Source organism: Amycolatopsis sp. MtRt-6 (assembly GCF_017308975.1).
GTDB lineage: Bacteria > Actinomycetota > Actinomycetes > Mycobacteriales > Pseudonocardiaceae > Amycolatopsis.
On record NZ_JADWPD010000010.1, the window covers coordinates 164,852 to 278,306 of the forward strand.

At 71.3% G+C, this 113,455-nt stretch carries 110 protein-coding genes and 2 tRNA genes (2 of these 112 cut by a window edge); 74 read left to right on the plus strand and 38 right to left on the minus strand.

The features are described from left to right. On the plus strand, positions 1-795 hold the 3' portion of the coding sequence (locus I4Q55_RS19190; RefSeq protein WP_206789452.1) for a LysR family transcriptional regulator. It extends 111 nt beyond the left edge of the window; 795 of the gene's 906 nt are visible here — the last part of the coding sequence; the start codon falls outside the window, past its left edge; the stop codon is at positions 793-795. Here I4Q55_RS19190 and I4Q55_RS19195 read toward each other — a convergent pair. Next, on the minus strand, positions 785-1,390 hold the full coding sequence (locus I4Q55_RS19195; protein WP_206789454.1) for a TetR/AcrR family transcriptional regulator: 606 nt from the start codon (positions 1,388-1,390) through the stop codon (positions 785-787). The two genes, I4Q55_RS19190 and I4Q55_RS19195, sit on opposite strands and share 11 nt — an antisense overlap. Positions 1,391-1,448: 58 nt before the next feature. Between I4Q55_RS19195 and I4Q55_RS19200 the strand changes: the two genes are divergently transcribed. Further along, entirely contained in the window at positions 1,449-2,051 is a 603-nt protein-coding gene (locus tag I4Q55_RS19200; RefSeq protein WP_206789456.1) for a peroxiredoxin-like family protein, read from the plus strand. Here the strand turns inward: I4Q55_RS19200 and I4Q55_RS19205 are convergent. Continuing rightward, positions 2,038-2,589: a DedA family protein gene (locus I4Q55_RS19205; protein WP_206789458.1), complete on the minus strand. Its 552-nt coding sequence runs from the start codon at positions 2,587-2,589 to the stop codon at positions 2,038-2,040. The two genes, I4Q55_RS19200 and I4Q55_RS19205, sit on opposite strands and share 14 nt — an antisense overlap. Positions 2,590-2,718: 129 nt before the next feature. Between I4Q55_RS19205 and I4Q55_RS19210 the strand changes: the two genes are divergently transcribed. Next, positions 2,719-3,621 carry an SDR family oxidoreductase gene (locus I4Q55_RS19210; protein ID WP_206789460.1) on the plus strand — a complete coding sequence of 301 codons (903 nt, stop codon included), beginning with the start codon at positions 2,719-2,721 and terminating at the stop codon, positions 3,619-3,621. On the opposite strand, the gene I4Q55_RS19215 is transcribed toward I4Q55_RS19210, so the two are convergent. Then, complete coding sequence (locus I4Q55_RS19215; RefSeq protein ID WP_206789462.1) at positions 3,612-4,589, minus strand: YafY family protein; 978 nt, start codon at positions 4,587-4,589, stop codon at positions 3,612-3,614. The two genes, I4Q55_RS19210 and I4Q55_RS19215, sit on opposite strands and share 10 nt — an antisense overlap. Before the next feature lie 3 nt (positions 4,590-4,592). Next, positions 4,593-6,353: a 2-isopropylmalate synthase gene (gene leuA, locus I4Q55_RS19220; RefSeq protein WP_206789463.1), complete on the minus strand. Its 1,761-nt coding sequence runs from the start codon at positions 6,351-6,353 to the stop codon at positions 4,593-4,595. Between the two features lie 228 nt (positions 6,354-6,581). Here leuA and I4Q55_RS19225 point away from each other — a divergent pair, with 228 nt between their 5' ends. Continuing rightward, positions 6,582-6,947: a hypothetical protein gene (locus I4Q55_RS19225; protein WP_206789464.1), complete on the plus strand. Its 366-nt coding sequence runs from the start codon at positions 6,582-6,584 to the stop codon at positions 6,945-6,947. Positions 6,948-7,028: 81 nt separating this feature from the next. On the opposite strand, the gene I4Q55_RS19230 is transcribed toward I4Q55_RS19225, so the two are convergent. After that, positions 7,029-7,619 carry a nitroreductase family protein gene (locus I4Q55_RS19230; RefSeq protein WP_307793252.1) on the minus strand — a complete coding sequence of 197 codons (591 nt, stop codon included), beginning with the start codon at positions 7,617-7,619 and terminating at the stop codon, positions 7,029-7,031. A gap of 228 nt (positions 7,620-7,847) precedes the next feature. Between I4Q55_RS19230 and I4Q55_RS19235 the strand changes: the two genes are divergently transcribed. From I4Q55_RS19235 to I4Q55_RS19250, 4 genes are all read left to right on the plus strand, one after another. After that, positions 7,848-9,113: an aspartate kinase gene (locus I4Q55_RS19235; RefSeq protein WP_206789465.1), complete on the plus strand. Its 1,266-nt coding sequence runs from the start codon at positions 7,848-7,850 to the stop codon at positions 9,111-9,113. Beyond that, positions 9,113-10,153, plus strand: a complete 1,041-nt coding sequence (locus tag I4Q55_RS19240) for an aspartate-semialdehyde dehydrogenase (RefSeq protein ID WP_206789467.1) — start codon at positions 9,113-9,115, stop codon at positions 10,151-10,153. The genes I4Q55_RS19235 and I4Q55_RS19240 overlap by 1 nt, the downstream gene beginning before the upstream one ends. A gap of 88 nt (positions 10,154-10,241) precedes the next feature. After that, positions 10,242-11,432 (plus strand): RtcB family protein, encoded by a 1,191-nt coding sequence (locus I4Q55_RS19245; RefSeq protein WP_206789468.1) that lies wholly within the window; start codon positions 10,242-10,244, stop codon positions 11,430-11,432. A gap of 16 nt (positions 11,433-11,448) precedes the next feature. Then, positions 11,449-11,829: a hypothetical protein gene (locus I4Q55_RS19250; RefSeq protein ID WP_206789469.1), complete on the plus strand. Its 381-nt coding sequence runs from the start codon at positions 11,449-11,451 to the stop codon at positions 11,827-11,829. A 148-nt stretch (positions 11,830-11,977) separates the two neighbouring features. On the opposite strand, the gene I4Q55_RS19255 is transcribed toward I4Q55_RS19250, so the two are convergent. After that, a complete protein-coding gene (locus I4Q55_RS19255; RefSeq protein ID WP_206789596.1) occupies positions 11,978-13,120 on the minus strand; it encodes an MFS transporter in 1,143 nt (380 codons plus the stop codon). Between the two features lie 183 nt (positions 13,121-13,303). Between I4Q55_RS19255 and I4Q55_RS19260 the strand changes: the two genes are divergently transcribed. The 3 genes from I4Q55_RS19260 (at position 13,304) to I4Q55_RS19270 (ending at position 16,324) form a co-directional block, all read left to right on the plus strand. Continuing rightward, a complete protein-coding gene (locus I4Q55_RS19260) occupies positions 13,304-14,830 on the plus strand; it encodes a DHA2 family efflux MFS transporter permease subunit (RefSeq protein WP_242546276.1) in 1,527 nt (508 codons plus the stop codon). Then, positions 14,811-15,410: a TetR family transcriptional regulator gene (locus tag I4Q55_RS19265; protein ID WP_206789470.1), complete on the plus strand. Its 600-nt coding sequence runs from the start codon at positions 14,811-14,813 to the stop codon at positions 15,408-15,410. Before I4Q55_RS19260 ends, I4Q55_RS19265 begins: the two co-directional genes overlap by 20 nt. Before the next feature lie 389 nt (positions 15,411-15,799). After that, entirely contained in the window at positions 15,800-16,324 is a 525-nt protein-coding gene (locus I4Q55_RS19270) for a hypothetical protein (protein ID WP_206789472.1), read from the plus strand. A 79-nt stretch (positions 16,325-16,403) separates the two neighbouring features. Here the strand turns inward: I4Q55_RS19270 and I4Q55_RS19275 are convergent, their stop codons facing one another. Then, the gene (locus tag I4Q55_RS19275; RefSeq protein ID WP_206789474.1) at positions 16,404-17,456 is read right to left on the minus strand and encodes an alpha/beta hydrolase; all 1,053 of its coding nucleotides are present in this window, start codon (positions 17,454-17,456) and stop codon (positions 16,404-16,406) included. Positions 17,457-17,583: 127 nt separating this feature from the next. On the opposite strand from I4Q55_RS19275, the gene I4Q55_RS19280 reads away from it, so the two are divergent. The 6 genes from I4Q55_RS19280 to I4Q55_RS19305 all read left to right on the plus strand — a co-directional run bounded on the left by I4Q55_RS19280 (position 17,584) and on the right by I4Q55_RS19305 (position 21,568). Beyond that, a complete protein-coding gene (locus I4Q55_RS19280; RefSeq protein ID WP_206789475.1) occupies positions 17,584-18,156 on the plus strand; it encodes an NADPH-dependent FMN reductase in 573 nt (190 codons plus the stop codon). Between the two features lie 135 nt (positions 18,157-18,291). Beyond that, the gene (locus tag I4Q55_RS19285) at positions 18,292-18,714 is read left to right on the plus strand and encodes an organic hydroperoxide resistance protein (protein ID WP_206789476.1); all 423 of its coding nucleotides are present in this window, start codon (positions 18,292-18,294) and stop codon (positions 18,712-18,714) included. A 46-nt stretch (positions 18,715-18,760) separates the two neighbouring features. Next, positions 18,761-19,237 (plus strand): Dps family protein, encoded by a 477-nt coding sequence (locus tag I4Q55_RS19290; protein WP_206789477.1) that lies wholly within the window; start codon positions 18,761-18,763, stop codon positions 19,235-19,237. A 73-nt stretch (positions 19,238-19,310) separates the two neighbouring features. After that, positions 19,311-20,699 (plus strand): glutamate decarboxylase, encoded by a 1,389-nt coding sequence (locus tag I4Q55_RS19295; protein WP_206789478.1) that lies wholly within the window; start codon positions 19,311-19,313, stop codon positions 20,697-20,699. A gap of 46 nt (positions 20,700-20,745) precedes the next feature. Beyond that, positions 20,746-21,372 carry a TIGR03085 family metal-binding protein gene (locus tag I4Q55_RS19300; RefSeq protein ID WP_206789479.1) on the plus strand — a complete coding sequence of 209 codons (627 nt, stop codon included), beginning with the start codon at positions 20,746-20,748 and terminating at the stop codon, positions 21,370-21,372. Positions 21,373-21,382: 10 nt separating this feature from the next. Further along, a complete protein-coding gene (locus I4Q55_RS19305) occupies positions 21,383-21,568 on the plus strand; it encodes a tautomerase family protein (RefSeq protein WP_206789480.1) in 186 nt (61 codons plus the stop codon). A 39-nt stretch (positions 21,569-21,607) separates the two neighbouring features. On the opposite strand, the gene I4Q55_RS19310 is transcribed toward I4Q55_RS19305, so the two are convergent. Beyond that, on the minus strand, positions 21,608-23,458 hold the full coding sequence (locus I4Q55_RS19310; RefSeq protein ID WP_206789481.1) for a prolyl oligopeptidase family serine peptidase: 1,851 nt from the start codon (positions 23,456-23,458) through the stop codon (positions 21,608-21,610). A gap of 39 nt (positions 23,459-23,497) precedes the next feature. Between I4Q55_RS19310 and I4Q55_RS19315 the strand changes: the two genes are divergently transcribed. Beyond that, a complete protein-coding gene (locus I4Q55_RS19315; protein WP_206789482.1) occupies positions 23,498-24,271 on the plus strand; it encodes a class I SAM-dependent methyltransferase in 774 nt (257 codons plus the stop codon). A 42-nt stretch (positions 24,272-24,313) separates the two neighbouring features. Here I4Q55_RS19315 and I4Q55_RS19320 read toward each other — a convergent pair. From I4Q55_RS19320 to I4Q55_RS19330, 3 genes are all read right to left on the minus strand, one after another. Further along, positions 24,314-24,387, minus strand: a tRNA-Pro gene (locus I4Q55_RS19320). 29 nt (positions 24,388-24,416) lie between these two features. After that, positions 24,417-25,397 carry a metallophosphoesterase gene (locus I4Q55_RS19325; protein ID WP_206789483.1) on the minus strand — a complete coding sequence of 327 codons (981 nt, stop codon included), beginning with the start codon at positions 25,395-25,397 and terminating at the stop codon, positions 24,417-24,419. Between the two features lie 160 nt (positions 25,398-25,557). Then, positions 25,558-27,735, minus strand: a complete 2,178-nt coding sequence (locus I4Q55_RS19330) for a transglycosylase domain-containing protein (protein WP_307793253.1) — start codon at positions 27,733-27,735, stop codon at positions 25,558-25,560. Positions 27,736-28,080: 345 nt separating this feature from the next. On the opposite strand from I4Q55_RS19330, the gene I4Q55_RS19335 reads away from it, so the two are divergent. Continuing rightward, positions 28,081-28,377 carry a WhiB family transcriptional regulator gene (locus I4Q55_RS19335; RefSeq protein ID WP_206789484.1) on the plus strand — a complete coding sequence of 99 codons (297 nt, stop codon included), beginning with the start codon at positions 28,081-28,083 and terminating at the stop codon, positions 28,375-28,377. Between the two features lie 56 nt (positions 28,378-28,433). Here I4Q55_RS19335 and I4Q55_RS19340 read toward each other — a convergent pair whose 3' ends face one another. From I4Q55_RS19340 to I4Q55_RS19350, 3 genes are read right to left on the minus strand one after another with little or no spacing between them, the layout of a single operon-like run. After that, positions 28,434-29,543, minus strand: a complete 1,110-nt coding sequence (locus tag I4Q55_RS19340) for an ArsA family ATPase (RefSeq protein ID WP_206789485.1) — start codon at positions 29,541-29,543, stop codon at positions 28,434-28,436. Then, positions 29,540-30,547 carry an ArsA-related P-loop ATPase gene (locus I4Q55_RS19345; protein WP_206789486.1) on the minus strand — a complete coding sequence of 336 codons (1,008 nt, stop codon included), beginning with the start codon at positions 30,545-30,547 and terminating at the stop codon, positions 29,540-29,542. Before I4Q55_RS19345 ends, I4Q55_RS19340 begins: the two co-directional genes overlap by 4 nt. A gap of 21 nt (positions 30,548-30,568) precedes the next feature. Beyond that, a complete protein-coding gene (locus I4Q55_RS19350) occupies positions 30,569-30,817 on the minus strand; it encodes a hypothetical protein (RefSeq protein WP_206789487.1) in 249 nt (82 codons plus the stop codon). Positions 30,818-31,026: 209 nt separating this feature from the next. Between I4Q55_RS19350 and I4Q55_RS19355 the strand changes: the two genes are divergently transcribed. The 7 genes from I4Q55_RS19355 to I4Q55_RS19385 all read left to right on the plus strand — a co-directional run bounded on the left by I4Q55_RS19355 (position 31,027) and on the right by I4Q55_RS19385 (position 35,391). Next, positions 31,027-31,188, plus strand: a complete 162-nt coding sequence (locus I4Q55_RS19355; RefSeq protein WP_003068074.1) for a DUF4177 domain-containing protein — start codon at positions 31,027-31,029, stop codon at positions 31,186-31,188. A 4-nt stretch (positions 31,189-31,192) separates the two neighbouring features. After that, on the plus strand, positions 31,193-31,648 hold the full coding sequence (locus tag I4Q55_RS19360) for a RidA family protein (RefSeq protein ID WP_091319010.1): 456 nt from the start codon (positions 31,193-31,195) through the stop codon (positions 31,646-31,648). After that, positions 31,648-32,274, plus strand: a complete 627-nt coding sequence (locus tag I4Q55_RS19365; RefSeq protein WP_091320722.1) for a hypothetical protein — start codon at positions 31,648-31,650, stop codon at positions 32,272-32,274. The genes I4Q55_RS19360 and I4Q55_RS19365 overlap by 1 nt, the downstream gene beginning before the upstream one ends. Before the next feature lie 36 nt (positions 32,275-32,310). After that, entirely contained in the window at positions 32,311-33,447 is a 1,137-nt protein-coding gene (locus tag I4Q55_RS19370; RefSeq protein ID WP_206789488.1) for a hypothetical protein, read from the plus strand. Positions 33,448-33,557: 110 nt separating this feature from the next. Further along, positions 33,558-34,376: an NUDIX domain-containing protein gene (locus I4Q55_RS19375; protein ID WP_206789489.1), complete on the plus strand. Its 819-nt coding sequence runs from the start codon at positions 33,558-33,560 to the stop codon at positions 34,374-34,376. Then, positions 34,373-35,140 carry an MBL fold metallo-hydrolase gene (locus I4Q55_RS19380; RefSeq protein WP_206789490.1) on the plus strand — a complete coding sequence of 256 codons (768 nt, stop codon included), beginning with the start codon at positions 34,373-34,375 and terminating at the stop codon, positions 35,138-35,140. The genes I4Q55_RS19375 and I4Q55_RS19380 overlap by 4 nt, the downstream gene beginning before the upstream one ends. Continuing rightward, the gene (locus I4Q55_RS19385; protein ID WP_206789491.1) at positions 35,137-35,391 is read left to right on the plus strand and encodes a glutaredoxin domain-containing protein; all 255 of its coding nucleotides are present in this window, start codon (positions 35,137-35,139) and stop codon (positions 35,389-35,391) included. Before I4Q55_RS19380 ends, I4Q55_RS19385 begins: the two co-directional genes overlap by 4 nt. Positions 35,392-35,504: 113 nt before the next feature. Here the strand turns inward: I4Q55_RS19385 and I4Q55_RS19390 are convergent, their stop codons facing one another. The 4 genes from I4Q55_RS19390 to I4Q55_RS19405 form a co-directional block, all read right to left on the minus strand. After that, positions 35,505-36,566, minus strand: a complete 1,062-nt coding sequence (locus I4Q55_RS19390) for a DNA polymerase III subunit beta (protein ID WP_206789492.1) — start codon at positions 36,564-36,566, stop codon at positions 35,505-35,507. Positions 36,567-36,606: 40 nt separating this feature from the next. Beyond that, positions 36,607-37,860 carry an MFS transporter gene (locus tag I4Q55_RS19395; RefSeq protein WP_206789493.1) on the minus strand — a complete coding sequence of 418 codons (1,254 nt, stop codon included), beginning with the start codon at positions 37,858-37,860 and terminating at the stop codon, positions 36,607-36,609. Positions 37,861-38,272: 412 nt separating this feature from the next. Further along, positions 38,273-38,947 carry a Crp/Fnr family transcriptional regulator gene (locus I4Q55_RS19400; protein WP_003081747.1) on the minus strand — a complete coding sequence of 225 codons (675 nt, stop codon included), beginning with the start codon at positions 38,945-38,947 and terminating at the stop codon, positions 38,273-38,275. A 149-nt stretch (positions 38,948-39,096) separates the two neighbouring features. After that, a complete protein-coding gene (locus I4Q55_RS19405) occupies positions 39,097-39,348 on the minus strand; it encodes a hypothetical protein (RefSeq protein WP_013230551.1) in 252 nt (83 codons plus the stop codon). A 226-nt stretch (positions 39,349-39,574) separates the two neighbouring features. Between I4Q55_RS19405 and nth the strand changes: the two genes are divergently transcribed. The 4 genes from nth to I4Q55_RS19425 are packed head-to-tail and all read left to right on the plus strand — an operon-like array spanning position 39,575 to position 42,795. Continuing rightward, entirely contained in the window at positions 39,575-40,258 is a 684-nt protein-coding gene (nth, locus tag I4Q55_RS19410) for an endonuclease III (protein ID WP_206789495.1), read from the plus strand. Next, on the plus strand, positions 40,255-40,854 hold the full coding sequence (locus I4Q55_RS19415) for a TlpA disulfide reductase family protein (protein WP_206789497.1): 600 nt from the start codon (positions 40,255-40,257) through the stop codon (positions 40,852-40,854). The genes nth and I4Q55_RS19415 overlap by 4 nt, the downstream gene beginning before the upstream one ends. Then, entirely contained in the window at positions 40,851-41,606 is a 756-nt protein-coding gene (locus tag I4Q55_RS19420; RefSeq protein ID WP_307793254.1) for a CoA pyrophosphatase, read from the plus strand. The genes I4Q55_RS19415 and I4Q55_RS19420 overlap by 4 nt, the downstream gene beginning before the upstream one ends. Before the next feature lie 4 nt (positions 41,607-41,610). Next, on the plus strand, positions 41,611-42,795 hold the full coding sequence (locus I4Q55_RS19425) for a MarP family serine protease (protein WP_206789500.1): 1,185 nt from the start codon (positions 41,611-41,613) through the stop codon (positions 42,793-42,795). On the opposite strand, the gene I4Q55_RS19430 is transcribed toward I4Q55_RS19425, so the two are convergent. Beyond that, entirely contained in the window at positions 42,792-43,673 is an 882-nt protein-coding gene (locus I4Q55_RS19430) for a GntR family transcriptional regulator (protein ID WP_206789501.1), read from the minus strand. The two genes, I4Q55_RS19425 and I4Q55_RS19430, sit on opposite strands and share 4 nt — an antisense overlap. Positions 43,674-43,782: 109 nt before the next feature. On the opposite strand from I4Q55_RS19430, the gene I4Q55_RS19435 reads away from it, so the two are divergent. Next, a complete protein-coding gene (locus I4Q55_RS19435; RefSeq protein ID WP_206789502.1) occupies positions 43,783-44,871 on the plus strand; it encodes an FAD-dependent monooxygenase in 1,089 nt (362 codons plus the stop codon). Here the strand turns inward: I4Q55_RS19435 and I4Q55_RS19440 are convergent. From I4Q55_RS19440 to nhaA, 3 genes are read right to left on the minus strand one after another with little or no spacing between them, the layout of a single operon-like run. Continuing rightward, complete coding sequence (locus I4Q55_RS19440) at positions 44,858-45,784, minus strand: alpha/beta fold hydrolase (protein WP_206789503.1); 927 nt, start codon at positions 45,782-45,784, stop codon at positions 44,858-44,860. The two genes, I4Q55_RS19435 and I4Q55_RS19440, sit on opposite strands and share 14 nt — an antisense overlap. Positions 45,785-45,788: 4 nt before the next feature. Continuing rightward, on the minus strand, positions 45,789-46,283 hold the full coding sequence (locus I4Q55_RS19445; RefSeq protein ID WP_206789504.1) for a phage holin family protein: 495 nt from the start codon (positions 46,281-46,283) through the stop codon (positions 45,789-45,791). Between the two features lie 42 nt (positions 46,284-46,325). Continuing rightward, positions 46,326-47,513, minus strand: a complete 1,188-nt coding sequence (gene nhaA / locus I4Q55_RS19450; RefSeq protein ID WP_206789505.1) for a Na+/H+ antiporter NhaA — start codon at positions 47,511-47,513, stop codon at positions 46,326-46,328. A gap of 189 nt (positions 47,514-47,702) precedes the next feature. Here nhaA and I4Q55_RS19455 point away from each other — a divergent pair, with 189 nt between their 5' ends. Beyond that, positions 47,703-49,160: a peptide MFS transporter gene (locus tag I4Q55_RS19455; protein ID WP_206789506.1), complete on the plus strand. Its 1,458-nt coding sequence runs from the start codon at positions 47,703-47,705 to the stop codon at positions 49,158-49,160. Here the strand turns inward: I4Q55_RS19455 and I4Q55_RS19460 are convergent. Next, positions 49,157-49,873, minus strand: a complete 717-nt coding sequence (locus I4Q55_RS19460) for a VIT family protein (RefSeq protein WP_206789508.1) — start codon at positions 49,871-49,873, stop codon at positions 49,157-49,159. The genes I4Q55_RS19455 and I4Q55_RS19460 overlap by 4 nt on opposite strands. Positions 49,874-49,991: 118 nt before the next feature. Between I4Q55_RS19460 and I4Q55_RS19465 the strand changes: the two genes are divergently transcribed. Beyond that, positions 49,992-50,345, plus strand: a complete 354-nt coding sequence (locus I4Q55_RS19465) for a cupin domain-containing protein (protein ID WP_206789599.1) — start codon at positions 49,992-49,994, stop codon at positions 50,343-50,345. A 185-nt stretch (positions 50,346-50,530) separates the two neighbouring features. Here I4Q55_RS19465 and I4Q55_RS19470 read toward each other — a convergent pair whose 3' ends face one another. The 3 genes from I4Q55_RS19470 to I4Q55_RS19480 form a co-directional block, all read right to left on the minus strand. Continuing rightward, entirely contained in the window at positions 50,531-51,025 is a 495-nt protein-coding gene (locus I4Q55_RS19470; protein ID WP_206789510.1) for a DUF6319 family protein, read from the minus strand. 142 nt (positions 51,026-51,167) lie between these two features. Continuing rightward, complete coding sequence (acs, locus tag I4Q55_RS19475) at positions 51,168-53,150, minus strand: acetate--CoA ligase (RefSeq protein WP_206789512.1); 1,983 nt, start codon at positions 53,148-53,150, stop codon at positions 51,168-51,170. Between the two features lie 100 nt (positions 53,151-53,250). Next, positions 53,251-53,853: a GNAT family N-acetyltransferase gene (locus I4Q55_RS19480; RefSeq protein ID WP_206789514.1), complete on the minus strand. Its 603-nt coding sequence runs from the start codon at positions 53,851-53,853 to the stop codon at positions 53,251-53,253. 112 nt (positions 53,854-53,965) lie between these two features. Between I4Q55_RS19480 and I4Q55_RS19485 the strand changes: the two genes are divergently transcribed. Next, positions 53,966-54,463, plus strand: coding sequence for a phosphoribosyltransferase (locus I4Q55_RS19485; protein ID WP_206789515.1), 498 nt, complete (start codon positions 53,966-53,968; stop codon positions 54,461-54,463). Further along, entirely contained in the window at positions 54,456-55,178 is a 723-nt protein-coding gene (locus I4Q55_RS19490) for an oxidoreductase (protein ID WP_206789518.1), read from the plus strand. Before I4Q55_RS19485 ends, I4Q55_RS19490 begins: the two co-directional genes overlap by 8 nt. Here I4Q55_RS19490 and I4Q55_RS19495 read toward each other — a convergent pair. The 7 genes from I4Q55_RS19495 to I4Q55_RS19525 form a co-directional block, all read right to left on the minus strand. Beyond that, on the minus strand, positions 55,175-56,266 hold the full coding sequence (locus tag I4Q55_RS19495; RefSeq protein ID WP_206789520.1) for a HoxN/HupN/NixA family nickel/cobalt transporter: 1,092 nt from the start codon (positions 56,264-56,266) through the stop codon (positions 55,175-55,177). The genes I4Q55_RS19490 and I4Q55_RS19495 overlap by 4 nt on opposite strands. 54 nt (positions 56,267-56,320) lie before the next feature. Further along, positions 56,321-57,250: an N-acetylmuramic acid 6-phosphate etherase gene (locus tag I4Q55_RS19500; RefSeq protein WP_206789521.1), complete on the minus strand. Its 930-nt coding sequence runs from the start codon at positions 57,248-57,250 to the stop codon at positions 56,321-56,323. A gap of 24 nt (positions 57,251-57,274) precedes the next feature. Then, a complete protein-coding gene (locus I4Q55_RS19505) occupies positions 57,275-58,276 on the minus strand; it encodes a MurR/RpiR family transcriptional regulator (RefSeq protein WP_206789522.1) in 1,002 nt (333 codons plus the stop codon). Positions 58,277-58,487: 211 nt separating this feature from the next. Next, positions 58,488-60,245 carry a serine hydrolase domain-containing protein gene (locus tag I4Q55_RS19510; protein WP_206789523.1) on the minus strand — a complete coding sequence of 586 codons (1,758 nt, stop codon included), beginning with the start codon at positions 60,243-60,245 and terminating at the stop codon, positions 58,488-58,490. A gap of 11 nt (positions 60,246-60,256) precedes the next feature. Further along, complete coding sequence (locus I4Q55_RS19515) at positions 60,257-61,519, minus strand: exo-beta-N-acetylmuramidase NamZ domain-containing protein (RefSeq protein ID WP_206789524.1); 1,263 nt, start codon at positions 61,517-61,519, stop codon at positions 60,257-60,259. Next, entirely contained in the window at positions 61,516-63,255 is a 1,740-nt protein-coding gene (locus I4Q55_RS19520) for a glycoside hydrolase family 3 protein (protein ID WP_206789600.1), read from the minus strand. The genes I4Q55_RS19515 and I4Q55_RS19520 overlap by 4 nt, the downstream gene beginning before the upstream one ends. 782 nt (positions 63,256-64,037) lie before the next feature. Next, positions 64,038-64,868: an HAD family phosphatase gene (locus tag I4Q55_RS19525; protein ID WP_206789525.1), complete on the minus strand. Its 831-nt coding sequence runs from the start codon at positions 64,866-64,868 to the stop codon at positions 64,038-64,040. A gap of 626 nt (positions 64,869-65,494) precedes the next feature. Here I4Q55_RS19525 and ssd point away from each other — a divergent pair. The 8 genes from ssd to I4Q55_RS19565 all read left to right on the plus strand — a co-directional run bounded on the left by ssd (position 65,495) and on the right by I4Q55_RS19565 (position 71,921). Further along, positions 65,495-66,562 (plus strand): septum site-determining protein Ssd, encoded by a 1,068-nt coding sequence (gene ssd / locus I4Q55_RS19530; protein ID WP_206789526.1) that lies wholly within the window; start codon positions 65,495-65,497, stop codon positions 66,560-66,562. A gap of 220 nt (positions 66,563-66,782) precedes the next feature. Further along, the gene (locus I4Q55_RS19535; protein ID WP_206789528.1) at positions 66,783-67,934 is read left to right on the plus strand and encodes a TadA family conjugal transfer-associated ATPase; all 1,152 of its coding nucleotides are present in this window, start codon (positions 66,783-66,785) and stop codon (positions 67,932-67,934) included. A gap of 64 nt (positions 67,935-67,998) precedes the next feature. Then, on the plus strand, positions 67,999-68,757 hold the full coding sequence (locus I4Q55_RS19540) for a type II secretion system F family protein (protein ID WP_206789530.1): 759 nt from the start codon (positions 67,999-68,001) through the stop codon (positions 68,755-68,757). Then, positions 68,754-69,470, plus strand: coding sequence for a type II secretion system F family protein (locus I4Q55_RS19545; protein ID WP_206789532.1), 717 nt, complete (start codon positions 68,754-68,756; stop codon positions 69,468-69,470). The genes I4Q55_RS19540 and I4Q55_RS19545 overlap by 4 nt, the downstream gene beginning before the upstream one ends. A gap of 30 nt (positions 69,471-69,500) precedes the next feature. Then, a complete protein-coding gene (locus I4Q55_RS19550) occupies positions 69,501-69,677 on the plus strand; it encodes a DUF4244 domain-containing protein (RefSeq protein WP_206789533.1) in 177 nt (58 codons plus the stop codon). A 20-nt stretch (positions 69,678-69,697) separates the two neighbouring features. Beyond that, the gene (locus I4Q55_RS19555) at positions 69,698-70,036 is read left to right on the plus strand and encodes a TadE family type IV pilus minor pilin (protein WP_206789534.1); all 339 of its coding nucleotides are present in this window, start codon (positions 69,698-69,700) and stop codon (positions 70,034-70,036) included. Next, positions 70,023-70,568, plus strand: a complete 546-nt coding sequence (locus I4Q55_RS19560; protein WP_206789535.1) for an Rv3654c family TadE-like protein — start codon at positions 70,023-70,025, stop codon at positions 70,566-70,568. The genes I4Q55_RS19555 and I4Q55_RS19560 overlap by 14 nt, the downstream gene beginning before the upstream one ends. A gap of 735 nt (positions 70,569-71,303) precedes the next feature. Continuing rightward, complete coding sequence (locus tag I4Q55_RS19565; RefSeq protein WP_091318951.1) at positions 71,304-71,921, plus strand: bifunctional DNA primase/polymerase; 618 nt, start codon at positions 71,304-71,306, stop codon at positions 71,919-71,921. Between the two features lie 92 nt (positions 71,922-72,013). Here the strand turns inward: I4Q55_RS19565 and I4Q55_RS19570 are convergent, their stop codons facing one another. Further along, positions 72,014-74,521: a DEAD/DEAH box helicase gene (locus I4Q55_RS19570; RefSeq protein WP_206789602.1), complete on the minus strand. Its 2,508-nt coding sequence runs from the start codon at positions 74,519-74,521 to the stop codon at positions 72,014-72,016. 349 nt (positions 74,522-74,870) lie between these two features. Between I4Q55_RS19570 and I4Q55_RS19575 the strand changes: the two genes are divergently transcribed. From I4Q55_RS19575 to I4Q55_RS19585, 3 genes are all read left to right on the plus strand, one after another. Then, entirely contained in the window at positions 74,871-77,171 is a 2,301-nt protein-coding gene (locus I4Q55_RS19575; RefSeq protein WP_206789536.1) for a sodium-translocating pyrophosphatase, read from the plus strand. Positions 77,172-77,317: 146 nt separating this feature from the next. Continuing rightward, positions 77,318-77,905: a hypothetical protein gene (locus I4Q55_RS19580; protein WP_206789537.1), complete on the plus strand. Its 588-nt coding sequence runs from the start codon at positions 77,318-77,320 to the stop codon at positions 77,903-77,905. Between the two features lie 51 nt (positions 77,906-77,956). Then, a complete protein-coding gene (locus I4Q55_RS19585) occupies positions 77,957-78,607 on the plus strand; it encodes a hypothetical protein (RefSeq protein ID WP_206789538.1) in 651 nt (216 codons plus the stop codon). 18 nt (positions 78,608-78,625) lie between these two features. Here the strand turns inward: I4Q55_RS19585 and I4Q55_RS19590 are convergent, their stop codons facing one another. Next, positions 78,626-79,432, minus strand: coding sequence for a serine protease (locus tag I4Q55_RS19590; protein ID WP_206789540.1), 807 nt, complete (start codon positions 79,430-79,432; stop codon positions 78,626-78,628). 296 nt (positions 79,433-79,728) lie between these two features. Here I4Q55_RS19590 and topA point away from each other — a divergent pair, with 296 nt between their 5' ends. The 7 genes from topA (at position 79,729) to I4Q55_RS19625 (ending at position 89,841) form a co-directional block, all read left to right on the plus strand. Then, the gene (topA, locus tag I4Q55_RS19595; protein ID WP_206789542.1) at positions 79,729-82,605 is read left to right on the plus strand and encodes a type I DNA topoisomerase; all 2,877 of its coding nucleotides are present in this window, start codon (positions 79,729-79,731) and stop codon (positions 82,603-82,605) included. A 106-nt stretch (positions 82,606-82,711) separates the two neighbouring features. Next, the gene (locus I4Q55_RS19600; RefSeq protein ID WP_307793255.1) at positions 82,712-83,320 is read left to right on the plus strand and encodes a hypothetical protein; all 609 of its coding nucleotides are present in this window, start codon (positions 82,712-82,714) and stop codon (positions 83,318-83,320) included. Positions 83,321-83,406: 86 nt separating this feature from the next. Further along, complete coding sequence (locus I4Q55_RS19605) at positions 83,407-84,198, plus strand: ESX secretion-associated protein EspG (protein WP_206789543.1); 792 nt, start codon at positions 83,407-83,409, stop codon at positions 84,196-84,198. A 299-nt stretch (positions 84,199-84,497) separates the two neighbouring features. Next, a complete protein-coding gene (locus I4Q55_RS19610; protein WP_206789546.1) occupies positions 84,498-85,289 on the plus strand; it encodes a hypothetical protein in 792 nt (263 codons plus the stop codon). Between the two features lie 501 nt (positions 85,290-85,790). Further along, the gene (locus I4Q55_RS19615; protein WP_242546349.1) at positions 85,791-86,390 is read left to right on the plus strand and encodes a hypothetical protein; all 600 of its coding nucleotides are present in this window, start codon (positions 85,791-85,793) and stop codon (positions 86,388-86,390) included. 137 nt (positions 86,391-86,527) lie between these two features. Further along, positions 86,528-88,639, plus strand: a complete 2,112-nt coding sequence (locus I4Q55_RS19620) for a dTMP kinase (protein ID WP_206789548.1) — start codon at positions 86,528-86,530, stop codon at positions 88,637-88,639. Then, positions 88,636-89,841, plus strand: a complete 1,206-nt coding sequence (locus I4Q55_RS19625) for a DNA polymerase III subunit delta' (RefSeq protein WP_206789549.1) — start codon at positions 88,636-88,638, stop codon at positions 89,839-89,841. The genes I4Q55_RS19620 and I4Q55_RS19625 overlap by 4 nt, the downstream gene beginning before the upstream one ends. A 50-nt stretch (positions 89,842-89,891) precedes the next feature. Here I4Q55_RS19625 and I4Q55_RS19630 read toward each other — a convergent pair whose 3' ends face one another. Further along, positions 89,892-91,559, minus strand: coding sequence for a hypothetical protein (locus I4Q55_RS19630; RefSeq protein ID WP_206789550.1), 1,668 nt, complete (start codon positions 91,557-91,559; stop codon positions 89,892-89,894). 132 nt (positions 91,560-91,691) lie between these two features. Here I4Q55_RS19630 and I4Q55_RS19635 point away from each other — a divergent pair. Then, positions 91,692-91,765 (plus strand) — tRNA-Thr (locus I4Q55_RS19635). A gap of 251 nt (positions 91,766-92,016) precedes the next feature. Here I4Q55_RS19635 and I4Q55_RS19640 read toward each other — a convergent pair. Then, complete coding sequence (locus tag I4Q55_RS19640) at positions 92,017-92,472, minus strand: GreA/GreB family elongation factor (protein WP_206789551.1); 456 nt, start codon at positions 92,470-92,472, stop codon at positions 92,017-92,019. A 124-nt stretch (positions 92,473-92,596) separates the two neighbouring features. Here I4Q55_RS19640 and I4Q55_RS19645 point away from each other — a divergent pair, with 124 nt between their 5' ends. The 7 genes from I4Q55_RS19645 to I4Q55_RS19675 all read left to right on the plus strand — a co-directional run bounded on the left by I4Q55_RS19645 (position 92,597) and on the right by I4Q55_RS19675 (position 99,105). Continuing rightward, a complete protein-coding gene (locus I4Q55_RS19645; protein ID WP_206789552.1) occupies positions 92,597-93,184 on the plus strand; it encodes a TetR/AcrR family transcriptional regulator in 588 nt (195 codons plus the stop codon). Positions 93,185-93,290: 106 nt separating this feature from the next. Then, the gene (locus tag I4Q55_RS19650) at positions 93,291-94,496 is read left to right on the plus strand and encodes a M14 family metallopeptidase (protein WP_206789606.1); all 1,206 of its coding nucleotides are present in this window, start codon (positions 93,291-93,293) and stop codon (positions 94,494-94,496) included. A gap of 28 nt (positions 94,497-94,524) precedes the next feature. Then, positions 94,525-95,043: a gamma carbonic anhydrase family protein gene (locus I4Q55_RS19655; protein ID WP_206789554.1), complete on the plus strand. Its 519-nt coding sequence runs from the start codon at positions 94,525-94,527 to the stop codon at positions 95,041-95,043. Positions 95,044-95,076: 33 nt separating this feature from the next. Then, positions 95,077-95,502, plus strand: a complete 426-nt coding sequence (gene rplK / locus I4Q55_RS19660; RefSeq protein ID WP_206789556.1) for a 50S ribosomal protein L11 — start codon at positions 95,077-95,079, stop codon at positions 95,500-95,502. Between the two features lies 1 nt (position 95,503). Then, positions 95,504-95,908 carry an ABATE domain-containing protein gene (locus tag I4Q55_RS19665; RefSeq protein ID WP_206789557.1) on the plus strand — a complete coding sequence of 135 codons (405 nt, stop codon included), beginning with the start codon at positions 95,504-95,506 and terminating at the stop codon, positions 95,906-95,908. A gap of 112 nt (positions 95,909-96,020) precedes the next feature. Further along, positions 96,021-97,289 (plus strand): serine hydroxymethyltransferase, encoded by a 1,269-nt coding sequence (gene glyA / locus I4Q55_RS19670; RefSeq protein ID WP_206789558.1) that lies wholly within the window; start codon positions 96,021-96,023, stop codon positions 97,287-97,289. Positions 97,290-97,452: 163 nt separating this feature from the next. Then, positions 97,453-99,105, plus strand: coding sequence for an MDR family MFS transporter (locus I4Q55_RS19675; RefSeq protein WP_206789559.1), 1,653 nt, complete (start codon positions 97,453-97,455; stop codon positions 99,103-99,105). Between the two features lie 62 nt (positions 99,106-99,167). On the opposite strand, the gene I4Q55_RS19680 is transcribed toward I4Q55_RS19675, so the two are convergent. Next, positions 99,168-99,677: an inorganic diphosphatase gene (locus tag I4Q55_RS19680; RefSeq protein WP_206789560.1), complete on the minus strand. Its 510-nt coding sequence runs from the start codon at positions 99,675-99,677 to the stop codon at positions 99,168-99,170. Between the two features lie 176 nt (positions 99,678-99,853). Between I4Q55_RS19680 and dacB the strand changes: the two genes are divergently transcribed. The 13 genes from dacB to folK form a co-directional block, all read left to right on the plus strand. Continuing rightward, positions 99,854-102,355: a D-alanyl-D-alanine carboxypeptidase/D-alanyl-D-alanine-endopeptidase gene (gene dacB / locus I4Q55_RS19685; protein ID WP_206789561.1), complete on the plus strand. Its 2,502-nt coding sequence runs from the start codon at positions 99,854-99,856 to the stop codon at positions 102,353-102,355. Between the two features lie 90 nt (positions 102,356-102,445). After that, complete coding sequence (locus I4Q55_RS19690; RefSeq protein WP_206789608.1) at positions 102,446-103,456, plus strand: zinc-dependent metalloprotease; 1,011 nt, start codon at positions 102,446-102,448, stop codon at positions 103,454-103,456. After that, on the plus strand, positions 103,453-104,412 hold the full coding sequence (gene tilS / locus I4Q55_RS19695; protein WP_206789562.1) for a tRNA lysidine(34) synthetase TilS: 960 nt from the start codon (positions 103,453-103,455) through the stop codon (positions 104,410-104,412). Before I4Q55_RS19690 ends, tilS begins: the two co-directional genes overlap by 4 nt. Before the next feature lie 3 nt (positions 104,413-104,415). Then, positions 104,416-104,967 carry a hypoxanthine phosphoribosyltransferase gene (hpt, locus tag I4Q55_RS19700; RefSeq protein ID WP_125308269.1) on the plus strand — a complete coding sequence of 184 codons (552 nt, stop codon included), beginning with the start codon at positions 104,416-104,418 and terminating at the stop codon, positions 104,965-104,967. A 140-nt stretch (positions 104,968-105,107) separates the two neighbouring features. Continuing rightward, positions 105,108-105,473 carry a hypothetical protein gene (locus tag I4Q55_RS19705; RefSeq protein WP_167384951.1) on the plus strand — a complete coding sequence of 122 codons (366 nt, stop codon included), beginning with the start codon at positions 105,108-105,110 and terminating at the stop codon, positions 105,471-105,473. A 22-nt stretch (positions 105,474-105,495) separates the two neighbouring features. After that, positions 105,496-106,875 carry a hypothetical protein gene (locus tag I4Q55_RS19710; protein WP_206789563.1) on the plus strand — a complete coding sequence of 460 codons (1,380 nt, stop codon included), beginning with the start codon at positions 105,496-105,498 and terminating at the stop codon, positions 106,873-106,875. Positions 106,876-106,934: 59 nt separating this feature from the next. Then, positions 106,935-107,711 (plus strand): ESX secretion-associated protein EspG, encoded by a 777-nt coding sequence (locus tag I4Q55_RS19715; protein WP_206789564.1) that lies wholly within the window; start codon positions 106,935-106,937, stop codon positions 107,709-107,711. Positions 107,712-107,809: 98 nt separating this feature from the next. Further along, positions 107,810-108,637: an ESX secretion-associated protein EspG gene (locus tag I4Q55_RS19720; RefSeq protein ID WP_206789565.1), complete on the plus strand. Its 828-nt coding sequence runs from the start codon at positions 107,810-107,812 to the stop codon at positions 108,635-108,637. Between the two features lie 201 nt (positions 108,638-108,838). Beyond that, positions 108,839-111,232 carry an ATP-dependent zinc metalloprotease FtsH gene (ftsH, locus tag I4Q55_RS19725; protein ID WP_206789567.1) on the plus strand — a complete coding sequence of 798 codons (2,394 nt, stop codon included), beginning with the start codon at positions 108,839-108,841 and terminating at the stop codon, positions 111,230-111,232. Then, complete coding sequence (gene folE, locus I4Q55_RS19730) at positions 111,210-111,815, plus strand: GTP cyclohydrolase I FolE (protein ID WP_206789569.1); 606 nt, start codon at positions 111,210-111,212, stop codon at positions 111,813-111,815. Before ftsH ends, folE begins: the two co-directional genes overlap by 23 nt. A gap of 35 nt (positions 111,816-111,850) precedes the next feature. Then, positions 111,851-112,648, plus strand: coding sequence for a dihydropteroate synthase (gene folP, locus I4Q55_RS19735; protein ID WP_206789610.1), 798 nt, complete (start codon positions 111,851-111,853; stop codon positions 112,646-112,648). Beyond that, a complete protein-coding gene (gene folB / locus I4Q55_RS19740; RefSeq protein ID WP_206789571.1) occupies positions 112,641-113,000 on the plus strand; it encodes a dihydroneopterin aldolase in 360 nt (119 codons plus the stop codon). Before folP ends, folB begins: the two co-directional genes overlap by 8 nt. Beyond that, positions 112,997-113,455: the 5' portion of a 2-amino-4-hydroxy-6-hydroxymethyldihydropteridine diphosphokinase gene (gene folK, locus I4Q55_RS19745; protein ID WP_206789573.1), read on the plus strand. The gene runs 33 nt beyond the window's last position; 459 of the gene's 492 nt are visible here — the first part of the coding sequence; it begins with the start codon at positions 112,997-112,999; its stop codon lies off the right edge, out of view. Before folB ends, folK begins: the two co-directional genes overlap by 4 nt.

Genomic DNA, 113,455 nt, shown 5'->3' on the forward strand with positions numbered 1-113,455 from the left:
GCGTTGCAGAGCGAAGTCGGCCTGCCGCTCACCGAGCCGGCGGGGCGCGGCCTGCGGCTGACCGACGCCGGCCGCGCGCTGGTCGCCCGAGCCGACGAGGTGCTTGCCGCGCTCGAACGGGCGGAGTCCGAACTGGACACCTACCGCAGCGCGCCGCGGGGTCGGGTGCGGGTCGCGATCTTCCAGTCGGCCGGCCTGATGCTGCTGCCGGGACTGCTGACCAGGGTCGCCGGGTACGACGGGCTGGAGGTCGACGTCCGGGACGTCGACATGACGCCGGCGGAGGTGCCGGGCCTGGTCGCGGACTACGACGTCGTCGTGGCGCACCGCGACGAGCACGCGCCGGAGTTCGGCTCGAACCGCCTCGAGGTGGTGCCGCTGCTGCGGGAACCACTCGACGTCGCGCTGCCCACCGGGCACCGGCTGGCGGGCCGGCGTCGCGTGGAGCTGCCGGAGCTGGCGGACGAACGCTGGATCAGCGTCGACTTCGGCTTCCCGGTGGACGACGTGCTGCGTTCGCTGACCATCCGCACCGGCGTGCGGCCGGTGGTGGTGCAGCGGATCAACGACTTCCGGATCACCGAGCGGCTGGTCGCCGCCGGCCACGGCATCGCGCTGCTGCCGCGGTACACGATGGACACCCGCCGCGGCAGCGGGCTGGTCGGGCGGCCGCTGGCAGGCATCCGCGCGGCCCGGCTGGTGGAGGCGGTCTGCCGGACGGGCGCCCGCCGGCGCCCGGCGGTGGCCCAGGTGATCGAGGAGCTGCGCGCGGAGGTCGCGCAGCTCACCGCTTGAAGCCGCGCAGGTAGGCCAGCGCGATCCCGAGCGCGTCTTCCAGTGCCGTGAGGTCGTGCCGGATGTGGGCCAGCAGCAGTCCACCTTGGACGGACGTCATCGCCGCCTGGGCGAGCCGCGCCGGGTCGGCGTCCGCGGCCAGTTCTCCGTTGTCCTGCAGGGTTTTGAGGCCACGTTCGAGGTGGGACTCCCACGTCCGGTAGGCCTGGTCGACCAGCGGCGCGAGCTTCGGGTTGTCGCCCACTTCGCCGGCGAGGTTGCCCAGCGGGCAGGCGATCGGCCGGCCGGCGCGGCGGTGGACGTCCAGCAGCTGCTCGGTCCACGTCTCGAGGTCGGCCCACGACGCCAGGGTGAAGATCGCCGGCTGGTTGCCGAGCACCTGCTCGAGGTACCGGTCGATCACGGCTCCGACCAGCTGTTCCTTGTTCTTGAAGTAGTGGTACATCTGCGATTTCCCGGCCCCGCTCGCGGCGAGCACCTTGTCGACGCTCGTGCCCGCGACGCCGTCGACGTACATCAGCGTGGCCGCCGCGTCGACGATCGCGTCGCGTGTCCGCTTGCCGCGCGGGGTCGAGGCAGCCGCTTGCGTCTCCATGTACTGGATAGTACAGTTCGGCTCACTGTACCGATCAGTACAACTGCTAGGGGGATCCATGACGCTCGAAACCGCCCTGAACGGGCTGAACGACCAGCTCCGAAGCGCCCTGCCGCCGGAGATCGCCGCGGTCCTCGACGCCGACCGGCGCCGGACCGCGACGGAGTTCGCCGAGGTGGGCGACAAGATCGAGGACTTCACGCTGCCGGGAGCCGACGGCGTGCCGACGAGCCTGGGCGAGCTCGTCGCGGAAGGGCCGGCGGTGCTCGTGTTCTACCGCGGCCAGTGGTGCCCGTACTGCAACCTGACGCTGCGCACGTATCAGCAGGAACTGCTGCCCGAGCTGGTGAAGCTCGGCGCGACGCTGGCGGCGATCAGCCCCCAGAAGCCGGACGGCACGGTGCCCGAGCTGGGGTTCCCGGTGCTTTCGGACGTCGGCAGCACGGTCGCGCGGGGACTCGGGCTGAGCTACCCGGTCTCCGACGTCGTCCGCGAGGCCATGAAGACGCTCGGGACGGACCTCGAACAGGTCAACGGCACCTGGGAACTGGTCCACCCGGCGGTCGTGGTGGTCGATCGGGACCGCGTGCTCCGGTTCGTGGACGTCCACCCGGACTTCGTCACGCGGACCGACCCGGCGGACATCCTCAAAGCGCTCTAGCGGACCTTTTCACGCCGTAGGTGATCACCGAACCCAGGACCAGGGCCACGGACAGGGAGAGCAGCAGGCTGATCCCGGGTTCGGTGACGATCCGGCCGCCGGCGTAACCGAGGAAGGCCACGTACGACGTCCAGAGTGTGACGCCGATGGCCGACGCGGCGAAGAACTCCGCCATTGGCCACCGGAGCGATCCGGCGAGGAGGGCGCCCAGCGTCCCGCCCGACGGCAGCCAGCGGGCGACCACCAGCACCGGCCGGGGATGGCGCTGCAGCCGCCCGTCGAGCCAGCCGAGGCCGGCGGCGATCTTCTTCCGCCTGCTCAGCCGGTCCAGCGCCGCCCGGCCACCGAACCGGCCGAGGGCGTAGAGCGCCTGGTCGGACACCAGGCACCCGGCACTCGCCACGGCGATCACCAGCGCCAGCGACGTCCCGCCCCGCGCCGCCGCGACGCCCATGCCGAGGAGGGTCACCTCGGTGGGCAGCAGCGGCACCAGCGAGACGACGAACAGCACCAGCAGTCCCGCCGTCGATCCGTCCACACCTCCATTAACCGCCCGCTCGCCGGAAAGCACTCCTGATCGGCGAGGACTCACAGCAAGCCGACAGCTCCGGCACAGACTCGCGAAACCATGCCAGAAGTTGTCATGGTTTCCGGTGAGGCTGTCGGCATGAACGAACTTTCCGGAAAGACCGCCCTGGTGGCGGGTGGTACGCGCGGCGCGAGCCGGGCGATCGCCGTCGAACTGGGCCGCGCGGGCGCCTTCGTGTACGTGACCGGCCGGACCACGCGCGCCGGACGGTCCGAAGTGGACCGCCCGGAGACGATCGAGGAGACCGCGGAGCTGGTCGGGAAGGCGGGCGGCGAGGCCGAAGCGATCCGCGTCGACCACCTGGTCCCGGCCGAGGTCGAGACGCTGGCGAAGCGGATCGACCGGCTCGACATCCTGGTCGACGGCCTCTGGGGCGGCGACAACTACCTGGGCTGGGACAAGCCGGTGTGGGAGCACGACCTCGAGGCGGGCCTGCGCATGATCCGGCTCGGCATCGACGCGCACCTGATCACCAGCCACTTCCTGCTGCCGCTGCTGATCAAGCGGCCCGGCGGCCTGCTGGTCGAGCTCACCGACGGCACCGCCGAGTACAACGCGAAGTACCGCAAAGGCACTTCGCTGCCGTTCTACCTGGCGAAGGCCTCGGCGCACCTGCTGGCGATCGGCGAGGCGGCCGAGCTGGCCGCGCACGGCGCGACCGCGGTCGCCTTCACGCCGGGTTACCTGCGCTCGGAGGCGATGCTGGAGCACTACGGCGTCACGGAGGACAACTGGCGGGACGCCTGCGAGCGCGTCCCCCACTTCGAGATTTCGGAGACGCCGGCGTTCTGCGGGCGCACGGTGGCGGCGCTGGCCGCGGACCCGGACCGGCACCGGTGGACCGGGCAGACGGTGAGCAGCGGGCAGCTGGCGAAGGAGTACGAAGTGGACGACGTCGACGGCAGCCGTCCGGATGCCTGGCGGTACCTGGTCGAGGTCGCCGACGCGGGCAAGCCCGCGGACACGACCGGCTACCGCTGACCGTTGCGGGCGGCCAGTTCCGCGCCGACCGCGGCGAGGGCCGCCCGCACCTGCACCGGCTCGAGCACCTCGACGCCCGGGCTGAGGGCGATCAGCTGGCCGACGCCGATCTCGTGCCCTTCCAGGGCGAGTTCGGCGTCGGCCCAGCCGTCGGCGTCCGGCGTCCCCAGCGAAACCACCGTGTCCGCGAGGTGCTCGCCGCCGAACACCCGGCGCAGCTCGCGCACCGCCGTCCGGTTCAACCGGGCTTTGACTCGCAAGGGCCGGGCGACCTGCTCGAACGTGGCCGACGACGCCCGCCACCAGGTGGGCAGGTCGAAGTCCGGTGGCCGGTCGAACGTGGTGTCCTGCGCGGCCGCGCGCAAGATCCGGGAGACCCGGTAGGTCCGCAACGCGTCGTCCGGCACCACCCGCGCGACCAGGTACCAGACGCCCGCCTTCAGCACGAGGCCCAGCGGCTCGAGCTCCCGCTCGGCGACCTTGTCGCGACGGCGATAGGTGATCGAAAGCCGTCGCTGCGCCCAGACCGCCTGGACGACCGGGGCGAGGGACGGCGGTTCGTCGGCGCCGCCGAACCAGCCCGGCGCGTCCAGGTGGAAGCGGCCGGCCACCAAAGCCGCGTGTTCCCGCAGCTCGGCGGGCATGCCGGCGGACACCTTCGCGCGCGCCGCGCTGCCCGCGGTGTCGAGGCCGAGCCCCGCGAGCGCGTCCGGCACCCCGAGCGCGAAGAGCGCGACGGCCTCACGCGCGGTGAGGCCGTCGAGTCCCGCGCGCCAGCCGTCGACCAGGCGGAAGCCGCCGTGCCGCCCCTGCTCCGTCCACAGCGGAACGCCCGCGTCGCGCAGGGCCGCCAGGTCGCGGTGCATCGTGCGTTCGGAGACGCCCAGCTCCGCGGCGAGCTCGGCGGCGGTCGCGCTGCGCCGCCGTTGCAGCGTGAACAGCAGCGCGACCAACCGCTCCGCTTTCACCGGCTACCGGTTGGCGCGGTTCACCGCCGAGACGACCGCGCGCAGCGAGGCCGTGACGATCGACGGGTCGATGCCGATGCCCCAGAACACCCGGTCCGAGATCGCGCACTCGATGTACGACGCCGCGCGCGCGTCGTCGCCCGGCGAGAGCGTGTGCTCGCTGTAGTCCAGCAGCCGAAGGTCGTACCCGACCGTCGACAGCGCGTCGAAGAATGCCGCGATCGGGCCGTTGCCGCGGCCGGTGATCTCGTGCTCGTCGCCCTCCACGCGGACGGTCGCGGTGATGTCGTACTCGCCGTCGCCGTTGTCGCGCACGTGCTGGCGGACCAGCTCCAGCGGCGTCTTCAGCTCCAGGTACTCGGCCGCGAAGGCGTTGTACATCGTCGTCGGGTCGACCTCGCCGCCCTCGGAGTCGGTGTAGCGCTGGATGACCTTCGAGAACTCGATCTGCAGCCGCCGCGGCAGGTCGAGCTGGTGCTCGGCCTTCATGATGTAGGCGACGCCGCCTTTGCCGGACTGCGAGTTCACCCGGATCACGGCTTCGTACGTGCGGCCGACGTCCTTCGGGTCGATCGGCAGGTACGGGACCTCCCACGGGTGCTCGTCGACCGGGGTGCCGGCCTTGTCCGCGGCGTCCTTCAGCGCGTCGAGGCCCTTGTTGATGGCGTCCTGGTGGCTGCCGGAGAAGGCGGTGAACACCAGGTCGCCGCCCCACGGCGAGCGCTCGGGTACCGGCAGCTGGTTGCAGTACTCGACCGTCCGCTTGATCTCGTCCATGTCGGAGAAGTCGATCTGCGGGTCGATGCCCTGGCTGTAGAGGTTCATGCCCAGCGCGACCAGGTCGACGTTGCCGGTGCGCTCGCCGTTGCCGAACAGGCAGCCCTCGATCCGGTCCGCGCCGGCCTGGTAGCCCAGCTCGGCGGCGGCGATGCCGGTGCCGCGGTCGTTGTGCGGGTGCAGCGACAGGATTACCGAGTCGCGGCGCTCCAGGTTCCGGCTCATCCACTCGATCGAGTCGGCGTAGACGTTCGGCGTGGCCATCTCGACGGTCGCCGGCAGGTTCAGGATCACCGGCTTCTCCGGCGTCGGCTGCCAGATCTCGGTGACGGCGTTGCAGACCTCGAGCGCGTAGGACAGCTCGGTGCCGGTGTAGGACTCCGGCGAGTACTGGAAGCGGAAGTCGGTGTCCGGCTGCTTGGCGGCCAGTTCGACGACCATTTCCGCGGCCTGCGTCGCGATCTTCTTGATGCCTTCGCGCTCCTCGCGGAAGACCACGCGGCGCTGCAGGATCGACGTCGAGTTGTAGATGTGGACGATCGCCCGCGGCGCGCCTTCGAGGGCCTGGAAGGTCCGCTCGATCAGCTCGGGACGGCACTGGGTCAGCACCTGGATGCTGACGTCGTCCGGGATGGCGTGGTCGTCGATGATCTCGCGGACGAAGTCGAAGTCCGTCTGCGACGCGGCCGGGAAGCCGACCTCGATCTCCTTGTAGCCCATACGGACCAGCAGGTCGAAGAACTTGCGCTTGCGCGCGGGCGACATCGGGTCGATCAGCGCCTGGTTGCCGTCCCGCAGGTCGACGGCGCACCACAGCGGCGCGCGGTCGATGCGCTTTTCGGGCCAGGTGCGGTCGGGCAGGTCGATGTTCTCGACGAGGTCGTACCAGGGGCGGTAGCGGTGCACCGGCATGGACGTGCCGCGCTGGGTGTTCCAGGCGGGCTGATCAGCGGGCGCGGGACGAGAGGGCTTGCGGATCTTGCTCATGGGAATGCGGGTGTCTCCAGATCGACGGGTGCGACCGGCACCACGAAGCCCCGCGACGGGGAGCCGGTCCGGTCAGGCCCCGTCGCGGCAGCGAAGCAGGAGAGCACGCGCCACGACCCCACCATAACCACGGAACGTGTGCCGGGGGAAGCCGGGCCGCAATATAACCGTGACCCGAAGGGTTACTTGTGGGTAGCAATCGGCAGGGGGGCATGCGAAACTGCGGGCATGGGTGAGCACGCAGAGTCGTCGGAGGAGACGCGCGTCTCCCGCCGCGCGGCCGTCGACTGGCGCGAGCGGCGAGGCAAGGCGGCCTCGGTGGTGGCGTCGATCGTCCGTTGGGTCGGGCTGGTCTTCGCCGCGTTCCTGGTGATCCACGTGATCTTCACGGTGGGCTCGGCCAACCCGGACAACGGGATAGTGTCGTTCGTCCGTTCGTGGGCGGACAGCCTGGCCATCGGCTTCGGCGACATGTTCACGCCGAGTGACGAGAAGCTGCGGGTGCTGGTGAACTACGGGATCGCGGCGATCTTCTGGATGGTCGTGTCCGGGATCCTGGCCAAGGTCATCCGCCGCGTCGGCGGCGCTTCCTGACGTCACCGCGCCGACAGCCCCAATCACGCGAGATACGGCTCCGATCACGCGAGATCCGTCCTCGATCACGCGAGTTGCGGGTTACAGCGCCGGCTCGCCCCACCGGTCGGTGAACGCGAACTCCGCCAGCGGCACCCGCACCCGGTCCGCCTTCTCGCGCTCGATCCGCCAGTCCTCCTCCAGTACCTCCGGTGCCGCCGCCGACCCCACCGCGATCGCCACCTTCGGGACCGCGTCGGACGGCAAGGAGAACGCCGAGCTGACCGCCTCCGGCGAGAAGCCCGCCATCTGGTGTGCGACCAACCCCAGCTCCACCGCCTGCAGCACCAGGTTCTCCGACGCCAGCCCGAGCCCGTACTCGGCGTACGGCACCGAGCCCTTCTCGTTCGTCGTCACCATCACGCCGATCAGCAGCAGGCTCGCGCGGCGCGCCCAGGCCCGGTTGCCCGAGTTCAACGTCGCCAGGATCGTGTCGAACGACGGCGTGCCGCGGACGCCCACCAGGTAGCGGGCCGGCTGGGTGTTGCCGAACGACGGCGCCCAGCGGGCCGCCTCCAGGAGAGCTCGCACCTGCTCGGGAGTGACCGACGCGGAAGAGTCGTACGCCCGGGGGCTCCACCGTTCCGCCATCAGGGTTGCGATCGGGACGCTCGTCACAGCTGGTTTCCGCACGATCCCGACGATACCCAGGCGTGCGCTGCGTCACTCGGGAGGAAGGGCTTCGCGCATTTCGTTGCTGTTGCGGAAGATTTACTTCCGGACGACCCCCGGCACACCGCCGCCCCACGTCAAGAGGGTGGCGGCCTGCCGAAGCCCCGGTAGGCTCCTGGTCAAATCATGGGACGCGGGGGCTCTCCGGTGCCCACCAGGGAGCCGCCCGGCCCGCGAGGAGGTTCGGGCGTGGCCCTCGTGGTCCAGAAGTACGGCGGATCGTCGCTGGAAAGTGCCGACCGGATCAAGCGCGTGGCGGAGCGGATCGTCGCGACCAAGAAGGCCGGCAACGACGTCGTGGTCGTCTGCTCGGCGATGGGTGACACCACCGACGAGCTGCTCGATCTGGCGCAGCAGGTCAACCCGGCGCCGCCGGAGCGGGAGATGGACATGCTGCTCACCGCCGGTGAGCGCATTTCGAACTCGCTGGTCGCGATGGCGATCGCGGCTCAGGGCGCCGAGGCCTGGTCGTTCACCGGTTCGCAGGCCGGCGTCGTCACGACGTCGGTGCACGGCAACGCGCGCATCATCGACGTCACCCCGAGCCGGGTCACCGAGGCGCTCGAGCAGGGCTACATCGCGCTGGTCGCCGGCTTCCAGGGCGTCGCGCAGGACACCAAGGACATCACCACGCTGGGCCGTGGCGGCTCGGACACCACCGCCGTCGCGCTGGCCGCCGCGCTGAACGCCGACGTCTGCGAGATCTACTCCGATGTGGACGGTGTGTACACGGCCGACCCGCGGGTGGTGCCGGACGCGCGCAAGCTCGACACCGTCACGTACGAAGAGATGCTCGAGCTCGCCGCGAGCGGGTCGAAGATCCTGCACCTGCGTTCGGTCGAGTACGCGCGCCGCTACGGCGTCCCCATCCGAGTCCGTTCTTCCTACAGTGACAAGCCGGGCACGACGGTGACCGGTTCTATCGAGGAGATCCCCGTGGAACAAGCCCTGATCACCGGTGTGGCGCACGACCGCTCCGAAGCCAAGATCACGGTCACCGGGGTGCCGGACACCACCGGTGCCGCGGCCCGGATCTTCCGCGTGATCGCCGACGCCGAGATCGACATCGACATGGTGCTGCAGAACGTGTCCAGCACCGTCTCCGGCCGCACGGACATCACGTTCACGCTGTCGAAGGCCAACGGCGCGAAGGCCGTCAAGGAACTCGAGAAGGTCAAGGAGGAGATCGGCTTCGAGTCGGTCCTCTACGACGACCACGTCGGCAAGGTGTCGCTCGTCGGCGCCGGGATGCGTTCGCACCCCGGTGTCACGGCGACGTTCTGCGAAGCGCTGGCCGAGGCCGGCGTCAACATCGAAATCATCAACACCTCGGAGATCCGCATCTCGGTGCTGATCCGGGACGCGCAGCTCGACGACGCCGTGCGCGCGATCCACGAGGCGTTCGAACTCGGCGGCGACGAAGAAGCCGTCGTCTACGCGGGGAGTGGTCGCTGATGGCGGACGGGCTGCGGGTCGGGGTGGTCGGCGCGACCGGCCAGGTCGGTGCGGTGATGCGCAAGCTGCTGGCGGAGCGGGAGTTCCCGATCGCCGAGCTGCGCTACTTCGCTTCGGCGCGCTCGGCGGGGTCGAAGCTTCCCTGGCGCGACACCGAAATCACGGTCGAGGACGCCGCGACGGCGGATCTGTCCGGTTTGGACATCGCGCTGTTCTCCGCGGGCGGGTCGACGTCGAAGGCGCAGGCGCCGCGGTTCGCCGCGGCCGGGGCCACGGTGATCGACAACTCCTCGGCGTTCCGGATGGACCCGGACGTGCCGCTGGTCGTCAGCGAGGTCAACCCGCAGGCCGTCAAGGAGGCGCGGAAGGGGATCATCGCGAACCCCAACTGCACCACGATGGCCGCGATGCCGGTGCTGAAGCCGCTGCACGACGAGGCCGGGCTGGTCCGGCTGGTGGCGTCGACGTACCAGGCGGTGTCCGGCAGCGGGCTGGCCGGCGTCGACGAGCTTGCCGGTCAGGTGAAGGCGGCGGCGGAGCACGCTTCGCTCCTCACCCACGACGGCGCGGCGATCGAGTTCCCGAAGCCGGAGAAGTACGTCCGCCCGATCGCGTTCAACGTCCTCCCGATGGCCGGGTCCATTGTGGACGACGGCGAGCTGGAGACGGACGAGGAGAAGAAGTTCCGCAACGAGAGCCGCAAGATCCTGGGCATCCCGGGTCTCGGCGTCTCGTGCACCTGCGTGCGCGTGCCGGTGTTCTCGGGCCACTCGATCTCGGTGAACGCGGAGTTCGAGCGGCCGCTGTCGGTCGAGCGCGCGACGGAGCTGCTGACGCACGCGGCCGGGGTCGAGCTGTCGGAGGTCCCGACCCCGCTGCAGGCGGCGGGCAACGACCCGAGCTACGTCGGCCGCATCCGGGTCGACCAGGGCGTCGAGGGCGGCCGCGGGCTGGCGCTGTTCATCTCGAACGACAACCTGCGCAAGGGTGCGGCGCTCAACGCCGTGCAGATCGCGGAGCTGGTGGCGCAGCAGCTCTAGACCACAGTGGACAGGTAAAACTGCCTTGTCGTTTCGCGGTGCCCGGGGGATCCTGGGCACCGCGAAACGCTTTTCAAGGGGAGGAACCATGTACACCGCGGTCGAAGGGTCCCGCGTCCCGATCCGGATGTGGGCGGACCCCGCGTCGGTCGAAGACCAGGCCATGCGGCAGCTGCACAACGTCGCCAACCTGCCGTGGGTGCACGGCGTCGCCGTGATGCCCGACGTGCACTACGGCAAGGGCGCGACCGTCGGCAGTGTCATCGCCATGCGTGACGCCGTCTCGCCGGCCGCGGTCGGGGTCGACATCGGGTGCGGGATGAGCGCTGTCCGGACGTCGCTCACCGCGAGCGACCTGCCCGACGACCTCGGCAAGCTGCGCCGGCGCATCGAGAGCGCCGTGCCGGTCGGTTTCGGGCTGCACAAGACGCCGGTGAACCCGGCCAAGGTGCACGGCGTCGGCGGCTGGGACGCGTTCTGGAAGCAGTTCGGCGAGCTGCACACGGGCGTCCAGGACCTGCACGACCGGGCGGCGCGGCAGATCGGCAGCCTCGGCGGCGGCAACCACTTCATCGAGGTCTGCCTCGAGCAGGGTGGTGCCGACGAGGGCCGGGTCTGGCTGATGCTGCACTCGGGTTCGCGCAACATCGGCAAGGAGCTGGCGGAGCGGCACATGGCCGTCGCGCGCAAGCTGCCGCACAACGCCGACCTGCCCGACCCCGACCTCGCGGTCTTCGTCGCCGGCACGCCGGAGATGCAGGCCTACCGGCGCGACCTGTTCTGGGCGCAGGACTACGCGGCGCGCAACCGCGCCACGATGGTCGCGCTGGTGAAGCAGGCGGTGCGCGACGAGCTCCCGCAGGTGACCTTCGACGACGCGATCTCGTGCCACCACAACTACGTCGCCGAGGAGACCTACGACGGCGTCGAGCTGCTCGTCACCCGGAAGGGTGCGATCCGGGCGGGCTCGGGTGACCTCGGGATCATCCCGGGCAGCATGGGGACCGGTTCGTACATCGTCCGCGGGCTGGGCAACGACTCGTCGTTCCAGTCGGCGTCGCACGGCGCGGGCCGCCGGATGTCGCGGAACAAGGCGAAGAAGCTGTTCACCGCCGACGACCTCGCGGCGCAGACGGCCGGCGTCGAGTGCCGCAAGGACTCCGGCGTGGTCGACGAAATCCCGGCGGCGTACAAGGACATCGAAACGGTGATTCGCGCGCAGACGGACCTGGTCGAGGTGGTAGCGCACCTCAAGCAGGTGGTCTGCGTCAAGGGCTGACGGTACCTTGGGCCCCATGACGAGGGGTGGAACGATCGCCGTACTGCTGGCCTCGGCGGCCCTGCTGCTGAGCGGGTGCGCCGAGGTGAGCAACGCGGTCGACCAGGGGAACAAGACGGCGGACAAGGTCTCGGCGTGCACCGAGGCACTCGGGCTCGCCGACCTGAACCCCCTGGTCGACCCGGCCAAGCTCAAGGCGCGCGCCGAGGACAAGGAAAGGCGGCTGCGCGAGCTGGCGGGCGACGTCCAGGACCAGAACGTCAAGAACGCGCTGCTCGGCATGGCCGATTCGTACGTCGAGGTGCAGAAGGAGCGCATCGAGGACGCCGGCGTCGTGGCCCAGTGGGTCCAGCGCAACGTCAAGAAGCTCGACGCCCTCCGCGCCGCCTGCAGCTGACGAATCTGCCGGACTCTCAAACGCCCCAATGTGGCCTTCGGTGCGTTGAACGCACCCAAGGCGGCCTTCGGTGCGTTGAACGCACCCAAGGCGGCCTTCGGTGCGTTGAACGCAACCAAGGCCACATTGGGGCGCTGGGGGCGGGGCGCTAGGGGCGGCTTTCGGCCAGCGCCGGTTCCGGGGCCGGGGCCGGGGCGCGGCGGCGGAGCAGGCCCGCCGCGGCGATCACCAGGCCGCCGACGCCGGCCGCGGCGAAGCCCCACTCCGGGCTCGAGTGGTCGATCGCGAAGCCGACCACCGGGCCGCCCACCGCCAGGCCGAGCCGGGTGAAGGCGTCCTGCAGGCCCATGGCCTCGCCGCGGACCTGCGGCGGGGCGATCCGGCTGACCGTCTCGGTCGTGGCCGCCAGTGTCGGCGCGCACAGCAGGTTCGTCGGGATCAGCACGAGCGTCAGCAGCCACCACGGGTGGTCCGCCAGGCCGACCGGGATCACCAGCAGCGCGAGCAGCAGCATCAGCACGCCCTGCGGCAGCGACCGCTTCACCGCGCCGTGCACGATGCCGCCGAGGATCGACGCCGCGCACATCACCGCGATGACCAGCCCGGTCACGCCGAGGTCGCCGTTCGCGCGCAGCGCCGCCAGCGTCGCCAGCTCGGTGCCGACGAGCACGAACAACGCGCCGCCCGCGATCAGCAGCGTTCCCACCAGCCGGCCGGTGAGCCAGCTCCGCAGCGGCGGGCGGGGGCCGGGTGCGGCCGCTTCGGTGCCGGTGTCGTCCCGGATCGGCGGGTTGACGAGCCAGATCAGGAACGCCGTGCCGCCGAACAGCGCGCCGAGCGCGGTCAGCGTCCACGTCGGGGAGAACGCCGTGATGGCCGCGATGCCGGCCGCCGGGCCGATCATGAACGTCGCTTCGATCGAGATGGTGTCGAGCGAGTAGGCCGCGCGGCGCTCCGCCGGCGGCACGAGCGTGGCCAGCACCTGCCGGGCCAGCGAGCCCGCCGGCACCGAGAGCATCCCGGCCGGGACCGCGACCACGGCGAGTGCCTCGAACGGCAGGTGCGGCGCGGCGGCCCAGAACACCGTCGTGCCGATCCCGCACACCGCGACGACCGGGCGCAGCCCGTACCGGTCGAAGCAGCGGCCGAGCAGCGGCGCGCCGAACGCCATCCCGAGGGTGACGCCGCCGCCGACCAGCCCGGCGGCGCCGTAGCCGCGGCCGAGCCCGGTGACGATGTACAGCGTCATCAGGATGCCGCTCATGGTCATCGGGAGACGCGCCAGGAACATCAGGGCCATCGTCGAGGGGACGCGGGGGACGGAGAGCACCCGGCGGTAGGGCTGCAGCGGCACGTCTTCGATGAGAACCCAAGGTGGTACGCGCGTGCAACATATTTCCGCGCCCGTGCCACTGGCGCCGGAAAATTATGAGAGTTACTCTCAATTGGTAGTCACTATCAAGTGGGGGTCGCTATGACTCAAGTACACCCGCGCCGGTGGTGGGCGCTCGGCGCGCTCGCGGTGAGCCTGCTGACCATCGGCCTCGACCTGACCGTGCTCAACGTCGCCGTGCCGACGCTGGCCGTCGACCTCGGCGCCACGACCACCCAGCTGCAGTGGTTCGGCAACGCCTACACGCTGGCGCTGGCCGCGCTGCTGCTGCCCGCGGGCCTGTTCGGCGACCGGTTCGGCCCGAAGAAACTGCTGCTCGGCGCGCTGACGCTGTTCGGCCTGGCCTCGCTGTGGTGCGCCTACGCCGGCTCGCCGGGCGAGCTGATCGCCGCCCGGGTCGTGCTCGGCGTCGGCGCCGCGTTCCTCATCCCGCTCTCGCTCTCGCTGCTCAACATCCTGTTCCCGCCCGAGGAGCGCGCGAAGGCGCTGACGACGTGGGTGCTGGCGATGTTCGTGGGCATCCCGCTCGGGCCGCTGCTCGGAGGCTGGTTGCTCGACCACTTCGCGTGGGGCTCGGTGTTCCTCGTCAACGTCCCGCTGACCGCGGTCGGCGTCGTCGCGGTGCTGTTCCTCGTGCCGCTGACGCCGGGAGCCGGCGGGGGCCGGATCGACTTCGCGGGCATCGCGCTGTCGACGTCCGGGCTGGTCGCGCTCACCTACGGCTTCGTCCACGCCGGCGAGCACAGCTGGACCGACCCGGTGACCTGCGGTCTCATCGCGCTGGGCGCCGCGCTGCTGGCGGTGTTCGGCCGGGCGCAGACGCGGGTGGCCGCGCCCCTCACCGACCTCGCGTTGTTCCGCGAGCCGCGGTTCGTCTGGGGCGCGGTGCTGGCCACGGTGGCGTCCTTCGCGCTGATGGGCCTGCTGTTCGTGCTGCCGCAGCTGTTCCAGGCGGTGCAGGGCGCCGACGCGCTGCAGACCGGCGTGCGGCTGCTGCCGCTGATCGGCGGGATGCTGGTCTCGGCGAAGCTCGCCGAGCGGCTGGTCGCCGTCCTGGGCGTGCGCGGGGTCGTCACCGGCGGGTTCGCGCTGCTCACGGCCGGGCTGGCGTGGGGTTCGACGACGACGCCGTCAAGCGGCTACGGCGCCACCGTGGGCTGGGAACTCGTCATCGGGCTGGGCACCGGTGCCACGCTGCCGCCGCTGATGACGATGGCGATGGGCACGCTCACCGAAGGCCGCTCGGGGGCGGGCTCCGCGCTGATCCAGGTGCTGCGCCAGGTCGGCGGCACCATCGGCGTCGCGGTGCTGGGCACGGTGCTCAACGGCGGCTACCGCGACGGCGTCGACGTCGGCGGCCTGCCCGCGCCGGTCGCCGACGCGGTGCGCGGCAGCGCGTCGGCCGCGGTCGCCGTCGCGGGGCAGCTCCACCGGCCCGGGCTCGCCGAGTCCGCGCGGGCCGCGTTCACCGGCGGCATGGCCGCGACGCTGTGGGTGTGCGCCGGTCTCGCCGTCGCCGGGGCGCTGCTCGCGCTGCTGTTCCTGCCCGGCCGGGCAGGCTCGGGAGCTCAGCCGCGAGAATCGGGGCATGACGTCGTCGCCATCTGAACCCACGGGGCTGCGCGAACGGAAGAAGGCCAGGACGCGCGCCGCGATCCAGCGGCACGCGTTGCGGCTGTTCCACGAGCAGGGCTACAGCGCCACGACGGTGGACCAGATCGCGGCGGCGGCGGAGATCTCGCCCAGCACCTTCTTCCGGTACTTCCCGACGAAGGAGGCGACCGTCCTCTACGACCCGTTCGACCCGTTGCTCATCGAGGCCGCGGTCGGGCAGTCACCCGAGCTGAGCCCGATCGGCGCGCTGCGGGCGACGATGAACTTCATCCGCGAGCGGCTGCCCGCCGAGGAGTGGGAGCGGGAACGCCAGCGGCAGCGGCTCGTGTTCCGGGAGCCGGAGCTGCGCAGCGCGGTGATGGACAAGTTCGCCGAGGGCATCGACGTGCTGGCCGAGCTGGCCGCGCGGCGGACCGGCCGGAGCGCGGACGACTTCGAGGTCCGCAACTGGGCCGGCGCGGTGGTCGGGGCCGTCCTGGCGGCGTTCCTCGGGGCGGCGGCGGATCCGGAGGCCGACACGCTCTCGGTCATCGATCAGGCTGTCGCTCACCTGGACGCGGGTCTGCCGCTCTGAATTCCGGAATGGATTTCGCATTTCCACGTTCACCTCGGGGCGAACCTTGTGGGTGGCGGGACGAGCGTGGGGGACGCCCCATCTGGAGCAGCCTCGACACGCTGTCCGACGGAGTGATGAAGCTAAATGATCACCGTTTACACTCGTGTGGGTTACCGGAACGTTCCATAGTGGACGGCTGCTACCAGCAGTGATGCTCGGAATCGGTCGAGATGATCTTCAGGGGGACGGGCAAGGTTTTGCCGTTAATCAATTGCGGTCCAGTTCGCTCCATTCAGATCCGGCACGTAAGGGTGTTAAACATCCCGAACCGGTGATCGGGTGGCTTATCTCCGACACGGGGGGTATCGATTTAACCCGTCAGGTCTCCCGAGGCCAGGAGGTAAGGAATGAAAGCCAAGTTCGGGCGATCCATCGCCCTGGTAGCCGCCGGCAGTCTGCTGGCGGTCGCGACGGCGGGGATCGCGTCGGCGAGCCCGGTGGGAGGGAAGGGTTCCTCCAGCACCCAGGCCCTCGCCGCGCAGGTGCTCCAGATGCGCGACGACCTCACCAAGGTGGCCTACGCGGGCAACGTCGACGCCACGCGCGGCGACCTCGGGCAGCTCAGCCCGGTCCTCGCGGACATCGCCGCCGGCAAGCGGTACACGATCCAGACGGACACCCAGCAGCTGGCGGGCCTGGCCAAGGGCCGCGCCGACGAGTCGACCAGGCTGCTGGCCGACCCGACGGCGAAGCCGCGCCAGCTGCCGCCGTTGCCGCTGCCGCCGATCCCGGACCTGCCCGGCCCGCTGAAGATCGTCAGCGACCTCCTCAAGGCCCTGCTGGGTGCCCTGACCGGGATCCTGGGCGGGCTGCTCGGCGCGCTGCCGGTGCCGCCGCTGCCGTTGCCACCGCTGCCGGTTCCAGGGTCGTAGCCACTGGAGGAAAACAGGGGGGCCCGGAGCCCGGCCGCGGACATTTCTCCGCGCCGGGCTCCGGGTTCGTCCGGAGGCTTCAGTCGTGTTCGGACAGACCCTGCCGCAGCGCGCCGGCCGTCTCCGCCAGCGCCTCCCGGAACCGCGTCCCCACCCCGGTGAAGTTGATGAACCCGTGGATCAGGTCCTCGTGCCGCCGCAACGCCACCGCCACCCCGGCCGCGCGCAGCTTCTCCGCGTAGGCCTCGCCCTCGTCCCGCAACGGGTCGAACCCCGCCGTGACGACCAACGCCGGCGGCAGGCCGCTCAGATCCTCCGCGTGCAGCGGGGACAGCCGCGGGTCGGTCAGGTCCGTGCCCGCCGGCACGTAATGCCCCTCGAACCACTTCATGTGCACGTCCGTCAGGAACAGGTCCTCGGCGAACAGGTCCTGTGAGCGGTACCGCCGCGCGAAGTCCGTCGCCGGGTAGATCAGCAGCTGGAACGCCGGGACCGGACCGCCGCGGCGGACCGCCTGCTGGGCCGTCACCGCCGCGAGGTTGCCGCCCGCGCTGTCGCCGCCCACCGCGATGCGGGCCGGGTCCGCGCCGAGGTCGTCCGCCTTCGCCACCGCGTACTCGAACGCCGCCAGCGCGTCCTCCGTCGCCGCCGGGAACGGGAACTCCGGGGCCAGCCGGTACTCGATCGACAGCACCCTGACCCCGGCGTGCTTGGCCAGGAAACGGACCGCGTTGTCGTGGCTGGCGCGCGTGCCGATCACCCAGCCGCCGCCGTGGAAGAACACCAGCAGCGGCGACTTCTCGGGCAGCCCGACCGGTGTGTACAGCGTCGCCGGCAAGTCGCCGTCCGGCGTCGGCACGGCGGTTTCGCGCACCGAAACCGGCTCGATCGGCCTGCCGCTGACCAGGTGCCTGCCCACGTCGAGCAGGGCCCGCGACTCCTCGACCGAGCCGTGCACGAGCTCGGCTCGAGCGATCTTCTGGAGCCGGAGGAGAAGCTGGGCGTCGAGTGCGAGGTCCTGGCCGTCGATGCGGACGGGCCGGCCCGCGACCGCCCGCCGCACCGGAGTGGGCAGCCAGAACGCGAGCTGGGACGCGGCCGCCTGGGCGCGGACGGGGAGCGGGATCGCCATGGTGCCTCCACGAGCGTCGGGACTGCGTGCGAGGTTACTTGTCAGTAGGTATTCGGTCCAGCTGTGACCAGGACCTCGGTCCCAGAGTCTGGTCCTCCAGTTAACTAGAGGGGTTAGCCTGGAAAACGTGACTTCAGCCAGGACGGTCAACGTGCTCGGGATCGGCGGCTCTCTGCGCGAGGGCTCGCAGTCCGAACGCGCGCTGCGGATCGCGCTCGACGGCGCCGCGGAGGCAGGCGTCCGGACCCGGCTGATCCCCGGCCCGGAACTCGTGCTGCCGTTCTACGACGCCGGTGTCCCCGAGCGCGACGAGCGCGCCACCCGGCTGGTGGCGGCCATCCGCGAGGCCGACGGCCTCATCGTCGTCTCGCCCGGCTACCACGGCGCGCTGTCCGGCCTGGTCAAGAACGCCCTGGACTACGTCGAGGACCTGCGCGACGACCGGCGTCCCTACCTCGACGACCGCGCGGTCGGCCTCGCCGCCGTCGCCTACGGCTGGCAGGCCGCGGTGACCACGCTCGAGCAGCTCCGCACGATCACGCACGCCCTGCGCGGCTGGGCCACCCCGCTGGGCGGCTCGATCAACTCGGCCGAGACCAAGTTCGACGAGGCCGGCGGTGCCTCCGACGAGAAGAGCGTCCGCACCCTTCGCCTGATCGGGCGGCAGGTCGCGGAATTCGCGGTGACGCGCGCCGCATGACGTTTCGCCCGGGAGCGGCCGGGTAAGCAACTTGACGTGATGCCTGCCATGTGGGGGCACCGTTCCGCGGGTGCGGGATGTTGTGCCCAGTGAGACGTCCGCTGTGGGGCGTCCGGGACAGAAGGCAGGCTGAACATGGGTCAGGCGCTCTACACCGCGGTGGCGACGGCGCGCGGCGACGGCCGCAACGGCGAAGTGACGTCCTCCGACGGCGTCATCGACGAGTCGCTGGCCGTCCCCAAGGAGATGGGCGGCCCCGGTGGGGACAAGACCAACCCGGAGCAGCTGTTCGCCGCCGGCTACTCGGCCTGCTTCCACAGCGCCCTGCAGCTGGTCGCCCGGCAGGCGAAGGTGCCGCTGAACGGCTCGACCGTGACCGCGGAGGTCAGCGTGCTCAAGCAGGAGACCGGGTTCGGCCTCGGCGTCGCGCTGAAGGTCTCGCTGCCGGGTCTCGAGCAGGCCCAGGCCGACCAGCTGGTCGAGCAGGCGCACCAGGTGTGCCCCTACTCCAACGCGACCCGCGGCAACATCGAGGTCGCGCTTTCCGCCACCGTCTGACCCGGCACCCCGGTCCGAACCAGTACGAGGAAAGGATCACAACCAGATGAGCAAGTCTCCGATCAAGAGCCCGCTTTCCGAGGCCGACAAGGAGATCACCGGCAACGCCCTCCAGGCCACGCTGGTCGACCTGGTCGACCTGTCCCTCATCGCCAAGCAGGCGCACTGGAACGTCGTCGGGGCGAACTTCCGCAGCGCGCACCTGCAGCTCGACGAGCTCGTGAACACCGCGCGCCAGTACGTCGACGAAGTCGCCGAGCGCGCCAACGCCATCGGCATCTCGCCGAACGGCAAGGCGAAGACGGTCGTCGAGAGCTCGGGCGTGCCCGAGTACCCCGACAACTGGCAGTCGGTCGAGGCCACGGTCGCCGCGATCGTCGACATCCTGGCCGCGCTCATCGAGCGGCTGCGGCAGCGGATCGACGAGACCGACAAGAGCGACCTCGTCACGCAGGACCTGCTGATCGAGATCACCCGGGCGCTGGAAGAGGCGCACTGGATGTGGCAGGCGCAGCAGGCCTGATTTTCCGCCACGAAAGGGCCGTTCCGGACGGGACGGCCCTTTTTCGCGCGTGCCGGCAAGTACGTTCGGTGGCATGGTCTTGCATCAGGGGAACGCCGGGCGCCCGGACCGCGCGGCCGGGACGAATCCGTTCTACGCCGGGACGAACCCGGCACTGGCGGCGGACTTCGTCATGCCGCACGACAAGCTGCGCGAAGACCCGCTGCCACCGGACGCCGCGCTGCAGCTCGTGCGTGACGAGCTGATGCTCGACGGCAACGCGCGGCTCAACCTCGCCACGTTCGTCACGACGTGGATGGAGCCGCAGGCGCGCGAGCTGATGGCCGAGTGCGTCGACAAGAACATGATCGACAAGGACGAGTACCCGCAGACGGCCGAGCTCGAGCGGCGCTGCGTGAACATCCTCGCCGACCTGTGGCACGCGCCGGACCTCACGGACATCATGGGCTGCTCGACGACCGGTTCGTCGGAGGCGTGCATGCTCGCCGGGATGGCGCTGAAGCGGCGCTGGGCCCGCCTCGGCCGCGGCGGGAAGCCGAACCTGGTGATGGGCGCGAACGTCCAGGTGTGCTGGGAGAAGTTCTGCGAGTACTGGGAAGTCGAGCCGCGCCTGGTCCCGATGGACGGCGACCGCTACCACCTGACGGCGGACGAAGCGGTGGCCCGCTGCGACGAGAACACGATCGGCGTGGTCGCGATCCTCGGCTCGACGTTCGACGGCAGCTACGAGCCGGTCGCGGAGATCGCGGCGGCACTGGACGCTTTCGCCGAGCGGACGGGCTGGGACATCCCGGTGCACGTCGACGGCGCTTCGGGCGCGATGATCGCGCCGTTCCTCGACCCGGACCTGGAGTGGGACTTCCGCCTGCCGCGCGTGGCGTCGATCAACACGTCGGGCCACAAGTACGGCCTGGTGTACCCGGGCGTCGGCTGGGTGATCTGGCGAAACAAGGCGGCGCTGCCGTCGGAGCTGGTGTTCAACGTGAACTACCTGGGCGGCGACATGCCGACGTTCGCGTTGAACTTCTCCCGCCCGGGCGCCGAGGTCGCGGCCCAGTACTACACGTTCGTGCGGCTCGGCCGGGAAGGTTTCCGGGCGGTGCAGCAGGCCTCGCGTGACGTCGCCGTGCACCTGTCCTCCGGGATCGCCTCACTCGGGCCTTTCGAGCTGCTGACGCGGGGCGATCAGCTGCCGGTGTTCGCGTTCACGACCCGCCCGGACGCGGGCTTCGACGTCTTCGACGTGTCCCGCCGGCTGCGCGAGCGGGGCTGGCTGGTGCCGGCGTACACGTTCCCGGAGAACCGGACGGACCTGGCGGTGCTGCGCATCGTGGTCCGCAACGGCTTCACCTACGACCTGGCGGACCTGCTGCTGGCGGACCTCACGCGGGTGCTTCCCGAGCTGGAGCAGCTCGGCGGCCGCGCGAAGGACCCCGCCCAGGCGACGGCGTTCCACCACTAGCTCACATCCCGTCGCCAGGGCGTCTACCGGCGGGTAACGTCGAGGCATGGGTGTCGCTGCTGACGAACGCCGGGCGCTGAGCGCGCTCTTCGAAGAACTCGGGCCGGACGCGCCGACCTTGTGCGACGGCTGGACCACGCGGGACCTCGCCGCGCACCTCGTCGTGCGCGAGAGCCGGCTCGACGCCGCGCCCGGGATCGTTGTGCCCGCGCTGGCCGGGTACACGCAGAAGGTCCAGGACCGCTACGCCGCCAAGCCGTGGGCCGAGCTCGTGGGCCAGGTGCGGAAGGGGCCGTCGAAGTTCTGGCCCACCGCGATCGGCCCGCTCGACGAGCTCACCAACACCGCCGAGTTCCTCGTCCACCACGAGGACGTCCGGCGCGCGCAGGACGGCTGGGAACCGCGGCCCGCGGATCCCACCCGGGACGCCGCCGCCTGGCGCTCGGCCACGCAGGCGGCGAAGCTGAACCTCCGCAAGTCGCCCGTCGGGGTGACGCTGCGGACGAAGGACGGCCGCGAGGCCGCCGTCAAGACCGGGCCCGACCCGGTGACCGTCGTCGGCGAGCCGGTTGACCTGCTGCTGTTCGTCTTCGGCCGCGACGCCGTTCACCTGGACTTCGAGGGCGACGCGGCCGCGGTCGGCCGGCTGCAGTCGGTGAACCGGGGCCTCTAGGCTGCGCCCCATGCCGATGATCAGCGTTGCCATGTTCCCCGGCCGCACGCCGGCCCAGAAGAGCGCCTTGGTCCGCGAGCTGACCGACGCCTTCGTCCGCACCTGCGGCGGCAAGCCCGAAGGCGTCCAGGTGACGCTGATCGAGATCGGCGCCGACCACTGGGCGTCCGGCGGCGTCCTCTATTCGGACCGCTGAACCCGCCGGGAGACCGGACCGGCCTCCCGGCGGGATGCGTCAGCGCAGGCCGAGGGCCCGCAGCGCGAAGCTGACTTCGATCGCCGTCTGCTTGATCGTCTCGGCGATCACCAGCGAGCCGTGGCCCGCGTCGTAGCGGTAGAACTCGTGGTGCAGGTCGCGGCCGCCGAGCCGGTCGAGGTAGTTCTCGATCTGGCGGATCGGGCAGCGCGGGTCGTTGTCGCCGGCCAGCACGAGCACCGGCGCCGTGACGGCGTCGACGTACGTGATCGGCGAGCACTCCCGGTACACCGCGGGCACGTCCTCCGGCGAGCCGCCGAAGAGCGCGCGGTCGAACGAGCGCAGCTGCTCCATCTCGTCCTCGTACGCGGCGACGTAGTCGGCCACCGGCACCCCGGCGACACCCGCCGCCCACCGCGACGGCTGCGTGCCGAGCGCGAGCAGGGACAGGTAGCCACCCCACGAAGCGCCGTTCACGACGCACTTCGCCGGGTCGCTGAGTCCGGTTTGGACGGCCCAGTCGTGGACCGCGGCGACGTCTTCCAGCTCGGTCAGGCCGGGACGGCCCTCGATGGCGTCGCGCCAGGCCGAGCCGTAGCCGGTCGAGCCGCGGTAGTTGACCTCGACCACCGCGAACCCGGCGTCGAGCCAGGTCGCGCGGTAGGCGGAGAAGCGGTCCTCGTCGGCCGCGTGCGGGCCGCCGTGCAGGGAGAACACCGTGGGCAGCGGGCCGTCCGGCGCGCCCGGAGGCCGCGAGACGAGCGCGTGGATCCGCCCGCCGACGCCTTCGACGAACGCGTCCGTCACCGGCTCCGAGCCCGGCGCGCGCTCACCCGGCGGTTCGAGCAGGACGGCGTCGGTGCCGTCGACGGCCCGCGCGCGCACCGCGGCCGGCTCGGCGGCGCTGGACCACGAGTACTCGACCGTGCCGTCCGGGCGGACGCCCGCGCCGCCGATCCGGCCGGCCGGGGTGTCCACAGAGGACAATTCGGCCGTGTCGAGGTCGTAGCGGTACAACGAACTGCGGCCTTCGTGGAAGTGGACGACGAGCAGGGCACGCGCGTCCGGGTACCAGCCCGCGACGACTTCGCCGGGCAGGTCCAGTTCGATCTCGGTCTCGGTGTCCGCCCGGACGTCCCAGACGAGCAGCTCTTCGCGGCCGCGGCGCTCGTGCAGCACGAGCAGCCGCTGGTCGCCGGGCAGCGGGGAGAACTCGAGCGCGGAGAGGCCCTTGCCCTCGCCGTCCCATTTGTCCGATACGGTCGCGAAGCCGTCGGTCGCGAGCACCCGCAGCGCGGGGTGCCGGGAGTCGCCGTGCTCGGAGTGCGAGATCGCGATCAGGCTCTCGTCGCGGGACAGGGCCGCGATGCCGGCGTCGTCCGGGTGGCTGTAGAAGCGCCGCGTCTCGCCGCCGGTCCGGGCGAACAGCTCGCTGCCGTCGTCGGTCGAGACGCCGACCGCGACGAGGTTCCGGCCGATCTCGAGCCCGGCCGGGTAGCCGTCGTGGACGTCCGGCACGGCCTTCTCCGGCTCGCTGCCCTCGGTCGCGGCGAACGGCTCGCGCACCCACGAGCCGAACTCGTCGCCGTCGGTGTCGTCGAACCACCAGATCCACTCGCCGTCCGGCGACGGCGTGGCGTGCAGGGTGCCGTTGGGCCGGTCGGTGACACGGCGGTGCTCGTCCGTCGCGCGGTTCCAGGCGTAGACCTCCCAGACGCCGCTGGCGTTGGAGACGTAGACGTTCGCGTCGGGGGCGTCGCGGGCCCACTCGGGCACGGAGATGCGCGGGGCGTGGAAGCGGGCGCGCCAGCGGGCTTCGGCTTCGGCGTCTTCGAACAGCCGGTCCGGGACCACCGCGGGCGGATATTGGTTGGCTGACTGCGTGCTCACCCCTCGATCCTGCCACCTTCTGGCCGTACTGTGTGCGGGGTGCTGGAGGGTTACGCGCCGGGCTACGGTGCAGACGCGGTGTCGATGCTGGCCGCGCGCACGGCGGCGGAGCGCGCGACGTTCGCCCAGCCCCTGTTCCGGCCGGGCATGTGGGTGGTCGACCTGGGCTGCGGTCCGGGCTCGATCACCCTGGGCCTGGCCGCGGAGTCCCGGGTGACGGGCCTCGACGTCGACGCGGGCCAGGTGGCACTGGCCCGGGCGGCGGCTCGCCGCGCCGGAAGGTCCACAGTGGACTTCGTGGTGGGCTCGGCGTACGACCTGCCGTTCGCTGCCGGCAGCGTGGACGTGGCGTTCTCGCACGCGCTGTTCGAGCACCTTTCCCGTCCCGCCGACGCACTGGCCGAGCTACGTCGGGTGCTCCGCCCTGGCGGCCGGCTGGCGTTGTCCACATCGGACTGGAGCAAGGCGCGCCTGCGGCCGAAGACGGCGAACGTCGACGCGGCCCTGCGCGGGCACTACCTCCTGCGCCGCCGCGCGGGCGGCAACCCGTTCGCCGGCCGGAACATCGCGGAGGAGTGCGTCCGGGCGGGCTTCACGGAGGTGGCGTCGCGCGCGAAGTACCGCGAGGACATGAGTTACCGCGACCTGGCGAAGTACGTGGAGTCGAGGCTCGACGCGGCGATCGCGGACCCGGCGTACGCGCGCGACCGCGACCAGCTGGCGAGCGCGGCCCGCTCGGCGTGGATGTGGACCCGCGGCGGTGACGGCGATTTCAGCCAGTGCTGGGTCGAGGTGACGGCCACCCGGCCCTGAAAACCAGAAGAGCCGGTGTCCGAAGACACCGGCTCTTACTCGTCGGGGTGGCGGGATTTGAACCCACGACCTCCTCGACCCGAACGAGGCACGCTACCAAGCTGCGCCACACCCCGAGGTACTGCTTAACGGGTCGTGGAGAAGTCTAGCGGACGCTGTCGCGGGCTTTACGGGGGGCCGACTTATCGGGCTCGGAAGACCCCGATCCGCGCGGGACCAGCGTCAACAGGCTCGCTTCGGGCGGGCAGGCGAACCGCGCCGGCGCCCACGGCGACGTCCCCAACCCGGCCGAGACGTGCAGCCACATGTGCGCGCCCCAGCGCGAGGCCCCGCGCGCGCGGCTGCGATCCAGGTCACAGTTGGTGACGATGGCGCCGTAACCCGGGAGCCGGAGCTGGCCGCCGTGGGTGTGGCCCGCCAGGACCAGGTCGTAACCGTCGGTGGCGAACGTGTCGAGCACCCGCGGCTCCGGCGAGTGCGTGACGCCGAGGCGGAGGGCCGCGCCGCTGTCGGCCGGGCCCGCGATGTCGGCGTAGCGGTCGCGGCGCAGGTGCGGGTCGTCGACGCCGGCCGCGAACACGCGCTGCCCGCCGACGTCGACCGTGCGGCGGACGTGCGTCAGGTCCGTCCAGCCGCGCTCGACGAACGCCGCGCGCAGGTCGCGCCACGGGAGCTGGACGCCGTGGATGCGCTTCTTCTTGCCCTGCGGCATCAGGTAGCGGGCCGGGTTCTTCGGCTTGGGCGCGTAGTAGTCGTTGCTGCCGAAGACGAACACGCCGGGCCGGTCGAGCAGCGGTCCCAGCGCGCGCAGCACGGCCGGGACGGCCGTCCGGTGCGACAGGTTGTCGCCGGTGTTGACGACGAGGTCCGGGTTCAGCTCGTCGAGCGCGGCGACCCACCGCTGCTTGCTGTGGTGGCCGGGCAGCATGTGCAGGTCCGAGACGTGCAGGATCGTGAACGGCCGGGACCCGGGGGCCAGCACCGGCAGTTCGGCGGTCCGCAGGGTCCAGAGGCGCCGTTCGATGCCGACGGCGTAACCGAGGGTCGCGACGCCGAGCGCCAGCGTCCCCGCGGCGAGGCGGGCCGCCGTCGCCCCCGACGTGCGTGTGTTACTGAGCGTGCTCACGACACCCAGGATACGTGCTCGGCAGGGGGATGACTTCGCCGCCGTTACGGGGAACCTGCCACGCGGGAGCTTCGACCGTCCACTGTGGAAACGAAGTCCGGCCGGAAACGGAAGCGGGGCGGGAGGTTTGTCACCTCCCGCCCCGCTTCGCGGGTCGAACCTAGCGGGCGCCGCCGCCCATGTACTTCGGGTCCGGTGCCGGCAACTGCATCACCGGCTGGCCGGCGTCGAGGATGTTCTTCATCGCGCCGAACCACGTCCGGGCCGGGGCCCGGCCACCGAAGATGTTGCCGGTCGGGCACACGCGGACGTTGCCGGGGCCGGCGTCGCAGATACCGCCTTGGCCGCCGCCGAACTTGAACGTCATGGCCGCGCCCGCCAGCTGGGGGGTGCCGCCGACGAACGTCGCCGAGACGTTGCCCTGCGTCGTGCCCGTCTTGCCGATCATCGGGCGGTTCCAGCCGACGGCGTTGGCCGCCTGGAACGACGTGCCGCCCGGCTGGTCGTCCTTGCTCATGCCGACCGCGAGGCTGTTCGCCAGGCCCTCGGGCACGGCCTGCTCGCAGGGAGCTTCCTTGATCGGCACCGGCTTTCCGTTGCGGTCGGTCACCGCGGCGATCGGCGTCGGCGGGCACCAGACGCCGCCGGAGAGGATCGTCGCCGCCACGTTGCCCAGCTCCAGGCCGCTCAGTGGGCTGAAGCCCAGGGTGAACGCGCCGAAGCCGGGGTTGTTCCCGCGCGGGCCGTAGTACTCGGCCTGGCTCAGCCGCTTCGCCTCCGATTCGGCCTTCGGGTCGACGGTGCCGCCGCCGATGTTGCTCGCCATCGTGTCGCGCATGCCGAGCCGCTTGGCCATGTCGATGCCCGGCGCCGTGCTGCCGAGCCGGTCCTCGAGTTCCACAAACGTGGTGTTCGGCGACGTCGCCAGCGCGGTCTGGACCGTTGCGCCCTCGGCAATGCGGCTGTAGTCACCCGCGTTGCCGACGCAGTACCAGCGGGAACGCAGCGGTGGCCCGGTCTGCGGGCAGCTGTTGCCACCACCGGTGAACACGCGCGAGACGTAGGTGTCCGGCACCTGGACCGGCGTGAAGATCCCGGCGACACCCTTGTCCAGCGCCGCCGCCGTGGTGAAGATCTTGTACGTCGACCCCGCGCCACCGGTGTTGTACACGCCGGTGGGCAACGCGTACGTCGTCTGGCCCGCGTCCTGGTTCTGGCCGTAGTCGCGGTTCGAGGCCAGTGCCACCACCTCGTGCCGGTCCTTGCCCGGTTTCACCAGTGACAACGTGTTCGCCACGTACGGCTGCGTCTTCTTGACCTGCGCCTCCGCCGAGACCTTCGCCTCGTGGTTGGCGCGCTCGTCCAGCGTGCTCTTGATCGTGTAGCCGCCGGAGTAGAGCTGGTCCTTCGTCATCCCGCCGGCCTTGAGGAGGTAGTCCTCGACGTACTGGCAGAAGAACCCGGCTTCCGGGCCCGCGCCGATGCAGTTGGCCGGCGGCTTCTTCGGGGAGTCCGGGACCACGCCCAGCGGCTCGCCCTTGAACCGGTCCGCGTCGGCCTTCGCCAGCTTCTTGTTGTCCACCATGCGGTCGAGCACGAGGTTGCGGCGCGCGGTGGCCTTGTCCGGGTGGTTCCACGGGTCGTTGTTGATCGGGTTGTTGACCAGGCCGGCCAGCAGCGCGGCCTGCGGCACGGTGAGCTTCTCCGGCGTCGTGTCGAAGTACGCGTGCGCGGCCGCGCCGATGCCGTAGATCTGCCGGGAGAACTCGACGATGTTCAGGTAGCCCGCGAGGATCTGCTGCTTGGTCAGCTTCGTCTCGAGCTGGATCGCGATCCGCGCTTCCTTGAGCTTGCGGGGGATCGACTGCTCCTGGGCCTTCTTCTGGCCGAGCTGGTCGCCTCGGTAGACGACGTTGATGAGGTAGTTCTTCACGTACTGCTGGGTCAGCGTCGAGGCACCCTGGGTGTCGGCGCCGGTGCTGTTGCTGACGGCCGCGCGCAGCGTGCCCTGCCAGTCGACGCCGTGGTGCTCGTAGAACCGCTTGTCCTCGACCGAGACCAGGGCCCACTTCATGGCCTCGTTGATCTGGTTCTCGGTGATCGGCAGCCGGTACTGGCTGTACAGGGTCGCGATCGGCTTGCCGGTGTTGTCCGTGACCGTCGTCACCAGCGGCGGCGGGATGTCCGCGAGGTCGGAGGAGGTCTTCTCCACCGTGTCGCTGGCCTGGTTGGACATGACACCGGCGGCCCCCACGACCGGGAAGAGCATGCCGGCGACGAGCACCCCCGCGAGCAGACAGAGGCCGATGAGCTTGAACAAACCATCCGCTTTTCGCACGAGGGCCAGGCTACCCGGAGTGAATCAGGTGCCGGTGACGCCGTGTCTCCGAAGGTGTGAGATCAGTGACAAAACAGACCCCCTTCGGTGACAACTGGTAACGGAAGGCATCCTAGGTCTCGACGGGGGGAACCGAAGGCCCCTACAGTCCGTCAACGTCTCACGAAGAAAAGCCGACGGATGGATCAACGCGGGTGGGAGCTCGCTTGGTCCGAACGGCGGCACCGGCACCGGGGAGGTGCCCGGGTAACCGACGTGAGCTGAGGGAGACACGCTCGCGGGGGCAGGGCGCGCAGTGCCTTACCCCCGCCGGTGCGTCGATCACCAGGGTAGGGAGCTGGGGGTATGGAAACCAACCAGTCGAGCTGGCGAATCAACGCGTCCTGCCGGGACGCCGATCCGGACGGCCTGTTCGTCCGGGGTGCGGAGCAGAACCGGGCGAAAGCGGTCTGCATGGGCTGCCCGGTCCGCACGGAATGCCTCGCCGAAGCACTCGACGGCCGCATCAACTTCGGTGTCTGGGGCGGCATGACCGAGCGGGAGCGGCGAGCCCTGCTGCGCCGCCGCCCCGACGTCGTGAGCTGGGCAGAGCTGCTCGAAGCGGCCAAGCGGGACGCGCAGGAGCGGGTCAAGGTCGGCTGAGCGGCCGCGGGCGGCGCGGTCCTGCTGCCGCGCCGCCCGTGCCGCTCGGCTGCGCCTCAGCCGGCGAGCTTCACGCCGATGTCGCGCAGGCCGTCGAGGTCGTGCACGTCGCCGGCCAGTGCCGGCACCTTGGCCAGCGCCACCTCCGGGTGCGCGCGGGTGAAGCGCGCCAGCAGCCGCTCCTCGCGGGCCGCCAGGTCGACGCGGTCGGCGTGCAGCCGCAGCACCGCCTCGGCCAGGGGCGCGCTCTGCACCGACTCGGCCGCCGCCAGCGCCTCCGCGCCGGACAGCTTCGCCAGCACCGGGTGCGTCCGGTTCGCGATCAGCCCGGCCAGCGGCATCGACTCGGCCGACAGCCGCTCCACGAAGTAGGACGCCTCGCGCAGCGCGTCCGGCTCGGGCGCGGCCACGACCAGGAACGACGTCCCCGACGAGCGCAGCAGCTCCGCCGTCTTGCGGGCGCGCTCGCGGAAGCCGCCGAACATGCTGTCGAACGCCTGCATGAACGCCGACGCGTCGGTCAGCAGCTGGCCGCCGATGATCGTCGACACCGCCTTGGCGAACATCGAGAACCCGGCGTTGACCACCTTGCGCAGGCCCCAGCCGCCGGCCTTCGCCGGCGCGGTGAGCAGCCGGATCATCCGGCCGTCCAGCGCGCTCGAAAGCCGCGTCGGCGCGTCGAGGAAGTCCAGCGCGGAGCGGCTCGGCGGGGTGTCCACGATGATCAGGTCCCACTCGCCGGTGGCGGCGAGCTGACCCAGCTTCTCCATCGCCATGTACTCCTGCGTGCCGGAGAACGACGTGGAAATCGTCTGGTAGAAGGGGTTCTGCAGCAGCTGCTCGGCGCGTTCCGGGCCGGCGTGCACGCGCACCATGTCGTCGAACGTGCGACGCATGTCGAGCATCATCGCCCACAGCTCGCCCTTGGGCTCGAAGCCCTCGACCTGCACCTGCTTCGGGTGGTTGCCGAGTTCGCGCAGGCCCAGCGCCTGCGCCAGCCGCCGGGCGGGGTCGATCGTCAGCACGACGGTCTGGCGGCCGCGCTCGGCCGCGCGCAGGGCCAGCGCCGCGGCCGTGGTGGTCTTGCCGACGCCGCCGGAGCCGCAGCAGACGATCACGCGGCTTTCCGGGTCGTCGAGCAGGGCGTCGATGTCGATGGTGGTCACAACCGCACCCCCTGGTCGGTCAGGGCTTCGGCCAGGTCGTAGAGGGCGGCGACGTCGATGCCGTCGGTCACGTCCGGCAGCTCGAGGGTCGGCAGGTCGGCCTCGGCGAGCTGCTCGCGCGCCCGCTGCTCGGCGGCCACCCGCACGGCGTGTTCGACAGTTTCTTCTACCAGCGCGTCCAACGTGTCTTCCGGCAGCTTCAGCCCGGCCGACGCGAGCCCGGCGCGGACGCGGGAGGCGTCGACGCGGCCGTCCGCGGCGGCGGTCACCGAGCGGGCGGGCAGCCGCGGCGGCCGGACCCGGTTGACCAGCACCGCGCCCGGGCGCAGGTCGGCGCCGTCCAGCTCGGCCACGGCCTCGACGGTCTCGCGCACCGGCATCTCCTCCAGCAGCGTGGCCAGGTGCACGGCGGTCTCGCCGGAGTGCAGCAGCCGCACCACGCCGTCGGCCTGGCCGCGGATCGGGCCGGTCTTCGCGAGGTCGGTCAGCGCCTTGGTGACGTCGAGGAACTTGACGACCCGGCCGGTCGGCGGCGAGTCGACGACGACGGCGTCGTAGGTGTGCCGCCCGTCGGACTCGGTCCGGCCGACGCACTCCTTGATCTTCCCGGTGAGCAGGACGTCCCGGAGCCCGGGAGCGAGCGTGGTCGCGAACTCGATCGCGCCCATCCGCCGCAGCGTCCGGCCGGCGAAACCGAGGTTGTAGAACATCTCGAAGTATTCGAGCAGCGCGGCTTCGACGTCGATGTGCAGCGCGCGCAGCTCCCCACCACCCGGAACCGCGGCGATGCGCTGCTCGGCGTACGGCAGCGGCTCGGTGTCGAAGAGCTGGGCGATGCCCTGGCGGCCTTCGACCTCGATGAGCAGCACGCGACGGCCTTCGCGGGCGAGCGCGAGCCCGAGCGCGGCGGCGAGGGTCGTCTTGCCGGTCCCGCCCTTGCCGGTGACGAAGTGCAGCCGGGCGCGGGCAAGCTCGTCGGTCCAGCCGGCATGGGAAATGGTCACTTCGTCACCCTAATTCAGCGCTCAACCGGCCAGCAGCATGACGCTGACCGCAGCGGCGACGGCCGCGACGAGCGCCCAGCTCACGGCGCCGGGCAGCACAGTCAGGGTGAGCACGCCCACGACCACGAGCAGGGTGAGCGTCACCACCCCGCCGAGCGCGACCTGGCCGGAGCTCCGCGTCCGGTCGCGCACCTTCGCCATCACGACGAGCACGAGCGGCAGCCCGGCCGCCGCGAGCAGGGTCGTCGCGATCACGCGCCACGTTTCCACCCCGCCCACGCTAGCGGCCCCGATGCGCCCCAATGTGGCCTTCGGTGCGTTGAACGCACCGAAGGCCACCTTGGGTGCGTTGAACGCAACCAAGGCCACATTGGGGCGCTTGCGGCCGGGCGTGAGATGGACCACAGTCCGGCGCGTCGCCACCCCTTTTCCGGCGGCCGTCCCCGGTGCCCTTGCCCGCTTGGCTACGCTCCCGGTTCATGAGCGCCACCAAGTGGGAGTACGCGACCGTCCCTCTCCTGATCCACGCGACGAAGCAGATCCTCGACCAGTGGGGCGAGGACGGCTGGGAGCTGGTCACCGTGCTGCCGAACCCGAGCGGCGAGCAGCACGTCGCCTACCTGAAGCGTCCGAAGGGCTGAGCCCGTGAGCTGGAGCGAACGGCTGAAGGAGCTCGGCATCGAGCTGCCCGGCGTCGCGGCCCCGCTGGCCGCGTACGTGCCCGCCGTCCAGAGCGGCAAGCACGTCTACACCTCCGGCCAGCTGCCCTTCGTCGACGGCGTGCTCGCCGCGACCGGCAAGGTCGGCGCGGAGATCAGCCCCGAAGAGGCGAAGGGGCACGCCCGCACGTCGGCGCTCAACGCGCTCGCGGCCGTGCACGCGCTGGTGGGCATTGACAACGTCACGCGGATCGTCAAAGTTGTCGGCTTCGTGGCTTCCGCCGAGGGCTTCACCGGCCAGCCGGCGGTCGTCAACGGCGCGTCCGAACTGCTCGGCGAGGTCTTCGGCGACGCGGGCATCCACGCCCGCTCGGCCGTCGGCGTCGCGGAGCTCCCCATCGGCTCGCCGGTGGAGGTCGAACTGATCGTGGAGGTGCAGTGATGGACCCGGACATCGAGCAGTCCACCCACGAGCTGCTGCTCCGGCTGGCCGGGCGGCTGCCCGACCAGCTGCTGTGGCGGTTCCGCGACTGGCTCGGCGAGGGCGCCATGGGCACGCTCGCCCGGACCCTGCCGAGGTCTTTGCTTAAGCACAGGATCGACCTCGACCAAACGGAGTACCGGCTGCTCGTGGCCGGTCTCATCCCGCACGGCGCCGACTGGCACCAGGTCAGTTCGACGCTGGGGGTAGACGACGTTGCCGAGAACCGGTACACATTCACGTCGAGTGCGCCCGAATGGGTTAACTCGGTCGACTCCGTGTCCGTGTTGATCCACGCAACGTTGCGAGGACGCCCGGACGTGGGGGAAGTGCGGCAGAGCTGGCGACACGTCGGTGTGGTCGGACAGGGTACGGCCAAGCGTGTCCTGCTGATCACCGCGCTGAACGGTCTGCCGAGGTTGACCGGCGAACTGCAGCGGGTGCTGCGGGTACTGGGCGACGAAGAGCCCAGCGTCGAGGTCATCCCGCCGCGCTTCGACCTGCCGGGGTACCACCGGGCCGCGCTGGCCGACTCAGAGCTGGTCTGCGTGGGCGCGGTGGAGGGGACCCGGCTAGTAGCCGCATAACGCTCGCCCGCCAGCGAGCTGGGAGGGAGCAAGGCAATGGTGGAGGTCCACGACGGCCCGCCCATGGACGGGTTCTCGGTGCCCCTGCGCCTGCACAACCTGTTGCTGGCCCTGGCGGGCCGGATCGACGACAGCGCGCTGACCGAAGCGCGCGAGCTGATCGCCCGTGCCCACATCGACGAGGCGGTCGAGCTGACCACCGGCACGCTCATCGCGGGCCGGATCCCGGTCAGCTCCGCCGAGCAGCGCGAGCTCGCGCTGGTCCTCGAGATGAGCCGGTCGGACGCGACGCTGGCGAACGACCTGCTGGTCGACGAGACCGAGCAGGTCAACACACACCGGTTCAGCGGTGAGAACGCCCCGGAGTTCGGCATCGCCGAGGCGCTCGACCGGACCCTGCAGGTGCTGCCGGACGTCCGCTCGGTGCACGCGGTGTGGCGCAACACCCCGGCCGGCAGCGTGCCGGGCGCGCTGCCGCAGCGCGTGGTGCTCGTCGAGCTGGGGCCGGACGGCAACCCGCCGGCCGTCGCGTTCCGCGTCGACACGGCGTTGCGCCGGGCCGGGATCCACTCGGTCGTCGAGGTCAGCGGCCCGGGCGTCGCGCACTCCGAGTACCACCAGGCCGCTTCGGCGGCCGCGTCGCCGGCCTGGGTCACCGGGACCACGACGTCCGGTGGGTCGTCGTCCTTTCGGTCCGAGCCGGTCGCCAAGCCGCCGGCCGCGGTGACGCCGGAGCCGGTCGGGGAGTCGGGCAGCAGGCACAGCATGCGGTCGAGCGGCGGCACCACGACGGCGCCGGCCGAGCCGGTCGCCCCGGTGGTGCCGATCGTGTCGCCGTCGCCCGCCGCCGAGCCGCCCCGCAAGGCGCGGTCGGAGACGCGGGCGGAGCGCACCGCCGACCTGACCCCGGCCGAAGTCGCGCAGCTGCGGCAGGCGCTGGCCGAGGACCCGGAGAAGGGCCGCGAGATCGCCGCGGGCAAGCCGTCGATGCACGAGGTCGTCGAGCTGCCCGCGCTGGACCTCGACGACCCGAGCCTGAGCGAGCGCGACCGGGCGCTGCTGCGCGAGCTGCACGCGGAGCTGGCCGAGCGCGAGCGGGCCGAGGCGGCGAAAATGCGCCTCAACGGGGCTTCCCGCTCCGGGGGCGACCAGCGCGGCTGGACCGCACCCTAGGTCTTTCCGTGAACGGGCGGCACTTCCCCTCCGGGAGGTGCCGCCTTTTCCGTGTCCGGCGTGCCACAAGTGCGCGACGGAACGTCGGGGGGCGGAGGTATGTTGCCCGGGTGGAGCAGCCAAAGGAGTTTGTCTTCGACATCCCGGTCGGCGCGGGGGTGGCCACCCGCGCGAACGCCGACGGCCCGCCGGCGACGCCGAAGGACGCGGCCACCGTCATCCTGGTCCGTGACGCCGCCGACGGCGTCGAGGTCTTCCTCCAGCACCGGGTCAAGGGCATGCCGTTCGCGGGCGGGATGACCGTCTTCCCCGGCGGCGGGGTCGATCGGCGCGACGCCGACACGTCGGTGGCGTGGGCCGGTCCCGAGCCGTCGTGGTGGGCGTCGCGGTTCGGCTGCGACGAGGCGCTCGCGCGGGCCCTGACCTGCGCGGCCGTGCGCGAGACGTTCGAGGAGTCCGGCGTGCTGCTCGCGGGCGGCGCGGACGCGGTGCTCACCGACGTCACGCCGTACGCGGCGGCTCGCCAGGCCCTGGAGACGCGGGAGGTGTCGCTGGCCGGCTTCCTCGCCGGCGCGGGGCTGACGCTGCGGGCCGACCTGCTGCGCCCGTGGGCGCACTGGATCACGCCCGAGCAGGAGCCCCGCCGCTACGACACCCGCTTCTACGTCGCGAAGCTGCCCGAAGGCCAGGAGGCCGACGGGGCGACGTCGGAGGCGTCGAGCTCCGGCTGGCAGCGTCCCGAGGAGGCCATCGCCGACGCGCGCGAAGGCCGTCGGATGCTGATGCCGCCGACGTGGCTGACGCTGAGCGAGCTGGCGGAGTTCGCCACCGCCGACGACGTGCTGAACGCGCCGCGCGAGATCGTCCGGATCGCGCCGACGCTGGTGCGCGAGAACGACCACGTCCGAGTCGTCCTGGAGCCGCGATGAACGCCCCCGCCTACGGCGTGCTGCGCCAGGTGTCCGAGACCGCTTCGGTGCTGCTGGAGAACAACCCGTCGTCGATGACGCTCGAAGGCACCAACAGCTGGGTGCTGCGGGCCACGCCGTCGACGCCCGCCGTCGTGGTCGACCCGGGTTACCGCGATCTGGCGCACCTCGAGCTGCTGGCTTCGGTCGGTGCGGTCGAGCTGGTCCTGCTCACGCACCACCATCCCGACCACGCGGAGGGCGCGCCGTGGTTCGCCGAGCGCGTCGGCGCGCCGGTGCGGGCGTTCGACCCTGCCCTGTGCGTGGGTGCGTCGTCCTTTGTGGACGGCGAGGTGATCTCGGCGGGCGGCCTTTCGCTCCGGGTGCTCCACACGCCGGGGCACACCGACGACTCGGTGTCGCTCGTCCTCGACGGCCAGGTGCTGACCGGCGACACGATCCTCGGGCGCGGCACCACGGTGCTGCACGACCTCGGCGACTACCTGCGTTCGCTGCGGAAGCTGATCGAGCTGCCGGCCGGGACGGTGGGCCTGCCCGGGCACGGTCCAGAGCTCCCCGACCTGCCCGCGACCGCGCGCGAGTACCTTGCCCACCGGGAACAGCGGCTCGACCAGGTGCGTTCGGCTCTGAAGACGCTCGGAGCGGACGCCACGCCGCGCCAGGTCGTCGAGGTCGTGTACGCCGACGTCGACCGGGCGCTGTGGGCGCCCGCCGAGTGGAGCGTGCAGGCGCAGCTGGACTACTTGCGGTCGGAGGACAAATGAGCAACGTCGAGGTCGAGTTCTACTGGCGGCCGGGGTGCGGGTTCTGCGCCGCCCTGGACCGCCCGATGTCGAAGAGCGGCTTCAACATCCGGAAGATCAACATCTGGGAGGACCCGGCGGCGGCCGCACGGGTGCGCGAGGTCGCGAACGGCAACGAGACGGTGCCGACCGTGATCGTCGGGTCGACGGCCATGGTCAACCCGTCGTTCGCCGAGGTCGAGGCGGCAGTCAAGGCAGCTTCGGCTCAGTGAGCGCGCTGGGCCGCTCTCCGTGGAGGAAGGCGGCCCGCACCTCGCGCAGGCCGGTCTCGTGCTCGAGGCTGGTCAGCGCGGGCTCTCGAGCGCGGTGATCGCCGCGCTCACCGTCATCGGCTGAGCATCGGCATCAGGTAGTACGTCAGTTCCACCTCCCCGGGCTCCTCGGCCCGCAGGACGCACGCCCGCATCCCCGGCTGGATCGACAGCACCACCCGCTCGCCCGCGAACGCCGCCAACGCGTCGAGCAGGTACCGCGCCTGGAACGACGGCGACGTCCGCCCGCCGTCGACGTCCGCCTTCAGGACCTCCTCCGCCTCGCCCGTGTCCTGGCGGGCGCTTGCCAGGCGAACCTGGGCGTCGCCGACCTCCAGCGTCAGCACCCTCCTGTCCTCCGCGTACACCCCCACGCGGCGGACCGCTGCCGCCAGGGTGTCCGCCGGCAGCGTCACCCTGGTGTCCACCTCACCCGAGGGGATCGAGTCCTCCGACAGGAAACCCGCGTCGAGCACGGCCGTGGCCACCAGGCCTTCGGCCCAGCTCAGCCCGAAGCGCCCCGGGCCCGCGTGCAGACCCACCCGGCCGCTGGCCTGCCGGGCCGCCTCCGACAGCAGCGCCGCCGGGACCAGGACGTCCAGGGAACCCGGTGACGACAGCGGCAGGCGGGCCACCGCCATCCGGTAGCGGTCGGACGCCGTCAACGTCAGGCCGACGCCGGACGCCTGCAGCCGGACGCCGGTGAACAGCGGCAGCGGGTCGTCCTTCGCCGCCGTGCCCGCGACGATCCTCAGCGCCGAGGCGAACGCCGATCCGTCTACTTCGGACACCTGCGCGGGTGGGTCCGAAGCAGGATCGGAAGCGGGCAGCAGTGGCAGCGCGAACCGGGCGTTGTCCAGCCGCAACGCCAGGCGCGTGCCCTCCACGACCAGGCGGACCAGTTCGCTGTCGAGCACCTTCAGCGTCTCCACCAGCGGGGACGCGGGGACGACGACCGCGCCGCCGGTGTGCGTGGTCGCCGGGCAGCCGAACCGGACGGCGAGGTCCGGGGCGGTGCCGGCGACCGTCAGGCCGGCCGCGTCGGCCCGCAGGTGGAGCCCGGTGCGGGCCGGCAGCAGGCGCGACGCGGCCGAAACGGCCGCCGAGAGGCGGTGGGCAGGCACGGTGACGTCCATACCCGCAAGCTAGCGGCAGGCACCGACAAAAACCGCCGAGCTACGCGTTGACCAGCTCGGGAACCGGCGCGGGCCGGGCAGCGCGGACCGTGCCGCGCAGCAGCCACACGACGAACGCGAGCACCAGGCCCGCCACGCTCGCCGCCAGGAAGGCCGCGCCCGGGCCCGCGTGCTCGACGACGTACCCGCTGATCGACTGGCCGGCCGCCAGCCCCAGCGTCACCGCCGTGAGCACCCAGCCGAACGCCTCCGCCGCGGTGCCGGACGGCGCCACCACCTCGATCGTCGTCGAGTGGGCCGTCGACTGCGGCGTGATCAACGCGCCCGCCAGCAGCATCATCAGCGCCAGGCCCCACAGCGAAGACGGCCAGGCGAGCAACGCCACCAGCGCACCGAACCCGCCGAGCAGCACCGGCAGCCGCAGGCCCAGCTGCCGCGGCCACGGCCGGAGGCTGTAGGCGACGCCGAACGCGACCGAGCTCAGCGACCACGCCGACAGCAGCAACCCACCCGTCGAAGGCGAGCCCGCTTCGGTGGCCGCCGCCGGCACGGCGACCTCGACGAACCCGATCACCACGCCGAAGCCCAGCGCGGCGACGGCCAGCGTGCGCATGCCCGGGCTGGCCAGCGCGCCCAGCAGCGACCCGTGCGACGCCGACGACGGCCCCCACGCGCGCACGACCGGGCTCAAGGCGAACAGCACCGCGCCGGTGAACTGCAGCGCGACGCCCAGTACCAGGCCGGTTCCTGCCCACGGCGCCATGACCAGCAGCCCGGCCACGCCGGGGCCGAGGATGAAGAAGACCTCCATGCTGATCGCCTCGTACGAGAACGCGGCGTTGCGCGGGCCGCCCGGCGGGAGCAGCCGGCCCCACAGCGCCCGCGACGCCGACCCGACCATCGGCTCGGACAGGCCGGTGGTGGCGCCGAGCGCGACCAGCACGGCGGTCGCGGCGTGCGACTCGATGGCCGTCACCAGCGCGGTCATCGACAGCGCCAGCAGGAACGAGACGACGAGCAGCGGCCGCGTCGGCCCGAACCGGTCGATCAGCCTGCCCTGCACCACCGCGCCCACCGAGACACCGACGAGTGAACCGGCCGAGACGAGCCCGGCGACGGCGAAGGAACCGGTCTCGCGCTGGACGTACAGCAGGGCCGAGATGCCGATCATGGCGATCGGCAGGCGGGCGAGCACGGAGGCGACGGCGGGCCGCCGGGCCGCCCGGGTCGTCAGCGCGGTCCGGTAGTCGGCGAGGGACGTGCGGCTTTCGTGGTTCGAGACAGACTGGGACACGCGTACCAGTATGCCGGAGAGTGGTACGTCGGTACCAGTTGTTTGACGGTCAGGTGCGTCACCGGCAGACTGGGAATGGATCTTGGGGCCGGTGCGAGAGGTCTCGATCGGGTAACACTCACGATATTCTCCGTGGACTCCTGCAACGAAACGGCCCAGACGGCGTCCTTGAGAGTGAATGGCCTTGAATTCGTGGGTATGGGCCGTGATGGTTGAACAACAGCACAGAAACCCAGCTCCCTCCGGCACTCGGGTCGGGGCCTGGCCCGGAGGGCGGGGAGCGCGGATCGTCGGGGGATGGTCCGCGCAAACAACGAAGAGCCGGTGCGCCACGTCGGGGGTGGCGCCCGGCTCTTTGTTGTGAACGCGGAAGGCCCCTCGGCAAGCCGAGGGGCCTTCGACGTGAAAAGACTCAGCGAGCCCGGCGGGCCAGCCGCTCCGGGTCGAGGATCAGCACGCTCTTGCCCTCGAGCCGCAGCCAGCCGCGGTGGGCGAAGTCGGCGAGCGCCTTGTTGACGGTCTCGCGCGAGGCGCCGACGTACTGGGCGATCTCTTCCTGCGTCAGGTCGTGCGTGACCCGCAGCAGGCCCGCCTCCTGGCTGCCGAAGCGCTGCGCGAGCTGCAGCAGCGCCCGCGCCACGCGGCCCGGGACGTCGGTGAAGATCAGCTCCGCGACCATGTTGTTGGTCCGGCGCAGCCGGCGCGCGACCACGCGCAGCAGCTGTTCCGCTATCTCCGGCCGGGTCGAGATCCACTGGCGCAGGGCCGGGCGGTCCATGGTGACCGCGCGGACCTCGGTGACCGTGGTCGCGCTCGACGTCCGGGGGCCGGGGTCGAAGATGGACAGCTCGCCGAACATGTCGGACGGGCCGAAGATGCCCAGCAGGTTCTCGCGGCCGTCGGGCGACTTGCGGCCGATCTTCACCTTGCCGGACTGGATGATGTACAGCTTGTCGCCGGGTTCGCCCTCGTTGAAGATGACATGGCCGCGGGGGAACTCCACGGATTCCAAGGTCTGGGCCAGCGCCTCCGCCGCTGCCGGCTCCACACCCTGGAAAATGCCCGCACGGGCCAGGGTTTCGTCCACCTCGGGTGCCTCCTCGTCGAGAAACGATCACGCTCCCCCTTGGCTGGAGGAGCGTGACGCCGATCACTTGCGCGTCAGTCTAGGGCGTACTCCCGAGATCGCCCGCCGGACTCGCACAAGGCGGAAACGATCTCGTTCGAACGTGGAGCCTAACTCCGCACGCGACGCGCGCGTAGCCTGGCTGCCCGTCCGCCCAGCCTACGCAGCCGGAACAGCTCCAGCGCGCGGCCGATGCCGTGCCCGTAGAGCGCTCTGACCTCGTTGGGCTGCGCCTGCTCGAGGAACTCTTCGACCTCGTTCTCCTGCACCGCGACGTGCTTGAGCCTGCTCTCCACCCGCTCCATGAAGAGCGCGAAGAACATGATCACCAGGGGGACCAGGATGACGAACCAGACAGTCATGACCGGACCCCGAAACACTCGATGAAAAGCATCTACTCCAGATCCTCGCTCATGGCGGCCGGAAAACGCGCCGAGGTGGTGCTCTGGCGTGTCGGTCGTCCACCGGTGCAGTCACCGGCTCGTCCGACGGCGCCCGTAGGCTATCGGGGTGCCACCTGCCACCACGAACGCCCCCCGTAAGGGCGCTGGTGAAAGCCGATTGGCTCTGGTGAGACGCGCCAGGCGGATGAAGCGTTGCCTGGACGACGTGTATCCGGACGCCCACTGCGAGCTCGACTTCACCACGCCGCTGGAACTGCTGGTCGCGGTCGTGCTGTCCGCGCAGACCACCGACGTCCGCGTGAACCTCGTCACGCCCGCGCTGTTCAAGCGCTACCGGACCGCGGCCGACTACGCCGGCGCCGACCGCACCGAGCTGGAGGAATACCTCCGGAGCACCGGCTTCTACCGGGCCAAGGCCAACTCCGTGATGGGCCTCGGCGCGGCGCTGGTCGAGCGCTTCGGCGGCGAGGTCCCGGCGAAGCTCGAAGACCTGGTCACCCTGCCCGGCGTCGGCCGCAAGACGGCCAACGTCGTCCTCGGCAACGCCTTCGACGTGCCGGGGATCACCGTCGACACCCACTTCGGCCGGCTGGTCCGGCGCTGGGGCTGGACGACCGAAGAAGACCCGGTCAAGGTCGAGCACGCGATCGGCGAGCTGATCCCCCGCAAGGAGTGGACCATGCTCTCGCACCGGGTGATCTTCCACGGCCGCCGCGTCTGCCACGCCAAGAAGCCAGCCTGCGGCGCCTGCCCGCTGGCGAAGGACTGCCCGTCGTACGGCACCGGCCCGACCGGATTCGACGAAGCCGCGAAGCTGGTCAAAGGCGTCGAAAAGGACCACATCCTGGCGCTGGCGGCGCCCCGGTGACAAGAGTCACCAAGTTCGCCTTGGCCGCCGCGGTGCTGGCCGTGGCGCTGATCGTCGCGCTGCTGCCGCGCGGGGGTGACGACACCGCCGCGAAGCCGTCGGGCGATCTGGCGCCCGCCCGGTCCGCGGCGGCGCTCCAGCCGTGCCCGGCGCCGGGCTCCGCGCAGCCGGTGAAGCAGCTCGAAGGCGTCACGGTGGACTGCCTCGGCGACGGCGCGAGCGTCGACGTCGGCCGGGCGCTCGCCGGCGCTCCGGCGCTGGTCAACGTCTGGGCGTCGTGGTGCGAGCCGTGCCGGACCGAGCTGCCGGTGCTCCAGGAGTACGCCCGGCAGCCGGGTGCCGTGCGCGTTCTCGGCGTCCAGGTGCAGAGCCCGGCGAAGGACGGCCTCGACCTGCTCGCCAAGCTGGGCGTGCACCTGCCGTCGGTGTTCGACGGGGACGGCCGGAGCGGTCCGGTGCGGACGGCGCTGAAGGTGCCTTCGTCGCTCCCGGCGTCCTACTTGGTCACCGCGGCGGGCGAGGTGCGGTTCATCGCCAATCCACGCTCGTTCGTGAACACTGACCAGGTGCGCGCGGCAGTCGAGGGGGCATCGTGATCGGACCACTGGTCGAGCCGGAGTCGGTTCCCGAGTGGCTCCGGCCGCTGGTCAAGGTGAGCGCCGAGGTCGATTCGAAGACGTTCACGCGGTTCAGCCCGCCCGAAGACGCCTACACGCGCCCCGCCGCGGTGCTCATCCTCTTCGGCGAGCGGGAAGCCGACGGCGAGCCGGACGTGCTCCTCCAGCGCCGCGCCGACACGTTGGGCTCGCACGCCGGGCAGGTCTCCTTCCCCGGCGGCGGCGCCGAGGACGGCGACGGCGGCCCGATCGGCACCGCGCTGCGCGAGGCCGAAGAAGAGACCGGCGTGGTCCCCTCGGGCGTCCGGCCGGTCGCGGTGCTGCCGGAACTGTTCGTCCCGGTGTCCGGGTTCGCCGTGACGCCGGTGCTGGCGCACTGGGCGGAACCGTCGCCGGTGCACGCGGTCGACCCGGCCGAGACGGCGTCCGTCGCCCGCGTCGCCATCGCCGACCTGGTCGACCCGGCCAACCGGTTCACGGTCAAGAAGAAGGGCATGCCCTGGAAGGGACCCGCCTTCGAGGTCGACGGCCTGTTCGTCTGGGGTTTCACCGCCGGGCTGCTGTCGGTCCTGCTCGGCCTGGGAGGCTGGGAGCGCGAATGGGACTCGGGCGACGTCCGGGACCTCGACGAGGCGCTGGCCGCGTTCGATGCGCAGCGTCTTACCGGGGCTCCGCCCCGGGCCGGGGGCTCCGCCACCCGGACCCCCGAAAAGCGGCCCGTGAAGGAGTAACGCGGTGAACTGGGTCGACGTGGTGGTGCTGCTGCTGGCCGTGCTGGCGGCGGTGTCCGGCGCCTACCAGGGCGTGATCATCGCGCTGCCGTCGCTCGTCGGCGTCGTGCTCGGCGCGGTCGCCGGGATCAAGCTCGCCCCGGTCGTGGTCTCGTTCTTCGACGACCCTGTCTGGAAGGTCGCCTTCGCGGTGGCGACGGTGGTCTTCCTGGTCGCCTTCGGCGAGGCGATCGGCGTCTACGTGGGCCGGCGGCTGCGGCAGAAGATCAACCCGGACAAGCTGTCCGGCATCGACAAGACGCTCGGCGCGGTCGTGCAGGCCCTGGTCGTGTTCGTGGTGGCGTGGCTGATCGCGACGCCGCTGACGGCCGTGTCCGGCGCGCCGTGGCTGGCCAAGGCGATCAACGGCTCGGTGGTGCTCGGCAAGGTCAACGAGACCATGCCGGAGGCCGCACAGGGCTTCCCGAGCCAGCTGCGCAAGCTGCTCGACGCGTCCGGCTTCCCGTCGATCATGGACCCGTTCCAGAAGGCGCCGACGGCGGACACCTCGCCGCCCGACCCCGCGCTGCAGAGCAGCGGGATCGTCCAGCAGCTGCACGGCAGCGTGGTCAAGATCCGCGGCACGGCCAGCTCGTGCTCGCGGTCGCTCGAAGGCAGCGGGTTCGTGATCGCGCCGCAGCGGGTGATGACGAACGCGCACGTCGTGGCCGGTACCGACACCGTCGGCATCGAGACCACCCAGGGCGACTACCCGGCCCGCGTCGTCTACTTCGACCCGGAGGTCGACATCGCGGTGCTCGCGGTACCGCGCCTGAGGGCCGAGCCGCTGCAGTTCGCGCCGGAGACGGCACGGGCGGGCGACAGCGCGGTCGTCCTCGGCTACCCGCTCGACGGCCCGTACCGGGCGACGCCGGCCCGCGTGCGCGGCCGGATCAACCTGCGCGGCCCGGACATCTACGAGGCGAACACGGTCCAGCGGGACGTCTTCACGGTCCGCGCCGAGATCCGCAGCGGCAACTCGGGCGGCCCGATGGTGACCCCGGACGGCAAGGTCATCGGCGTCGTCTTCGGCGCGGCGGTGGAAGACCCGGAGACCGGCTTCACGCTCACGGCCGAGCAGGTCCGCGCCGAGGTCGAGGCGGCACCCTCGCAGACGACGAACGTGTCCACCGGCTCCTGCGCGGCCTAACGCCCGTAGCGCAGCGCCAGGCCGTCCAGCAGGGCCCGCAGCCCCGACTCGAAGAGGTCGTCGAGGACGAGGTCGTAACCCGTCTCGGCCAGGTCGGCGAGCATCCTGGTGAACGTCGGGTGCCCGGCCGCCATCGCCGTCACGGCGGCGCCCTGCCGGTCGATCCAGTCGTCCTCGGTCAGCCCGGACGACGCCAGCGCGTGCTGCTCGCGCTCGAGGTGGACCGCCATGCCCTGGACGTGGCTGAAGAACAGGACGTGCAGGTTGCACAGCGTCGTCGCGTCGACGCCCAGCTCCGCCAGCGCCGACAGGGCCCACTCGCCGTGCACGGCGAGGTTGCGCAGCGGCAGCGGCCGCGTGATCGGCCCGAGCTGCGCCAGCCACGGGTGCCGCTTGTGGAGCGACCAGAGCGTCCGGCCGCCGAGCGTCAGCCGGGCACGCCAGTCGCCGGAGGGCTTCGCCGGGTAGCCGCGCTCGCCGAACGCGGCGTCCGCCATGAGCAGCACCAGCTCGTCCCGGCCCCGCACGTACCGGTACGGCGCCATCGCCGCGACGCCGAGGCGCGCCGCGACCCCGCGCATGGACAGCGCGCCGAGGCCCTCGGCGTCGGCGATCGCGATCGCGGTCCGCACGAGCTGTTCGCGGGTCAGCCCGCGCGGCCCGCCACGGCGTTCCCGGCCGGCGACGACCGTGCCCGACCGCGGCTCCGCCCGCACGACGCCTTCCTGGCTCAGCAGCGCGAGTGCCTTCGCCGCGGTCGCCATGGCGACGCCGTGGTCCGCCGCGAGCCGCCGGGTCGAGGGCACCCGCGCGCCCGGCGGGAGCTCCCCGCGCGCGATCCGGTCGCGCAGCTGGTCGGCGATGGCCACGTACTTCACAGCGTCTCCCTGACCTAGCACAGCCAACCATCTGTACTAGTACAGAATTGGCCTTTCACCTGGCTGAACTCCAGTGTTGTCGCCAACAGCGTACGACTCTGGAGGGAACATGCGAAACGTCCTGATCTCCGGCGCCGGTGTCGCCGGCGGCACCCTGGCCTGGTACCTGGCGCGGGCCGGCTTCGACGTCACCGTGGTGGACCGGGCGCCCGGCATCCGCAGCGGCGGGCAGGCGGTCGACGTGCGCGGGGCCGCGCTCGACGTCGTCGACCGGATGGGCCTCGGCGAGCGGCTGCGCGCGGTGCGCACCCGGATGCGGGGAATGTCCATGGTGGACGGTGACGGCCACGAGCTGTTCCGGTCCGAGGAGTTCGCCCTGAGCAGCGGGCGGCTCGACAGCGACGACATCGAGGTGCTCCGCGACGACGTCGTCTCGATCCTGCACGAGGCCGCCGACGTCGAGTTCGTCTTCGGCGACTCCATCACCGCGCTCACCGAAGAGCCGCACGGGGTGCGCGTCGAGTTCGAGCACGGCGGCTTCCGGACCTTCGACCTGGTGATCGGCGCGGACGGCCTGCACTCGGCCGTCCGGCGGCTGGCGTTCGGGCCGGAGGAGCGGTTCATCCACCACCTCGGGCAGTACCTCGCGATCTTCCCCACGGCCAACTTCCTCGGCCTCGAGGACTGGCAGGTCTGGTTCCGGCACGAGGACACCGGCGGCGTCGCCTACCCGGTGCGCGGCAACAGCGAGCTGCGCGTGACGCTCGGGTTCGGTTCGGAGCCGTTGCCGCGGCTGGCTGTCCCGGAGCAGAAGCGGCTGATCGCCGAGCGGCTCGCCGGGGTCGGCTGGGAGGTGCCGAAGCTCCTCGAAGCCATGGCGGAGGCGGAGGTGTTCTACTTCGACGCCATGGCGCAGATCCGGATGGACCGCTGGACGACGGGCCGGATCGCGTTGGCCGGCGACGCCGGTTACTGCGCTTCGCCGTTGTCCGGCCAGGGGACGAGCTTGGCGTTGATCGGTGCGTACGTCCTCGCCCAGGAACTCGGTCGTGCGAGTCACGAAGAAGCCTTCGCGGCTTACGAGACGCGCATGCGGCCCTTCGTCACGCTCAACCAGGCGCTGGCCACCGAGAACCCCGGAGGTCCGGCGTCGGAGGAGTCGCTCGAGCGGGCGAAGAACGCCATCAGTCTCGCTTGAGGAAGCCCACCAGGGCCGCGGACGTGCGGTCCGGCGCTTCGAGGTGGGGGAAGTGCCCGACGTCCGGCCAGATCTCCGGCTCGGCGTGCGGGCCCGCCCAGCGCGTCGACGACGTCGCCGTTTCGGGGAGGATGCAGGTGTCTTCGGCGCCGTGCAGCTGCAGCGTCGGCGCCGCGATCCGGGTACTGACGGCGTCGGTGAACCGGCGGCCTTCGCCGCGGAACTGGGCCCGGAACGCCCAGCGGTAGTGCTCGAGCGCGCTGTGCGCGACGCCGGGCACGAGCATGGCCTGCCGGAACACCGCGACGCTTTCGGCGAAGTCCGAAGTGGACTGCCAGTGGCGGCCGGCCCAGCCGCCGAAGAGGTCCTCGACGGCCTGGGCGTCGGCCTTCACCAGCCACTTCTCCGGCGCCATCGGCACCTGGAAGCGGAAGAGGTGCCCGGCCGCGCGGCCCTGGCCACGCCACGGGCGAGCCACCCCCGACCGCAGCGCGAGCGGGTGGGCCGCGCCGATCGCCGTCACCGAGGACACCAGCCGCGGGTGCAACGCCGCGACCGTCCAGGCGAGCATGCCGCCCCAGGCGTGCCCGGCGAGGTGGGCGCGGCGCGCCCCGAGCGACTTGATCAGGCCGCCGATGTCGCCGGCGAGCGTCCACGCGTCGTAGCCGCGGGGCGGCTTGTCGGAGTCGCCGTAGCCGCGCAGGTCGACGGCGACCGCGCGGAACCCGGCTTCGGCCAGTGCCCGCAGCTGGTGGTGCCAGGTCCACCAGAACTCGGCGAACCCGTGCAGCAGGACCACGACCGGGCCCTCGCCGAGCTCGGCGACGTGCAGGCGGATGCCGTTCGCGGAGACGTCGCGGTGGACCCACGGGCCGTCGAGCCGGACGATCGACGGGTCGGGGGACGCGTGCAAAGACTCAGTCGCGCGTGGTGGTCAGGTCGGCGTCGGACGCCTTGTGCGGCTTCAGCGCGGCAGCCGTCTCCTTGACGCTGGCGATGGTCCGCTCCGGTGCCTTGAACTTCTTCACCTTGCGGTAGCCGAGGAACCCGGCCACGACCGCGACGACCAGCATCAGGACGAACACGATGCCGAACGCGATCCAGCGGTACCGCAGCCACTGGGCCAGCCCCTCGGCCGCGAAGAAGAACAGGAAGAACGTGCTGTACAGGAAGACCGTCAGCGCGATCAGGAAGAAGACGGCGCCCTTGAGGCCCTTCTTCACCTCGCCGACCAGCTCGGACTTCGCCAGCTCCATCTCGGCCCTGACCAGGGTGGAGATGTGCTGGGTCGCGTCGCCGACCAGCCGGCCGATCGACTGGTCGCCGGGGACGTCGGCGGCGGAGGACAGCGGGAGGTAAGGCACGGCCCCCACGCCGTCGGGGCCGGTGCGTTCGTGTTTGGGGCTGCTCACCGGGTCATCGTGCCATGTGTCCCATTACCGGGCGCGGCGGAGTCACCGTGTGTCGGCGATTCGCGCGTGAACCTTGCTACGACGGAGTAGCAGGGCCGCCGCCAGCAGGGACGCCACCGCCGAGGCGATCAGCACCGCGGCCTTCGCCAGTTCGCTCGCCTCGCCGGGCAGCGCGAGCTCCGCGATCAGCAGGCTCACGGTGAACCCGACCCCGCCGAGCACGGACAACGCGGCCAGGTCGCGCCAGCCCATCCCGCGTGGCTGTTCGGCCACGCCGAGCCGCACCGCGAGCGCGCTGGCACCGAGGATGCCGACGACCTTGCCGACGAGCAGCCCGGCGAGCACCGCGAGCGGCAACGCCGTCGTGAAGACCGCGCCGAGCGCGTCGCCGTCGACCGAGATCCCGGCCGCGAACAGCGCGAACACCGGCACGGCGACCGCCGCCGACCACGGCTGGAGCCGGTGTTCGAGCCGCAGCGCGGGTGCTTCGGCCTCGCCTTCGTCGGCGCGGACGCGGGTGAGCAGGCCCAGCGCGACGCCGGCGATCGTCGCGTGGATGCCCGCCGAATGCACGGCGACCCAGATGACCAGCGCCAAGGGGACGTACAGCCACGGCGTCCGGACCCGGCGGCGCTGCAGTAAGGCGTACAGCGCGAGGGCGGCCACCGCCACGGCCGCCGCGACCAGGTCGAAGCCCGTCGTGAACAGCACGGCGATGACGATGATCGCGCCGAGGTCGTCCACCACCGCCAGGGAAAGCAGGAAGACGCGGGCGCTCGAGGGCAGGTTCGACGCCGTCAGCGCGAGCACGCCGAGGGCGAACGCGATGTCGGTGGCGACCGGGATCGCCCAGGCGCGCTCGATGCCTGGCGTCCCCCAGCCGACGCCGAGGGCGACGAGCGCGGGCACGACCATGCCGCCGACTGCGGCCACGACGGGCAGGATCGCCTGCTTGAACCGGGACAGCTCGCCGATGACGAGCTCGCGCTTGAGCTCCAGCCCGGCGACGAAGAAGAACAGGGCGAGCAGGCCGTCCTTGGCCCAGTCGCCGACCGTCAGGTTCAGGTGCAGGAACTCCGGGCCGAGCCGGAAGTCGCGCAACGCGTGGTAGCTGTCCCGCAGGGGCGAGTTGGCCCAGAGCAGCGCGACCGCCGTCGCGCCGAGCAGGATCAGCCCGCCGGTCGTCTCGGTGCGCAGGTAACGGGCGAATTCGCTCAACGGGCGAGTCATCGGGGCGGCTCCTGGGGTCGCTGATCACTGTTGCCGACCAGGCTTCCCGGCGCACCTTGGTCCCAGTTTACCAGTCCTTTGTCACGCATTGTCATGACCGCCGCCACACGGGGTGTCGGTGGTGGGTAACGCGGTGGGCTCCTAGCATGCGAATCGACAACGAATTCCCTGGACAAAGGAAGACGAGTTGTGAGCACCTCAACCGAGGTCCAGCAGGACACGAGGTTCTTCGGGCACCCACGAGGACTGGCGAACCTCTTCGGCGTCGAGATGTGGGAGCGGTTCTCCTACTACGGGATGCTCGGCATCCTGCCGATCTACCTCTACTACAAGGTCGAGCAGGGCGGGCTGGGCCTCGCGCAGGAGTCCGCGCTCGGCATCGTCGGCGCGTACGGCGGCCTGGTGTACCTCTCGGCCGTCATCGGCGCGTGGGTGGCAGACCGCCTCCTCGGTTCCGAGCGGACGCTGTTCTACAGCGCCGTGCTGATCATGATCGGCCACCTCAGCCTGGCTCTGCTGCCGGGCCTGGCCGGCATCGCCGTCGGCCTCGTCTGCGTCGCGGTCGGCAGCGGCGGGCTGAAGTCCAACGCGACGGCGATCGTCGGCACGCTCTACGCCGATGGTGACGAGCGGCGCGACGCCGGTTTCACGATCTTCTACATGGGCGTCAACCTCGGCGGCTTCGTCGGCCCGATCCTGACCGGGCTCGCGCAGAAGGAAGTCGGCTTCCACCTCGGCTTCGGCCTCGCGGCGGTCGGCATGGCCCTCGGGCTGACCCAGTACGCGTTCGGCCGCAAGAACCTCGGCGACAAGGCGAAGGAGGTGCCGAACCCGCTGCCGTCGTCCCGGCGCGCGCTGGCCGTCGGTGCCGCCCTCGTGCTGGTGGCCGCGGTGGTGGTGCTGGTCGTCACCGGCGTCGTCAACCCGGGCAACCTCGCCGACGTCGTCGTGTGGGTGGTCGGCGTGATCTCGGTGGTCTACTTCCTCGTCATCCTGACCAGCGCCAAGATCACCGCCGTCGAGCGCAGCCGGGTGTTCTCCTTCATCCCGATGTTCATCGCCAGCGCGGTGTTCTTCTCGCTGTACCAGCAGCAGTTCACGGTCGTCGCGGCCTACACCGACCAGCGGCTCGACCGGACCCTGTTCGGCTGGGAGATGCCGGTGCCCTGGGTCAACTCGATCAACCCGGTGTTCATCATCGTCTTCGCCCCGATCCTGGCGGCGCTGTGGACGAAGCTCGGCGAGCGGCAGCCGTCGACGCCGATGAAGTTCGTCCTCGGCACGGTGCTGATGGGGGCGGCGTTCCTGCTGTTCCTGCCGATGGTGGGCAGCGGCAAGAACGCGAGCCCGATGCTGGCGATGGTCGGCATCCTGTTCGTCTTCACGATCGCCGAGCTGTGCCTCTCGCCGGTGGGGTTGTCGCTGTCGACGAAGCTCGCGCCGGAGGCGTTCCGGACGCAGATGGTGGCGCTGAACTTCCTGTCGATCTCCTTCGGCACGGCGATGTCCGGCAAGCTCGCCGAGTACTACTCCGTCGACGACGAAGCGCCGTACTTCAGCACGGTCGGCCTGGTCGCCATCGGCATCGGCGTGCTGCTGTTCCTGGGCATCCCGTTCATCCGCAAGCTGATGAAGGGCGTCCACTAGCCCACGGTGACCCCGAAGATCACCCCGACGAAGTAGGTCACGACCATGGTGAGCGCGCCGACGCCGACGTTGCGGACGATCGCGCGCACCACGTTCGCGTCGCCGAGCCTCGCGCTGATCCACCCGGTCAGCGTGAGGCCGACGACGACCGCGGCCGCGCACGCCCACACCCGCAGGGAGACGCCGGCCCAGGCGATGGCCAGGATCGGCAGCAGCGCGCCGATCGAGAACGCGAGCAGGGACGCCCACGCGGCCTGCCACGGGCTCGTGAGGTTGTCGGGATCGATGCCGAGCTCGGCCTCGGCGTGCGCCTGCAGGGCGTCCTTTTCGGTCAGCTCGCGCGCGACCTGGCTCGCCAGGTCCGGCGAGAGTCCTTTGTCCGCGTAGATGTCGGCGAGCTCGCGCTCCTCGGCCTCCGGCATCGTCTTGAGTTCCTGCTTTTCGAGCCGGAGCAAGGCCTGTTCGGTGTCGCGCTGGGTGCTGACGGATACGTATTCCCCGCCGGCCATGGAAAAGGCGCCGGCGACGAGCCCGGCGATTCCGGCGGTGAGGATCGTGGTGCTTTCCGTGGTCGCACCGGCCACCCCGACGACGATGCCGGCGACGGACACGATCCCGTCGTTCGCCCCGAGCACGCCGGCCCGCAGCCAGTTCAGTTTCCCGCCCACACCCTGGTGTGGTTCGTGAGCGTGTTCCACCGCGGTTTCGGTCACGGAACCAGTGAAACACGAACGCGGAATGGTGGCGAGACTTGCTCTTTTTGTCAGGTTCGCCTTATTAACGGTTGCCTGACCTAAGTGGTCCTGTGTGGACTCTCAGCCGCGCTGGGTCATGATGGGCGGCATGGAAGAGCAGGTGTGGCAGCCGCTGGTCAAGGTCGAGGGCCTCCCGCTGCAGGGCGGCGAGGGCCGCTTCCGGCTGCTGGAGACGGCGGCGAGCGGCCTGGCGTACCTGATCCACTACCCGGCGGGCGTGTCGTCGCCGACCCACGCGCACGACCACGACTCGATCGTCTACGTCCTGTCGGGCCGCTTGCGGGGCGCGGTGGACGGCGTCGAGTCCGTGCTCGAACCGGGAGATTCGGTGGTGCACCCGCGCGGGGTCGCCCACCACGTCGAGGCTTTGACGGACTCGATGTGGGTCGAGTTCAAGTCACCCCTCCCGGGCCGCCCACCCATCGCCTGAGCGCCCCAATGTGGCCTTGGTTGCGTTCAACGCACCGAAGGCCACATTGGGTGCGTTGAACGCACCGAAGGCCACATTGGGTGCGTTGAACGCACCGAAGGCCACATTGGGGCGCTTGGGGACCCCCGGAAAAGCGGAAACGCCCGGCCCGCGAAAGCGGACCGGGCGTCTCCCGGAGTGAAGCCTCAGGCGTCCAGCTCGGCGAGGGCCTGCTTGGCCTTCTCGAGCTCGGCCTCCAGCGCGGCGACCTTCGCGGCCTGCGCCTCGCGGGCCTGGTTGATCACCTCGTCGATCGGGCCCGACAGGTCGCTGTGCAGCTCCTTTGCCGCCCGCGACACCGCCGCGGCCGGGATCTCGAGGCCCTTGGCGACCCACTTCGAGCCGTTCTTCAGCTCGGCCTGCCACTCGCCGTCGGCGGTGCCGGTGACCGTCAGGATCAGCTCGACCGTGCGGGTCTTCTTCGCCGTCGACGCCGTCGCCGCGCCCTTCGGGCGGCCGCGCTTCGGCTTCGGGGCCTCCTCGGCGGCGGGCTCGGGCGAGCCCTCCGAGGGGGCCGGGGACGCGGACTCGGTGACGGCCGCCTCGTCGGCGGAAACCTCCGAAGCCGGAGCGGTCGGAGCCGGAGCGGAAACCGGGGCCTCGGCCGTTTCCTCGTCGTGCGTCAGGACATCCACGGTCATCGTCGTGTCGTCTCCTTGCCCGGGAAGTGGGTGTGGTTCGCGGCACAGCGTAGAACATGCGTTCGACTCGTGCCACTCGGGGTCTCATGACAGAGCCCTCCCGGCGAGAAGCCGGAAGGGCTCTGACGACGAGAACGCTAGCTCACTCCTCGGACTTGCCCGACTTCAGGCCCGACGAGATCAGGTCCATCACCGACGAGTCGGCCAGCGTGGTGACGTCGCCGACCTGACGGTTCTCCGCGACGTCGCGCAGCAGGCGGCGCATGATCTTGCCCGAGCGCGTCTTCGGCAGCTCCGGCACGACCATGATCTGCCGCGGCTTCGCGATCGGCCCGATCTCCTTCGCGACGTGGTTGCGCAGCGCTTGGATGGCCTCCTCGCCGCCGTCGACCGCGTTGCCGCGCAGGATGACGAACGCGACGATGCCCTGGCCGGTCGTCGGGTCGGTCGCGCCGACGACCGCGGCCTCGGCCACCGTCGGGTGCGAAACCAGCGCCGACTCGACCTCGGTCGTCGAGATGCGGTGGCCGGACACGTTCATCACGTCGTCGACGCGGCCCAGCAGCCAGACGTCACCGTCGTTGTCGTACTTCGCGCCGTCGCCGGCGAAGTAGAAGCCCTGCTCGCTGAAGCGCGACCAGTACGTCTCGCGGTAGCGCTCCTCGTCGCCCCAGATGCCGCGCAGCATCGACGGCCACGGCTTGTCGAGCACCAGGTACCCACCGCCGCCCGGGCCGACCTCGGTGCCCTGGTCGTCGACGACCTTCGCGGACACGCCCGGCAGCGCCTTCTGCGCCGAGCCCGGCTTGGCCGAGGTGACGCCCGGCAGCGGCGAGATCATGATCGCGCCGGTCTCGGTCTGCCACCACGTGTCGACGATCGGGGTGCGGCCGGCGCCGATGTTCTCGCGGTACCAGATCCACGCCTCCGGGTTGATCGGCTCGCCGACCGAACCCAGCACGCGCAACGTCGACAGGTCGTACTTCTCGGGGATCTCCGCGCCCCACTTCATGAAGGTGCGGATCAGTGTCGGCGCCGTGTAGTAGATGGAGACCTTGTACTTCTGGATGATCTCCCAGTGTCGCCCCTCGTGCGGGGTGTTCGGCGTGCCTTCGTAGACGACCTGCGTGACGCGGTTGGCGAGCGGGCCGTAGACGATGTAGCTGTGGCCGGTGATCCAGCCGATGTCCGCGGTGCACCAGTAGACGTCTTCGCCTGCCTTGTGGTCGAAGACGTTGTGGTGCGTGTACGCCGTCTGCGTCAGGTAGCCGCCGGAGGTGTGGAGAATGCCCTTCGGCTTCCCGGTCGTCCCGGACGTGTAGAGGATGAACAGCGGGTGCTCGCTGTCGAACGCCTCGGGGGTGTGCTCTTCGGACTGCCCGTCGACGAGCTCGTGCCACCAGAGGTCGCGGCCGTCGGTCCACGGCACCTCGCCGTCGAGCTGGTCGCCCGTGCGCTTCACGACGATGACCTTCTCGACGGTCTCGGCGCCTTCGAGCGCTTCGTCGACGTTGGCCTTCATCGGCGCGGCCTTGCCGCGGCGGAACTGGCCGTCGGAGGTGATGACGAGCTTCGCGGCGGCGTCGTCGACGCGGGCCCGCAGCGCCGTCGGCGAGAAGCCGCCGAAGACGACACTGTGCAGCGCGCCGATCCGCGCGCACGCGAGCATCGCGAAGATGGCCTCGGGGACCATCTGCAGCTGGATCGCCACGACGTCGCCGGCGGTGACGCCCAGCGACGCGAGTGCGTTGGCGGCCTTGGAAACCTCGGTCTTCAACTCGGCGTAGGTGATGTCCCGGGTGTCACCGGGCTCGCCGACCCAGTGGATCGCGACCTGGTCGCCGTGGCCCGATTCGACGTGCCGGTCGACGCAGTTGTAGGCGACGTTCAGCTTGCCGCCGACGAACCACTTCGCGAACGGCGCATTGGTCCAGTCCAGTACCGTGGTCCACTTCGTGTCCCACGTGAGCCGCTCGGCCTGCTTGGCCCAGAACGCTTCGCGGTCGGCGTCCGCCTCGGCGTAAAGATCGGCCTTCGCGTTGGCCTGGCCGGCGAATTCTTCACTGGGCGGGAAGGTGCGGCTCTCGGTGAGCAGGTTGTCCAGGGCGGGGGACTGCTCGGTCATGGTTGCAAGGCCTCCTGTAGTGCGCCGAAACGACGGCTAGCGGCACGCTAGCGACGTTAGTCCGCCTTGTAAAAGGTTGCACCCACGTTGCCCTGTCGTTTCACCGAGGCAGGCGAGCCCCGGTGACTAAGCGTTCGCTCAGCCGGGCCTTCGCGGCGGGCCACTCCGGCGCCAGCATCGAGTACGTGACGGTGTCGCGCGACGAGCCGTCCGGCCGGATCCGGTGCGCCCGCAGGACGCCCTCGCGCAGCGCGCCGAGGCGTTCGATGGCGCGTTGCGAGCGGAGGTTGCGGATGTCGGTCTCCCAGCAGACGCGTTGCGCGCCAAGGGTTTCGAACGCGTGCTGGAGCAGCAGCAGCTTCGACTCGGTGTTCAGCCCGGTGCGCTGCCAGTCCGCGCCGATCCAGGTGTGCCCGATCGACAGGATCCGGTGCTTCTCGACGATCTGGTAGTACGAAGTCGTCCCGGCGACGCGGCCGGAAGCGACGTCGATCTGCGCGAAGGGCCGCCGGTCGGCATCGGCGAGTGCCTGCTCGACCAGCCGCTCGGCGGCGGGGACGTCCGTCGGCTGCCGGCTGCTCAGCCACGCCCAGACGCCCGGGTCGGTGCCCGCCTCGAACAGGCCCTTGGCGTGCTCGGGGGTCAGCGGTTCCAGCCGGACGTGCTCGCCGGTCAGGGTCGGTCGCGTGTTCCAGTCGCTCACGTGATCACGGTAAGCCGGCCAGTGGCCGCTCAGGATAGCCAATTTCTGATCATTTTCAGAGGCCATTTCGGGGTTGCCTATGCTCGGCTGACCACGACGGAAGGGCGGCTCGATGGCCGAAGAGCGGGAAGAGCTGAGCTGGGAGCTGTTCGGCACGGCGAGCCGTGAACTGGCTCACACCATCGCCGAAGACGGCTTCGCGCCCGACCTCGTCCTTTCCATCGCGCGCGGCGGCCTCTTCGTCGCCGGCGCGCTCGGCTACGCGCTCGACGTGAAGAACCTGCACGTGATGAACGTCGAGTTCTACACCGGCGTCGACCAGCGCCTCGACCTGCCGGTGATGCTGCCGCCGGTGCCCAACGTCGTCGACCTCACGAGCAAGAAGGTGCTGATCGCCGACGACGTCGCCGACACCGGCGCGACGCTCAAACTGGTCCGCGACTTCTGCCTCGAGCACGTCGCCGAGGTGCGCTCGGCGGTCGTCTACGAGAAGCCGCACTCGACGGTGAAGTGCGAGTACGTCTGGCGGCACACCGACAAGTGGATCAACTTCCCGTGGTCGGTCCTGCCGCCCGTGGTCCAGCGCGCGGGCCAGGTGCTCGATGCCTGACCCGCTGAAGCCCCTCCTCGACCTCGAGGGCGTCGCGGCGGCGGCGAAGTCGGCGCAGGACGCGGTGTTCGCGGTCCACCGCCTGCCTGCCAACCTCCGTGGCGGCGCGGCGACGGCGGCCGAGGCGTCCGTCCGGGCCGCCCGCGCGTCGGCGGGTATCGAAGGCGCCAACCCCGAACTGCCTCTTGACGGAGCGGTCGCCGACCCCGTCCTCGCCGGCGCGCTGCGCGTGGCGGAGACGCTGGAATCGCTGCTGCCGACGTGGCGCCGGGCGCCGCTGCAGGCGCTGGCCCGGCTGCACGTCCTGGCGGCGGCGGACCTGGTCGACGACCTGGACGCGTTGGGCCGTCCCCGGTCCGGCGGCGGCCGCCTGGAGTTGCTCGCCCAGCTGGTGACGGGCGCGACGTCGGTACCGGGACCGGTCCTGACGGCGGTCGTCCACGGGGAGCTGCTGGCGCTCAAGCCGTTCGGCAGCGCGGACGGCGTGGTCGCCCGCGCGGCCGCCCGGCTGACGATGGTCGCGACGGGCCTGGACCCGAAGTCGTTGAGCGTGCCCGAGGTGGCGTTCTTCCGCCGGGTGCCGCGTTACCTCGAAGCCGCCGAAGGCTTCGCGGGCGGAACTCCCGAGGGCGTACGCGCGTGGCTGCTCTTCTGCTGCGAAGCGTTCGAAGCGGGGGCGCGGGAAGCGAAGAGCATCTCGGACGCGGCTTCTTAGCCGGTCAGCTTCGCCGACCACTTCTCTTCGATCCGCCCGAACCGCCACACGGCCAGCGCGATGACCCACGTCAGCACGAACAGCCCGACGATCCCGAACCCGACGTAGTCCAGGTCCACCGACGCGATCGCGGCGAGCGGTCCTGAAGTGATGTCCAGCTTCTCGGCCAGGATCGACACCAGCTCGATCGTCCCGATGAGCAGCGCCACCGCGACCGACAGCGCCGTCACCGTGATGTTGTAGAAGATCTTGCGCACCGGCTTCGCGAACGCCCAGCCGTAGGCGAAGTTCATGAAGCAGCCGTCCACGGTGTCGAACAGGGTCATCCCGGCGGCGAAGAGGATCGGCAGCACGAGGATCGCGTACCACGGCAGCGCGAACGTCGCGGCGCCCGCGGCCAGCACGAGCAGCCCGATCTCGGTCGCGGTGTCGAAGCCCAGCCCGAACAGCAGCCCGACCGGGTAGATGTGCCACGGCTTGCGCACGGCCTTCGTCGCGCCGCGCAGCAGCCGGTTCAGCACGCCGCGGTTGTCCAGCTGGCGTTCGAGCGCGGCTTCGTCGAACTCGCCGCGGCGCATCTGCTTGAAGACCCGCAGGATCCCGGCCAGCACGACGAGGTTCAGGATCGCGATCACGTACAGGAACACCCCGGACACCGACGTCCCGATCACGCCGGTGGCCTGGTGCAACGCGGACGAGTCGTCCTCGACCTGCCCGGCCAGCGCGCGGACGCCCAGCGACAGCAGCAGGCACAGCGCGAAGACGATCGTCGAGTGCCCGAGGGAGAACCAGAACCCGACCGAGAGCGGCCGGCGGCCGTCGGCCATCAGCTTGCGGGTGGTGTTGTCGATCGCGGCGATGTGGTCGGCGTCGAACGCGTGCCGCATGCCGAGCGTGAACGCCGTGACGCCCAGCCCGATCCCGAACACGCCGGACGTGCCCAGCGCGTAGTGGTGGGGTGCGACGAACGCCGTGAGCACGCCCCAGCCCACGACGTTCAGCAGCAGGATGAACCCGCCCATCCCGCCGATCGACACCCACTCGCGGCGCGAAAGCCCGCGCCGCGAGTCCTCGTCCGTGCCCGCCATCGCCCACCTGCTTCCCTCTCATCTGAGAGGTTAGACAGATGAACAGATCAAGGTCTAGCTCGCTCGCACCCGTACCAAGTCCAGTGCCTTGCGCACGTGCCCGCCGGACGTGTGCAAAGCCTTTGCCGCGCTCTTGACGTCCTCGCCGGACAGCAAGTGCACCAGCGCCACCTTGAGGTCGCCCCCGGCCTCGGTGAGCGCGTCCGAGCAGTCCGCCATCGTCATGCCGGTGGCTTCCTGCAGGATCCGGATGGTCCGGCCGCGCAGCTTCGCGTTCGTCGCCCGCATGCTGACCATCAGGTTGGAGTAGGTCCGGCCCAGCTTGATCATCGTCGCGGTGGAGAACGACGTGAGGATCATCTTCTGCGCCGTGCCCGCCTTCATCCGGGTCGAGCCGGCGATCGCCTCCGGACCGGTGTCGACCGCGATGAGGACGTCCACCCCGGCCGGCTTCGCGGCCTTGGCGTTGCCCGAAACCAGCCCGGTCCGGGCGCCCTGGCGCGCCGCCGCGGCCAGCGCACCCAGCACGTACGGCGTCCTGCCCGACGCCGTCAGCCCGAGCACGAAGTCGCCGGGCTGCACCATCGCGGCCATCTCGGCGGCCCCCGCCGCCGAGTCGTCCTCCGCGTTTTCGACGGCGTTGCGCAGCGCGCGTTCGCCGCCGGCGTGGTGCGCGATGAACCAGTCGCCCGGCACGTTGAACGTCGGCACCAGCTCGGCCGCGTCCAGGGTGGCCAGCCGCCCGGACGTGCCCGCGCCGACGTAGTGCACCCGGCCCCCGGCCCGCAGGGCGTCCACCGCGTAGTCCACCGCGTGCGCCACCTGGGGCAGCACCGCGGCCACGGCACCGGGGACCGTGCGGTCCTCGGCGTTGATCGCGCCCAGGATCCCCGCGGTGGACATCAGGTCGATGTCCCGGGTGCGGGGATTGCGGGTTTCGGTCGGCGAATCGACGTGCACCGTCTGCACGGGGACAGTCATCATGCGCCTCACTTTTTCTCCGGTCATCTACTTGCCGGTTTCCCGCGGACGGCGACGTCCGTCCGGCCTGACCCCCAAGCGGTGCGATCCGACTGCGTCCCGCGTCGCGTCCAGTGCGCTGACCGACGCGTCCATGTGCCGCTGCGCGACGCCGATGAACAGGCAGTCGATGACGGTGAGCTGGGCGATGCGGCTGGCCGTGGCGCCCGAACGGAACGTGGTTTCCCGCGCTGCCGTCGTCAAAACATGATCGGCGACCTCGGTGATCGGGGAGCGGGGGAAGTTCGTCACGGCGATGGTGATCGCGCCGTGCTCCCGCGCCACGCGCAGCGCCTCGACGGTGTCGGTGGTCGCACCGGTGTGCGAGACGCCGATCGCGACGTCACCGGGGCTCAGCACCGCGGCCGAGGTGAGCATGATGTGCGTGTCCGACCACGCGAAGCACACGCGGCCGATGCGGTGCAGCTTCTGCTGCAGGTCGGCGGCGACGAAGGCGCTGGCGCCCACGCCGTAGACGTCCACGCGGCCGGCGTTCGCGACGACCTCGATGACCTTCTCGAGCGTGGCGACCTCGAGCTGGTCGGCCGTCTCCTCGACGGCCCGCGCGTCGGCGAAGCTGACCTTGCCGATCACGGCGGCCAGGTCGTCCTCCGGGCTGATCTCGCCGCCGAGGTTGCGCGTGGTCCGCGCCTCGGTGCGCGCGGTGTCCGCGGCCAGCGCGATGCGCAGCTGCGGGTACCCGCCGACCCCGACGGCCTTGCAGAACCGGGTCACCGTGGTTTCGCTCGTGTTGGCGGCCAGGGCCACCTCGGTGATGCTGCGGCGCGCGACCGACGCCGGGTCTTCCAGCACCACCTTCGCCACGCGCTGTTCGGCGCGGGCCAGGCCGGGGAGCAGGGACCGGATCCGGACCAGCGGGCTGGAATCGGCGTCCCGCACGGCCGTCTGGACCGATACGGGCTCGGACGGTGCCGCGCCGACTACGGATTCAGCATCACTCACCGTCGGAAAGTTACTAACCGTTGGCATTTGCGACAAGGCTACCCACACCCTTCGGTACAATCGCAACCCGTCCGTGTCTGCGGATCTGGATTTGCGATTAATCGTTGACCAGAAAGTCGCCAACAGGGTCGACCTTGTTAACGAGGTCAAGCTAACGACTTGGCAACTTAGTGTCGCGGTGCAAGCGGCAAGCAGACGGTAAATTCCGGCTTGCGGTGGACAACCGGCGATCGGCCGGTCACCGAGAGGTCAACTGCCAACCCTCTGCGACGAAAACCGCGGGGTCTCGTTCACCGTCGAGGAGTGATCGGCCGCTCTCGGTGACTTTCACACCGTCCACCGAAACTCCGCGTCCCGTGTAACTCGGGTCGGTGCTGTAACGCCAGCGGAGGCTCACCGCCGCCCCCTGCGGCAGCGTGCCCACCGCCTTCCACCAGGCGCGGTGCCCGTGCCCGGAGAGCGACGTCACGATTCCGGAGGGTGCCCCCGGTCCCGATACCGATAGGGCGATCGGTTGCCAGTTAACACCGTCGGTGCTGGCCTGCAGCTGGAGTGGATCTCCGGTCCCTTCGGTGTCCACGAAGGCGGAGAACGACACGCACGCTTGATCACTATGCGTGGTAAAAGCGCGGGTACCCAGCGTAGCGACGGCGGCGTTACCCAGCGTGCTCGTCCACGCGTCCTTCCCGGCCACCGGCCGCACCGCCATGGCCCGGGCCAGGGACGTCGCCCAGACCTGGCGGGCGGTGTTGATCGAGCCCCAGTTCCGGCTCGGGTGCACGCGGTTCGTCAGCAAGATCGCGAACGAGCGCGACTGCGGGTCGATGACCAGCGTCGTTCCGGTGTAACCGGTGTGCCCGGCGGTGACCGGCGACGCCAGCGCACCCATGTACCAGGGCTGGTCGAGCTCGAAACCGAGGCCGTGCGAGTCGTCCGGGAACTGCTGGTTGTAGTTCGTGAGCATCTGGCGCACGGTGTCCTGTCGCAGGATCCGGTGCCCGCGGTAGCTGCCGCCGTTGAGGATCGCCTGGGCGAGGACGGCCATGTCGCCGGTGGTGCTGAACACGCCGGCGTGCCCGGCGACACCACCCAGCGACCACGCGTTCTCGTCGTGCACGCTGCCGCGCACCATCCCGCGCGGCGGATTCGCCTGGAACTCCGTCGCGGCGATCCGGTCCAGCTTCGACGCGGGCGGGTTGTAGCCGGTGTCGGCCATGCCGAGCGGCGCGGTGATGCGGTCGTGGACGACCTTGTCGAGGCTCTGCCCGGTCAGCTTCTCGACGATGAAGCCGAGCGTCAGCAGGTTGATGTCCGAGTAGAGGTACGTCGTGCCCGGCTTGTTCTTCAGCGGGCTGTCGAGCACGGCCTGCCGGCGCGACGGGATGTCCGGGTAGCCCGCCCACAGCGACGGGATCGGGTCGGCGTCGAACCCGGAGACGTGCGTGAGCAGCATCTTGACCGTGATGGCGGCCTTGTCGCCGGTGGCGAACTCCGGGAAGAAGCGGCTGACCGGGGTGTCGAGGGTGAACTGGCCGCGTTCGACAAGCTGCAGCACGGCGATCGAGGTGAACAGCTTCGAGATCGAAGCCATGTCGAAGATCGTGTCGTTCTTCATGGGGACCTGCTGGTCCGCGGGCAGTTCGGTGCCCTGGGCGTCGGCGTACCGCAGCGCGCCGCCGACGGCGTACCGGTCGACGACCACGCCGTCGTGCGCGAGCAGGCCGACCGCCCCGGAGAAGTGCGGGTGCCCGGTCGCGTCCGGCTTCGTCCAGCTCGCCAGGAAGTCCTCGGCCGCCTTGATCGGCGCCGGGTCGAGGTTGACGTCCTGCGGGCGTCCGTCGCGCAGCGTCGTCCACGGCGGGGCGAACCCGTGCTGCGGCCGGTCGAAGCGGCCGGCCGCCGGATCGTGGCTGGTGATGGCGCTGGCTCCCGAGGTCAGGCTGGTCAGCGCGACCAGGACTCCGGTGGCCGCGACGAGGACCTTCCTAGCACGCACGAGTCTCCCCCTCAGCGGTAGAGCAGGTAGTGGCGACGTCTCCGGTCGAACTCGGCCAGCTCGGCCCGCCAGGCGCCGGTGACCTCGTCGACGCCCGCGCCGGCGTCGACCATGGTCCGGAGCCGGTCGGACCCGGACAGCTTGTCGATGTAGTTGTCGGGGCGCCAGGCGAACAGGTCCGGGTGCAGCGCCTTCGCCGTGACGAGCATGGCGACCGCGGTCCGGATCGCGTCGAAGCCGCGGGGGTCGCGCACGCTCAGCTGCACGCCGCCGCACGTCTGGTTGGCGAACTTGCTGAAGGTCGGGACGAAGTAGGTCTCGCGGAACCGGGCGCCGGGCAGGGCCAGGTCCTCGAGCTTCTCGCGCCAGCGCCAGTCGAGGCCGGGCGCGCCGATGATCTCGAACGGCCGGGTGGTGCCGCGGCCCTCGGAGAACACCGTGCCCTCGAACATCCCGGTGCCCGGGTAGACGAGCGCGGTGTCCGGCGTCGGCATGTTCGGGCTCGGCAGCACCCAGTTCAGGCCGGTCCGCGCGAAGAGCGTGTCGCGCCGCCAGCCGCGGACCTGGACGACGTCGAGCCGCACCTTTTCGTCCGGCAGGAACTCCCCGGCGAAGAAGCGGGCGAGCTCGCCGACGGTCATGCCGTGCTGCTGGGCGATCGGCTGCCGTCCGATGCCGGAGGCGAACTTCGGGTCGAGCACCGGCCCGGCCGCCCGGCCGCCGAGCGGGTTGGGCCGGTCGAGGACGACGAAGGCCGCGTTCGCCTTCGCGGCGGCCACCATCGCCGTGTAGAGCGACCAGATGTAGGTGTAGAAGCGCGCGCCGACGTCGGCGATGTCGAACACGACGGTGTCGACGCCGGCCTTGGTGAACAGCGAAGCGAGCTTCGTCGCGTCGACGCCGTACGCGTCGTACACCGGTACGCCGGTTCGCGGGTCGGTGTAGTCGCCCTCGGAGCCGCCGGCCTGCGCGCTGCCGCGGAAGCCGTGTTCGGGACCGAAGGCTGCCACCGGTGTCACGCCGGCGGCGACCATCGAGTCGACGATGTGGTCGCCGTTCAGCAGGACGCCGGTCGGGTTGGACAGCACGCCGACCTTGCGGCCCTTGAGCGTGCGCCAGCCCTGGGCAGCCAGTTGCTCGGCGCCGGTGAGGACGCCGTTCGCTGTTTCCGGCTGGACTGTTTCCGGTTGCGCCCCGGCCACGGCCGAGCCGCCCGCCAGTGCCGGGACGGCGAGCGCACTCGCGCCGAGGAAGTGGCGCCGGTTGAGGTTCACCAGGTCAGCCCGTGGCCGAAGGGGTACTTGACTTTCTGCACGTCGGCGCCCGCCGGGATGTCGACCGGCAGCTTCCCGACCGGCTTAGTCTTGCCGAGGATCACCTTCGCGAGCGCCTCCAGGGTCGGCCCGATGTAGCCGTAGGTGGCCAGCCAGGTCCGCACGGTGCTCGGGTAACCCGCGTCGTACGGGATCTGCGCGGCGACCGCGACGACCGGCTTGCCGGTGGCCGCCACGGCGTCGAGCAGCTTGGTCTGCAGCGGGTAGGTGCCGATGTTGTTGGTCAGCACGACGACGAGGTCGGCACTCTGCGCCTTGGCGACCGCCTGGGCGATCTGGGCGTCCGTCGGGGCCTGACCGGTCTGGTAGGCCGTCGCGGCCGTGCCGTGGGCGGTCAGCTTCTGCGCGAGGGACGCCGTCGTCGAGACGCCCCAGCCGGTGACCAGCGTCGTCGCGGGCTGCTGCTTCAGGGGCAGGAGGCCGGCGTCGTTCGCGATGGCCGTGATGCCGCGGTCGGCGATGTCCTGCGCCGTGGCGAGGCTCGACGGGATGCCGACGGTCTGCATCACCTTGCCCGGCGCGACGAACGGCGAGAACAGGATGCCGCGCTGGAACTTGAGCTTCAGCACGCGCAGCACGCTCTGGTCGATCCGCTGCATCGGGATGTCGCCGGACTTGACGGCGGCGAGGACCGAGTTGATGGCGAGGTCGAGGTGCACCGGCATGAGCAGCTGGTCGACGCCCGCTTTGAGCGCGAGCACCGGGATTTCGGCGTCGCTGTGCATTTCGCGCACGCCCTGCATCTCCAGCGAGTCGGTGATGACGACGCCGTTGTAGCCCAGTTCGTCGCGCAGCTTCCCGGTGACGATCGGCTTCGACAGCGTCGCGGGCTCGAGCGACGGGTCGAGGCTCGGGAACTGGATGTGCGCGGTCATGATCGAGTCGACGCCGGCCGCGATCGCGGCCTTGAACGGCGGCACGTCGGTGGCCCGCCACTGCGCCTCGGTGCTGTCGATCCGCGGCAGCCCGGTGTGGCTGTCGGTCGGCGCGGCGCCGTGCCCGGGGAAGTGCTTGGCCGTCGCCGCCACGGACTTCTCGAAGCCCTGGACCTCGGCGGTGACGAAATCGCCGGCCAGGCCGGGTTGCCCGGAGAAGGACCGGACGCCGATGACCGGGTTGACGGGGTTCGAGTTGACGTCGGCATCGGGCGCAAAGTCCTGGTTGATGCCGACGGCCCGCAGTTCCCGGCCGAGGATGGTGGCGGCCTGCGTCGCGCGGTTCGTGTCCCGCCCGGCGGAGATGGCCATGGCGTTCGGGAACTCGGTGGCCGGCGCGCCCATCCGCGTGACGGTGCCGCCCTCCTGGTCGGCGGCGATCTGCAGCGGGATGTGCGCCCCGCTGCGGACCGCGGCCTGCTGGAGGCCGTTGGACAGCTTCGCGACCTGCACGGGGTCGTCGAAGTTGTCGCGCGAGTCGTTGTTGAAGTAGATGACCCCGCCGAGGTGGTACTTCTCGATGACCTGCGCGGGGGTGTCGACGCCGAAGTCCGCCTGGTTCTTCGGGTTGACCTCGTCGGCGGACTTGCCGTTCACCCAGGTGACGAACAGCTGCCCGACCTTCTGCTCCAGCGTCAGCCCGCGCAGTGTCTGCGTCGCCGCGGCCTCGGCCTGCGCGTCCGCGCTCACCCGCGGTGCACTCGCCGCGGTCGCGACACCCACACCGGTGAAGGCGAGCACCCCGGCGACGGGCAGGGCGAGCGCATGGAACCTCCGATTTCGGGTCGTCACGACCAGCCTCCCAGAAAGTTGCGGGCGCCGTCGGACGTCAGAAGTCCACTCGGAGGCGCCGGTATCGGGAAGCTACTCACCGAATCCGGCGCTGTCCATCGACGGACCGCACGAACGGCCCAGTCGTACCCGGATCGGTAGCGAAAGTCTCCGTTCGCAAGATGCGCAGCGGCCAAACGGCTGACGAGTCCCGCCCCCAATCACGCGAGTCCCGCCCCGGCTCACGTGATGCCCGGCCAATCACGCGTGATGCCCCGCTGATCACGCGAGATGCCCCACCAGTCACGCGTGATGCCCCAACCCCGCGGCGGCATGTCCCCCACATAGACGAGGCGGCGCCCGTGGCCTAAGCCACGGGCGCCGCCCGCCAGCGGGAAAATCTAGGGGGGCCCAGGCGGGAAAGCGGGTCGTACCTACATGGACTCGGCGTGTGGCGTCCCACTACGCAGTCCCTAGACGACGAGCCTCCCGCGGCGCGCTGCGCGTGGGTACCCGGAGTCCGCGCACGGAGGTTTGCCGGGGTGGAACAGGCTTCTCTTCTACCTGCTCCCTGGCCGACCGAACGTCCGCACCTACTTTCTACGCCGTGAGCCCGGTCACTTCAAGTGCGCGGACGGGTGCACCGGTACAGAGGCTGGATCGGGTGACATCGGCACCCTGCGCGACGGACAATTCGGGGCTGGGCCAAGCAAAGTGGAGGCCGTACGGCCGTGTGGGTGGCGGGCGGCCGGCTATCGGGACCGACGGCGACGGTTGAGGCCGTACCAGGTCGCTCCGGCGGCCACCGCGCCGACGCCGAGCGCCACCATCCCGGCCGATCGCGTGGGCAGCCGGGTGCGCAGCGACATCGGCCGGTCGAAGGCGAGGATCGGCCAGCCGCGGTCCAGGGCCTCGCGCCGCAGGAGCTTGTCCGGGTTGACCGCGTGCGGGTGCCCGACGACCTCGAGCAGCGGGATGTCAGTGCTCGAGTCGGTGTAGGCGAAGCACTCGGCGAGGTCGTAGCCGTAGGCCGCGGCGAGTTGCTTCGCGGCGACGGCTTTGTTGGCGCCGTAGCAGTAGAAGTCGACTTCGCCGGAGTAGCGGCCGTCTACGATCTGCATCCGCGTGGCGACGCTCCGGGTCGCGCCGAGCATCTCCGCCACCGGCGCGACGACCTCCTCGCCGGTCGCCGACAGCACGATCACGTCGTGCCCGTCCGCGCGGTGGCGCGCGATCAGCTCGGCCGCCTCCGCGTACACGAGCGGGTCGACGACGTCGTGCAGCGTCTCGCGGACGATCGCCGAAACCTGGGCGACGTCCCAGCCGGCGCACAGCGCGGAAACCTCGGCGCGCAGCCGCTCGGTTTTGTTCTCGTCGGCGCCCGCGAGCGAGAACACCAGCTGCGCGTAGGCGCTGCGCAACGCGGCGCGACGGTTGATCAGCCCTTCTTTGAGGAGGGGCTTGCTGAACGCCAACGCGCTCGACGAAGCGATGATCGTCTTGTCCAGGTCGAAGAACGCGGCCACCGCGTGCTCCGGGCCCGGCTTCCGGATGCGCGACGGCGCGCTGCTCGGTTCGGCCACCTGTCCAGGATAGGAGCTTGATCGCGGCGCGTCCCGTTGATCCACCACGCGCGCGTCGCGCCGGGCGGAAAATCCATGACAGGCAGGCACTTCGGGCGCGCTGTGCCGTTACCGAACTGTGTGCCTCCTCCGGCGCGCGAACCGGCGCCGGGCGGAGTTACAGTGAGGGAGCCCGGTGTCCAACCGGGCCGGTTCAGTCCGACCCCCCGGGGCTGAACCCACGGCGGCCCCCGTCCCTCCCCCCTGGCGGGGGCCGCCCTCTTACCTCCCGCTTACCTTTCCCGGTTTTCTTTGCCCAGGCCGGATTCCGCCTTCCGCGCCGACGCTCACGGCTTTTTGCCCTCCGCTTACCTTCGGCAATTTCCCGAATCGTGGTTCGCGTGCGAGCGGAATCTTCGCGTGCGGATATTCGTGCCGATTTCCGCCGCAGATGCGTCTCGGGCGGGCGCGATCCTGCCACACCACACCGACAGAACCGGTCCGCGAGCCGGGGCAAAGGCCGCGGTTGTCCACAACACCCCGGTTGTCCACAGCCGGCCGCTCGCCCCGTTGTGCCACCCGGCCCCCGCCCGCGACGGTGGAAGCCGGGCCACCCACGGCCCGCACCGAAGACGGGGGAGGAACGCATGACGGGGCAACGACCGCTGGTGATCGCCGCGGACGAGACCGTGCTCGACGAGATACTGCGGGTGGCCGCGGTCGCGGGCTGCGAACTCGACCGCGCACCCGACCTGACGGCGGCGAGCACGCACTGGGCTCGCGCGCCACTGGTGGTCCTCGACGAAGACGCCGCGCGGATGCCACCCACGCTGCCCCAGCGTGGCGGGATCCTCCTGGTCTGCAAGGGCAGCCCGGGCCCGTCGACGTGGGAGCACGCGTTCCGCGTCGGCGTCGAGCGCGTGATCTCGTTGCCCGACGAGGAGACCAAGCTCGCCGGCGCGTTCGCCGACGTCGTCGAGACACCGGCGGAGCAGCCCGGCCTGGTGCTCGGCGTGGTCGGCGGCCGGGGCGGCGGAGGAGCGTCGGTGTTCGCCTCGGCACTGGCGATGGTGGCCGACCGTGGTCCGGGCGGCGCCCTGCTGGTGGACTGCGACCCCCTCGGCGGCGGCTTGGATGTGTTGCTCAGCCTGGAAAAGGCGCCGGGCACCCGCTGGCCGGAGGTGAACCTCAGCGGCCGGGCATCGGTGTCGTTGCTGGCCTCGAGCCTCCCGAGACTCCGCCACCGCGGCGGCAGCCTCCCGGTGCTGGCGTGCGCCCCTGAGGGCGAAGGCCCGAATGCCGAGTCGCTGTCGGCGATCCTGTCCGCCGGTCGTCGTTCGGGCCGCACGGTGGTGTGCGACCTCCCGCGCACCCTCGGCGAGGTGGCCGAGGAGGTGGTGCTGCGGGCTGACCTGGTCCTGCTGGTGGTTCCGCTGGAGATCCGGGCGTGCCTGGCGGCGAAGCAGGTGCTGAACCGCCTGACGAAGCTGACGGCCCGCCTCGGCCTGGTCACATGTGGACGGTCGGGCGAGCGGGTAGCCCACACCGCGGCGCTCCTCGGCCCACCGGTGCTGGCTTCGATGCCCCCAGAACGTGGGCTGGGGAAAGCAGTGGACAACGGCGAGTTCCCGGCCAAGCCCAAAGGCCCCCTGACAACAGCGGCGGCCAAGGTCCTGCAGCTGGCGCACCGCGAAGCCCAGGCGGCCGCCCGATGACAGCCAAGACGGACCTCCACCGGCCGGGAACCCCGACGAGGGTGTCGGAGCTCCTCCTCCCCACGATCCTGTGCTTGCTGAGCCGCGGCCCGGAGAGCGCGACGAGCTTCTCGAGTTTGCTGCGCCCCCAGCCCGAGGCAGGAGAACGCCCGGAACCGGGCACCCGCGTCACCGCACTTCACGACCGGCCCCTGTCACCCCGAGCAAGGCAGGTGAACCCATGACCACCGATTTCGTCGACCGCGTCCGCAATCGCCTGGCCGGCGACCGCCGCCAAGCCGACCCGGTCGCCGTCGCGACCGCCGTCCGCGCCGAAGCAGGCGGCGCCCTCGGCCACAACGCAGTGCTCGACGCGGCCCGCCAAGCCCGCGACGAGTTCGTCGGCGCCGGCCCGCTCGCCCCGCTCCTCGACGACCCGGCCACCACCGATGTGCTCGTCACCGGCCCCGGCGAAGTCTGGACGGACGGCCCGCAAGGCCTTGTCCGCACCAGCATCCGCTTCAAGAGCGAAGAATCCGTCCGCCGCCTGGCCCAGCGCCTCGCTCTCGCGGCCGGACGCCGCCTCGACGACGCGCAGCCCTACGTCGACGGCTGGCTCCCCGGCACCGGCCCCCACGGCCGCATCCGCGTGCACGCCGTCCTCCCGCCGATCGCGGCCGGCGGCACCTGCCTGTCCCTCCGCGTCCTGCACCCGGCAACGCACGACCTCACCGCTCTCGCCGAACTGGGCGCGTTCGACAACGCCGGCGCGAAACTGCTCGGCACCGTCGTCTCCCGGCGGATGGCGTTCCTCGTCACCGGCGGCACCGGCGCGGGCAAGACCACGCTCCTGGCCGCGCTGCTCGGCGCGGTCGACCCTGGCGAGCGGATCGTCTGCGTCGAGGACGCCGGTGAACTGCAGCCCGCGCACCCGCAGTTCGTCAGCCTCGTCGCCCGGCCGGCCAATGTGGAGGGTGCGGGCGCGGTCGGCCTGCCCGAGCTCGTGCGCCAGGCGCTGCGCATGCGTCCCGACCGGCTGGTGGTCGGCGAGGTCCGCGGTGCCGAGGTCGGCGCCCTGCTCACCGCGCTGAACACCGGTCACGACGGCGGCGCCTGCACCGTCCACGCCAACTCCCCGGCCGAGGTGCCCGCCCGCATCGAGGCACTGGCCGCGCTCGGCGGTCTCGGCCGTGACGCCGTGCACAGCCAGCTCGTCGCCGCGATCCGCGTGGTACTGCACATGCGGCGCGAGCCCGGCGGTCGCCGGCGCCTGGCCGAGGTCGGCGTCCTTCGTGCCGAACACGGCAGGGCCCGGGTCGTCCCGGTGTGGCGGGCAGGCAGGTGGACGATCGACCGGCACCTGTTCGCGACGTCGGGGGCGATCGCGTGCTGAGTCTCCTGCTGGTGCGGATTTCCGTGCTGCTCAACGTTTTCCCACGCGATCGAAGGAGACGGCGATGATCGGTCCGTGGCCCCTGCTGTGCGTGGGAGCGGCCCTGGCGTGCTGGCCCCGGCCACCCGACCGGTTCCAGGCCGCGACCGAGCCACCGGCAACCGTCCGGATCACCGAAGTGTGGCGCGTGGTCCGTTGGCTGCTCCCGGCTGTGTTCGCCGGCTGGCTCGCGGGAGCCGGCGGCGCGGTCGCCGCCGGCGTGCTGACGCTGGCGTGGAGCCAGGAGCGGCGAGCCCATCGCCGGGCCACCGCGGACCTGGCGAAGGCCGCGCAAACCGCGACGGCGTTGCGAACCGTGGTGGCCGAACTCCGATCCGGTGCCCATCCGGTGACGGCGGCGGAAGCCGCCGCGGAGACGGTCCCGGACTTGGCCGGCGAACTACGCGCCCTGGCGACGGCCGCCCGCCTGGACACCGAGCTGCACGCACCGGCCCTGCCGCACCTGGCCACGGCTTGGACGCTGGGCAAACGGCACGGCCTCCCGATGGCCGACGTCCTCGACGCGGCCCGCCGTGACGCCGAAGCAGGTCTGGCGTTCACCCGCCGGATGCGCGCCAAGCTGGCCGGGCCCAGGGCCAGCGCGGCGGTGCTCACCGGGCTGCCGGTGCTGTGCGTGCTGCTCGGGCAGGCCATGGGCGCGGCTCCGCTGTCCGTGCTGACCGGCAGCACGGCGGGCCAGGTGCTGCTGGTCGCCGGGTGCGTCCTGCTCTGGGCCGGGACGGCTTGGTGCCGCGCCCTGACCGGACGGGTGCGGATCCGGTGAACGCGATCGCACTCCTGCTCTTCGGAGGGGCGCTGCTCACCTGGCCGGACAACCCCCGGGCGCGGCGCTTTGCTCGGCTGGCCGGCGGCCCGGAGCCCGTCCGCAAAGCGCGTCACGTGGTCCCGTACATGGCGGCGGCCGTCGGCGGTGTCTCGGCGGCGGTGCTGATCGGCGGGGTGGCCGGGGTGGTGGCGGGCGCGATCGTGACGGCGACCGGGTGGTGGGCGATCCGCCGCACCCGCCGTCCGCGACCACCGGTCGTGGATGTCGCCGCCAAGCTGCGGCTGGCGGGAACGCTCGACCTCCTCGCCGCGTGCCTGCGCGCCGGCTTGCCGGTGTCTTCGGCGTTGGCGGCGGTGGCCGGCACCGCGCCCGCCGCCTTGAGAACGCCCCTGAGCTCGACGGCCGGGCTGCTCGTCCTCGGCTCACGGCCGGACGAGGCCTGGGCGCCGGTGCGGGCCGTCCCGGGCCTGGGCGAGCTGGCGGCCGCGGCGATCCGGACATCTCGTTCGGGCGCGGCGTTCGCCACGGCGGCCACCGACCTCGCCGCGCGTCTCCGCGACGAGCTGGCCACCGAAGCCGAAGAACGCGCCGAGCGGGCCGGAGTGGCGCTCGCCCTGCCGGTCGGGCTGTGTTTCCTGCCCGCCTTCTTCTGCCTGGGCGTGCTGCCGGTCGTCCTCGGCCTCGCCGGACGGCTCGGCCCGCTCTTCTGACCACGGATTTTGTACTGAAGGGAAACCCCCATGCGCACGTTCCGCCGCCGTCCCCGCTCGGACGACGGTTCCACGACGGTCGAGTACGCCATCGTCACCGTCGCCGTAGCGGCCTTCGCCGCAGTCCTCTATTCCCTGCTCACTGGAGACTCGGTCGTCTCGTGGCTGACGAGCCTGGTCATGAAGGCCTTGTCGGTGCCGTCGTGAGAGGCCGCGACGAGGGTTCGGTGACGGTCGAGGCAGCGCTCGGCCTGGTGGGCCTGACCGTGGTGACGGTCGCGCTGCTGGCCGCCCTCACGGTGCTGACGAGCCAGTTGCGCTGCACGGACGCAGCCCGCGAAGCAGCGCGCCTGCTGGCGAGAGGCCAGCCCACCGAGGCAGCGGCCGCGGTCCACCAGATAGGTCCACCGGGAGCAAGCCTGACGGTCGAGCAGACCGGCGACGAAATCAAGACGACGGTAAGGGCCCACCCGGCGGCGGCGGGCCTCCTCCCGGAGATCCACCTGGCCGCAACGGCCTACGCGGTGGCCGAGCCGGACTCGGAGGTGACAAGTGCCCAGCGCTGAGGCGCAAGCCCCGGACAGAGGAGCGGCCACGATCTGGACGGCACTGGCGGTAGCGGCCCTGACGGGCGTGGCAACGCTGGCGATCTGGCTGGGAGCAACAGTGACAGCGCGCCACAAAGCAGAGGCGGCGGCGGACCTGGGCGCTCTGGCGGCGGCTTCGCACGCGAGCGAAGGCCCAGCCCGCGCATGCGAACGCGCGAGATGGGTCACCGACCGGATGGGAGTGACACTCCGGAGCTGCCGTTGGCAACAGCTCGACGCATTGGTCGAAGTAGAGGCGCGCGCCCCAGCGATAGCGGGCCTACCGCAAGCATCGGCCCACGCCCGCGCCGGACCGGCAGCCGAGCCAACCCGCCCACCCACGGCTGCACCGAAGAGCAAGCCGACCCACCGGGCCACGGCTGCACCGACGGGCGAGCCAGCCCGCCCACCCACGGCTCCACCGACGGGCGAGCCACCCCACCCGGCCACGGCTCCACCGACGGGCGACCTCGGCGGAACACCCATGCACCCGCTCCGGCCCGAGGGGTGAGCCGTACTGCTCACCTGCGGCCGAGCGAGTACGGCGGAGTTGCCGGGACGCCTGCCCGCTCCGAGCCGATGGGCGAACCACCGCACCAAGCCAGGACCGCACCGACGGGCGACCTCGGCGGCACGCCTGTGCGTCCGACGCGCGCAGGGCCGGCGGGTGAACCAGCGCGGCCGGCCATGGCTGCGTCGTGGGGGCTTTGGCGGCCATGCTCCGTCCGGGCCGCGGGACAGGATGATCCGCCGCGTCCACAGACCGCGACACCGTCACCCGTCCGCAACAGCGGACCACCACCGCCCACCCCGTCGGCACCCCGCGCGGGCCGCCCGGCGGACGCCGACCGGTCGGTATGGGGCGGTGACCGGCTGATCCGCCGGGCTGGGCGATGAGCGGCTCATTGTCACGGGCAGCGGTCGTTGGTGCACGGCGAGCGGTCGAATTGGCTGCTCACCTGGGCCGAAGCCCGGCTCCGAGCCCGCCGCGCAGGGGTCCGGAAGCCCCGCGGAACCTGGGATTTCCCGCGACGAACGGTCCGTGTGCGGTCGCCGTTCACCGCCGATCCGCGCCGGGGGGGGTTCGGTCGGGCCGTATGGATCACTGGGCGTTCATCGCCTCGTAACCACCGGTTGTCGCGTGGGGGTTCCGAGCAATGTGCAACTTGCCGTTAAGTGAGATGTGCGACACCACGACCGGGTCCAGGGGGTCGCGGGGAACCGGAACTTGAAGGCAGGAAAGACAATGTTGGACGCGAATTGGCCGGACAGCTGGCGCGGTGCCTTCCGCATCGAACTGCGGGCGGAGGCGATCGGCCTCGCCTGGCGCGGCTGGCCGGTGCTCCCGGGCGTCAACCCCGCTCCGCTCGCCGGCGGCGACGACCTCACCTGGCGTCGTCCGGTTCCGGCCAGTGACGCCTGGCGTGAGCAGCTCGGCACCCACGCCCACGAGGTCGCCACCTGGTTCTCCGACCGCACCCACAGCCTGCTCGTCGCCACCGGCACCGTGCTCGACGCCATCGAGGTCGACGACGAACTCGGCAAGCGCGCCTGCCGCCTCCTCCGCGCCATCGGCCACCCCGCGCCCATCATCGCGCTGCCGAACGGCCGCTGGCTCTTCCTGACCACCGTCGCCGACCGCATCCCGGCCGAGCTGGCCGAGCGCGCCGCCATCCAGTGGCACGGCAAGGACAGCTACATCCCGCTGCCTCCGTCGCCGTTCCAGCACGGTGTCGTGCACTGGCGCGTCAAGCCCGAGGTCTGCGGCTGGCAGCTGCCGGACGCCGCCGAGGTGCACGACGTCCTCGTGCGGGCCCTGGCCGGCGAGCGTGCCGGGCAGCTGGTCCAGACCAGCGCGGCCTGAGAAGGCCGAACCACAGAACCACCGCCACCGGCCGGTCCCAGCCCGGCCGCGGCGGAGCAGGACACAACTCCATGAACCACCAAGTGGCCGTTCTAGGCACCGTGTTGACGCAACGCCCCGAGCACGGTTCCCAGCACAGCCACTGCCCCCGCCTTGTCCAGCGGCTCGTTGCCGTTCCCGCACTTCGGCGACTGGACGCAGGACGGGCATCCCGTCGGGCACTCGCAGGAGACGATCGCCTCCCGCGTTGCGGCCAGCCACGGGACAATCGCGGCATAACCGCGTTCGGCAAATCCCGCACCCCCGGGATGCCCGTCATGCACGAACACCGTCGCCTCCCCGGTGTCTTCGTGCCACGCGGTACTCACCCCGCCGATGTCCCACCGGTCGCACGTAGCGAACAGCGGTAGCAGGCCGATCGCCGCGTGCTCGGCGGCATGCAGGGCACCGGGGACCCGTGCCGGAACCAACCCGGCACCCCCCGGTGTCCTGCCACCCTCGCGAACGGGCCCCCGACCGTTCGCCTGGGTCTCCTCCCCGGTCCCCACCGGCCCCGCAGATTCGGTCCCCACCCGATGGCCCCCGGTCCCCACCTCGCCATCGGCCCCGGAATCACCGACGACGGCCGAGCGGACCGCAGTGGCCGGGTCGGTTTCCGCAGGTTCGGCAGCCGAGCGGCCTCCCGCCCGCCGCCGCGTCTCTTCGATTCCGAGCAGCTCCGCGGACACCGTGTACCAGACCGCGCGCGTGCGCAGGCTCTGCTCCGGCATGTCGAGCGGCGTGTGGTCCAGCACCTCCCCGGACGGCCGCCTCCGCAGGTAGCCGACCACCTGCGACGTCACGGCCACCTCGCCGAGGCAGACGCTCACCCCGCCGCAGTCCTGCTTCTCCTGCGTGCTCAGCACCGAGATGTCCACGATCTCGCGCGGCGTCGTCGTCCAGTCCGGGTTCTCCGCGTGCACCAGCGCCAGCCCCTGGTCCAGATCCAGCTCGTCGACGACGTACGACGACCCCTGGTGCAGGTACACCGCGCCGGGGTGGACCGCGAAGCAGGCCGAGCCCGGGTCGACCGTCCCGAGCATCCGGCCGGAGTCCGACTCGACCACCGCGATCTGCTCCCCGCCGGTGCCGCGGATGCCGACCTCGGCGTGCGGCCGGTCCCGCGAAGTCCAGTACCAGCCGCTCGACCGGCGCCGCACCAGCTTCTGTTCCGCCAGCTCGGCCAGCACCTCCTGGGCCGCCGAACCGCCGAACACCTCCAGCTCGGGGAGAGTCAGCGGCAGCTCCGCGACGGCGCACGCGAGCTGCGGCGCCAGCACGTACGGGTTCGCCGGGTCGAGCACCGCCGTCTCCACCGGCCGCGAAAGCAACGCCTCCGGGTGGTGCACCAGGTAGGTGTCGAGCGGGTCGTCCCGCGCGACGAACACCACCAGTGCCGAATCGCCGGACCGGCCCGCCCGCCCGGCCTGCTGCCAGAACGACGCGAGCGTGCCCGGGTAGCCGGCCAGCACCACCGCGTCCAGGCCCGCGATGTCGACGCCGAGCTCCAGCGCGTTCGTCGTCGCGACCCCCAGCAGCCGGCCCGACAACAGTGCGGCCTCCAGCGCACGACGCTCTTCCGGCAGGTACCCAGACCTATACGCCGCAACGGTTTCCGACAACACCGGGTCCACTTCGGACAATATGCGACGCGCACCCAGCGCGGCCAGCTCCGCGCCCCGCCGCGACCGGATGAACGCCAGTGACCGCGCGCCTTCCAGCACCAGGTCCGCGAGGATCCGCGACGTCTCCGCGCCCGCCGAACGGCGGACCGGCGCGCCGTTTTCCCCGGTCAGCTCCTCCAGCAGCGGCGGCTCCCACAACGCGACCGTGCGGGCGCCGCGCGGTGACGCGTCTTCGGTCACGGCCACGCAAGGCACCCCCGTGAGCCGCGAAGCAAACGAAGCAGGCGAAGCCGTTGTCGCCGAAGCGAGCACGAAGACCGGCGAAGCGCCGTAGTGCTCGGCCACCCGCCGAAGCCGGCGAAGCAGCAGAGCGACGTGCGAGCCGAAGACGCCACGGTAGCCGTGGCACTCGTCGACGACCACGCAACCGAGCCGCCGGAAGAACGTCGCCCACCGGCCGTGCGCCGAGAGGATCCCGCGGTGCAGCATGTCCGGGTTCGTGAACACCCAGTTCGCGTGGGCGCGCACCCAGTCGCGCTCCACCATCGGCGTGTCCCCGTCGAACGCCGCCGCCCGCACCCCCGGCACGTCCAAAGAGGACACCGCACGCAGCTGATCCGCGCCCAGCGCCTTCGTCGGCGAGAGGTACAGCGCGTTCGCCTTCTCGCCCGCGGCCAGCCGCGACAGCACCGGCAGCTGGTAGGCGAGCGACTTCCCCGAGGCCGTCCCGGTCGAAATCACGACGTGCCGGCCCTCGTACGCGTGCGAAGCCGCCTCGGCCTGGTGTGCCCAGGGCGCAGAAACACCACAGTCACGCAGCGCAGCGACAACCGCCGGATCCGCCCACGACGGCCACTCTGCGTAGCGCGCGGCGCGACCCGGCAGGTCCGCGACGTGCGTGACCGGCTGCTCGCGCGACGGGATGCCGGCGGTCACCCGCCTCAGCAGCCGCCGCCCCCGTGATTCGTCCACCCGCCGAGCTTGGCACAGGGGTACGACAGTTCTGGCATCCCCAGCTGCGCCAACGGATCGGCGAAAGGGTGATCGATCAAGTGAGGAGGCTCACAAGGTAACGGAATGTACCGTCACCGGGACGGCGTGAAGACGCAGGTTGCGATACCAATACACTCCCGCAATCCACACCCTCTGTGGTGAGCGTCATGTGAGACGTGCATTGCTGCCCGGCTAGCGTGTCGCTCGGTACAGGGTCCATGCCAGCGCCGGCCGTGTCGAACCCTCGGCTTGCCGTCGACGCTGGCGCAGAGCGACGTCTCCTGGAGGACGAATGTCACGGCAGTTCCTCGCGGAGGGCGCGGGAAATATCTCGCTCTCCGGAGGTGGCTACACGATTGTCGGTGTAGTCGCCGTGGTCGCGCTTGCCGCACTCGTCATCGGCTACGTCCTGCTCAAGGAGGTGCTGGCCGCAGGCCAGGGCACCGCCAAGATGCAGGACATCGCCAAGGCGGTGCAGGAAGGCGCGGCCGCTTACCTCAAGCGCCAGCGGAACACCCTCGCGATCTTCGGCGTGGTCGTGTTCCTCCTGCTCTTCATCCTGCCCGCCGACGACTGGAACGAGAAGATCGGCCGGTCGATCTTCTTCCTGGTCGGTGCGGGCTTCTCGTTCGCGATCGGCTACCTCGGCATGTGGCTGGCGACGCAGGCGAACCTGCGCGTCGCGGCCGCGTCGCGTGAGGAAGGCGGCCGCGAGAAGGCGATGCGCGTCGCGTTCCGCACCGGCGGCGTGGTCGGCATGATCACCGTCGGCCTCGGCCTGTTCGGCGCCGCGGTCGTCGTGCTCGTCTACACGGGCCAGGCCCCGAAGGTGCTCGAGGGCTTCGGGTTCGGCGCCGCCCTGATCGCGATGTTCATGCGTGTCGGCGGCGGTATCTTCACCAAGGCCGCCGACGTCGGCGCGGACCTGGTCGGCAAGGTCGAGCAGGGCATCCCGGAGGACGACCCGCGCAACGCCGCGACCATCGCGGACAACGTGGGCGACAACGTCGGTGACTGCGCCGGCATGGCCGCGGACCTCTTCGAGTCCTACGCCGTCATGCTGGTCGCCGCGCTGATCCTGGGCAGCACCGCCTTCGGCGTGCACGGCCTGATCTTCCCGCTGATCGTGCCGGCCATCGGCGTGATCACCGCCGTCATCGGTGTCTACATCACCAAGGCGCGCGCGGGCGAGGGCGGCCTGGTCACGATCAACCGCTCCTTCTACATCTCCGCGGTGATTTCCGCGGTGCTGTCGGCGATCGCGGCGTTCGTGTACCTGCCGAGCAGCTTCTCCGACTTCGGCCAGGACTTCGCCTCGACGTCCGGCAACCCGGCGGTCATCGCGACCGTCGCGGTGATCATCGGCATCGTGCTCGCCGCGGTCATCCTGAAGCTGACCGGTTACTACACCGGCACCGAGTACAAGCCGGTCAAGGACGTCGGCAAGACGTCGGAAACCGGTCCGGCGACGGTCATCCTGTCCGGCATCTCGGTCGGCTTCGAGTCCGCTGTGTACACCGCGCTCGTCATCGGCGCGGCCGTGTTCGGCGCGTACCTGCTGGGCGGCGGCATCGCGCTGTTCGCCGTGGCACTGGCCGGCACCGGCCTGCTGACCACGGTCGGCGTCATCGTCGCGATGGACACCTTCGGCCCGGTTTCGGACAACGCGCAGGGCATCGCCGAGATGTCCGGTGACGTCGACGAGAAGGCCGCGCAGATCCTGACCGAGCTCGACGCGGTCGGCAACACCACCAAGGCCATCACCAAGGGCATCGCGATCGCCACCGCGGTCCTCGCGGCGACGGCGCTGTTCGGTTCCTATTCGGACGCGATCACGAAGACGCTGTCCGGCATGGGCACCGGCGTGGTCACCGGGCTCGACGCGGCGAAGTCGTTCGTAAACGAGATCGTCAGCCCGAACACGCTCGTCGGCGTGATCATCGGTGCGGCCGTGGTGTTCCTCTTCTCCGGCCTCGCGGTGAACGCGGTTTCCCGCGCCGCCGGCGCGGTCGTCTTCGAGGTGCGCCGCCAGTTCCGCGACATCCCGGGGATCATGGAAGGCACCACCCGCCCCGAGTACGGCAAGGTCGTCGACATCGTCACGCGCGACTCGCTGCGTGAGCTGACGACGCCGGGCCTGCTGGCGGTCTTCGCCCCGATCGCGGTCGGCTTCGGCCTGGGCACCGGCGCGCTCGCCGGCTACCTGGCCGGCGCGATCGCGTGCGGCACCCTGATGGCGATCTTCCTCGCCAACTCCGGTGGCGCGTGGGACAACGCGAAGAAGCTGGTCGAAGACGGCAACCACGGTGGCAAGGGCTCGTCCTCGCACGAGGCCACCATCATCGGTGACACCGTCGGTGACCCGTTCAAGGACACCGCCGGCCCGGCGATCAACCCGCTGATCAAGGTGATGAACCTGGTCTCCGTGCTGATCGCGCCCGCCGTCGTGCAGTTCTCGATCGGTCCCGACGAGAACGCCGCCGTCCGCATCATCATCTCGCTGGTCGCGGTCGCCGTGATCGTGGCGGCGATCGTGGTGTCCAAGCGGCGGGGCACCGTCATCTCCGACACCCCGGCCGAAATCAAGGCCTGAGTTCCAAGGTGACCCCCGGGCCCGGCACGCGGCGACGCGTGCCGGGCCCGGGGCCTGCCATCCCAGAAAGGCCCGGCGCCTGGCGAAGCAGCACCGAGTCGGTACCGTCGGGGCTGCCGGGACGTCGTCGGGCAGGAGGTACGCGGGTGCGGCTGCGGTCCACCGTTTTCGCCGCGCTGACCACGACGATCGCCATCGGTCTCGCCGGCTGCGGGCAGCCGGCCACGGACCCGCCGCCACCTGACCAGGATCTCCAGGTGACGACCGTGGTGCCACAGGCCGATCCCGCGGCGAGGTGGGCGGCCGGCTACTGCGACGCGGTGACGCACCTGGTTCGTGCGCTCGCGGCACTTCCCGCCGTCGATCCGAGCACGCCGCAGAAGGCGTCCCGGACGTCCAGTGACCTGCTTTCTTCGGTGGTCGACGGGCTCGACCGCAGCCTGGCCGGGCTGAACGCGCTCGGTGCGCCGCCGGTGCCGTCGGCGGACGCCGGGCGCAAGGACGTCATCGGGCAGTTCGCCGAAATCCGGGCGGAGGCCGAAAACGCACGCCGTCGCATCGACGCGGCCCGCGGCAACGCCACGGCGACGAAGGCGGCTCTCGGCGAGGCCAGGGCGACGCTCGACCGCATCGACGCGCTCGACTACCTCAGCGGCCTCAAGGACGTCCCGGCCCTGGCCGCGGCCGAACAGCGCGCGCCGGCCTGCCGCGACCTGGATCAACCGGCCGGCTGAAGATCCGCGCGAGACCTGCCGTTAATCGAACTTGTGTTCTAGTATGGCGCGGTGGATCGGACGATCTCGCTCTTCTCTGCCGAGGCCAGCGGGCCGGGCCTGGGCGACCTGGCCGGCCTGCTGTGCTGCCACGGCCAGATCACCGGCTTCGGGCGCACCGCCGCCCGGCTGTCGGTGGTCGTCGAGGAGCCGTGGCGGGCGCACGTCCTGGCCGGCGAGTTCCGCTGCCGCGGCGCGGACGCCCAGGTCTCGAAGGCCGAGTGCGGCCGCCCGCAGGTCCGTACGTCGTTCCGGGTCGACCTGCTGCCGCTGGCGCTGCGGTGGCTGCGTGAGGGCCGCACGGGCCCGGTCGAAGACGACTCGGGCAAGGCGGTGCCGGACGGGTTCCGGCTGAGTGGCGCGATGCTGCGGATGTGGGCGCTGGCCGGCGGCCGTCCCGGCACGCAGGGTTACCTGCTCGGCGTCGATCCGCTGGCGCCCGGCATGCACGAGCGGCTGGTCGAGGCGCTGACGCCGTTGGGTGTCGCGGCGAAGCTGACCGGGCCGAAAGCCGAGGTCCCGGCGGTCAAAGTCACTGGGAAACGCCGGCTGGAGGCGCTACTGGAGCTGATCGGGGAGCCGCCGCCCGGCGCCGAAGCGGCGTGGCCGGGTTCGGCACCCCAACCGGTCCCGCACCCGGAGGCCGTGACGAGCACGGCCTGACCGGGTGCGGGCGCCGCGTCAGGGCCGGGGCAGCGTGCAGCCGGCCTGGGTGAGCGCGATCTCGTTGGCCGCGGTGAGGCAGGCCGGGATGCCGTAGGTCTCCTGGCCGTAGTTGATGCCTGCACGCACGGTGACGTTGCCGGCCTGGTCGACCTCACACGGGTTGTTGTCCGTGCACCGCCCGCCGTCCTCGTTGCCGGTGTTGTTCACGCCGACGACCTTGCCGCCGGAGATGATCGGCGAACCGGACGTGCCGCCGATGGTCTTGCAGGCGGACGTGTAGCGGATCGAGTCCTTCCAGGTCCAGCTGCCCTCCTTCAGCCGGTAGACGAAACCGTCGATGTTGCAGGAGTAGATGCGCTTCCAGTAGCCCGAGACGACGTCGATCGCCGCACCGGCCGTCGGGTGGGCGTTGGACAGCTCCAGCGGCGAGATCCCGTAGGTCGCCTTGATCTGCGCGTAGGTGGTGGTGAGCTGGTAGAGCGACACGTCGGTGTCGGTCATCGTCCCGTAGACGATCTTCCGGGCCCGGAGCGTGCCCGCGTTGCTGCCACTGGCGGTGAGCAGCGTGAACGACCGGCTCGACGACCGGTTGGTGATGACCTGGCCCGGCGCCGGGAAACCGGTTTCGAGGCAGTGGCCGTTGGACATGACGAGCGCGGGCGCGGTGTCGGGCGTCGCGGCCGGCTTGACCACCGACCCCGAGCAGTTGGACAGGGCCACGGTGCCGGCGAAGTTCGCCGCGGCGGCGTTCGCCGGAGTGGCCCCCAGCAATACTGTGGCGGTCACGGCGGTGAACAGGGCGCCGAGCAGGCGTCGGGTCATGGCGGGTCCTTTCGGCTGGACGGGGAAACCAGTGAAGCGGTGACATCCCCGGGCCCACCACCGTCGAACGGAGGGTATCCGCACGGTCACCCGCTAGGCTGCGCGGGACGTGGCCGAAATCACGTGGCAGGTACGTTGGGGAAACATCGTCGAGGTCAGCGGCGATGCGCTGGACACAGGACCGGCGGCGTGTTGGGCCACCTCCGCGCCGTCCGGCCGGGAACAGCGTGCACACTGGCAGGTCGAGACACGGGCCCTGGCAGGGACGTGGTGCAGTCCCGCGGCGGCGGGACGAGATGAGCGGAGAGCAGGACAGCGTGGCAGGAGCACGGACCAAGAAGAACGGAGCCGCGGCGGGCAACGGCGCCGGGCACCGGCGGCTGGTCATCGTCGAGTCGCCGACGAAGGCCCGCAAGATCGCCCCCTACCTGGGCGGCGGTTACGTCGTCGAGTCCTCCGTCGGGCACATCCGCGACCTGCCGCGTGGTGCCGCCGACGTGCCCGCCCAGTACAAGGGCGAGGCGTGGGCGCGGCTCGGCGTCGACGTCGACAACGGCTTCAAGGCCCTCTACGTGGTCACCCCGGACAAGAAGTCCAAGGTTACCGAGCTCAAGGGCCTGCTGAAGGACGTCGACGAGCTCTACCTCGCCACCGACCCCGACCGCGAGGGCGAGGCCATCGCGTGGCACCTCCTCGAGACGCTGAAGCCGAAGGTCCCGGTCCGCCGGATGGTCTTCCACGAGGTCACCGAGCAGGCGATCCGCGCGGCCGCCGACTCGACCCGTGAGCTGGACGCCGACCTCGTCGACGCCCAGGAGACCCGCCGCATCCTCGACCGCCTCTACGGCTACGAGGTCTCGCCGGTGCTGTGGAAGAAGGTCATGCCGAAGCTTTCGGCGGGCCGCGTGCAGTCGGTGGCGACCCGGATCGTGGTCGAGCGCGAACGCGAGCGGATGCGCTTCACCTCGGCGTCCTACTGGGACATCTCGGCGACGATGGACGCCGGTGAAGAGGCCTCGCCGCGGAACTTCCCGGCGCGGCTCGTCGCCGTCGACGGCGCGCGCCTGGCCACCGGCCGCGACTTCGGCTCGGACGGGCGGCTCAAGGCGTCGAACACCGAGGTCCGCGTGCTGGCGGAGGCCGACGCGCGGCGCCTGGCCGAAGCGCTGAAGCAGCGTGACTTCAAGGTCGCGAGCGTCGAGGAGAAGCCGTACACGCGGAAGCCGTACGCGCCCTTCATGACGTCGACGCTGCAGCAGGAGGCGGGCCGCAAGATGCGGTTCACCTCGGAGCGCACCATGCGGATCGCGCAGAAGCTGTACGAGAACGGCTACATCACTTATATGCGTACCGACTCCACGACGCTGTCGGAGTCGGCGATCTCGGCCGCGCGCAGCCAGGCCACGCAGCTGTACGGCAAGGAGTACGTCTCGCCGACGCCGCGCCAGTACACGCGCAAGGTGAAGAACGCGCAGGAGGCCCACGAGGCGATCCGGCCGTCGGGCGAGGTCTTCCGCACGCCGGGCCAGGTCGCGGGCGAGCTGGACACCGACGAGTTCCGGCTCTACGAGATGATCTGGCAGCGCACGATCGCGTCGCAGATGGCGGACGCGAAGGGCACCACGATGTCCGTGCGCATCGTCGGCAACGCGACGTCGGGCGAGGAGTGCACCTTCGCCGCTTCGGGCCGCACGATCACCTTCGCGGGCTTCCTCAAGGCGTACGTCGAGGCGGTCGACACCGAGACCGGTGGCGAGGCCGACGACAAGCAGAGCCGCCTGCCGGTGCTGGAGAAGGACCAGGCGCTGACCGCGTCCGAGCTGAACCCGGACGGCCACACCACCTCGCCGCCGGCGCGGTACTCGGAGCCGAGCCTGGTCAGCAAGCTGGAAGAGCTGGGCATCGGCCGTCCGTCGACGTACGCGTCGATCATCAAGACGATCCAGGACCGCGGCTACGTCTGGAAGAAGGGCTCCGCGCTCGTCCCGTCGTGGGTCGCGTTCGCCGTGATCGGCCTGATGGAACGGCACTTCGAGCGGCTGGTCGACTACGACTTCACCGCCGGCATGGAAGACGAGCTCGACCGCATCGCGGCCGGTGACGAGCAGCGCGCGCAGTGGCTGTCGAAGTTCTACTTCGGCGGCGACATGGGCGTCGACGGCTCGATCGGCCGCCTGGGCGGGCTCAAGAAGCTGGTCGAAGGCAGCGTCGAGGACATCGACGCCCGGGAGATCAACTCGATCCCGCTGTTCAGCGACGCCGACGGGCACACCGTCGTGGTCCGCGTGGGCCGCTACGGGCCGTACCTGGAGCGCGAGGTCGACGGGAACTCGCAGCGCGCGAACCTGCCGGAGGACCTGCCCCCGGACGAGCTCACGCAGGAGATCGCGGAGAAGCTGTTCGCGACCCCGCAGGAGGGCCGCACACTCGGCACCGACCCGGTGAGCGGGCACGAGATCGTCGCCAAGGAAGGCCGCTTCGGGCCGTACGTGACCGAGGTGCTGCCGGAGATCGAGATCCCCGAAGACGCCACGGCCGCGCAGAAGAAGGCCGCGAAGGCGAAGGCGCCGAAGCCGCGGACGGGCTCGCTGTTCAAGTCGATGGACATCGAGACGATCACGCTGGAAGACGCGCTGAAGCTGCTCTCGCTGCCGCGCGTGGTCGGCAAGGACCCGGAGTCCGGCGACGAGATCACGGCGCAGAACGGGCGCTACGGGCCGTACCTGAAGAAGGGCACGGACTCGCGTTCGCTCTCGACCGAGGATCAGCTTTTCTCGATCACCCTCGAAGAAGCGCTGAAGATCTACTCGGAGCCGAAGCAGCGTGGCCGGTCCGCGACGGCGAAGCCGCCGCTCAAGGAGCTCGGCGACGACCCGGTGTCGGGCAAGCCGATGGTGGTCAAGGACGGGCGGTTCGGCCCGTACGTGACCGACGGCGAGTACAACGCGACGCTGCGGAAGGGCGACGAGATCGAGTCGCTGACCGCGGAGCGGGCGGCCGAGCTGCTGGCGGAGAAGCGCGCCAAGGGCCCGGCGCCGAAGCGGAAGGCGCCGGCGCGCAAGCCGGCTTCGACGACGGCGAAGACGGTCAAGGCGGGCACGACCAAGAAGGCCGCCGCCGCGAAGTCGACCACGGCGAAGCGCTCGAGCTCCACCGCGACGAAGGCCAAGTAAGACGCGAGGGCCTCCCCACCTGGCTGGCGGGGAGGCCTCACACTTTCAGGTGACACCTCGAACGGATGTTCGGGAAATTGTCGGTGGTGCCGGGTTCCATGAACGCGTGACCAAAACACCACGCACCGTGCACGCGGTGACCACCAAGATCCTGAAGCCGGTCCGGGCGGCGGCCGCCGGCAGTTCCACCGCCACGGACATGATGGAGTCGCTGACCGGCTTCATCGGCACCGGCGGCGTCTGCGGCGTGGCCGTCGCGATGTCCGACGAGCCGTGGACGTCGGCGTTCTTCGACGACCGCACCAAGTTCGGCATCGCCGGGGACGGCTTGCGCCTGTCCGGGCCTTCGCCGGGAGGCGTCGCCGAGTTGCTCCACCTGGCGTTGACGCGCCTGCCTTCGCTGCCGCCGGCGCCGGGCGAGGGGCTGTACCTCGAAGGGGACGAGCGGGGCGTGCTCGAGCCCGAGCAGGAGTGCCTCGTCCTCGACATGCTGGACGACCTGCGGCGGCCCCGGCTCGGCACCGTCCAGCTCGACATCGTCCGCGACGGCTCGCCGTCGCGGTGGGAGATGCTGGCGTTCGTCGACGACGACCGCGGCCGCCACCTGGCGGCGCTGAGCAGACCGCGGGGCGGCCACCGCCGGCTCTGGTGGCTGCCCGGGACTGTCGAGCGGCTCGCGGAGTTCGTCGAGGGGCGGGTGCCGGAGCATGGCTGAGCCGCTCGCCGACCGCTCGCCGAACGATCTCACACGCTCGAACACATGTGCGAGAAATTGTCGGTGCCAGGGTGTTCAATCAAGGGGTGAGCAACGCAGTCGCCGTCTTCGACGTCATCGACGAGGTCATCGCCCCGCTCTCGGCCGAGGTGCCGGAGCGGCCCTCGGTGATGGAGTTCTACGACCCCGAGTTCGAGATCCCGCCGGTGCTGGCGGACACCGGCCCGCTGCCGGGCCGTCGCTCCTCGCCCGTGTCGAGCCTCGCGGACGAGGTGGAGCAGTACACGCGGTTCGTCGCCGGGATGGCCGCGATCGGCCTCGCGCCGGGCGGGGAGGTCACCGCGGAAGCGGTCGGGCTGTACCGGGCGCTGCGCGGCGGCTTCATCCGCGGCGTCGTCACCGGGGTCTTCCCGGCTCGGGCCAAGCCGTGGGAGGTGCGGTTCTTCGGCGACGAGGACTACACCACGGTCCTGCACAAGCTGGGCAACCGCGCGCGGCTGCGGTCGGGCTTCCTCAGCGAGCTGCCGGGCTGGGTGTTCGACGGGCTGCCCGACCGGCCACCGGGCCCGGGCGAGCACCTCCGCATCGAGACCGACGAGCGCGGGCTGATCCCGCGCCGGTGCGAGCGGGCGGTCGAGCTGATCCGGGAGTGCGCGGCCCGGCCGCGGCTGGGCACGGTGCTGGTCGACCTCGCGGTGCGCAACGCGATCCTGGCCGAGTACCCGCACGGCGCGTTCGGGCTGGTGGACAACGACCTCGGCCGGTACCAGTTCAGCGCCGCGGTGGCGCGGAACGGGCGCTGGACGGTCACGTGGGGCCCGGCGTCGCGGAGCACGGCCGAGCAGTGGATCGTCGAGGCGGTGCAGAGCCATGCGTGAGCAGCCGGCGGTGCGCACGACGGCCGGCGAGGGCGTGGACAGGGTGGTCGCGGCGGCCTCGAAGGACCTGACGGTGCGCGAGGCGATCCTCGCGGCGGCGGAGCTGAACAGCGGCGTCCCGGACCCCCGTCCGTCGGCCGATACCGGCTCGGGCCCGGGCGCCGGTTCGGGTTCGGGCTCGGGTCCGGGCGCCGGCTCGGGCTCTGCCACCGGATCTGGCTCCGGTTCCGCGGCCGGGGCCGGGTCTGGTTCGGGCGCCGAGCCTGGGGCCGGGGCTAGTTCGGGCGAGAGGCGGCGGCATGGCTGAGCGCACGGCGGCGCGGGAGCTGCTGGAGCTGGCGGCGGGTCCGGTGCTGGCGGCGATGCCGGACCGCGAGCCGGTCGACCGGCTGTACAACCCGGACGTCAGCGACCACGACATCCTGGTCCACGGCCCGGTGTCGGACGACCCGGCGGACCTGGTGGCCGAGGTCGAGCGGCACATGGCGTGGGCCGCCTGGATCGACGGCACACCGTTCGGCGAAAACGGCGAGCTCAACGAGATCGGCTTCGAGGTGGTGTCGCTGATGCTGCGCGGCTCGGTCCGCGCGGCACTGTGCGGCGTGTTCGACGAAGGCCCGGAGACGGCGGACATCCGCTGCTACGCCGACGGCGAGCGAGCGTTCATGATGGGCTCGCTCCCCGGCCGCACGGCGATCCACCTGGCGGATTTCGAGGAGCTGCCGGAGATGCTGGTGGCCGAGCTGCCCGAGGTCCCGTTCGGTGCTTCGCCGAGGGCAATCTGGGTCTCGGTGGACGACGGCGGCCTGGTCCACGACGGTCAGGACGAAGACGTGGGCGCAATGCGCGAGCTCCTGGCCCGCCCCAGGTCGGGAACGGCGGTCCTGGACATGCTGGCCTTCGGCGGCCTGTGCGCAGAGTTCCCGGACCACGGTTTCGTCCTGGTCGACACGGACCTGGGCCGCTTCGCCCTGGCGGCACTGGACCGAGGAGAGGGCCACCGCCAGCTGGTCCTGAGCCCCTTCAGCCGCGGCATGCTCCGCGACTGGTGCCGAAAGATGATCGACCTCGGACAGGAGGAGACGCCCTGAGCCCTTCCCGGATCGACCCAGCCCAGCCAAGTCCGAGCCCAGTCGAGCCCGACCCAACCGCGCCCAGCCGAGCCCGACCGAGCCCAGCCAAGCCGAGCCCGACCCCAGCCCGACCCCAGCCGAGCCGACCCACTCTGGCTCGGCCCGGCCGAGCCCAGCCCAGCCCGAACCAGTCGAGCCCAGCCCGGCCGCCCGCCCCGGTTCGCCCGTGCCCCTCGAGCCCACCCCATCCGCGCCTCAAGCCCCCACCGTCAAACTGGCCACAGAAAGGCCACCCCCTGGCCACCCACCCCCTTCAACCGCTGTGACTCGTCTCACTACGATCTGTCACCATCAGCGGTCGACCCGGTGACCGTCGGGCTGGACACTGCAGGGTGTTCGGGTACGGGCTTGCGCTGCGTGACCGACCATCCAATGCAGACAGAGCCATTGGGCGGATGCGTTATCCGCCTGTGTCGCTACCCTGGAAAGGCGAGGACATTCAGTAGTGAGGTGGTCACCATGAGCGCGAACGGTGAGGCTCCCTTCTTCAATGCCCCCGAGCTCACTCAGCGCGACGGCACTCTGTCCGAAGCACCCGGCGAAATGTTCGCTGATCCGGTCTCCGGGCTGGTCACCGCGTCGCCCGAGCCGCGCACCGCGGTTCCGAATGGCCACGAGCCCGCCGCCATCCCGGTGGCCGGGCCCGTGAAGCCCGACGAGGAAGTCGTCCGCCGGATGGTCGAGGAGACGCTTCGCGAGGAGAAAGCGAAGACACCCGAGGCGATCCCGCCGGCCGGCACCCTGAACCAGGACCAGCCGCTGGGGCTGCTCCCGCGGCAGCGGACCCGGCGGCGCACCTGGCCGACCCGGCCGCCGCAGATCATGCGGCCCGTGCGGCAGGATCCGCTCGCCGAGGGCGACCCTGACGACGTCGATGTCGTGCCCGTCAAGCGGCGGCGGCTGCCGCGGATGCCCTCGGTCTCGATGCCGGCTTTCAACCGGCCGTCGTCGAGCGCTGCCGGGGTCATGCTGGCCGTCGTCCTGCTGATCGCGTTCGGTTTCGTCGCCATCGAGATGGTGTCGAGCCTGGTCAGCAGCGTAACGGGGCTGTTCGACTAGCGTCGTCGCCTGCCCCGCACCACGGGGCCGTCCCGCGCGCCAGGGGCCGATCGGGCTACCCTGGCTTCACGGTCGGGTCCTCTCGCGGGGGCGTCCGGCACCGCGGTGACTAGTGGGGTGGGCGTATCAGCGAGGGCGTGCGATCGGTACCCGGGGCCGGCCCGGGTGCGTCGTCGGGCGCCGAGGCGTCCACGATCAACCGGGTCCGGCGGGTACTGGCGATCAAACCTTTCCGGCGGCTCTGGGGCGTCACGTACCTGTGCAGCGTGGCCGACTGGCTGAACATCCTGGCCCTCACCGGCCTGGCCACGAAGCTCACCGACAACTACTTCGCGCAGAACTTCGCCTTCGTCGGCGTCGTGCTGACCGGCCTGGCACCGGGGCTGCTGTTCGCCCCGATCGGCGGGCTGCTCGCCGACCGGTTCGACCGCCGCAAGGTCATGGTCGTCGCCGACCTGCTGCGGTGCGGCTTCCTGCTGTCCATCGCCATCGTCAGCGCGCCCTGGTGGCTGCTGGCCGGCAACTTCCTCGTCGGCTGCGCGTCGAGCATGTGGATCCCCTCGAAAGAGGCAGCGGTCCCGAACCTGCTCCGCCGTCCCGACCAGGTCGAAACGGCCAACCAGCTCGGCATGGTGATGACCTACGGCCTCGCCGTCATCACCGCGGCCGGCGCGAACGCCGTCATCACCGGCGTCAACACGACGTTCCACCTCTTCCCCGGCGACCCCAGCCTCAACATCGCGAAGCTGGTCGTCATCATCACCGGCCTGCTCTACCTCGCCAGCGCCATCCTCATCGCCACGCGGATCCCCGAGCTCTCGCTGCGCAACGTCCACGCGCTGCCGGAACAGAAGGTCAAGGCGGCCGACGAGGAAAAGCTCGGCATCGGCGCGATGATCGCCGACGGCTTCCGGTTCATCCGCAGCACGCCGCTCGTGCGCGGGCTGCTGGTCGGCGCGTTCGGCGCGTTCGTCGCCGGCGGCGCGGTGATCGGCTCGGCCAAGCCGTACTCCTCGAGCCTGCTGGCCGGTGACTCCGCGTTCAGCCTGCTGGTCCTCGCCGTCTTCCTCGGCCTCGCCACCGGCATGGTCTTCGCACCGAAACTCGCCCGCCGGCTCCCGCACGACCGGCTGTTCGGCCTCTCGATCGTCGCGGCCGCGATCTCGCTCGGCCTCGTGGCGCTGTCCCCGCACCTGACGATCTCGCTGATCGCCGTGGTGCTGGTCGGCATCTGCGCCGGCACCGCGTTCCTCACCGGTGTGACGATCATCGGCTCGCGGGTCGAGGACGCCATCCGCGGCCGGATCAACGCGATCTACCAGCTGATGATGAAGCTGGTGCTGTTCGGCACCACGGTCACCGTCCCGCTGCTCGTCGGCGCGGTGCAGCGGCACACGATCACCGTCTGGGGCAACCCGCTCACCATCGACGGCACGCGCCCGGTGATGCTCGGCGGCGCCGCGATCGCGCTGGTCGCCGGCCTCTTCGCCTACCGGCAGATGGACGACAAGCGCACCGAGCCGATCCTCGCCGACCTGCGCAACGCGCTGCGCCGCACGCCGCGGCGCGTCAACGGCTACCTCATCGCCGTCGAGGGCACCACCGCGATCAACACCGCCATCCAGGCCGTCAACCTCGCCGACTGGATGCGGGGCGGCACCCGGCCGGTCGTCGTCGCCGCGGACCCCGCGCTCGACGACCAGCGGCTCACCGCGCTCGTCTCGGGCGCCTCGCTCACCGGGGCGCGGGCGCAGGCGCTGGCCGCGGCCGCGGTGCGGGCCGACATCGTGGAGCGGCACGTCCAGCCGGCGCTCGACGCCGGTTCGGTGGTCGTCATGGAACGGTTCGTCGACTCGCCGCTGGCGCACCTGTCCGCCGTCGCCGGGCTCGACAGCGACGAGCTCGAAGGCCTAGCCGACTGGGCCACCGGCCGCCTGCGCCCCGACCTGACCATCCTGCTCGACGCCGCCCCGAATGGCGCACCGCGCGACAAGTCGGCCGCGCTGAACGACCAGTGGCGCGTCCAGCACCTGCTCACCGAGATGGCCGAGGCCGACCCGGACAGGTACGTCGTGATCGACGCCGACGGCACGGACGCCGAGGTCGCCGAGCGCATCCGCACCGCGCTGCGCGCCGTCTTCGTCGGCCGGCTGGCCGCGCTGGCGCCGACGACGGAGAAGCCGGTGACGCTCCCGCTGGACACCCTGCCCATCGAGACCCCGGAAGAGCCTCGCGTGGAGGCGAAGTGACGACGACCGAACGCATCGGCGTCTGGAACCAGCTGGTCGGCCAGGAGCCCGCGGTCGAAACGCTGAGCGCGGCCGCCTCGGCCGCCGCCAAGATCATCGCCGGCGAGCCGGCCCCGCCCGGCGCGATGACGCACGCCTGGCTGCTCACCGGCCCGCCCGGCTCCGGCCGCTCGGTGGCCGCGCGGACGTTCGCCGCGGCCCTGCAGTGCAGCACCGGCACCGGCTGCGACGCCTGCCCCGGCTGCCACACGACGATGGCGGGCACGCACGCCGACGTCCGGCTCGTGGTGCCGGAAGGCCTGTCGATCTCGGTCGCCGAGATGCGCGCGCTGGTCCAGGCCGCCGCGCGCCGCCCGACGACCGGCAACTGGCAGGTCGTGATCATCGAAGACGCGGACAGGCTCACCGAAGGCGCGTCGAACGCCCTGCTCAAGGCCGTCGAGGAGCCGCCGGACCGCACGGTGTTCCTGCTCTGCGCGCCGTCGGACCACCCCGAAGACGTCTCGGTGACGATCCGCTCGCGCTGCCGCCTGGTGACGCTGCGGACGCCGCCGCCGGAGGCGATCGCCGACGTGCTGATGCGGCGGGACAACGTCGACGCCGAACGCGCGCAGTGGGCGGCTTCCGTGTGCGGTGGCCACGTCGGCCGCGCGCGCCGGCTCGCCACCGACGAGGCCGCGCGGCAGCGCCGGGCCACCGTGCTGCGGATCCCGCTCGGTCTCCGCCGGATGGGCGACGTCTTCACCTGCGCCGACCAGCTGATCAGCGCGGCCGAGGCGGACGCGGGCGAGGCCAGCAAGGCCCGCGACGAAGACGAGCGCAACGAGCTGCGGACGGCGATGGGCGGCGACGGCGTCGGCAAGGGCGTCGCCGGCGCGAAGCGAGCCGCCGAAGCCGCGGTCAAGCAGCTGGAGAAGAAGCAGAAGTCCCGCGCGACCCGCACCCAGCGCGACACGCTCGACCTCGCGCTGGTCGACCTCGCCGGCTTCTACCGCGACGTCCTGGTGACGACGACCCGCTCCGGCGCGACGCTCAACCACCCGGACCACGCCGACCAGATCCGCGAGGCGGCCTCGTCGTGGACGACGGAGTCGACGCTGCGCCGGCTCGAAGCGGTGCTGGAGTGCCGCGAGGCGATCGAGCTGAACGTGAAGCCGCGCATCGCCGTCGAGGCCATGGTCACCACGCTGCGCCAGGGTTGAAACGAAGAAGCCCGCCAGGTGTGCCTGGCGGGCTCCTTCACACCCTCGGGTCATTCGCGCGGACGCGGCGAGGGCTTGAACGGCTTTTCCTCGACGGCCACGGCCGGCAGCCGCCGCCGTCCGCCCGGCATCGCGGCCACCATGACCACGCCGAGCAGCAGCATCGCGGTGCCCGTCCAGAACAGCGGCACCGTTTCGTACGCACCGCTGGTGAAGGCCAGGTTCTTCACCGGCCCCTTCGGCGCTTCACCGCCGGCGGGCGGCGGCGTCGACGTCGTCCCGCAGACCACGCCGCCGGTCGGCGCGTACGCCCGGGCGATCTGCTCGCCGAGCGACAGCTGGGCCAGCGACGACGGCAGGTTCTTCGCCTGGTCGTCCGGCAGCAGGCTCTTGAGCTTGGTCGTCGGCAGCAGCTGCAGATCGAACATCCGCGCCGACGCGCCCAGCTGGTAACCGGCGAACGGCGTGGTCATGTTCGCCGACTTCTGGTCCAGACCGGCGATGCTCAGCCGCAGCACGCCGAGATCGAGGACGGTGCCCGCGGTGGTGCCGACCTGCTCGACGGGACCCGCCGCAGTCGCCAGCAGACCGCCGACAACGGGCAGGTCCTTGAGCTTGCCGAACTGGTCGCTCAAGGGCTTCAGCGGCAGCCCGATCGGGATGTCCTTGGTCGGGTGCGCGGCATCCAGCGTGTAGAGCGTCTTCCCGCCGGCCGCGATGGTCAGCACCGGCGCGGTGTACTCGACCTTGGACGTCTTCGCGTCACCGGTGGAGGTCACCTTGAGCGTCGGCTGGCTGACGACCTTGACGCTCAGCGCCAGCGGCGTGCCCTTGAGGATCTCGATGTCGGCGGCCTGCAGCGTCGACGTCGACTGCACGGCCTTGTTCTTCGAGCCGGGGATGTCGACCAGCTTCACCTGCGACCGCGACGACAGCGTGTTCGGCAGGCTCAGCAGCGAGCCGTTGCCGTCCGCGGCGGTCTGCCCGCCGCCCTGCAGCAGGCCGCCGAGGCTCTGCAGGCCCTTGGTCAGGTCGAACCCGCTCGCCAGCGAGTTCGGGTCGAGCTTCGGCTTCAGCGCGTCCAGGCCCAGGTTCGGCATCGACGGCACGACGTTCAGCAGCGACAAGCTGGCCACGGACGTGCTGGCATCGGCGATGGTGCCGACGCACGGACCGAGCGTCTGGCTCCACCGCGCGTGCGCGCTCCCGTTGAGCAGCCCGATGTTGAGCAGCGGGTTCGACGGCGCGTTGAGGCCCCCGCTGATCGGCTGCGGGTTGTCCGGCAACGCGGTCTGCACGACACTGCCCGGCGTCTGCGGCGCGTTCCCACCCACCGACAACCCGAACGGCGACGCCTGCGCGACCGCCTTCTCGTAGCTCAGGTAGGCATCGGAGTTCGCCGACGCGTTCGACAGACCCATCCCGGCTTCGAGCGCGGACTGCTTCGGCAACGTCTGCCCGAACCCCGGCAGGATGGTGCTCGTCGGAACGGCGTTCGGCAGCAACCGGATGATCCCGAGCGCGGTCCCGGCATCCCCGACGGCCTGCCCCAGCGGCTGCGGCCCGATCGGCGCGGAGATCGGCGCCTGCCCCGGATTCGCCGGCTGCGGAATCGGCGTCGTCGGATAGGTCGGATCGGCAGCCGCCGGCGCCGCGCTGAGCAGGAGCAACGCCGCAGCCGCGGGCAGGGCCGCCGAACGGGGCAGTCTTCGCCGCATGTGCCAGAGCCTCCAAGTGGGTCGGCCGGGGTGAGACCGGCGTCATAGAGCCCTAACGACGGTCCCCCCGGAAAGTGACGCGCACAGCCTCCGCTACACTTGCTATCGTCGCCAGCGGAAGCCGGACGACATGCCGCCTTAGCTCAGTCGGCCAGAGCGATTCACTCGTAATGAATAGGTCGGGGGTTCGATTCCCCCAGGCGGCTCAGCAAATTGGACGGCCCCTGCCCCTTGAGGGCAGGGGCCGTCTTTTGCTTCGCGTGTCTTGTGGGGCTCCGCCCCACACCCCGCCCGGGGCTCTGCCCCGGCCCCCGTCGTGGCTTGTTCGGGCGGTGAGGTCGCGCTGCGGAGGTGCGGAGCCGCGGAGGCGCGCAGCTCCGCCTGTTCGACCGCGTCTTCGGCCTGCGCGGAAACCACTCGTCCGGCGGGCCTCGGTGGGGCCCGCCGGACGTAAAAGTCACTTCGGCGGCGTTACCTTCACCACCGTGGCCTTGGCGTCGCCGCGGGGGGTTCGGTAGGTGATCTCGTCGCCCGCCTTGGCTCCGACCAGGGCCAGGCCCAGGGGGCTGTCCGAGGTGATCGCGTCCGCGTCCTCGCCCGGGACCGTCACCACCTGGAACGTCTCCTCGTCCCCGTCGGGGAAGCGCAGGGAGACCACCGTGCCGTCCGGGAGCTGGCTGTTGCCGTAGCCGCCGTGCTCCATCTTGGCCGCGAGGTCGGCGATCTGGCGGTCGAGGCGGGCCGCGGTCTCCGCCCGGTCGATCACGTCCGCCTGGTCCGCCGCGTCCCCGGTGCGTTCCTGCTCGCCGGGTTGCGGCGCGAGGGCATCCCGCTGCGCGCGCAGGTTCGCGATTTCCTTCTCCAGCTGGCTGCGCGCCGCCGGGCTGAGCCCCTTGTCCCCTGAGATCACCATGCCGGGCATTGTCCGCTGCGCGGAGCGGGGTGGCCAATCCGGTTTTTCACCCGAAAGCCGTCCACAGGACGTCTGCCCTAGGATTTCGGGTTCGGCGTCCAGGAAGAAGGTAACGAGAATCACCGTGAGCGCAGTCCCCGGCCGCAGCGAGCGGCTCTCGCCGAACCAGCTGGCCAAGCAGGAACAGATCGTCGAAGCCGCCCGGCTCGTCCTCGCCCGCGACGGGCTCGCGGGGTGCACCGTCCGGGCCATCGCGGACGCCGGCCCGCTCACCAAGAGCGCGATCCACTACTACTTCGCCGACATCGACGTCCTCATCGACCGGGCGATGGCCGCGCACATCACCGCCTTCGCCGCCGGCCTGCGCGAGGTCGCCGCGAAGCACGACGAACCCCGCGAGCGGCTCTTCGCCGTCCTCGAGGAGTACCTGAGCGTCTTCGCCGCGAACCCGAACGCCGCCTTCCTCTGGTTCGAGTACTGGATCGCCGCCGGGCGCGCGCAGCATCCGCAGGCCATCGACGTCATGCTCACCTCGCTCACCGAACTGCTCGCCGAGCTCCTCGCCCCGCTCGATGTCGACGACCCGCGCGCCCGGGCCCGGGCGCTCCTGTCGTACCTGCTGGGCACGGTCGTCCAGCAGCGCGTGCGCCCGCGGCCGTTCGCCACGCTGCGTGCCGACATCGAGGCGCTCTGCTTCGCGAACTACGGGTAGAAACGCCCAATAGATCCGTACTGCTCCGGATTGTGCCTCGTGTCCGGCTCCGGCCAAGGTCGAGGAACCCCCGAGAGCAGGAGACGTGATGCGCACACGAACGTGCATGGCAGCGGCCGCGGCCGCCCTCTTGGTGCTCACCACCGGCGGCCAGGCCGGTGCCGCCCAGCCCGACGGCCCGCAGGTCTACGAGGTGACCGGCGCCGCCACCGCCCAGCAGCGCACTGCAATAGCGCGGACCGGCGCGGACATCCTCGACGCCGAAGGCGCGACGACCACCGTCATCGCCAACCCCGGCGAAGCGGCCCAGCTGCGCGCGCATGGCTTCGGCGTCAAGGCGCTCGGCAAGGTCAACCGGCCGCAGGGCACCGAGGCGGTCCTGGACTTCCCGGCCGGCTACACCGGCTACCACACGTACGCGGAGACGCAGACCGAGCTGCAGAAGGCGGTCGCGAACTACCCCTCGCTCACCAAGCTGGGCAGCGTCGGCAACTCCTACGAGGGCCGGGCCCTGTCGATGATGAAGATCAGCGACAACGCCGCCACCGACGAGAACGAGCCCGAGGTCCTCTTCACCTGCAACCAGCACGCCCGCGAGCACCTCACCGTCGAGATGTGCCTGCGCATCGTGCAGCGGCTGACCAGCCAGTACGCCACGAACAGCGCGGTCAAGCGGCTCGTCGACAGCACCGAGATCTGGGTGATCCCGAGCGTCAACCCGGACGGCGCCGAGTACGACATCTCCGGCGGCACCTTCCGCAGCTGGCGCAAGAACCGCCAGGGTCCCGGCACCGACCCCAACCGGAACTGGGGCTACAAGTGGGGCTGCTGCGGCGGCTCGTCGGGCTCGACGTCCAGCGAGACCTACCGCGGCACGGCGGCGTTCTCCGCGCCCGAGACCCGCGCCGTCTCGAACTGGGTCAACTCGCGGGTGGTCGGCGGCGCCCAGCAGATCAAGACGCACATCGACTTCCACACCTACTCCGAGCTGGTGCTCTGGCCGTTCGGCTACACCTACGCCGACACCGCGCCGGGCCTGACCGCGGCCGAGGCGCAGAAGTTCCAGTCGCTCGGGCGGCAGATGGCGGCGACCAACGGCTACACGCCGCAGCAGTCCAGCGACCTCTACATCACCGACGGCAGCGTCAACGACTGGATGTGGGCGCAGCACAAGATCTGGAGCTTCACCTTCGAGATGTACCCGAGGGGCAGCAACCCGGGCTTCTACCCGCGTGACACCCAGATCGTGCCGCAGACGACCCGCAACGACCAGGCCGTGGACATCCTGATCAACGCGGCGATCACGGGATAAGGCACGGGGCGCGGTCTAGGGTGCGGGCATGCCTCTGTTCTCGTTCGAAGGGCTCAGCCCGCAGGTCCACCCGGACGCCTGGATCGCGCCCACCGCCACGCTCATCGGCGACGTCGTCGTCGAGAAGGACGCCTCGGTCTGGTTCGGCGCGGTGATCCGGGCCGATTTCGGCCGGATCGTCATCCGCGAGGGCGCCAACATCCAGGACAACTCGGTGATCCACGTCAACGACGGCGTCTGCGAGGTGGGCAAGAACGTCACCGTGGGTCACCAGTGCCTGGTGCACGACTGCACGATCGGGGAGCAGGCGCTGATCGGCAACGGCTCGACGGTGCTCGACAAGGCGAAGATCGGCGCGCGGGCGCTGGTCGCGGCCGGGGCGACGGTCACGCCGTCGACGGAGGTGCCGGAGGAGGTCATCGCGATGGGCAGCCCGGCGAAGAAGTTCGTCCCGCTGACCGACTCGGCGCGGATGTGGGTCGAGCACAACGCGGCGATCTACCAGGAGCTGGCCCGGCGGCACCGGGCAGGCACAAAACCGGTTTGACCCTCCAGTAACTGGAGACTCTAGCTTCGGGGCATGGCTCCGAAGAAGAAACTCACCCACCAGGTCACCCTGGAACTCACCGCGGGCAACGCCCCGGTGGTCGACCTCGGCAAGATGCTGGGGCAGACCGGGATCAACCTCGTCGAGGTCAAGAAGGCCTACGACGCGGCGACGGCGGCCCAGCGCGGCGACATCGTGCCGGTGGTCGTCTCGGTGTTCGAGGACCGCTCGTTCGCGCTCCGGCTCAAGACGCCCCCGACGTCGTTCCTCATCAAGAAGGCGTTGGGGGACAAGGGTTCTTCGCGGCCGGGGCACGAAGTCGCGGGCAAGCTGACGACACAGCAGCTCCGCGAGATCGCCGAGCGGAAGCTGCCGGACCTCAACACCTCCGACGTCGAGATGGCGATGCGCACGATCGCGGGGACGGCCCGGTCCATGGGCGTCGTGGTCGTCGACTGAGGTGCGCAAGCACGCGGTCGTGCCGCCGTTCCACGCGCTCGACCCCGAGCTCGGGGTGGCGGAACGGTTGCTGCGCCAGGGAAATCCGCAGCTGTGCGCGATCGCCGCACAGCTGCCCGACGAGCACGCGGCCGCCCGCCGCCTCAACGCCGTGCTGGCCGAGGCCGGGGCGCGGCCGCGGCTCGTCGGCACCGGCGCGGCGTGGCGGATCGTCTACGTGACGCCGCACGCGGAAACCGGCGAGCTGGCCGCGGGCGCGGCGGGCCTGGCGGAACTGGTGACCGTCGGCGGCTGGCGCCGCGTCAAGCGCTGCGCGACCTGCGCGCGGCCGTTCTGCGACCGCACGTCCGGGTGCACCCGCAAGTGGTGCGCCGAACACCGGCGAGCCTCGAGCGGCGTGGACTAGGCTCTTACGCGCAGCAGCGACTGGCGCCATCGAGGTGGAGCACCACCGGGAAGCGACGACGAGGCCGGCACCGCGCGCCTGGGTGAAGGCCACTCCAGAGCCGGAGTACGCCATGACACACCAGCCGAAACTGACCGCACTCGCCGCCGCCGACCCCGCCATCGCCGGGCTCGTCGAGAACGAAGCCCAGCGGCAGCACGACAAGATCCGCCTGATCGCGTCGGAAAACTACGTCTCGCAGGCCGTCCTCGAAGCGACCGGGAGCGTGCTCACCAACAAGTACTCCGAGGGCTACGCGGGCAAGCGGTACTACGAGGGCCAGCAGTTCATCGACCAGGTCGAGCAGCTGGCCATCGAGCGGGCGAAAGCCGTGTTCGGCGCCGAGCACGCGAACGTCCAGCCGTACTCCGGGTCGCCGGCGAACCTGGCCGTGTACCTGGCCTTCGCGCAGCCGGGTGACACCGTGCTCGGCATGGCGCTGCCGGACGGCGGGCACCTCACGCACGGCTGGAGCGTGTCCGCCACCGGCAAGTGGTTCACCCCGGTGCGCTACGGCGTCGCGAAGGAGACCGGCCGCGTCGACCTCGACCAGGTGCGCGACCTCGCGCGCCAGCACCGGCCGAAGCTGATCTTCGCCGGTGGCACGGCGATCCCGCGCACGATCGACTTCCCGGCGTTCGCCGAGATCGCCGCCGAGGTGGACGCGGTGCTCGTCGCCGACATCGCGCACATCGCCGGCCTGGTCGCGGGTGGCGCCCACCCGTCGCCGGTGGGGCACGCGCAGGTGATCACGACGACGACGCACAAGACCCTGCGCGGCCCGCGGGGCGCGATGATCCTTTCGGACGCCGACCACGCGAAGGCGGTCGACAAGGCGGTGTTCCCGGGTCTCCAGGGCGGGCCGCACAACCACACGACCGCGGCGATCGCCGTCGCGCTCGGGGAGGCGCAGCAGCCTTCGTTCTCCGACTACGCGCACACGATCGTCGCCAACGCCCGCGCGCTGGCCGACGCACTGCTCGCCTGCGGCTACGACCTCGTGTCCGGCGGCACCGACAACCACCTGCTGCTGATCGACCTGACCAGCAAGGGCGTCGCGGGCAAGCCGGCCGCGCAGGCCCTCGACCGCGCGGGCATCGAGCTGAACTACAACACCGTGCCGTTCGACCCGCGCAAGCCGTTCGACCCGTCCGGCATCCGGCTCGGCACGTCGGCGATCACCACCCGCGGTCTCCGGCCGGAGCACCAGGTCCAGGTGGCGGAGTGGATCGACCGCACGATCACCGCGGCCGCCGCCGCCGAGGAGGCCGCGCTGGACACGATCGCCGCGGAGATCCGCGAGTTCCTGGCGCCGTTCCCGATCCCCGGCTACTCCGCCTGACCCCCTCCCGAAGGCGGGCACTTTCACGAGAAAGTGCCCGCCTTCGGCGTGTCCGGGGTCACAGGGATATTTGGTTGCACGATACAAGCGTCCGGGGAATAGTTGGCCGGAGCAAGTAGTTGAGATGTACAAGCAACTGCGAAGACTTCGAGGGAGACCACCCATGAGCGACACCACCACGGCGGAAGGAGCAGCCGCTACGAACGGCAAACTGACCCACCGCCAGATCCTGACCGTCCTGTCCGGGCTGATGCTCGGCATGTTCCTCGCCGCGCTCGACCAGACCATCGTGTCGAGCTCCATGCGCACCATCGCCGACGAGCTGCACGGCCTGTCCCTGCAGGCCTGGGCCACCACCGCCTACCTCATCACCGCCACGCTCTCCACGCCGCTGTACGGCAAGCTGTCCGACCTCTACGGCCGCAAGCCCATGTACCTGACGGCGATCTCGCTGTTCCTGGTCGGCTCGCTGGCCAGCGGCATGGCGACGTCGATGTACGAGCTCGCCGCCTTCCGGGCCTTCCAGGGCCTCGGTGCCGGTGGCCTGATGTCGCTGGCGCTGGCGATCATCACCGACATCACCGCGCCGCGGGAACGCAGCAAGTACCAGGGCTACTTCATGGCCGTCTTCGGCATCTCGAGCGTGGCCGGGCCGGTCGTCGGCGGGTTCTTCGCCGGCATCGACTCCTTCGCCGGCATCACCGGCTGGCGCTGGGTCTTCCTGGTCAACGTCCCGATCGCGCTGGCCGCGCTGGTCGTCGTCACCAAGGTGCTGAACCTCCCGCACAGCCGCGTCGAGCAGAAGGTCGACTACTGGGGTGCCGTGGCGCTGGCCACCGGCCTGGTCCCGCTGCTGCTCGTCGCCGAGCAGGGCCGCGAGTGGGGCTGGGGCTCCACCGCTTCGATCGCCATGTACGTCGTCGGCGCGCTGGGCGTGGCCGCCTTCGTCTGGATCGAACGCCGGATGGGCGACGCCGCCCTGCTGCCGCTGCGCCTGTTCAACCGGTCCGTGTTCCGGATGTCGACCCTCGTCACGGTCGTGCAGGGCGCCGGGATGTTCGGCGCGATGATGTCGCTGCCGCTGTACCTGCAGATCGTCAAGGGCGCGACGCCGACCCAGGCCGGCCTGCAGATGCTCCCGCTCACGCTCGGCATCATGATCGCGAGCCTCGGCAGCGGCGTGGTGATCTCGCGGACCGGCCGGTACAAGATGTTCGCGGTGGCCGGGGTCGGCCTGATGGCGGCGGCGCTGTTCGCGCTGTCCACGATCACCGTCGACAGCTCGCTGACCCTGGTCATGGTGATCGCCTTCGTGATCGGCCTCGGCCTCGGCGCTTCGATGCAGACGCTGGTGCTGGCCGCGACCAACGACGTCCGTCCGCAGGACATCGGCGTCGCGACCTCGGCGGCGACGTTCTTCCGGCAGATCGGCGGCACGGCGGGCACCGCCGTGTTCCTGTCGATCCTGTTCGGCACGGTCGGCGACCGGATCGCGAACGCCCTCCGCTCGGCGATGACGACGCCGGCCTACACGGCGGCGCTGGCGCAGCACCCGGAGTTCGCGAAGCAGCTGCAGGGTGGCCTCGACGTCAACGACACGTCGTTCCTGTCGACGCTCGACCCGACGCTGGCCCGGCCGATCCTGCAGGGCTTCGCCGAGTCGATGAGCACGGTGTTCCTGGTCGGCGGGATCGTGCTGACCGTCGGCTTCGCGCTCGTGTGGTTCCTCAAGGAGAAGCCGCTGGCGGACAAGTCGGCGATGGAGCAGCGCGCCGAAGCCGAGGCGGACGCCCCGGCGCTCGCCCTCGCGCACTGATCGCATGAGAAGGCCCCCTCGGGAACTTCCGAGGGGGCCTTCTTTTACGAGCTCAGTGCAGGTCAGTGACCGTTGGCTTCTTTCTTCGCCAGGCGGTCGGTCTCGCGGTCGAGCGAACGCTTGATCTCGTTCTCGGCCTCGGCGCGGCCGACCCAGGTCGAGCCTTCGACGCTCTTGCCGGGCTCGAGGTCCTTGTAGACCTCGAAGAAGTGCTGGATCTCCAGCTTGTGGAACTCGTTCAGGTGGTGGATGTCCCGCAGGTGCTCGAGGCGCGGGTCGTTGGTCGGGACCGCGAGGACCTTGTCGTCCGGGCCCTTCTCGTCGGTCATCCGGAACATGCCGATCGCGCGGCAGCGGATCAGGCAGCCCGGGAACGTCGGCTCCTGGACGAGGACGAGCACGTCGAGCGGGTCGCCGTCCTGGCCGAGGGTGTCGTCGATGAACCCGTAGTCGGCCGGGTACTGCGTGGCCGTGAACAGGGTCCGGTCCAGCTTGATGCGGCCGGTCTTGTGGTCGACCTCGTACTTGTTGCGCTCCCCTTTGGGGATTTCGATCGTGACGTCGAACTCCACGCCGTCCTCGCTGCTTCTTTAGATCCGGGGCGTGCCCACGCGTCGCGGGCGGCAACCTTCATGACTGTCTTGACGTCTCCTAGTGTGGACTACGCCCTGCCGGGGGGCCGCATCGATGTCGGCCACGCGGCATGTGAGCTTGGCCCCTCCCCGGGGCAGGTGAGAAGGAGTGGTGGGTGCCGGAAAACGACCAGCCGATGTGGCCTTCGTCGGACGAAGACGGCTCGTCGTCCGGGGCGCGGGAGACCACTCCGATGGCGCTGCCGGACCCGCCGAAGGGCCCGAAGGACGGCCCGGGCGTGCCCAAGGTCACAGGCAGTGAGGCGCCGAAGGGGTCGTGGTTCGCGCCGAACGTCCCGCCCGAGCCGATCCCCGGGTTGAACGCCCCGGCGGAGGAGCCGCCGCCCCCGCCGCCCGCCGCCAAGCAGGACCTCGCCGACCGCCTCGGCAGCCGGGAGCCGAAGCAGCCGCCGGTGGCCGACGCGCCGGGCCAGCCCGCGGCCAAGCCGGCCGAGGAGGGCACCCAGTACATCCGGGTCGAGCAGTCCGAGCCGAAGCCGCAGCAGCCGTCGGCGGCCCAGCCGTCCGCGCCGGGCGAGCAGCCGGCCGCGGCGCAGGAACCGCCAGCGGCCAAGTCGCCTGCACCGGCCCAGCAACAGCCCGCGGCCAAGCCGGCCGACGAGGGCACCGAGTACATCCGCGTCGAGCAGTCCGAGGCGAAGGCCGCCGCGCCGTCGGCCGGGGAGAGCACCCAGTACATCGAGAGGAAGCCGTCCGGGCCGGTGCCCGTGGTGCCGGTCGAGCGGCACGGCCCACCCCGGGAGGAGCAGAAGCCCGAAGAGCCGCAGCAGCAGTGGCGCGAAGAGCTGCAGCACTGGCGCGAGGAGCAGCAACGCCGCGAAGAGCAGCTGAGCCGCGGGGCCGCACAGCGCCGCGAAGAGCAGGAGACCCAGCCCTGGAGCCAGCGCATCGAGCTGCGGGAGGACCGCGCCGGCGACCGGCCCGCCGAGCCGGGCGACCGCCGTCCCGCGCTGCCGCCGGAGCCGCCGCGCGGGCTGGTGCCGTCGGCGTCCGCCGGGTCGCTGGCGCGGCCGCAGCGGATCGAGCCGGACGGCCGCCGGTTCGACGCCGAGGCGACCGTCGGGATCGAACGGCCCACCGCGTTCCCCGGTGTCTTCCAGCAGCAACCCCAGCCCCGCGGGGAACAACCCCGGGCCGAGCAGCCGCCCGCCGAGCCGCCGTCGCCGTCCGCGGCCGAGGCGCCGCCGGCCGGTGAGCCGCCGAAGAAGCGGCGCAAGGGCAAGCTGATCGCGCTCGTCGTGGTCGTCCTGCTGGTGCTGGCCGGCGGCGGGGTCGCCGCGGCGACGCCGAAGGTGGCGAACCGGCTGGCCCTGCCGTGGGCGCCGAACGCGCCCAAGGGCGATCCGCCGGCGCCCTCCTCGGCCACGCGCCAGCTGCAGGGGCCGGCCACGTCCGGGGCCGCGCCGACCGCGGACGGCGTCAAGGCCGTGCTGGCCTCGGCCGCCGGGAACAGCGCGCTCGGGCAGCTCACCGGCAGCGTCGTCGACCCGGTGACCGGGACCGTCCTGTGGGACCACGGCTCGTCGACGCCGGTGACACCCGCGTCGACGACGAAGGTGCTCACGTCGGCGGCCGCGCTGCTCGTCCTCGACCACAACCTGCGCCTGTCGACCAAGATCGTGCAGGGCGCGGACCCGGGCACGGTGATCCTGGTCGGCGGCGGCGACACGACGCTGACCAACCTGCCGCTGGGCACCGAGTCCCCGCTGTACCCGGGGGCCGCGCACGTCGACGACCTCGTCGCGCAGGTCAAGAAGGCCGTGCCGGGCGTCAAGAAGGTCCAGGTCGACCTCACGCTGTTCAAGGGGCCGACGACCGCGCCGGGCTGGGAGCCGGGTGACGCGCCGTCGACGTACGCGACGCAGATGGCGCCCGTGATGGCCGACGGCGGCCGCATCAACCCCAAGGACAACAACTCGCAGCGCACGGCGAACGCGGGCAGCGCGCTCGCCTCCTCGATCGCCTCGAAGCTGGGTGCTTCGCCGGGCGGCCAGGCGACCGCGCCCAAGGACGCGAAGGTCGTCGCCGAGGTGAAGTCGGCCCCGCTGACCCAGCTGGTGTCCGACCTGATGGAGCTGTCCGACGACGTCCTCGCCGAGGCGGTCGCCCGCCAGGTCGCGCTCGCGACCGGCGACGAGGCCAGCTACGCCGGCGGTGCCAAGGCGACCATCAAGGTCCTGAAGGACGCCGGCTTCGACGTCTCGGGCGTGGCGCTCTCCGACGGCAGCGGCATCTCGTCGCTCAACCGCATCCCGGCCCGGCTGCTGACCCAGCTCCTGGCGGCCGCGGCGGCGCAGGACGGCAAGAACCCGAACACGGCGAAGCTGCGCCCGGTACTGGCCGGCCTCCCGGTGGCCGGCGGCTCGGGCACCCTGGCCGACAAGCGCTTCGACACGGCGGCGTCGCAGGCCGGCCGCGGCTGGGTGCGGGCCAAGACGGGCACGCTCACCGGCGTCAACACCCTCGCCGGGCTCGTCCTCGACCAGGACGGCCGGGTGCTGGTGTTCGCGTTCATGTCCAACGGCTCCGACACCGAGCCGGGACGCGACGCGATCGACGCCCTCGCGACGAGCCTCCGCAAGTGCGGCTGCGCCTAGCGGACGCCGAACCGTACGAAGATCGTGGCCGGAAACGGGCACCGGCCAGGTAGCGTCGGAAGGGTGAGTCAGGAAACGCAGACCCGGCCCATGGTCGACTGGGCGATCGCCGCGCAGACCGGCGCACTGCTGGTGCGCGGCGGCCCGCAGGTGCCGCGGGAACGAGCCGAAGAGGCCGTCACCGACCTGCGCGAGCTGACCGTCGAGGCCGAGGGGCACGTGCGGCAGCTGACGAACCTGGGGCTCGACCTGCCGCTGCTGCCCGGCGAGGTCGTCGACCGCCCGGGCTGGGTGAGATCGGCCGCGGCCGGGCTGGGCGAGCTGACCGGGCGCGCGCTGCCGCAGCAGGGCGGTCCGCTCGGGCCGATCCTGGCCGGCGGCGCCGGCGTGCAGACCGGGCTGGTGCTCGCGTTCCTCGCCAGCCGCGTGCTCGGCCAGTACGACCCCTTCGGCGGGCCGGACAAGGAAGGCACGCTGCTGCTGGTCGCGCCGAACGTCGTCGCCGCGGAGCAGGCGATGGACGTGCCCGGCCACGACTTCCGGCTCTGGGTCTGCCTGCATGAGTGCACCCACCGGCTCCAGTTCACCGCGGTCAGGTGGCTGCGCGACTACTTCGCCGACGAGGTCGAGCGGCTCGTCTCCGGTCTCGCGGGCGGCGGCACCGACAGCCTGTCCGACCTGGTCGGACGGCTGCCGGAGGCGATCAAGCAGGGGCCCAAGCTCAACCTGGCTGAGCTGCTCCAGTCGCCGAAGGAGCGCGCGGTGTTCGACCGGCTCCTGGCGCTCTCGACGCTGTTGGAGGGGCACGCCGACTACGTGATGGACGCCGTCGGGCCGCAGGTCGTGCCGAGCGTCGACAAGATCCGCGCGCGGTTCACCGCCCGGCGCAAGGGCGGCGGCGTCTTCGACCGGCTGCTGCGCGCGCTGCTCGGCGTCGACGCGAAGATCCGTCAGTACGAAGAAGGCGCGAAGTTCACGAAGCACGTCGTGGACGCCGTCGGCATGGACGGCTTCAACGCCGTCTGGCGGTCGCCGAACACCCTGCCGTCGCGCGCCGAGATCTCCGACCCGGCGGCGTGGGTCCGGCGCCTGCACGGATGACCGGGCCCGCGGTCGCGGCCGTCCGCCGGGCCGTGCGCGGCTTCCTCCAGAGCGTCGACGTGCCGCCCGAGCTGTGCGTTGCGGTGTCCGGCGGCGCGGACTCGCTCGCGCTGGCCGAGGCCGCCGCACACGTCGGGCACCACCGCGGGCACGTCGTCCGCGCGCTGGTCGTCGACCACGGGCTGCAGGAAGGCTCGGCGAAGGCCGCGGCCGACGCGGCCGCCGCGGCGAAGGCGCTCGGCGTCGACGAAGCCGAGGTGCGCCGGGCCGACGTCACCGGCCCGGGCGGCCCGGAAGCCGCCGCCCGCAAGGCCCGCTACCGCACCCTCGCCGGGCACGGGCTCGTACTGCTCGGCCACACCCTCGACGACCAGGCCGAAACGGTCCTGCTCGGGCTCGGCCGCGGCTCCGGCCCGCGCAGCGTCGCCGGGATGCGGCCGCACGACCCGCCGTGGGGACGGCCGCTGCTCGCCGTCGGCCGGGCCACGACGCGGGCCGCGTGCGCCGAGCTCGGCGTCGAGCCGTGGGAAGACCCGCACAACGCCGAGCCGCGCTTCACCCGAGTCCGGCTGCGCACCGAAGTCCTGCCGCTGCTGGAAGACGTCCTCAACGGCGGGGTGGCCGCCGCCCTCGCCCGCACGGCCGCGCAGCTGCGGGAGGACAACGAGGCGTTGGACACAATGGCGGACAGGATCTTCACCCGCGCGGGCGGCCCCGATGGGCTGGATGTGGCCGTCCTCGCGGCGGAACCCGCGGCGGTCCGCCGGCGGGTTCTCCGCAGGTGGCTGCTGGCCTCCGGCGTGCGCGAACTCACCGACGCGCACCTGCGGGCGGTCGACGCGCTGGTCGCCCGGTGGCGTGGTCAGGGCGGCGTGTGGTTGCCGGGCAACTTGGAGGCGAGCCGGTGCCATGGCAGGCTCTGCCTCACCTCCCAACCCACCACACGAGGAGAATGACCCGTGTACGAGGGCGAAATCGCCTCCGTGCTCGTCACCGAGCAGCAGATCAAGGACAAGATCGCGGAGTTGTCGGAGCAGATCGCCGCCGACTATCCGGCCAACGGGCAGGGCGAACTCCTGCTGGTGGGCGTCCTGAAGGGCGCGGTCATGTTCATGACCGACTTCGCCCGCGCGCTGCCGCTGCCGACGCAGCTGGAATTCATGGCCGTCTCTTCGTACGGGTCGGCGACGTCGTCGTCCGGCGTCGTGCGGATCCTCAAGGACCTCGACCGCGACATCGCGGGCCGGGACGTCCTGATCGTCGAGGACATCGTCGACTCCGGCCTGACGCTGTCCTGGCTGCTGAAGAACCTCGCCAGCCGCAACCCCGCGTCGCTCGAGGTCGTTTCGCTGCTGCGCAAGCCGGAAGCGGTGAAGGTGGACGTGCCGGTGAAGTACATCGGCTTCGACATCCCGAACGAGTTCGTCGTCGGCTACGGCCTCGACTACGCCGAGCGCTACCGGGACCTGCCCTACATCGGCACCCTCGACCCCAAGGTCTACACGTCCTGAGCAACCGTTCGGCGCAACTACCGGTTCCGCGGAACCCCGGCTTCGCGGAATGCGTCATAGGCTCTGATCACGTGCGTTAACCTATGCGAAGACCATTCGTGCCCGCGGTGACCGGGTCGGGGGAACGGGAGAGAGTGCAGATGGTGAACAGCAGCGCTGCCGACGCGAACGCCTTCAAGGCCGCGGCCGCGGCGGGTCAGGTCGGGATCGACCCCGACGCCGCGCAGGCCGTGCTGAACAAGATCCGCACCGGCAAGGACGCCGTCGAGGCCCTGCTCGCCGGCGCGGGCACGCTGGCCCAGCCGCCGAAGCTCGGCGACAACCCGGTCGGCAACGCGATGGCCGCGAAGTTCGTGCAGCGCGCGGACGGCGGGGGCGACTCCTACGCCGCCGCGCTGCAGAACCTGCTCGACCAGTACTCCGCCGCCGAAGAGGGCATCGTCACGGCGATGTCCCGGTACCACGAGATCGACCAGGCCGCGGCCGACCCGTTCCGTAACGCCTGAGTCCAGAGGGGAACTCGTAGTCATGGCACCGAACCACACCGACCAGCCGTCGGCGAACGCCCCGGGCTCGCTGGTCCCGCTCGGCGACAACTCGGCGTCGCAGAACATCGTCGACAACGCCCGCGGCAGCGCCGGTGGCTTCGACATGGGCAGCGACCGGGCGATCGCCAACCCGCCGAACTGGAACGCGCAGGAAAGCCAGCAGCTCTACGCCGGCGCGGTCAACAACAACGACCCGGGCACGGCCGAGGCGACCGGGCACGTCTGGGCGCACCACGGCGCCGAGCTGAAGCAGGCCTCCGACCACCTCTACAACGCGATCTCCGAGCTGGGCAACGCGTGGGTCGGCAAGGGCGCCGCGGGTGCGCAGGGCGCGCTGGTGGCCATCGCGAACTCCGGTTCGCAGGCTTCCGACGCCGCGCACACGATGTCCGACCGGCTCGCCAAGCAGGCCGCGGCGGCCGCCGAGGTCAAGAAGATGCCCGCCCCGAAGGACTACGACCCCAAGCAGTCCATGGCGGCCGCGCTGGCCGGCGGTCCGGCCGCGTTGATCGCCGACCAGAAGGCGCAGGCGGACGCGGCCAACGACGTCAAGGCGCAGCAGGTCGCGTTCTTCAACGCCTACACGCAGGCGATGAAGGAGGTCGACAACTCGACCCCGAGCTTCGGCCCCGAGTCGCTCGGCATGAAGCCGACGGCGTCGCACAACTCCGTCTCGTTCAACGCGGTGAACAGCGTCGGCAGCACCGGCCCGGTCGAGGGCCTCTCCGGTGCGGGCGGCGCGGTCTTCGCCGCCGGCGGCGCGGGCTTCGGCGGCCACGGCAGCGCGTTCGGCGCGCAGCACGCCGGCGTCGGCCCGAACGGGGCGCACGGCGGTGTCGCGGGCTTCGGCCAGGACGCGGCCACGCTCGGCAGCGACGGCGCCGGCGGCACGGTCGCGGGCGCCGGCTCCGGCACCGGCCACGTCGCCCCGGGCGGCGGGCAGCCCGGCGGCGGCAACCCGCTCGGCAAGATCGGCATGGGCCTCGGCCTCGGCGGCGTGGCCGGCGGCCTCGGCGCGCTGGCGTCGCGGGCGCTGGGCGCGGGCAGCAAGTCCGGCTCCAAGTCGGAGAACGACACGACACTGGCCGCGGCCGAAGGCCAGGGCCAGAGCGCCGCGTCGGCCCAGGCGCCGCAGCAGGGCGTCGTCTCGGCCGCGGGCACCATCGGCGGGCAGACCCCGCCGCCGATGAACCCAGGCATGGGCGGCATGGCCCCGCAGGCTGCCCAGGGCGAGCAGGACGAGGAGCACACGCACGCGTCCTTCCTCATCGAGGCGGACCCGGACGAGGCCTTCGGCGCGAACCAGGCGACCCCGCCGCCGGTCATCGGCGCGTGGTCCGGGGACGACGAAGACCGCTGATCCGTTCGGGCCGGGCACGCCGATGTGTGCCCGGCCCGGTTTCTCTTGGGGGTGGCTCGATGCCGAACGCTGAGCTGCTCACCCCGGTCGAGGTCGACTTCCTGTGGGAGTCGGCCGGGCTGGGCGAGCTGCCGTACCCGCTGCGCATCCGTTCGCACGGCGCGACCGTCGACGAGCGGGCGCTGCTGCGCCGCCGCACCCTCGAGGGGCTCACCGCGCGTGGCCTCGCCGACGGCCGCGGCCGGCCCGAGCCGCACGTCGAGGACTACTTCGGCGTGCTCGCGAGCCCCGAACTGAGCCTGGACGCCGTCCAGCTGATCGCCCCGGACGCCGAGCCGCTGCTCGCGATCGCCGGCGTGCTGGGCGGCCAGGGCCTGCTGGCCGTGCAGGACACCCGCGGCCTGCACCTGCAGCCGTGCCCGCCCGACGGGCTGGCCAGCGCGGTCGTCTCGCTGCTGCCGGGTGCCCCGCGCGGCACCGAGAAGTCGATCACGGTGCCGCTGGAGCAGCTGACCGGCGGCGACTTCCTGCAGCGCCGCGGCAACGGTGACGAGCGCGCTTCGGCCGACGAAGACCGCAAGGCGCTGGCCCGGCTGCACGCCCAGCCGCGGCTGCGCGGCGGCCAGATCGGCGCCAACGCCCGCAACCGGATGGGCGGGCGCACCCGCACGCCGGTGCTGAGCTGGTTCGACACCGAAACCGGCCGCTACTTCACCCAGGCCACCCGCGGCCGCGACGGCCGGGACTGGATCACCATCGCCCCCGCCGACGCCGCCACGCTGCGCCACCGCCTCGGTGAAATGCTCGCGGGAGCCGCGACGACCAGCGCGGTCTGAATCCCCGGTTCTCCGGACGTGCCCAGCTCGCCACCGGAACGATCCGGTTTTGTCGGGGGTGCGGGCTACGCTGAGCAAGAGTCCGATCCGGGAGAGTAATGATGCAAGAGTTCTTCTCGCCACTGGCGTTCGACTTCCTCTGGGAGTCGGCGCGGGTCGGGGAGCTGCCGTACCCGCTGATCGTCCGGTCGCACGGCGCCACCGAGGATGAGCGCGTCTCGCTGCGCCACCGCACCGACGTCGAGCTGAAGGCGCGCGGCATCCGCGACCCACGCGGCAGGCTCGCGCCGCCGATCGAGGACGCGCTGCACCTGTTGGCCTTCGCCCCGCTGACCATCGACGCGCTGCACATCCCGCAGTTCGAAGCCCCGACGGTCGGCGTACTCGCGGCGGCCGACGAGACCAAGGGCGTGCTCGCGGTCCAGGACGCCGACGGGATCTGGCTGCGCGACGTCCCACCGGACGCCCTGGTCTCCACGGTCGTCGGGGTCCTGCCGGCCGGGCCGCGCGGCAGCGAGGCGTCGGTCACACTCCCGCTCGACGACGCCCTGCGCACCGCACCGATCCGGGTGCCGGTGTCGTTGCCGTCGTCACCCGGTGAGGAAGAAGACAAACGCCGGGGCAAGGCCCGCCGGACCCCGCTGAGCGAGCGCCTCACGGCCGACCCGCGGGAGGCGTACGGCCGCATCGCCGGGCAGCCCCGGCTGCGCGGCGGTCAGCTGGCAGCGAACAGCCGTTCGCAGGTCGGGGCCAAGCAGCGGTCCCGCGTGCTGGCCTGGTTCGACACCGCGACCGGGCGCTACCTGAGCCTCTCCCGCGCAGGTACGGACGGCCGCGAGTGGGTCACCGTGGCGCCCGCGGACCCGGCGACGCTGCGGACCCGGCTGGGCGAGATGGTGGGCAGTGTGTCGGACGGCACGCGCTAGCGTGAACTGCGTGGACACCGGCCGGGAACCCGGGCGCGGTATCGCCCGTTGACCTGCGAGAGGCTCACAGGGGATGAACGCGGCAGCGGGCGGTACCCTGATGGGCAGGTGTCCAGGCACCACGGGTTGTCAAGATCGTGATGGCGGGTATCACAGGAGCCGCCCAACCAGGGAGGGTCGAGGCCACCAGGGCCGAGTCGTATGAACCGGAAGAGCGTGCTCAGGAACCCACTGCTGTGGATCGTCGCGGGGTTGCTGGCGTTGTTCGCGTACAACACGATCTTCGACAGTGATCGTGGGTACACCCAGGCACCCATCTCGGTGGCGAACTCCCAGATCACCTCGAACAACGTCAAGGAAGCCAGCCTCGAGGACAAGGAACAGCAGATCAAGCTGCTCCTCTCGAAGCCGATCGACGTCGACGGGCAGCAAGTCACCCAGATCATTTCGCAGTACCCGGCCAACGCGTCGCTTGACATCTACAACAAGCTGCTGGCCGCGAAGAACGGCGACGCCGGCGTCAAGTTCACCACCAAGGTGACCCAGCAGGGCGTGCTGACGCAGATCCTCATCTTCGCCATCCCGCTCGCCCTCGTCCTGGGCCTGCTGATGTGGATGATGAACAACGCGCAGGGCGGCGGCAACCGCGTCCTCAACTTCGGCAAGTCCAAGGCCAAGCAGCTGAACAAGGACATGCCCAAGACGACCTTCGGGGATGTCGCGGGCGCCGACGAGGCCGTCGAAGAGCTGTACGAGATCAAGGACTTCCTGCAGAACCCGGCGCGCTACCAGGCGCTCGGCGCGAAGATCCCGAAGGGCGTGCTGCTCTACGGGCCGCCGGGTACCGGTAAGACGCTGCTGGCGCGGGCCGTCGCCGGCGAGGCCGGCGTGCCGTTCTACACGATCTCCGGCTCGGACTTCGTCGAGATGTTCGTCGGTGTCGGTGCCTCGCGGGTGCGTGACCTGTTCGAGCAGGCCAAGCAGAACGCCCCGTGCATCATCTTCGTCGACGAGATCGACGCGGTCGGCCGCCAGCGCGGCGCCGGCCTCGGCGGCGGGCACGACGAGCGCGAGCAGACCCTGAACCAGCTGCTCGTCGAGATGGACGGCTTCGACGCCCGCGGCGGCATCATCCTGATCGCGGCCACCAACCGGCCCGACATCCTCGACCCGGCGCTGCTGCGCCCCGGCCGGTTCGACCGGCAGATCCCGGTGTCCGCGCCCGACCTGCGCGGCCGCAAGGCGATCCTCGAGGTGCACGCCAAGGGCAAGCCGATCGCCCAGGGCACCGACCTGAGCAGCCTGGCCAAGCGGACCGTCGGCATGTCCGGCGCCGACCTGGCGAACGTGCTCAACGAGGCCGCGCTGCTCACCGCCCGCCAGAACGGGCACGTGATCACCGACGCGGCGCTGGAGGAGTCGGTCGACCGCGTCGTCGGCGGCCCGGCCCGCAAGAGCCGGATCATCTCCGAGAAGGAGAAGAAGATCACGGCCTACCACGAGGGCGGGCACGCGCTCGCCGCGTGGGCGATGCCGGACATCGAACCGGTCTACAAGCTGACGATCCTGCCGCGCGGCCGCACCGGCGGGCACGCGCTGCTCGTCCCCGAGGACGACAAGGACCTGATGACCCGCTCCGAGATGATCGGGCGGCTGGTCTTCGCGATGGGTGGCCGCACGGCGGAGGAGCTCGTCTTCCACGAGCCCACCACCGGCGCGTCGTCCGACATCGAGCAGGCGACCAAGATCGCCCGCGCGATGGTCACCGAGTACGGCATGAGCGCCCGGCTCGGCGCGGTCAAGTACGGCCAGGAGCAGGGCGACCCGTTCCTCGGCCGCTCGGCCGGCCGCCAGGCCGATTACTCGCTCGAGGTGGCGCACGAGATCGACGAGGAGGTGCGCAAGCTCATCGAGACGGCGCACACCGAGGCGTGGCACGTGCTCAACACCTACCGCGACGTGCTCGACGAGCTGGTCATCGAGCTCCTGGAGAAGGAGACGCTGACCCGCAAGGATCTGGAGCGGATCTTCGCGACGGTCGAGAAGCGCCCGCACATCACCGTGTTCAACGAGTTCGGTGAGCGGACGCCGTCCGACAAGCCGCCGATCAAGACCCCGGGCGAGCTGGCGATGGAGCGCGGCGAGCCGTGGCCGCCGCCGGAGAAGGAGAAGCCGGTCCTGAAGCCGGAGCCGACCCCGGTCGGCACCGCGCAGGGCGCGGGCGACCTGCCCGGTGGCCCGCCGTACCCGTCGCCGTCCCCGGTCGACCCGAACGCCAACCCGTACGCCCCGCCGCAGCCGGGCGCCTACCCGAACGGCGGCCGTCCCTACGGCGGCCCGAACGGCACGGCACACTGGCCGCAGACCTACGGCAGCCAGCAGCCGGGCGGTCCGGCAGGCCAGAGCGGCCCGCCGAACTACGGTGCCCCTCCGGGCTGGACGCCCGCGACCTCGCCGGGCGGTCAGCCGGGCCAGTCGTGGCGCCCCGGCGGTGAAGAACGCCCTCGTGAGCACGGCTGGTTCGCCGATCAGGCGGGCAACCAGCAGAACGAGGGAGAACGACGTGACGTGGATGGACCAGAGAAGCCCAAGTGACGCCGACCGCCCGGTCTTCGACCACGACCGGGCGGAGAAGGCGATCCGCGAGCTCCTCCTGGCGTGCGGCGAAGATCCGGAGCGGGATGGCCTGAAGGACACCCCCGCCCGGGTCGCCCGCGCGTACCGCGAGATGTTCGCGGGCCTGTACACCGAACCGGACGCGGTGCTGGACCGGACGTTCGACGAGGCGCACGAAGAGCTGGTGCTGGTCACGGACATCCCGATGTTCAGCCAATGTGAACACCACCTCGTGCCCTTCCACGGCGTCGCGCACGTCGGGTACATCCCGAACGCCGCCGGGAAGGTCACCGGGCTCTCCAAGCTCGCCCGGCTCGTCGACCTCTACGCCAAGCGTCCCCAGGTTCAGGAGCGCCTGACCTCGCAGGTCGCCGACGCCCTCGTCCGGAAGCTCGAACCCCGTGGCGTGATCGTCGTCATCGAGGCCGAGCACCTCTGCATGGCCATGCGCGGCATCCGCAAGCCCGGTGCCCGCACCACCACCTCCGCCGTCCGCGGGCAGCTGAAGAACTCGCCGTCTTCGCGGGCGGAGGCGCTCGATCTCATCAAGGCGCGCCGGTGAGCGCAGGGCTGCCCGCGCCCGGCCGGTGCGTGGTGATGGGCGTGCTGAACGTGACGCCCGATTCCTTTTCGGACGGTGGCCGCTACCTCGGGCTCGACCAGGCTTTGGAGCACGCCCGCGAGATGTGGGCGCGGGGTGCCGACCTGATCGACGTCGGCGGCGAGTCGACCCGGCCGGGCGCGTCCCGGGTGGACGCCGAGACCGAGCTGCGGCGCGTCCTGCCGGTGATCAAGACGCTTGCCGCCGAAGGGATGGCTCTTTCCGTCGACACCACGCGGGCCGCCGTCGCCGCCGCGGCGCTCGACGCCGGGGCGCACATCATCAACGACGTCTCGGGTGGTCTCGCCGATCCGGACATGGCGCGGGTCGCGGCCGAGGCCGGCGTGCCGTGGGTGCTGATGCACTGGCGCGGGCACAGCAAGGACATGCAGGCGCTCGCCGAGTACCGGGACGTCGTCGCGGACGTGCGGGCCGAGCTGCTGTCCAGAGTGGACGCGGCGCTCGCGGCCGGCGTGGCCGAGAGCGCCGTCGTGCTGGATCCCGGGCTCGGGTTCGCGAAGAACGCGGAGCACGACTGGGCGTTGTTGCGCGGGCTGGATTCGTTGCTCTCGCTTGGTTTCCCGGTGCTCGTCGGCGCCTCCCGCAAGAGGTTCCTCGGTCGCCTCCTGTCCGAAAAGGACGGGACGCCGCGGCCGCCGGACGGCCGGGAGGACGCCACCGCGGCGGTCTCCGCGCTCGCCGCGGCGGCCGGTGCCTGGGGCGTGCGGGTGCACGAGGTCGGGGCTTCGCTGGACGCGGTCGCGGTGGCCGCCGCTTGGAGGACGGATGGCTGACCGGATCACGCTGACCGGCCTGCGCGTGTTCGGGCGCCACGGCGTGTTCGAGCACGAGAAGCGGGACGGCCAGGAGTTCGTCGTCGACATCACGGTGTGGCTGGACCTCGGGCCGGCCGCCGCGTCGGACGACCTGACCAAGACGCTGCACTACGGCGAGCTGGCCGAGCTGGCGGCCGGGATCGTCGCGGGGGAGCCGTACGACCTCATCGAGAGCGTCGCGGGCCGGATCGCCGACGAGGTCATGCGCGACGAGCGGCTGGGCGCGGTCGAGGTGACGGTGCACAAGCCGTCGGCGCCGATCCCGCTGACCTTCGACGACGTGGCCGTCACGGTCCGGCGCGACCGGTGAGCCGGGCGGTCCTCTCGCTCGGCTCCAACCTGGGCGACCGGCTGGGGTTCCTGCGGCTGGCGCTGGACGCGGTGCGGCCGGCGCTGGTCGCGGTGTCGAGCGTGTACGAGACGAAGGCGTGGGGCGTCGAGGACCAGCCGGACTTCCTCAACGCCGTCTGCGTGGTCGACGACCCGGCGCGCGACCACTGGGCGTGGCTGCGGGCCGGGCAGGCCGCCGAGCAGGCCGCGGGCCGGGTCCGCGAGCTGCGCTGGGGCCCGCGCACCCTGGACGTGGACGTGGTCACGGTCGACGGCGTGACGTCGGACGACCCGGAGCTGCTGCTGCCGCACCCGGGCACCCCGGACCGCGCGAGCGTGCTGATGCCGTGGGTGGAGATCGACCCGGACGCGGTCCTGCCGGGCCACGGCCCGATCGCCGAGCTGCTGAAGGCCCGTCCGGCGGACGAGGTGGCG

Coding starts and splice junctions, on each gene's coding strand:
- I4Q55_RS19195 (WP_206789454.1), bottom strand. CDS start 1,390: ATGGAGACGCAAGCGGCTGCCTCGACCCCGCGCGGCAAGCGGACACGC.
- I4Q55_RS19200 (WP_206789456.1), top strand. CDS start 1,449: ATGACGCTCGAAACCGCCCTGAACGGGCTGAACGACCAGCTCCGAAGC.
- I4Q55_RS19210 (WP_206789460.1), top strand. CDS start 2,719: ATGAACGAACTTTCCGGAAAGACCGCCCTGGTGGCGGGTGGTACGCGC.
- leuA (WP_206789463.1), bottom strand. CDS start 6,353: ATGAGCAAGATCCGCAAGCCCTCTCGTCCCGCGCCCGCTGATCAGCCC.
- I4Q55_RS19225 (WP_206789464.1), top strand. CDS start 6,582: ATGGGTGAGCACGCAGAGTCGTCGGAGGAGACGCGCGTCTCCCGCCGC.
- I4Q55_RS19240 (WP_206789467.1), top strand. CDS start 9,113: ATGGCGGACGGGCTGCGGGTCGGGGTGGTCGGCGCGACCGGCCAGGTC.
- I4Q55_RS19245 (WP_206789468.1), top strand. CDS start 10,242: ATGTACACCGCGGTCGAAGGGTCCCGCGTCCCGATCCGGATGTGGGCG.
- I4Q55_RS19250 (WP_206789469.1), top strand. CDS start 11,449: ATGACGAGGGGTGGAACGATCGCCGTACTGCTGGCCTCGGCGGCCCTG.
- I4Q55_RS19255 (WP_206789596.1), bottom strand. CDS start 13,120: ATGTTCCTGGCGCGTCTCCCGATGACCATGAGCGGCATCCTGATGACG.
- I4Q55_RS19260 (WP_242546276.1), top strand. CDS start 13,304: ATGACTCAAGTACACCCGCGCCGGTGGTGGGCGCTCGGCGCGCTCGCG.
- I4Q55_RS19265 (WP_206789470.1), top strand. CDS start 14,811: ATGACGTCGTCGCCATCTGAACCCACGGGGCTGCGCGAACGGAAGAAG.
- I4Q55_RS19270 (WP_206789472.1), top strand. CDS start 15,800: ATGAAAGCCAAGTTCGGGCGATCCATCGCCCTGGTAGCCGCCGGCAGT.
- I4Q55_RS19275 (WP_206789474.1), bottom strand. CDS start 17,456: ATGGCGATCCCGCTCCCCGTCCGCGCCCAGGCGGCCGCGTCCCAGCTC.
- I4Q55_RS19285 (WP_206789476.1), top strand. CDS start 18,292: ATGGGTCAGGCGCTCTACACCGCGGTGGCGACGGCGCGCGGCGACGGC.
- I4Q55_RS19290 (WP_206789477.1), top strand. CDS start 18,761: ATGAGCAAGTCTCCGATCAAGAGCCCGCTTTCCGAGGCCGACAAGGAG.
- I4Q55_RS19295 (WP_206789478.1), top strand. CDS start 19,311: ATGGTCTTGCATCAGGGGAACGCCGGGCGCCCGGACCGCGCGGCCGGG.
- I4Q55_RS19300 (WP_206789479.1), top strand. CDS start 20,746: ATGGGTGTCGCTGCTGACGAACGCCGGGCGCTGAGCGCGCTCTTCGAA.
- I4Q55_RS19305 (WP_206789480.1), top strand. CDS start 21,383: ATGCCGATGATCAGCGTTGCCATGTTCCCCGGCCGCACGCCGGCCCAG.
- I4Q55_RS19335 (WP_206789484.1), top strand. CDS start 28,081: ATGGAAACCAACCAGTCGAGCTGGCGAATCAACGCGTCCTGCCGGGAC.
- I4Q55_RS19355 (WP_003068074.1), top strand. CDS start 31,027: ATGAGCGCCACCAAGTGGGAGTACGCGACCGTCCCTCTCCTGATCCAC.
- I4Q55_RS19365 (WP_091320722.1), top strand. CDS start 31,648: ATGGACCCGGACATCGAGCAGTCCACCCACGAGCTGCTGCTCCGGCTG.
- I4Q55_RS19370 (WP_206789488.1), top strand. CDS start 32,311: ATGGTGGAGGTCCACGACGGCCCGCCCATGGACGGGTTCTCGGTGCCC.
- I4Q55_RS19380 (WP_206789490.1), top strand. CDS start 34,373: ATGAACGCCCCCGCCTACGGCGTGCTGCGCCAGGTGTCCGAGACCGCT.
- I4Q55_RS19385 (WP_206789491.1), top strand. CDS start 35,137: ATGAGCAACGTCGAGGTCGAGTTCTACTGGCGGCCGGGGTGCGGGTTC.
- I4Q55_RS19390 (WP_206789492.1), bottom strand. CDS start 36,566: ATGGACGTCACCGTGCCTGCCCACCGCCTCTCGGCGGCCGTTTCGGCC.
- I4Q55_RS19405 (WP_013230551.1), bottom strand. CDS start 39,348: ATGACTGTCTGGTTCGTCATCCTGGTCCCCCTGGTGATCATGTTCTTC.
- nth (WP_206789495.1), top strand. CDS start 39,575: ATGAAGCGTTGCCTGGACGACGTGTATCCGGACGCCCACTGCGAGCTC.
- I4Q55_RS19435 (WP_206789502.1), top strand. CDS start 43,783: ATGCGAAACGTCCTGATCTCCGGCGCCGGTGTCGCCGGCGGCACCCTG.
- nhaA (WP_206789505.1), bottom strand. CDS start 47,513: ATGACTCGCCCGTTGAGCGAATTCGCCCGTTACCTGCGCACCGAGACG.
- I4Q55_RS19465 (WP_206789599.1), top strand. CDS start 49,992: ATGATGGGCGGCATGGAAGAGCAGGTGTGGCAGCCGCTGGTCAAGGTC.
- I4Q55_RS19470 (WP_206789510.1), bottom strand. CDS start 51,025: ATGACCGTGGATGTCCTGACGCACGACGAGGAAACGGCCGAGGCCCCG.
- acs (WP_206789512.1), bottom strand. CDS start 53,150: ATGACCGAGCAGTCCCCCGCCCTGGACAACCTGCTCACCGAGAGCCGC.
- I4Q55_RS19485 (WP_206789515.1), top strand. CDS start 53,966: ATGGCCGAAGAGCGGGAAGAGCTGAGCTGGGAGCTGTTCGGCACGGCG.
- I4Q55_RS19490 (WP_206789518.1), top strand. CDS start 54,456: ATGCCTGACCCGCTGAAGCCCCTCCTCGACCTCGAGGGCGTCGCGGCG.
- I4Q55_RS19495 (WP_206789520.1), bottom strand. CDS start 56,266: ATGGCGGGCACGGACGAGGACTCGCGGCGCGGGCTTTCGCGCCGCGAG.
- I4Q55_RS19500 (WP_206789521.1), bottom strand. CDS start 57,250: ATGATGACTGTCCCCGTGCAGACGGTGCACGTCGATTCGCCGACCGAA.
- I4Q55_RS19505 (WP_206789522.1), bottom strand. CDS start 58,276: ATGCCAACGGTTAGTAACTTTCCGACGGTGAGTGATGCTGAATCCGTA.
- ssd (WP_206789526.1), top strand. CDS start 65,495: ATGACGGGGCAACGACCGCTGGTGATCGCCGCGGACGAGACCGTGCTC.
- I4Q55_RS19535 (WP_206789528.1), top strand. CDS start 66,783: ATGACCACCGATTTCGTCGACCGCGTCCGCAATCGCCTGGCCGGCGAC.
- I4Q55_RS19540 (WP_206789530.1), top strand. CDS start 67,999: ATGATCGGTCCGTGGCCCCTGCTGTGCGTGGGAGCGGCCCTGGCGTGC.
- I4Q55_RS19550 (WP_206789533.1), top strand. CDS start 69,501: ATGCGCACGTTCCGCCGCCGTCCCCGCTCGGACGACGGTTCCACGACG.
- I4Q55_RS19565 (WP_091318951.1), top strand. CDS start 71,304: ATGTTGGACGCGAATTGGCCGGACAGCTGGCGCGGTGCCTTCCGCATC.
- I4Q55_RS19575 (WP_206789536.1), top strand. CDS start 74,871: ATGTCACGGCAGTTCCTCGCGGAGGGCGCGGGAAATATCTCGCTCTCC.
- I4Q55_RS19590 (WP_206789540.1), bottom strand. CDS start 79,432: ATGACCCGACGCCTGCTCGGCGCCCTGTTCACCGCCGTGACCGCCACA.
- topA (WP_206789542.1), top strand. CDS start 79,729: ATGAGCGGAGAGCAGGACAGCGTGGCAGGAGCACGGACCAAGAAGAAC.
- I4Q55_RS19610 (WP_206789546.1), top strand. CDS start 84,498: ATGGCTGAGCGCACGGCGGCGCGGGAGCTGCTGGAGCTGGCGGCGGGT.
- I4Q55_RS19615 (WP_242546349.1), top strand. CDS start 85,791: ATGAGCGCGAACGGTGAGGCTCCCTTCTTCAATGCCCCCGAGCTCACT.
- I4Q55_RS19630 (WP_206789550.1), bottom strand. CDS start 91,559: ATGCGGCGAAGACTGCCCCGTTCGGCGGCCCTGCCCGCGGCTGCGGCG.
- I4Q55_RS19640 (WP_206789551.1), bottom strand. CDS start 92,472: ATGGTGATCTCAGGGGACAAGGGGCTCAGCCCGGCGGCGCGCAGCCAG.
- I4Q55_RS19650 (WP_206789606.1), top strand. CDS start 93,291: ATGGCAGCGGCCGCGGCCGCCCTCTTGGTGCTCACCACCGGCGGCCAG.
- I4Q55_RS19655 (WP_206789554.1), top strand. CDS start 94,525: ATGCCTCTGTTCTCGTTCGAAGGGCTCAGCCCGCAGGTCCACCCGGAC.
- rplK (WP_206789556.1), top strand. CDS start 95,077: ATGGCTCCGAAGAAGAAACTCACCCACCAGGTCACCCTGGAACTCACC.
- glyA (WP_206789558.1), top strand. CDS start 96,021: ATGACACACCAGCCGAAACTGACCGCACTCGCCGCCGCCGACCCCGCC.
- I4Q55_RS19675 (WP_206789559.1), top strand. CDS start 97,453: ATGAGCGACACCACCACGGCGGAAGGAGCAGCCGCTACGAACGGCAAA.
- I4Q55_RS19690 (WP_206789608.1), top strand. CDS start 102,446: ATGGTCGACTGGGCGATCGCCGCGCAGACCGGCGCACTGCTGGTGCGC.
- tilS (WP_206789562.1), top strand. CDS start 103,453: ATGACCGGGCCCGCGGTCGCGGCCGTCCGCCGGGCCGTGCGCGGCTTC.
- I4Q55_RS19705 (WP_167384951.1), top strand. CDS start 105,108: ATGGTGAACAGCAGCGCTGCCGACGCGAACGCCTTCAAGGCCGCGGCC.
- I4Q55_RS19710 (WP_206789563.1), top strand. CDS start 105,496: ATGGCACCGAACCACACCGACCAGCCGTCGGCGAACGCCCCGGGCTCG.
- I4Q55_RS19715 (WP_206789564.1), top strand. CDS start 106,935: ATGCCGAACGCTGAGCTGCTCACCCCGGTCGAGGTCGACTTCCTGTGG.
- I4Q55_RS19720 (WP_206789565.1), top strand. CDS start 107,810: ATGATGCAAGAGTTCTTCTCGCCACTGGCGTTCGACTTCCTCTGGGAG.
- ftsH (WP_206789567.1), top strand. CDS start 108,839: ATGAACCGGAAGAGCGTGCTCAGGAACCCACTGCTGTGGATCGTCGCG.
- folE (WP_206789569.1), top strand. CDS start 111,210: ATGGACCAGAGAAGCCCAAGTGACGCCGACCGCCCGGTCTTCGACCAC.
- folP (WP_206789610.1), top strand. CDS start 111,851: ATGGGCGTGCTGAACGTGACGCCCGATTCCTTTTCGGACGGTGGCCGC.
- folB (WP_206789571.1), top strand. CDS start 112,641: ATGGCTGACCGGATCACGCTGACCGGCCTGCGCGTGTTCGGGCGCCAC.